This is a genomic window from Pseudarthrobacter sp. SORGH_AS 212 (assembly GCF_030818145.1).
In the GTDB taxonomy this organism is placed as follows: domain Bacteria; phylum Actinomycetota; class Actinomycetes; order Actinomycetales; family Micrococcaceae; genus Arthrobacter.
This window is the reverse complement of the sequence record NZ_JAUTAA010000001.1, coordinates 1,148,907-1,260,594: the sequence shown is the minus strand read 5'-3', so window position 1 is coordinate 1,260,594 and position 111,688 is coordinate 1,148,907. Positions and strand designations below refer to the sequence as shown.

Sequence of the window (111,688 nt, the reverse complement as noted above, 5' to 3'; positions counted from 1 at the left end):
ACAGCGTCTACAAATCGCCTAAGAGAGGACACGCCGACATGACACAGGCAATGGCACTGGAGGACACCACATGGACCGAGGAGGCTGTGGACACGATCGCTGACCTCGCCCGCAGGAAGGGCACTGTCACTGCCGACGACCTCCGCCAGAACCACCGCCCGGCACCGCACCCCAACCATGTAGGGGCTGCTTTCAAGATCGCCCGGTCCCGTGGCCTCATCGCCCAGGTAGGGGTCTCGACCTCGAAGCAGCGCTCCCGCCACGGCGGTACCTTGCGGCAGTGGGAGGCAGTGTGACCGAGTTCTACACCGTCCCCGAGGTCGCCAAGATGTTCCGCGTCTGTGAACAGACCGTCCGGAACCGGGTCAACGAGGGCAAATGGCAGGCATGGCGCGACGGCCGGCAGATCCGCTTCGGACCCGAAGACATCGAAGCCATCCGAGCCCAGGGCCAGAAAACCCCCACCAACATCAGCAAGGAAGACAAACGGAAGCGGAACAAGCAGCTCCGCAACCTCCCCGTCTTCGCCCAATAGAAAAGGGCCCCGCTGCCGACCAAAGCAATCGCGGGACCCATCAACAAGCAAGAAGCTCATCTACCGGAAGGATACCCGATGTACACGTACCACTTCACGAAGCGGCAGGCCGAGACCGCCGCCCGGGCAACCATCGTCAACTACTCCGAGCGGTACCCGAACGAATGGCAGGACGAAGAAGCCCTGGCCTACGACGTCAGCGCGCTCCTTGGCATCAAGCCCGAACCGAACTACGTGGCCGCCGCGCTGCAGGCCCTCGATGATCTCCGCAAGGTGGAGAACGGCACCCACATGGACCTGGACGCTAATGACCGCGAAGACCTGATCGAGCGGTTCGAGGGCGACCTCCTCACCGCCGTCCGGGACGTCATAACGTCCTTCCCCTTCAGCGGCCGGGAAGTCTTCATCCCCACCATGGAGTTGGCAGCATGATCACCGCCTCATTCCTCATGTGCCTCGTCCTCTTCGTCGGGTTCGGCGTGGCGATTCCGTGGGCGATCCGGGCGGACCGCGCCGACGCGCACATCGCCCACCGGCCCGGCGCATGCCCTGACGGCATCTGCGACCAGCCATGACCGACTGCTACTGCCGCGGCCAGGCCGTCTGCACCAACTGCGGCCAACACTCCTGCACCAACTGCCAGTGCGACGACATAGACCAAAGGAAAACCCGATGACCACATTCCGAGAGCCGACCGGGAAACCCCCGTGGCCCATCACCCTCATCGCCGGAGCCGAGAAGGCCGGCAAGTCCTACTCCTGCGCCCTCGCCTCATCCTCAGACCTCATCGGAGAGTCCTACTGGATCGGTGTGGGGGAGGACGACCCGGACGAATACGGCGCCATCCCCGGTGCCCGGTTCAAGATCGCCCAGCATGACGGCACCTACCGTTCCATCCTCGCCGCCCTCGAAGCTGCAGCCGCGGCACCCCGGGTGGATGGGAAGCCGAACCTGATCATTCTCGACTCGGCCACCCGCCTCTGGGAGCTCCTCTCCGACGAGGCGCAGGTCCTGGCGAACCGCCGCCGGAAGAACAACAACCCGGACCAGGACTCACCCATCAGCATGGACCTGTGGAACCGGGCCACGGACCGGTGGCAGTCAGTGGTCAACGTCCTCCGCCGGCACGACGGCCCGTCACTCGTAACGGCACGCCTCGACGTCGTTACCGTCCTGGACGACGCCCGGAAGCCGACCAAGGAGAAGACCTCCAAGATCAAGTCCCAGAAGTCCCTGCCCTACGACGTCGGGATCGTCGTGGAGATGCCCGCCCGCGGGGAAACGTTCATCACCGGCGCCCGGTCTTTGAAGATGGACGTCCGCCTGGACGAGCGGAAGGCATACAAGAACTTCACGGTGCACGAGTTGTGGACCACCCTCGGCCTCGGTGAGGACGGGGCAACGGCACCCCGGCAGCACGCCGACGTGGACGCTACCGCCTCGGCGCAGGAGCAGCGGCCGGCACCAGTCCAGACGCAGGACGCCGCCGTTACCTCCCTCAACCAGTACCGCCACCAGCAGCCCGACTGGGACGCCGAGATCGACCGGGCCAAGAACAACCGCGAGATGCTCCTGGACCTCCTCTCAAAGGCCAAGGGCATGCAGGCCCCGCAAGAAGCCATCGACAACATCACGGCCGCCGGCAAAGCGCTGGCCGCCCGAACCGCTTAGGAGACAGCAGTGAGCATCAAGACCGAGAACCTCCGCATCGCCCTCATCAAGACCTTCGCTGACGCCCTGGCCGACTTCATGAAGGACGCCCGTGGCCAGCACCTCGAACAGCTCTTGGAGAAGTACAACGAGGAAGGGACCAAGTCCTTCGCCGTGGTCCTCCCGGACGGTACCCGCGTCGGCAACATCACCCTGCCTGAGGGGAAGCCCTCGGACCAGACCGTGGACGAAGCCGCCCTGTTCGAGTGGGCCGAAGCGCAGGACGGAATCGTGGAAGAGGTCATACCCGCCACGAAGAAGCGCGTCATCAAGAAGATCAGCCCCTCATGGCTGGCGGAAAAGATCAAGAACGCGATCGAGGGAGACGACGGCGAACTCATCGACGTCACCACTGGTGAGGCCATCCCCGGTGTCCGCCGCGTCCCTGGCAAGGCTCCGTCCTCGTTCACCATCACGTACGCCAAGGACGGCCGGGAGAAGATCGCCACCGCGTACCGCCGCGGCCTCCTCAACGACTTGGCCGCCGGTTCCGCGCTCCCGCAGATCGAAGCTGCGGAGCACCGGGCAGCAGCGTGACCACACCAACCGCTAACGATGTCGTCCTCCTCCTGGCCCGCCTGGGCCGGGAGTTGGACGCCAAGCAAGGCGAGATCAGCCGCCTGGACGAGGAAGCCGTCCGGCTCCGCTCACGGTACGAGATCACCCTGTCCCGGGCGTTCCTCACCGCTGAGGGTCCGATGGATGTTCGGAAGCATCAGTCCATCATCGACGCGGCGGCCTACAAGCTGGATGCCGAGATCGCGGATCAGAAGCTCCGGGCGGCGCGGGAGTCCATCCGGGTCCTCCGGGACCGGCTCGACATCGGCCGGTCGCTGAACTCGGCCATCAAGTCAGAGTGGGCGGCTCAGCCGGCCGGGCAGCAGGGCGCGGCGTGAGCAAGAACACCGGGTTCACCCGGGCCCAGAAGATCCTGATCTCCGCCCGTGACCTCGGATGCGTCATCCACGGCGCCACCGGATGCGGCGGGGAGCTCGTGCACCACCACCGGAAGGGCCGCGGAGTCGGGGGAGTGAAGTCCCGGAACCGGGTAGCGAACGGCCTCCTCGTCTGTGCGGAGTGGAACTTCCAAGTCGAGACCCTCCCGGACCTCGCGGCCCAGGCCCGGAAGAACGGCTGGAAACTCCGCACGGACCACGAGATCGACACCCTCCCCGTCTACATCCCCAAACTCGGCCTATTCGTCTCCCTGGACGACGCCGGCAACTACCTCGACATGCACCACCAACCCCTACGAAAGGCGGCCTAGACATGGCTGGCGAAACCATAATCACGATCATCGGGAACCTCGTCCAGGATCCGGAGCTGAGATTCACGCCGAGCGGCGCCGCGGTGGCGAACTTCACCATCGCATCCACCCCCCGGACCTTTGACCGGCAGAGCAACGAGTGGAAGGACGGGGAAGCCCTCTTCCTCCGGGCGGCCGTCTGGAAGGAACCGGCGGAGAACGTGGCCGAGTCCCTGACCAAGGGCATGCGCGTTATCGCTCAGGGCCGCCTGAAGTCCCGCTCCTACGAGACCAAGGAGGGCGAGAAGCGGACCGTTATCGAGTTCGAGGTAGACGAGATCGGGCCCTCCCTCAGGTATGCGAATGCCAAGGTCAACCGGACTCAGCGGAGCGGGAACGGTGGCGGTAACTACCAGGCGTCCTCCGGTAACTGGGGCGGTAACCAGCAGCAGGAAGACCAGTGGGCCAACAACTCGGCCGCAACCGCCGGCGGCTTCGGCGGCCACGACTCAGAGCCCCCCTTCTAACCACCCACCCCTGAAAGGAAACCATCTTGACCATCACCGACCTCACACCCCGCATCGAAGCCCGCGACGGCGTAGCAGTCACCGTCTACACCACGCCTTTCGGATGCGTCCAGTGCGATGCCACGAAGCGCAAATTCAAGAAGGAAGGCCTCATCGAGGGCCGCGACTACACGCTCGTGGACGTCACCCAAGACGAGACCGCGCTGGCCTTCATCAAGTCCCTTGGCTACGCGCAGGCACCGGTCTTTTACGTCTCCAGGCCAGAAGGAGATCACCACTGGTCCGGCTACAACGTGGGCGAGATTGAGGAACACATTCTCGGGAAGGCCGTTCCCGGGGCCGGGCTGGAGGCCGCCTCGTGAAGACTATCGCCCTCAAACCACCCAAGCCGGCCATGAACATCCCCCGCCGGCGGCCGGACGTCATCCTCTGTAGCTCGTGTGACAAGCCTTTGAACCGCACGGAAGAGTGCGCCGGCTGTACCAAGTAACACCCGCGCCGCAGCGCCTGCAGAACCGGGCCACGCGCAACACCCTGGGGGCTCCCACACTACCCGTGGGAGCCCCACCCACCCCCTTGGAAGGAAAGATTATGACAGCACTGAGAGCCGGAGAGCTTTGCGCCGGGTATGGAGGCCTTGCCCTGGCCATAGAGGAGGTCTTCGAGGCAGAAACTGCCTGGGTCAGCGAGTTCGACGCCGCCCCGTCCAAGATCCTCGCCCACCACTGGCCACACGTCCCCAACTACGGCGACATGACCAAGATCGACTGGGCTGCCATCGAGCCCGTGGACATCATCAGCGGCGGGACTCCCTGCCAGGATCTCTCCGCCGCCGGCCGTCGCGCCGGAATGACCGAAGGGACCCGCTCCAACCTGTGGGTCCAGATGCGAGAAGCAATAGCCATCCAGCGCCCGCGATACGTGGTCTGGGAGAACGTACGAGGAGCCTACAGTGCAACAGCCGCTAGCGACCTGGAACAGTGCCCGGGATGTATGGGAGACACCGGGGACGGAGGGACTGTTCTGCGAGCACTTGGACGTGTTCTCGGAGACCTTTCCGACCTCGGGTATGACGCTCAATGGCGCGGCCTACGCGCTGCCGACGTGGGAGCCTGCCACGCCCGATTCCGAGTCTTTGTCCTGGCTGTCCGCCGTCCCGGACTCCGCTCTGTTGCGGACCCCCATGGCGGCCGAGGGCGAGAAGGCCAGTATGGGAACCAGCGCGGTGCGACGGATCGCTCAAGGGCGGCAACCATTCCTAACTCATCAGATCGCGGACATGATGCTACTGCGGACGCCATGCGCGGCGGAAACGGTGGGCGGACCTCGGGACCCGGAGCGTCCAGGCGCCACTATGCGGTTATCGGATCAGGTACGCGAGGAAGCTGGGCGCGGCTTGCTGCTGCCAACGCCGGTAGCGCAACCCTCCGGGAACACGCCCAAGGACCATTTGCGAAAGAAGCCAGGGCGAGTAGTCGTAACCGATCTGGCGATTATCGTGGAAAACGGTCTGTTGGAGACCGGCGGACAACTCCCATCGAATGGGGACCCTACGCCCCAGCTATTCTTAGATGGGAAGCCGTGCGAGGAACCGCCCCTTCCCCTACCGAGCTGACCGCCAAGGGCAGCTACCGGCTGTCCGCGAGATTTGCAGAGTGGATGATGGGCCTACCGGAGGGTTGGGTCACTGACCCGGCCATCGGTATCAGCCGTAATGAGCAGCTCAAGGCCTGCGGCAACGGGGTAGTCCCACAGCAAGCCATCGCTGCTTTGCGTGACATGCTTGCCGCTTATCAGACGGTAAGGCACGCAGCATGAGCACGAAGCAGGCGTATCGGGTGCAGCATCGAAAACCGCACTTCTTTACCTGCCAATGCGGGAAGGCTTACTCCCCAACCAGGGACGAAGCCAGACGGCTACGCAGGGAGATAGCGGGACCCGGGGCGCTGCTGGAGGTGTGCCGGTTCTATGAATGCGATCACGGCGGATGGCATTGGACGAGACAGACAGGATGGGACGAGTAAATGGCCTGGTTCAACGCGGATGACAAGATGCATTCGCACCCGAAGTCGAGGGCTGCGGGACTCGAAGCGATAGGGCTCTGGACCCTCGCGGGGACGTACTGCACGGACTACCTCACGGACGGGGCTGTGCCGGAATGGTTCGTGGACTCCTGGCCCCGGGGTAAGACCCTCGCCGGGAAGCTGGTGAAGGCAGGGTTCTGGGACGTCACCGAGGGCGGCTGGCAGTTCCGCGCATGGGGGGAGTACCAGCGCACGAAGGAACAGGTCCTGATCGACAAAAAGAAAGCCGCGGACCGCAAACGAAAGTGGCAGGAAGAACACGGCAAGAACGGATAAGGAACGCCGTTCGGTCACCGTTCCGAACGCTAACCGAACGGCGGCGGAACAAGTGCCCAAGACCAAGACCAAGACCAAGTCTTTAACTCACCTCAGTCAGTGGTCATCTTTCAAAGACCTTGGGGTAAAGAAAGCGTCGATCGTCACTTAGGTGATAGGGCCGCCGGGACGCACGACGATTCACATTTTGATCAAGGAGAAAGCCATGTACAAGCTCACCGACCAGGAAGGGCAACGGCTGACCGCCATCATGACGAACACCCGCCCGGACTGGATCCCGAACAAGCCCGGCACGGTCCTCAGGGAAGCGAACGAGGGGGAGGGGTTCCCGGGTAGGGACTTCGGGCATTGCGTCCGGGCCCTCGCCCATTACGCGACCCAGACGGATCCGAAGGGTGGTTGGGCGAAGCGGACCCCGAACTTCTACCCGCAGGACGGGAAGCATTGGGCGGCCACGGCCCCGGACGACTGGCAAGCACCACGGGACCGCACACCATGCCAGGACCACCCCACATTCGACGCCCACACGTGCACGGCCTGTTGGGGCGACATAAAGGCCGGCCTCCGCCCAGAGAACCGCCTCGGCAAACACCACAACCCAGAAAGCGAAAACACACCATGACCGTATGCGAGACCTGCGGAGCCCTTGCTGGCCTGCACAAGCCGACCTGCATGGACCCGAGGCCCAATACCCTCGGCAAGCCCAGCACACGCCGGGAACCGATGGTGAGCGTCGCCCGCATCGAAGCGGCCATCAAGCTTTTGTACCCGGAGGACATGACACCTCAGGCAAAGAACGTCCTCGAACGCATCCTCGAAGAAGGCAACTGACCATCATGATGACCGCAGGCATCCACAACGAGTCCACTCTCAAAGCCCGCCACCAAGAAGCCCTCGACATCCACGCAGCATGGGTAGACAGATACCGCGCCAGTGGCGGAAACGACAAGACCGCCGCATACCTCCAAATGAACGAAGCCTGGGACTGGGTAGAACAAACCGCAAACGACCTCCAGCTCTACCGAGAAGTCATGCGCCACAAGACCAGAGAACACGGCAGGAGCGCCGCAAACACCACCGGACGTCTCCATGCCCACAGGAGGCACTGAAAGTGCGGGAAACGGGCACTGAGCGCGTTACCGGATCTGGGGAAGAACGCGTATATGGGTTTCATTTGCGGCCTGGGATGTCGGAGCGGGAGTTCCAAGCCATCGTTGTCGAGGTTGCCCGGTTGCATGGTTACGAGCTGGCGTATCACACTCACGATTCGCGACGTTCGGCGCCTGGGTTCCCGGACCTCGTCCTCGTCAGCACTCGTCGGGTGCGGGTGTTGTTCCGGGAGTTGAAGACCGACAAGGGCAGGGTGTCGCCGGATCAGCGGACGTGGATTGACGGGCTCACGGCCGCCGGCATGGACGCCGGGGTGTGGCGGCCTGCGGACCTGACCTCAGGCCGGGTCCTGGCGGAACTCAAGGGGCGAAAAGATTTGCCGGGAATAACCGCTGACAGTGCTTGAACTAGGCACTGAGAGTGCGGTAACCTTGTAGAGCAGCAGACAACAGGCCAGGGATGGCCGAATCCCAAGGGGGAAACACACAATGACCAGGACATACAACCCCGGCACTACGCAATGTGAGGGTTCATGCGGCCGGCAACTCCGATCCTCACGCAAAACCCTCGCCGAATACCCCGGCACTGTCGTACGGCACTCCGGCAACAAATGCCAGCGCTGCTTCAACGCCCAGAACAAGTCCCAGGCAGAGCTCGTCAGGCCCTGCAAGAACTGCGACCACCCCACCCGGCCGCAGTCCCTGTCATCGATCCAAGCGCCGGGCACGCTCAAGCGGATCGGTGACCTCTGCCAGCGCTGCGCGAACGGTTGCGCGTGGGTCCCGCCGGAGCAGGTAGACGCTGCGGTGCGTTCCTTGGATTGGTATATGGCGCGTCGGCGCGAGCGTGGCGTGCCTGCGCATGGTGCGCCTCTTCGGGTTGCTGGGAAGCGGATGGTGGCAGCGTGACCGCCCCGAACCGAACTATCCTCCGCCCGACCCCGGGCCCGGGCGAGCGTGTTGAGTGGACGGGCGGGATCCTCGTACACCACCCCAAACCCGGGGCAGGTGGCAAATGAGCTACCACTACAGCCAGCGCACGGCAGTGCAGCCTTCCCACCCGGAAAGCCCGTGTGACGACCACATGGAAGGCCCCGAGGGTTACAACCAATGGTTCGCCTGGGCTGCCCGGATGGGACGCACGCACTACCAACTTCGTTGCGGCGGATGTGGCCTCTACAAGATCTGGATCCCCAAGTGACCGCGGCGGATTACCAGGCGATTCTTTCGCGGGCTGTGGCGGATACGGCCCGTTACCGGGTGTTGACCGTGCAGGCCGCCACACCCCACACCACACCAACAAAGGAAAACCGATGACAGAACGCGACGAACTGAATCGGATCGTAGATGAGGTCCGCGACGATCCGGCACGGCGTGACATGTCCCGAATCATCGAGCGCGAATACTCGCAGGCACGATTCGAGGGCTTCGGGGAATGGGACCAAGCGCGGCTGGTGGCGCATCGCCTGCACTCTTCTGGTTACCGGAAGCCGCCCGTTATTGAGAACGACAAGTTGCTTATCCAAGACGGCATGCTGTTGCTCGACGTGGGAGATTGCACCTGCACCCCATACGGAAGCAGCCACGAGCGTCACTGTGGAGTCGAGTACCTTGATGACCTGACCAAGCCGCTCGAACGAGCCGGCTACGCTAAGCCCCGCGTCATCACCACCGCCGAAGCACTCGACGCGCTGCCCGAAGGTTCTGTAGCGCTCGGCTGGTCAGTTGGGGGACGAACTGTCTACCTGCGAGTTCGATCCGGAAGGGGGCGCCTCGTGTGGGGATGCGTTGGATCGAGCCAGTGCTACCAGTCTGCGGACCTTCTGAAGGAAGGCGTTACCGCCACCGTGATCCACGAACCGGCCGTGTCGTGAGGGTTTGTAAGTTCTGCACCGGCCTCAACGGCAACCACCTATCGTCATGCACCCGGTTCGACTACCACGCACCCCTCCCGCCCCTAACCAGCCACAGCAACACCCGCGAATGGGAAACCGAACCGAAGGACAAGCCATGACAGCCCAGACTTACCCGCATAAAAGCGGCGACTTCACCATCATCGGCCCGGAGTGCTTCACGGACGAAAGCGCCTCTGTGATCGCTTACAAGGGAGAGAACTACTATCCGCAGCGGCAGGTAAAGATCGCGGAAGAACTCGACGCGCTGCCGGTTGGGTCGGTCGTTCGCGATTCATTGAAGCGCGTCTTTGAACGCTGGCAGCTCGCGGGGTGGCAAAGCGCCGGCCCTACCTTGACATCCGAGATCAGACTCCCAGCGACAGTTCTTGACTCCCCAAGGGTTGCTCAGTGACGGCCCGGACGGTTCTGGACGGCATCCGGCAGCAGCTCGCCGCCGCAACACCCGGACCATGGGAAACGATGAAGTCCGGCTTACTCGGTACGCGTGTGGTCAGCGTGGATGGCGAATGGGGCGGGCTTGTTCCAGATGAGTTCGTGACGCTCGTGACTCCCGCGCTTAGGAAGCCCACCGATGCCTCGTTTATTGCTGCGGCGCCGGGGAACATCGAACGCCTCACCGCGGCACTCGAAGCCGTGCTGGCATTGCACACGCCAGTCAAGAAGTGGGAGCCCTACGCGGAAGCCGGATACTCGTTCAACACGCGAGAAGAGGCGCTACGGGCCGCTGGAGAAGAAGACCTGGGGCGGATCGCTATCGAAGAAGGACCTCAATATTTCGAGGTCTGCAAGGAATGCGGGCGCGTCGAATCCGACCAGCTTTCCGAGATTGGCGAGGAATGGGGCTACCGCGAATCACTCTGGCCTTGCCCGACTGTGGCCGCTGTTGAGGCCGCGCTAACGAAAGACGGGCAATGAGCGAGAAAAGCAACCCCGCAGCAGAAGAACTAGACCGCAAGATAGGCGAGAAGTTCGGGCACATGATCCAGCACCGCGCCATGGACAACCTATGGTCCGGGTTCGTCGCCAACTCCCGCCGCCACGAGTTCGGCGGGGACCTGGACTACCAGTTCCACGAAGACGACACCGACCCCAAGGAGTCCCAGTGAAGACCATTGCCGAAGTGCTGATTGAGCATCAGCGGCAAAGCTCCAGCGCGTGCCTGTGTGGCTGGTCGGAGCTTGGGCGGTCGCACCCAGGCCATCAGGCTGCTGCGTTGTCTGCTGCGGGGTTCGGGCCGGTACAAGAAGCCAAAGCCCAGGCACTCCGGGACGCGGCGGACAACGTAGTCGAAATCGACGGACGGCCGGACTATGCGGCCCGCGACTGGCTCCGTGCCCGCGCTGATAAGCAGGCTGCCTCGTGAGCCGGTCTGTGCGTGACCCCGACTACCGAACCAGCACAACGGCGAAGGAGCCCCAGTGTGTGACTGCACCAAAGAACCCCGTGAGTACCAAGTAGGGACCGGCTCCCCGTCCTTCTGGAACCGCCCCACCAACAGGTACCCCGGATGCTCTTGCCCTGCCTGGCGGTACTCACCGATGCACCCCAAACCCACTGACCCACGGTGCCCCACACACGGGAACCAAGAACAGGACGCAGCATGACAGTGGAAACCGTCCCGGACGCTGGACTATCCACCCTCGCAGCAATAGAGACACCCTGCGATGTTGGGCGGGTCTGGGATATGTCTGAGGGACGCAAGGAGGAGCCCACCTGTCCGAACGCGGCCGAATGGTCCGCCCTGGCCCACGACTGTCATGTCGGCCGGCCCATTCTCTTGTGCACTCGACACCTTGCCATGGGGCGGAAGGACAGACGACCGGAGCAGTTCATCAAGTGGAAGTGCAGCAAGTGCGGCCTGATCGCAGTGACCAATGACGAACTTATCTGGAATGTGAGGAGGCTCTGATGTGTAGCTTGCAGGAGCATATCGAGCGGGAGATCCGGGCACGGGAAGCCGAACCGGAAACGGCTGATCTTGAACAATCAGCCACAACTGTCACACCCGCCGCATAGCATCACCGGATGCTCACCGACACCGAAAAGTCCATGCTTGACCTTGCCGGCCAGTCCTTCAAATACGCTGGCAGCCTCGAACAGGAAGCCCAGAACCGGTTCGGCCTCACACCCACCCGCTACTGGCAGGAAGTGAACCGGCTCCTCGACCAACCCGCCACCCACGAACATCACCCGGCGCTGGCCCGTCGTCTCACCCAGCGCCGCCAACCACGAACACGACTCGCTACAAGACTCATCTAGGGGGACCATTGCCCAGCTTCGCCGTCCACGTCCACCAGCTCACCCAACCCCACATCAGCAACGGCGAACACCAGCCCCCACTCCTCACCCGGCTCCGGAACGCGACCACACCCGGCAGTGATGGGGGGAAGTCCGGGGGAGACGGCGGGAAGCCCGTCCCCGTGAACCTCAGTGCGGTGGACCTGTTCTGCAAGATCGAGACGAAGGCTCGGAATGAGTGGCGGCTCCTCCGCGGATTCGTGTACGTCGGGACCCTCGAGAACCTCCTGTGGGACCTCATCAGCCCACCCTTCGTTGAGCTCCCCGAAGACTGGGACACCTACCTCTACGGCGAAGCCTCAGCCTGGATAGACGAGATCCAAGGCCTCCTCCACCCGACCAAGCCGCGCCGGCGGCTCCACCGGCCCTGCCCGGCCTGCGGTGTGAAGTACCACGGAAAGGACCGGGAACCCGCCCTCACGGTGAACTGCTGGGATGAGCAGGAGGTCATGCTCCACCCGTCCTTCTGGGACGCCTCGTGCGCGGCGTGTGGTGCGGAGTGGCACGGCCAGGATGTCCAGTGGCTTGCTCGTGCCCTCGTTGCCGCCTAACAGTGCGCGTGTCGAGTACCAGTAGTGCGTAAAAGCAGGTAGAGTAGTCCTGTCTGCGGAGTACTGTCTCCTCAGACGTTTTGGTTTCTACCCGGTTTTGCGGGTAGGCATGACGTGGTGGCGGGTGTCTGCTGCACAGATCTCCACGCGGTGAGCTCGGCCCATCCAGCCTTGAGCGTTGACCCGCACGGGCCCGCCACCACCAAATCTTCCCCACCGAAAGAAGGAATCCAGCATGTCCGAAATCCCTGAAGGCTACGAACCCGCCGAGAACAGCGCGGCCAAGAACCACGCCATGGACGCTCTCGAAGCCGAGCTCGAAAAGCAGGGCGTCGAGGTCTACACGGACGACGATGAAGGCGGCATTGACCTGATCGACCTAGCGGACGCCGTCGTGGAAGCACTCCTGAGCGCAGGCGTCACCATTCCAGAGGGCATCAGCGACCCCCATGCCATCAAGCGCTAAAAACTGAATAGCCCGCCGGAACATGAGCCGGCGGGCCCCGGGGCTGAAAGTGGTTTGACGGCACCCCCCATAGCCGTCGCAGGTTCGACACCTGCCAGCCCCACTGAGCATGACCGGCCGCTGGTCAAGTCGCACCGATACAGCAGCGCGAGCCGGGAAGCTCAACCACCCACAACCTGAAGGCGGTGACCAACCTCTTGTGCCCAACCCCAAACGAACACAAGCAGACCGAGACACCGTCCTCAAACTCCACGCCCAAGGAAAAGGCCGCAACGACATAGTCCGCGAGACCGGGTTCTCCACCGCATGGGTCTCCAACACCGTCCGAGACGCCGGCATGTCCTTCGCCCGCGGGGAACGCGTCAAAGCCGCCACCGAAGCGAAGCAGGCGGACAACAAAGCCCGCCGCGCCGCACTCGTCGGCCGCATGTACGACCGGGCAGAGTTCATCCTCAACCGCCTCGAAGCACCAACCTTCGACGCCCTCGTACCAACCGGCCCCGGCATCCAGTCCGCCCGAGAACTGACCTTCGTCCCCGCGGGCGAGGAACGCAACCTCGCCACGTCCGTCGCCGTCTACCTCGACAAGGCCATGCTCCTCGAAAAGGTAGACGCCGTACCCGAACGCTCCGAAGCGCAATCGATGCTCGGCCGCCTCGCAGAACAGTTGGGGGTTACCAGTGCTCCAAGCGGTCAGCCCGAAGCAACTGGACTTCCTGAGGGGCAGCAACCGTAAGGTCAACATCCTCGAAGGGTCCATCCGTTCCGGGAAGACCATCATCGCGTTAGTGCGGTGGATGATGTTCGTGGCCACGGCCCCAAAAACGGGTGCGCTGGTCATGGTCGGCCGGACCCGGGACAGTGTGTGGCGGAACATGATCGGCCCGCTCCAGGACCCGACCCTCTTCGGCGGGCTCGTGGACGACGTCATAGGGAACTATGGTGCGCCCACGGTGAAGATCTTCGGCCGCCTCGTCCACGTCCTCGGCGCGTCCGATGCGAAGTCGGAGAAGGTCCTCCGCGGCCTCACCGTCGCCGGCGCCATGGTCGATGAAATCACCACCATCCCCGAGGAGTTCTTCACCCAGCTCCTCGGCCGCATGTCCGTCCAAGGCGCCCAACTCTTCGGGACCACGAACCCGGACGGGCCCGCGCACTGGTTCAAGAAGAAATTCCTCGACCGCATCGGCCAGGGCAAAGGTAAACTCCCGCACTGGACCCGGTGGCGGTTCACCATGGACGACAACCCCAGCCTCTCCCCGGAGTACATTGCCGAGAAGAAGCTCGAATTCACGGGCCTGTTCTACAAGCGGTTCATCGAAGGCCTGTGGGTCGCCGCTGAGGGCGCCGTGTTCGACTTCTGGGACGAAGCAGAGCACGTGGTTGCCTGGAAAGACCTCCCGCCCATGCAGCGCTACTTCGGCTGCGGCATCGACTACGGCACCACCCACGCCACTTCCGCCATCATCCTCGGCCTCGGCATCGACGGGGTCCTCTACTTCGTGGACGAATGGCGGTACGAAGCCGCAGACCGGTCAATGCGCCTCAACGACGCCACCATAACCACGGCCATCAAAGAGTGGCTGCCAGTCGAGCACATCCCGCACCCGACCACCCTGCAACCAGAGTGGGTCATTATCGACCCTGCCGCCGCGTCCCTGCATGTGGAGTTCGGCACGCAGGGTGTCCGGAACGTCATCCCCGCGAACAACGAAGTGCTCTACGGCATCCGGACGATGTCCTCGCTCATGGCCAACGGGAAACTCAAGGTCTCCGACCGCTGCCAGGGCCTCATCAGTGAGATGCCCGGGTATTCATGGGATCCCGCGGCCTCGCTGCGCGGTGAGGACAAGCCCATCAAGACCGCTGACGACTCGATCGACCCCGCCCGGTACGTCGTGGCGACCACTGAAACGAACTGGCGCGGCCTCGTGGACCTCGCCGCCTAACCTGCACCACCAACCCTTGGAGCACAACATGGCAGTCATTCAGAGCATCCTTGCGAAGGTCCTTATCCAAGTAGGTGCAGACGAGCCCAAAGAGATCGGGACCATCGAGATTCCCATTGAGATCTCAACCGGCCCAAAGAAGACCGGCCCCGTCTATCGCGGCGCCAACACCGGACACCCGGACGACGACCGAGCACTCTAAACCCAACCACCCTTAGGAGGCCACATTGGCACTGCCCGAGAATGGCGTTCAGTGGCCGCCCAAGGAACTCACCAACGTCCTCTCCAAGCTCCACACCTACGCAGCGTGGTATGGGAACGAGACGGCCGCACTGTCGTCCATTTACGCGGCCAACACCGGCCGGCCCGGTGTGCTGGAGCGGATCCGGACATGGTTTGTCGGTGCCAAGGGCACGACCAGCCCGGACTTTTCCACCATCCACATCAGCCTCGCGCAGGAGATCTGCCGGACCAGCGCCAACCTCGTGTTCTCCGAGCCTCCAAGCGTCGTCATCGACGCTGGCGAGGAAGCCTCCGAGGAGAAGACCAGCGCAGCGCAGGACCGGCTGGACCTGATCACCGGGCCCGAGTTCGAACAGACCATCGTGGCCGGCGCGGAAATCAGTGCAGCACTCGGCGGCGTGTACCTCCGCGCAACATGGGACAAAGCCACGGCCGACCACGTGTTCCTGTCCAAGGTGGACGCGGATATGGCATGGCCAACGTTCCGGTGGGGCCGCCTCCACACGGTCACGTTCTGGCGGACCGTGAAGACCGATGGCCAGGTCATCACCCGACACCTCGAACACCACTGGAAAGACAGCTTCGGTGTCGGGATGGTCTCCCACGGCCTCTACGAAGGCACCGCGGACAACCTCGGCCGCCGCATCCCATTCGACTCCCACGACTCCACAGCATGGCTCGCAGCACCCGCCAACGCCGAACTCCTGTTGGATGGGGACACGCTCTCCACCCTCACCCCAGGCCTCGCCGTCGAATACGCCCCGAACATCACCCCCTCCGCCCTATGGAGGCATGACCCCATCGGGGCGCACCTCGGCCGGTCCGACCTCGAAGGGATCGAGCAGAAACTCGACGCCCTGGACGAGCTCTACTCGGCATGGTTGCGGGACATCCGCCTCGGCAAGGGCCGCCTCATCGTGGGCGAGTCCATGCTGCAGGACCTCGGCGCCGGCAACGGTGTGGGATTCGACCTCGACCAGTCGATCTTCACCCCCGTCAAGGCGGCCCCTTCGTCCATGGGTGACTCGAAGATGGCCATCGAGAAAGTCCAGTTCGAGATCCGGACCGAGGACTTCCTCACCGCGATCGACCACTTCCGCCGCATCATCCTCACCGCCGCCGGCTACTCCCCGGCAACGTTCGGGATGCAGGACTCCTCCGGCGCCGCAGTCACCGCTACCGAGGTGGCCGCCAAAGCCCAAACGTCCTACACCACGAGGAAGCGGAAGATCCTCGGCCTCAAACCGGCCATGGAACGCATCCTCACCAAAGCCCTTGCCGTGGACGCCCTGATCTTCAACACGGGTGTCACACCGTACCCGGTGCGGGTGGACTTCGCTGACGGCATCGCCCAAGATGACGAGGCGGTGGCCCGGCAGAACCAGCTGGACTACACCAGCCAGTCCGCTTCCATCGAGGAACGAGTCCGGCGCCGTAACCCTGGCTGGGATCAGACGGCCGTGGACGAGGAAGTGGAACGCATCCGTGCGGACTTCAACCTCGGCGCCCTAGAGGACCCGGCAACGTTCGGCACGGACGGTCAAGGGCTCGGCGGGACATTCCCCACCACAGAGTAGGATGCAGCCATGGCGATCCGCCCGGATGATGCCACGACCCTGGCGAAGGGTCTGAGGGAACAGTTCGCAGAAGCTGAAACCCTCCTCCTCCAGAAGATCGCTAAGGCACTGTCAGACGGTGAAGACACACCCGATTGGGTGGAACGGAAGCTCCGGAACATCCAAGCCCTCCGCGCCCAGACGGACAGGATCATCGCCCGCCTCCTCGCCGGCCTCCCCGGGGCCCTGGACGAGGCTGTGGGGCTGGCCTACAACCGGGGCATAGCGACGGCGGGCGGTGAACTCACGGCGGCCGGCCTGAAGCATGGGGCTTTCGCTGAGGTGCAGCCCACCGGCGCCGTGTCTGCCATCGTCACCGAGGCAATGGACCGGATGCGGCCCATGTCCTTCCAGATCAGCCGGGCCGCGACGGACATCTACACCCAAGTGGTGCAGCAAGTCGCCGGTCAGACAGCACTGGGCGTGGTCACACGGCGGGAAGCTGCCGGGATGATCCTCGAACGCCTCGGCAAGGCCGGTGTGAACGGCTTCCGGGACGCTGCGGGACGGAACTGGAACCTCGTTTCGTACGGGGAGATGGCCGCCCGCACCTCTGCCGCGCAGGCCATGCTGCAGGGCCACACGGACCGGATCCAGGAACTCGGCGTGGACACCGTCATCGTGTCCAACGCGCCGGAGGAATGCTCCATCTGCCGACCGTTCGAGGGGAAGGTCCTTTCCCTCTCCGGTCGCACGACAGGACGCCTCAGGGACGGGAAAACGGTGGTCGCATCCCTGGCCGAGGCGAAGGGCAAGGGCCTCTACCATCCGAACTGCCGGCACTCCCACAGCATCTACCTGCCCGGCATCACCAAAGGCCCCGGGACGGACACCGCAGACCCCGAGGGGGACGCGCTCCGGCAGCAGCAACGGGCCTATGAGCGGCGCATCCGGGAACTGAAGCGGCAGGACGCCATCGCCAAGGAGTTCGGCGGGAACAACGCTGCGCAGGTCCGGGCCAAGCTGCGGGACAAGACATCCGAGTTCGCCGCCTGGCGAGAAGAGAACGACCGCAAGAACCTCGCCTATCGAACCTCATTGAAGGTTCGCTAACCACATACCCACGAAAGGGAGTCACCACACGGTGGCTCCCTTTTTCTATGCCACTTGGAGGGCACCATGTCAGAAGCAGCAACAGAAGCCACCAGCGAAGCCACGACCGCCGAGCAGCAGGCACAGGGCACCGGAACCGCGGCGACGGAAACCAAGGCCGCAGAAACCACCGAGGCGAAGGCCGCCGACTGGGACGGCAAAGTTGAATCTCTCCCCGCTGGCGTGCAGAAGATCATCACCGACCTCCGCAAGGAAGCCGGAGACGAACGCGTGGCGAGCAAGACCCTCGCCGCGATCCAGTCCGCGCTGAACCCCGACGCCAAGGCCGGGGAGAAGCCCGACGCCGCGGCGCTCACCCAGGCGCTCACCGAGCGCGAAGCCGCCGCCAAGCAGGCGCAGACCGAACTCGCCGTCTACAAGGCGGCTGGCAAACAGGGCGCCGACGCTGACGCCCTCCTCGACTCCCGCAACTTCCTGGCGAAGATCGCGGACCTCGACCCGTCCGACACGAAAGCCATCACCAAGGCGATCACGGACGCGGTCACCGATAACCCCAAGCTCAAAGCAACCCAGGCGGCTGCAGCGAGTGGCGGCGACTTCACCGGCGGGTCCGGAGAAAAGCCCGCGAAACCCACCACCATCGCCGGAGCCGTAGCCAAACACTACGGCGCCTAACCGCTTAGGAGCACACCTTGCCCATCACCCTTGCTGAGGCGACCAAGAACGCCCAGACCGATCTCGACGTCAACGTCATTGACGAATTCCGCACCAACCCGATCATGGACCTCATCACCTTCGATGACGCCGTGAACCCGGCCGGCGGCGGCGCCACGCTCACCTACGGCTACCGGCGCCTCCTGACGACCGCAACGGCCGCGACCCGTGCGATCAACTCCGAGTACACCCCGCAGGAAGTCACCACGGTCCAGAAGACCGTGAACCTGGGTGTCCTCGGTGGTTCGTTCCAGGTGGACCGCGTCCTCGCCAAGGTCGGCCCCGCCGCATCCGGTGCCGTGTCCCTGAACATCTCGCAGAAGATCAAGGCCACGCAGGCCAAGTTCGGTGACCTCGTCATCAACGGTGACACCGCCGTGGATGCCAACGGCTTCGATGGCCTGTCCAAGGCTCTCACCGGTTCCTCGACCGAGGACACCACGGCCCGCGACTGGACCGGCGTCATGTCCCAGACCCTGGCGTTCAAGATCCTCACGGACGTTGACGACCTCCTGTCCACCCTCGACGGTGAAGCCGGCATCCTGCTGGGCAACCGAAAGCTGATCAACCTGGTCAAGGCAGCCTCCCGCTTCGCCAACCAGGCCACCCAGGTTGTGGGCCCCCGCAACACCGCCCTTACCTCCTACGCCGGTGCGATCCTGCAGGACGCCGGCCTCGTCGCCGGTTCCGCTTCGGACGTCATCCCCGTGAACACGGTTGACCCGGACGGCGCGGGCCCGCTGACCGCCGGTTCCTCGGCCCTGTACGCGGTCCGCTTCGGCCTGGACGGCTTCCACGGCGTATCCACCGCCGGCGGCCAGCTCGTCCAGACGTGGCTGCCGGACTTCTCCACCCCCGGCGCCGTGAAGACCGGCGAAGTTGAGCTCGGCCCCGTCGCCGTAGCCCTGAAGGCCTCGAAGGCTGCGGGCGTGTTCCGCAACATCAAGGTCCAGTAGTCACCCGCTGCCCCGGCCACCGCGCCGGGGCAGCACCTACCGTGAGGAGCCAGACAATGGCAAAGATCACTGCACCGAACGAAGAATTCAACTGCGAGATCGGCGGCGTCCAGTTCGAGGACGGCAAGGCCGAAACCGACAACCAGGCAGTCATTAGCTACTGCCGCAACGCCGGCTACACCGTGGACGGCGACACCAAGGCAGCCGCGCCGGAGCCGGAGTCCCCGGACCCCCGCAACCTGCCCGAGCCCGAAGCCTCCACCCTGCGGGACGCCGCCGTTGACCCGAAGCCCGAGGACTTCCTCGCCCCGACAAACGCCGGAGAAGCGAACCCCCACGGCCCCGAGGTCATCTCCCCGGAGATCCACGCATCCGAGGGTGTCCGGCCGGTCAAGGGCGGTGACGTCCACGTTGAGAACACCAACACCCAGGACGCCGAGGAGAAGGCGCACGCCGCCCAGGAGTCCTTCGAGGCTGACAAGCCCGCAGGGAACGCCTCCAAGGAGGAATGGCACGCCTACGCCACCGCGCAGGGCAAGACCGAAGCGGAACTGGACGGCCTCGGCCGCGACGGCATCCGCGAACTGTTCAACTAACCCGTCTGGAGGGCCGCCGTGAAGGTCTACGCTACCGAGGCTGAACTATCCGAATGGATGACCCCGGCCACCGTCCCGGCCAACGCGGCGGCCCTCCTCAGATCGGCATCCGGCCTCGTCCGATCGTCCACGAAGATGGCCACGTATGGCACGGATGCTGACGGGTATCCGACCAACACGGCTCTGCGAACAGCCTTCCGTGACGCCACCACGGCCCAGGCGCAGTACTGGGCTGACCTTGGGATTGACCCTTCCAAGGGTGCGGCCGGCGTCGCGCCTCTGGCGGCTTCCAAGTCGATCGGCGGGGCATCCATCAACTACAGCGTCTATGCGACCACCGCGGAGGCGCGGGCGGGCGCTGCGGGGGTGCTGGGGCCGGATGCCTTCTACATCCTCGAAGAGGCGGGGCTCCTGTCGGGGAGCCCGGTGGTGCTGTGAGTGACTTTGACGAGTTCATGGTCCATACGGTCACCGTCGAAACCCATGCGGGGGAGGGGCCTTTCGGGAACACGACGTCACCGGAGTCGGCCCCGATCCCGTGCCTCATCGAGGACAGCCAGGGGCTGAGCCGTACCGCGACCGGTGACACGGTATCGACCACGGCCACGCTCTGGATCATGGACACCACCCAGCGGGACAAGTTCACCCCGGAGTCCATCGTCCACCTCAACGGCCGGACAGCCACGGTGCTCCGCATCGAGGAAGCTGACTCCGGCTCCCTGGGGCTGCCGGACCACTTGAAGGTGGTGTTGACCTGATGCCTAAGGGATGGAAGTTCAGCATCAACCCGAAGGCGAAGGACGTCCTCAACGGGTCCGCGAACCGGGCGGTTGCCCTCGCCGCGGAACACGTCCTCGGTGTCTCCAACAAGTCCGTCCCGATCGAAGAGGACACCCTCGAACGGTCCGGGACGGTCTCCACGGACCCGGGTAACTTCACAGCCGCAGTCAGTTATGACACCCCTTATGCGGTGAAGCAGCACGAGGACATGACCCTTCGGCACGACAACGGCCGGTCCGCCAAGTACCTCGAAAACGCGATGAACTCCGAAGTCCAAACGGCAGCGGAAATCATCCGGCAAACGATAGCGGGGACCCTGTAATGGCCATCGTCTTCGCCTCGCTCGGGTTCGAGTACAAGCTCCTCATCGGTTTGGGGGAGTACCTCGGCTCCCAGTCGGTTGGCCGGTGGATCACCTCCGGCACGTACCTCGCCACAGACACCGCAATCACGGTAGATGCCCTGCCGGCCACCCCGGACAAGGCAATCGCCATGACCCTCTACGGTGTCGAAGACGCCGGCGCCGGGACGGACTCCGTCCAAGGCGTCCAGTTCCGGATCCGCGGTAAAGCCGGCGACCGGCTCTCGGACAAGGACATCTCCTCCCGCCTGTTCGACGCGCTCCACGGCCGGACGAACTTCGAACTCAACGGCATCCCCATCGTCCGGGCCTGGCGGCAGTCAGCGACCCCCCTTGGCCCTGACGGCAACAACCGGCAAGAGCACTCCCACAACTACTACCTGCAACTCACCCGCACCGGCACGTACCGGGAAGACTAAGGAGCACGAACCATGACTGAAATTACTCCCGGCGTTGTCGGTGACTACCAGCTTGAGGTAGCGCCCTACACCACCGGCGCCGAACCCACCACCTGGACCATCGTCAAGGGCATGACCGAGTTCACCCCGCCCAAGGTGGAGAAGAACCTCGAAGACGATTCCTCGTTCGACTCGGACGGCTGGGGTTCCCAGATCGCCACGGGCCTCGGCTGGTCCGCGGAAGGCACTGTGAAGCTGCCCCGCGCATCCCTCACCGCTGACCCGGGCCAGGAGATCCTTCGGGTCGCCGGCAACGGCCTCGCTGAGGACGGCCTCGTGCACGTCCGCATCACGAACCGCACTACCCCGACCGAGGGGCAGGTCGGTGTCGCGGACGCGTCGTTCACGAAGAACGGCGGCCCCCGCACGGACATCACCACTGCCGCGTTCACCCTCTCCGGCCGCGGCGCCCTCGAAGACGTCACCATCCCGTAACGCCTTCCCCTAGACCCCGTGCCCGTCCGCTTTCCAAGGGGCGGGCGGGCACGGACTCCGCCTTGGACACCTTGGAACCCCTAACCCCTTGGAGCACACCCCCATGACTGAAACACTCGAACAGCTCGGCACCTTCCTCGACCCCATCCTCGGCGTCCCCTTCCGCGGGAAGACCTACAAGGTTCCCCCGGTAGACGCCGAAACCGGCCTGAAGCTGCAGCGACTCATCTCCGCCGGCGTGCAGGCCGCCGTTGAGAAGAAACTCGACCCCGAAACCATCGAACTCGTCTCCGACGCCGAGGAGAAGGGCTTCTACCAGACCGTCCTCGGCCCCGTGTACGACGAACTCCTCGCGGACGGGGCAACGTTCCACGCCCTCAAATTCATCGGCCAAACGGCCCTCATGTGGCACGCCCAAGACTTCGACACCGCCGAAGAATTCTGGATGGCAGAGGGAAAAGCTCCGACGCCGAACAGGGCGGAGCGCCGAACGGCGACCCGGACCGGTACGGCCGCGGCAACTACGACCCGGAAACGGGCCTCAGTGACTGGTACGACTACCCCGAAGGGTACGCGCAGCCGGGCCGCAAGTGGTCGGAAATCCTGAAGCACTGGAACCTCATCGAAGCGGACCTGCAGGACGCCGGCGTTGACGTCGGATCCGGGATCCTCCGGGAACGGTCCTGGCGGTGGCTGCAGGTCCGCATCATCGGTCTCCTCGGCAAACCCCCGGGGTTCCACCCTGACGGGCGGGCGGTCCCGTCCACGCGCCTCGGCCTGGCAATGAATCCGGTCAAACCACCCAGTAAGCAGCACAACTAAATAGCGGAGGCCCCGGCATGGCATTGAACCTTGGTGAACTCTTCGGCACCATCGGGCTCGACGCCTCGGAGTGGGACAAGAAACTTGTCGGGGCCCAGGACTCCCTGAAGCACTTCGGTGTGGCTGGGGCAGCCCTTGCCGGGGCCGCTGCTGTGGCGATCGGCGCAGCGCTGACCAAGGGTGTTGTGGACGCCATCGACATCGAGGCGGGCAACGACAAAATCCAGGCCAGCCTCGGGCTGACCGAGGAACAGGCAGGGGTCGCAGGCCAGGCGGCCGGGTCACTGTTCGCCGCGAACTACGGCGACTCCATGGAAGACGTCAACACCGCAGTTGAGGCCGTAATGTCCTCGGTCCGCGGCATGCGGGACGCCTCGGCCGACGAAGTGCAGGCCATGACGGCGGACATGATGAACCTGTCCAAGGTCATGGGCGTAGACGTTGCCCGCGCCGCCCAGGTGGCCGGCCAGATGATCACCTCCGGGATCGCCAAAGACGGTACCCACGCCGCGGACCTCCTGGCAGCCTCCATGCAGAAAGTCCCGGTCAACGTCCGCGAAGACATCCTGGACGCCATTGACGAGTACGGGCCCTTCTTCAACAACATCGGCATCCAGGGTGAGGAAGCCATGGGCATCCTCGTGCAGGCCTCCGAAAAGGGCATGTACGGCATCGATAAGACCGGTGACGCCCTGAAGGAATTCGGTATCCGGGCAACGGACATGTCCACCGCCTCCGGGGCCGCTTACGAAGCCCTGGGTCTGGATCAGGAGGAGATGTCCGCCAAGCTCCTCGCCGGCGGGGAATCAGCGAAGACAGCGTTCGGGGACATCATCCACGGGCTGCAGGAAATGCAGGACCCTGTCGCCCAGTCGCAGGCCGCCCTTGCCCTGTTCGGCACACCCCTTGAAGACCTCTCAGTGACCGAGATCCCCAACTTCCTCGGGGCCCTCGACCCCCTGGGGGACAAATTCGATTCCGTGGCGGGCTCTGCGGCAAAGCTGAGCGAGGACCTGAACTCGAACGCCCGGGCCGGGTTCGATGGGTTCAAACGGCAGGCTGAGGCCGCCCTGATCACCTTTGTCCAGGCGAACATCATGCCCTCAGTGGGCAAGTTCGCTACCTTCCTGAACACCACTGTCGGCCCGGCCATCACGCAGTTCGGCGGCTGGATCACCTCCGACGCTCTGCCCGCGCTGCAGGCCTTCTCTGAATGGTTCTCGGCCAACCTCCCCACCATCCAGGCGTGGGCCACCGGCGTCGGGATCCTCCTACTGCCGCTGTTCCTGAAGATCGCCATCAGCGCCGGCGCCTCCGCGGCGGCGCAGGTAGTTGCCTGGACCATGGCAGCCGGCGGCGCGATCAAGGCCGCAGCAACCTACGTCGCATCGTCCTACGTCATGGTCGGCGCCTGGGTGAAGATGGGCGCCCAAGCCCTCATCCAAGCCGCCCGCATGGCCGCTGCCTGGTTCATCGCCCTCGGCCCTGTCGGCTGGGTCATCGCCGCCATTGTTGGCATCGGCGCCCTGATCTTCGCCAACTGGGACGCGATCGTGAAATTCACGTCCGAAGCGTGGGGGAACGTCTCCCGCATCGTCACGGAATGGGGGTCCAACACCCTCGGCATGTTCCGCGATTTCGCGGCCAACACCGGCGGGATGTTCGCTGACTTCTTCTCCAACACGGTGGGGATGTTCGTGGATTTCTTCACGAACACGGTGGGCATGGTCTCGGACTTCATGGGGATGCTCGCCGCCCCAGTCTCCGCTGGGCTGCAGATCGTCCAGACGATCTTCTCCACCGCGTGGGAAATGATCCAGACCTACGTGGCCACCGCCCTGGCCATCGTGATCGCCATTTTCACCGGCCAGTTCGACAAGATCCCGGCCTATCTTTCCTCGGCATGGTCCAAGATCACCGGGTTCTTCCTCTCCGGGGTCGCTGCTATCGACTCGATTCTTGGCGGCGGGATCACCACCACGGTGAACTTCGTGATCGGGCTGTGGAACGGGCTGGTTGCCTGGGTCGCTGGGATTCCGCAGCGGTTCATGGACGGCCTCGCCGCCCTCGGCAACCTTGCCGGGCAGGTGGGTGCTTGGATCTCGAACGCCAAGGACATGGCCATCCGGATCTTCATGGACTGGGTGTCCTTCGTGGCGTCCGTACCGGGCCGGATCATGGCGGGCCTAATCGCCCTTGCGCAGCTCGCGGGCACGGTCGGAGCCTGGATCACGTCGGTGAAAGACGCCGCTGTTGGGAAGTTCCTGGAGCTCGTCAACTGGGTCCGGAACGTCCCGAACATGGTCCTCGACGGGCTCCGTGCACTGGGCAACCTCGCGGGGCAGGTCGGCGGCTGGGTATCCGGCATGCGGGACGCGGCAGTGAGCCGCTTCCTGGACCTCGTGTCCTGGGTCCGCGGCCTTCCTGGCATGGTCCTCGGCGCCCTGGGGAACCTCGGTGGCCTGCTGGTCAACGCAGGGCAACAGATCATCTCCGGTTTCCTCTCCGGACTGCAGGCTGGGTTCGAGTCCGTGAAGAACTTCGTCGGCGGCATCGGCCAATGGATCGCTGACCACAAGGGCCCGAAAGCCTACGACCTTGCCCTGCTGGTACCTGCCGGTGGCTGGATCATGGACGGCCTCGAAACGGGTATCCGCCGGTCTATGCCGTCGCTGAAGTCCACCCTCGGGGACGTGTCCGCGACCATCGCGGGCGGCGTCACGGGCGGCCATGTGGGGCTGACAGCCGGGACACACCTCGGCGGGTCCTCGGCGGTTGCCGTTCCTGGCCGTTCGGTCACGTACGCGCCGCACATCTACGGAGGCCCGGACCCCGACGAGCAGGAACGCAAAGCACGCGTCCGGTTCAAAGACCTCCTGACCGCAATCAAATAGAGGAGCCCCATGGCGAACATCGTTTACGGTGCCCCGTACATCCCACCGGTGGACCCGGCGCCGGCGTGGTCGGGTATGCCGATGACGTGGACGGCCAAGGGTACCGAGTGGGCCCTCACGGATCGCTCCACGGGGATCTTCCTGCTGCCCGGCGTGCGGGGTCTCGGCTCCGCACGCCAGGAGCGGCACTCCACCTCATCCCCGGCAGTGGCCGGCTCCCAGTACCAGGGAACTTCCTTCCTGGACCGGGAGGTGATGTGGCCGCTGAAGATCTGGCACAACGGCGGATCCACGGCGTGGATGGAACGCGACCGGGCCTTCTGGAAGACCATGGACCCGAAGGACATCGGTGTGTGGACGGTGGTCCACCCTGACGGGAACCACCGCTCCCTGACGCTCCGCTTCGTGGATGACGGAGACCACTCCCGGGAACGCAACCCACTCCGGATCGGCTGGGACCGCTACAACATCAACCTTGTAGCCGAGCAGCCGTTCTGGGTCGGACGCCCGGTAGTCCGGTCCTTCATCGGTGAGGCCCCGCCCCCGCCGTTCTTCGGCAACGACGGTCCAATCGTCAACATCGCCTCGGACTTCTCCGCAGCGAACGCACGGATGGACAACCCGGGCGACGAGGAATCGTTCCCGCGCTGGTTCATCGACGGTGACACCGAATCCGCTCACGTCGGAGTCGGGGAAGAGATCGTGCACGTCCCCTTCCCCATCGATGCCGGGTACTGCCTGGTCATCGAATCGGACCCGGACCTGATCGGCGGCACCCTGTACGAGATCACCGCGTCCGGGGCTGAGAAGAAGCCTTCGGAACGTGTGATCGGGGTGGACATGATCAACCCGGTGGACATGTCCCCGGAGCTGGGGGAGACGGACTTCGCCCCGGTCCCCGCCGGAGCGCAGGTTCCCCTGTCGCTGAGTATCTCGGGGACGGGCGCCGTTGAGGTGCTCCTCCCGACCTTGTATCGGAGGCCGTGGTGAGTGTGTTCCGCATCGGGGTGTATGACAAGGACCGGGTCTTCCAGTGCCAGATCGGCAACCCGGTGGCGTTGTCCGCCACGGTCCGGCACAACCTCACCTCCACCCTCAGCATGTCCGTCGCCCTCGGGCATCGGCGGATCGGGAAGCTCAAAGAGGACGGCGCCCGCCTGAAGGTCTCATTCAAGGGTGAGCACCTGATTAGCGGGCCCATCACGGAAGACAACATCGAATCGGACGGCGTCTCCGGCCTGTACACGGTCACGGTGGAGGACGACCTCACCGCACTGTGGGAGATCCTCGGTTGGCCCGTGCCGACCGTAGCCGCCACCCCCGGCGCCATCAACCAAAGCGCCGCCGAGTACCGGACATACAACGGAAACGCCGAAACGATCCTGAAGACGGCCGTCACCGAGAACGGCGTCAACCGAATCGGCATACCCGGCCTCGTGGTCGCGCCGAACCTGAACCGCGGCGCCACCATCCCCGGCGGTGTGCCGCTACGCATGCACCCCATCGCTGACCAGATGTTCCCCGCCCTGGAGGACGCTGGGATCGGCGTATCAGTGCGGCAGGCCAACAGTGCGCCGGGGGAGTCCGCGGACCTCGTCCTCGACGTCTACGAGCCCCAAACTCACCCCCGGACGCTCTCGGTCAAGGGCCGCACCCTCAAACGGGTGGCCATGACCCGGAAACGGCCCACTGCTTCCCGCGTGGTCATCGGCGGGCAGGGAGAGAAGACCGCCCGGAACTTCCGCTACCTCGTGGACACGGCCCGCGAAGCCCAGTACGGGCGTCGGGCCGAGGTGTTCAGGGACGCCCGCGACGACAACACCCCCGCGGTGATGGACGCCCGCGGCCAGGAAACTCTCAACGAGCACGGCCCCAAGAACGGCGTATCCCTCACCCTCGCAGGGTCCGGGATCTTCCAGTACGGGCCGGGCGGCTTCCATGTTGGGGACCGAATCCCCGTCCGGGTCGCTGAGGGCGTCACCATCACGGAAGTCATCCGCGAATGCACCCTCAACTGGGTCTCACCCACCTACGCGGCCGAGGCCCCGTCCATCGGTGAACTCACAGACCAGCCCGAACGCATCACCGCGCAGCGCCTCGCCGCTCTTGCCCGCGGCCAACGAAACCAGGAGACACGATAATGCCAGTTGCATTCACGTCGTACGGCTATGACACCACCGTGGACAAGCCTTACGGAGAGGCCGCTTGGGCGGACGCTCACCCTTCCGTCGGCACTGCCCGTTACGGTGTGCGGTCCCCGCTGGACTGGAAGGTGACGGCCGTTGCCGGCCAGGACCGGACGGTGTCGATCAACGCCGGCCGCGGCTTCGGGCACGGCGTCACGGACAAAACTGTGGAGAATGACACCATCCAACTCGCCACGATCGCCTCCGGTTCCCGCTGGGACTTGATCGTGGCCCGCCGCGACTGGACCCCTACCGCCGGCATGACCAAATTCGAGAAGGTCTCCGGCGGCTCCACGGCGGCGATCCCCGGCGGACGCATTGTCGGGCCCGGCAACATTGACGACCAGCCCCTCGCGCTCGTGCAGGTCACGGCTGGCCAGACCCAGCCCACGGCCATCATCGACCTCCGGACCTGGTCCGGGGACGGCGGCGCGATCGTAGCGAACCATGACCTCGTCCGGTCCTTCCTCAACTCGGTGGGCACCCGGCTGCAGATCAATGGCGCTGACTGGCTGCGCGTCGTCGGGGCGAACGACACCCCAGAGTGGCGGCAGCTCTCGCAGAACGAATCTTCAGCCATCAAACCCGGTGAGGCACCTTGGCGGACCTTCACAGGGCTCATCAGCGCTGTGGGCGGTACGGATGCCAATGGGTACGGCGAGTTCCGGTTCGGACAGAACGGGCTCCCTACATTCGCCGGCGTCGCATCGGTCCAGTTGACCGAGTTTCACCCCATCGAGGGCTTCATGTACCAGGCCACCGTCCAGGACATCAACACCACGAAGATCCGGTTCCGCGCCCGCCGGCTGGATAACTCCGGCTGGGCCAATGGCTACGGTTCGCTCTCCATGTTCGTCACGGTCGTTGGCTGGTAACCGCCTTTCCAGGCAAGGGAGGACCAACGTGTGGATCTGCAATGGCTTGTCCCGCTCGGCGGTTTCCTTACGGTCGTCGGCGGTGGCATTGCGTGGCTCATCAACCGGGCAGACAAGAAGCGTGACAGTCGGGAGGCTGCTGTGATTCAGACCCTCAAGGACATGGTCGCGGAACTGAAGAAGAAGTTGCGGTGGTGGGAGCGTCGGGATGCCCGGCGGACCCGCGCCGGGGATAACTGGCGCGGCCAGCTCTTGGCGAACCAGATCAAGCCTGAGCCTGCGGAGTGGCCTGAGGATCCGGAGGAGAAGGATGAGTAGCGACTCGGTTTTCGATAAGCACCTTCGTGAGCAGGAGATAGCGCTGGAGCGGTCACAACGGGCCGCCCGCCGGCGCAACATGCTCATCCTGGCCCTCGCCCTCGTGGCCCTCATTTTCGGGCTCGTGTGCATGTTCCTGGCGATGGACAACTCTCGCCTTGCTTCCGTGAATGCCGTCTATGGGCAGACGCAGCAGCAAGAGAAGCAGTCCCTCGCTGAGGAGTTCGACGCGGCCTGTAAGACGGCGGACTTCCAGCAGACACCGGCGGGGGAGAACATCTGCCGGAAAGCCCAGCAGGTCGCCTCCGAACCAGGCACTCCACTGACTGGGCCGCAAGGCATCCAGGGGGCCCAAGGCCCGCGGGGGGAGCAGGGGTTCCCGGGTGCGGCGGGTCCTGCTGGTCCGACTGGCCCAAAAGGTGACCCCGGGGTGCAGGGCGTGGCCGGGCTGTTGGGCCTGGCCGGCTCAGCGGGGTCCAACGGGCTGAACGGATCCCCGGGAACCACGGGACCGGCCGGGCCTCCCGGTGCTACCGGTCATGCTGGCCCCGCCGGCGCGAACGGCGCCGACTCCACGGTTCCAGGCCCTGCCGGGCCACAAGGACCAACCGGACCCCAGGGGCCAGAGGGCGAATCCGGCCGCGGCATCCAGTCCGCGGTATGCGCCGGCGACGGCCGATGGGTCATCACGTACACCGATGGGGCAACCCAAGACGGCGGGCAATGCCGCGAAACTCTTCTAGGAGCCACACCATGATCCACCCAGTCGCGGCCGCAATCTCGCAGCGCTTTGGAGACAACCCGACGCGGAGCCTCCCGGCGTCGTCCTGGCTGATCCAGACGTTCGGCAACTACCAGCCGGACGGCCACACGGGGATCGATTACGCCTGTGATCCGGGGACGGCGGTCCGTGCCGTGGCGGCCGGAACCGTCCTGCATATCGGCTGGATGTCGGGAACCTATGAGCAGAACCCCTGGTGGATCGTGCCGTCCTTCGCCGGCTATTGCGCCGTAATAGATCACGGATCGTTCATCGGCATCTACGGGCACTGCCAAGACGGCTCCGCCAAGGTCAGCAAGGACGCCCGAGTCAGCGAAGGGCAGGTCTTCATCCTGTCCGGCAACACGGGCGGATCAACGGGCCCGCACTTGCACTTCGAGGCGCTCCCGGACGGCTGGGTCCTCAACTCGAAGTACTACGGCCGGATTGACCCGGCACCCCTGCTGTCCGCAGCAATCCAAACCCAAAGCGCGAGCGTCACGCCCGCACCCGCAGTACAACCCAAGGAGTGGGACGAAATGGCATCAAAAGAAGAAATCGCAGCAGTCACCTGGGGCGGCCCGGGCGGCACCATGATCCACAACTACCGGCTTGGTCGCGGCGAGTACCCGCAGACCACACTGGGTGCCCTGGAGGGGCGCATTCAGAATGAGATCCTGCCTGCCGCTCTCGCCCCGCTGCAGGGCGCCGTGGCTGGTCTGGTGGGCGCACTGAAAGCGGTCACTGCTGGTGAGGCTTTCGATGAGGCGAAGCTCCTGGCTGGCGTCCAGGCCGCGGCCGAGGCCGGAGTGAAGAACGCCATCGAGTCCATCGATACCACCGTGACGATCAAGCAGGAGGGCGCCCAGTGACCGCCATCAAGCCGCTGCTGTTGTCCCTTCTTCGAACCGTCGTGTCTTGGGTGTGGGCGCTGTTTATAGGCTGGCTCCTTGTGGCTGTGCCGATCTTCCAGCCATTCGAGGAACAACTCCTTGGAGTCTCCGAACTTGCGCTGCCCACCCTCGTCGCAATCATCGCCGCCGCCTGGTACGCGGCTTGGCGGTGGGTGGAACCCCGGCTGCCTGACTGGCTGACGGCCGCTGCGCTCGGTTCTTCCAAGGCCCCCGTATACCCCGCCATTGCCGGCAGCCAAGTCACTGACGTGAACCCTCCACTGGACCGCGTGCCCGGACCTGACCACCGAGCCTGACCAAACCACCATCCACACGGCGCCTTCGGGGCGCTTTTTTCATGCCCACTTGGAGGCCCCAACATGCCGTATACCTATGACCCGATCTTCGCCCAGGACCCTGACAACCCGCAGGTTGTCGCGTCGAACGCTTCGATCACGATCTATGACCCGCAGGACCCGGCGAAGACCCCGATCGCCATCACGGACCCTACGGGCTCGCCGCTGCCGAACCCGATCACGGTGGACGCCCGGGGTAATGGCCCGGCATTCCAGCACCCGACGTTGGATCGCGTGGCGTGGTTCGGTGCCGGGTTCACGAACTACTTCACCGCCTACGAGGGTATGAAGGATGAGGCGGTGGCAGCCCGATCGGCTGCACAGGACGCGGCGAACCAGGCGGCTATGGCCGCCGCGGACCGGGTTACTGCGGCGTCAGTGAACGGTTCGGGCAAGCTGATCCTGACGAAGGGGACCGGCGAACAGGTGGACGCTGGCAGCGTCATCGGGCCTCAGGGTGTGAAGGGGGACAAAGGCGCTGACGGCGCCAACGTGCTGCCCACAGACATGGCCATCAAGCAGGCCATCACCACCCCCGGCACGGAGACGCAAGCGGCACTTACTGCCACTTATGGCCCTACCGCTCAGGCCGAATCAGCGCCGTTGAAAGCAGCATTTGTTGGCCGTAAGACCAAGACGTTCATGATCCCGGTTGCTGATAGTAACTCGGTTGCTGGGGCGAGTGCGCGTGACTTCACGCAGCGGACAGCTGTCCGGTTCCCGAAGGGCATGAAGCGGTTTTGGATCAGGTGGGCGAACCACAACATCCTGACTAACACGGTGCTTACGTCGCCAATGACGATCACGAGCTTCTACGTCGGTCTGCCCGCCTATGACACGGTCACGTCGCAGCGATGGACCAGCAACTACGCCGCTGCCCCCACGGCCCTGTTCACGACGCCGCTCACTGTCCCCACGGACGGCAGCGATGTGGAGGTTGGCCCGTTCACGCTTCCGGAAAATCTCGTGGGCAAGGAAGTGCTGCTGTCCTACGGCATCACTACGCAGGCGACCGGGACCGGCGTGGGCATCTCCTTGGCCGGGGATGGGTACCGCACGGGCACCGCTTCCCAGGCCGGGACGCAGACCATTGGCGGTTCCGGTGAAGTGGGCAAAATCTTTGGCGACCTCCGTTTCCGCGTGGAAGTCGAGGGCGGACAGCGGATCGGACTGTTCATCGGTGACAGCCTTACCGCAGGCTTCGCCGCCGGCACCGCACCCGCCGAAGGTAACACCCGCGTCGGCGTCCTGCCGCACGAGCGTTGGCCCGAGGTCGCAGCGCGCTCCGCCAACTTCCACGCCGTCAACGGCGGCTGCTCGTCTGCCCCGTCCGGGCTGTTCGCCACTGCCTCGAACATGGTCTACACCCGCCTGGGGATTGGCACCGTCTGCGACGTGCCCGATTTCGCGGTTGAGTGGCTTGGCGCCAACGACTTCAGCGGGGCCGGGGCCAGCGCGGCGAACCTGCGTGCCAGCCTGACCAGCGTCATCGCCACACTGCGCGGCATGGGCATCGATGAAATCTACGCCAACACCCTCACCCCTCAGGGGTTCACAGCCCAGCAGGGCACACTGACCGCATCGGCGGCAGCCGGGGCGACCACCATTACATCGAGCATCACCGCGCTCTACACCGGACAGAACATGATCCTTGGGACCGGCAACGACTACGAGGTAGCCACGGTGACAGGCCAGTCAGGGACAGGGCCTTATACGCTCACCCTGTCTGCCGCGCTCACCAAGGCGCACCCATCCGGGTCAAGGGTCGCAGCGGACGCAGAAAACATTCGGCTCCGCACAAACAACTGGCTCCGTCAGAAGCCCCTCGGGCTGTCCGGTGTTATCCCGTTCGATCAGTTCGTGACCACCGCACTGGATGCACCGTCAGGCATCGACCAGCTCATGTGCGACGACAAGCTGCACTTCCAGCGCAGCGGATACGATCACCTCGGCAAGCACGCGGCCGGGATGCTCGCCCGGACACCTGTCCAGGCGTAGCTACCAGCGGAGTGCCCGCGCCTCGTTGTCACAAGCAACGCAGGGGTCCAACGGATCATGCGGGCACTCTGCATCCAGCACCATCTCAAGACGGCTGGCTTCCAGCTTGAACCGGACCCACTCTACGAGCTTCTGAAGCATCCCCATGCTGGCAAGTATAGGGGTGAGGTGATCCCGCCGGGATCAGAAGTTCAGTTCGCCGTCTTCGGCTGACATTTGCTCGGTGAGCAGGGTCTTGGGCTTCACGTTGCGAGGCCCGGCACTCTTGTTGTGGTTTGGGTGCTCGGTGCGCAGCGTCTCCACCCACTTGGAGTGCTCCGCTGGGTCCTCCTCCGCGCCCATGCCAAGTCGGACTCCGGCCGTGTAGTCGCAGCCCTCTATCGGGCAAGCGAAGGTCAAATTTGCACCCATGAATTTCTCCCCGCGTGTTCGATGTGTGCCCCAATCATAGGGGTCACATAAGACCGGTTAATTTCCCCTGCCCACAGAGCGCCCCATCTCTTCGGAGGTGGGGCGCTACTGGTGGTTAAGTGGTGGGGTGACCGATCTGGCCAGAATGTGGCGTGACACCGCCGTGAGAGCCGCTCTGGGCCGCGCACCCGGCGAAAACGTCCAGATGCTCAACCCTCGCCCGCTCGTCCGTGTGCGGGCCGGCTACGGGCGCGCCATCGCCACCACCAGCACGCACGTCCTCCACGAATGGGTGAAGGCAGGGACCTACTTCGTCCGGTGGGATGAGAAGTGGCAGGTCCACCGCGTAACCCCGGAGGAGTGGCAGGGGGAGGCCCTGGAGGGCTCCTAGCGGGCCAGCGCAGATGCCGCCAGCGCGGCCCCGGTCTTCTGAGCTGAGGGCATCAGGTGGGCGTAGCGGGTATCTGTGGTGCGGGTGGACTCGTGCCCGAGCCGGTGCGAGAGCTGGAAGAGGTCCATACCGCCGGCGATCATCCACGAAGCGTGCGTGTGCCGAAGGTCGTGGACCCTGGCCCACTTTCCCGGGTCCACCCCGAGCTTCCTCCATGCCGGCTCCCAGCCGTGCCAGTAGATGGACGATGAGCGCATTACGCCGCCCCGCTGGAGCCGGAACACCAGCCCGTCCTCGGCGGCCTCCACAAGGTCCCTCACGAGGTCTACCGTCTGCCCGGCGAGGGGTACTGTGCGGCGGGAGCGCTTCGTCTTCGGCGGCCCGATGTAGTAGCGGCTGTTCTCGTCTTCCTTCCAAGCTTTGTTCACCCGCACGGTAGGCGTGGGCCCGTCGAGGTCGAAGTCCTCAGCGGCCAACGCCGTGGCCTCCCCGACGCGGAGGCCAGTGTCCACGAGGAACCCGAAGAACGGCCGGAAGGTCGGACTCATGACGGCGTCCAGCGCGTTGTATTCCTCCTTGGTGAGGAACCGCATGTGGTCGCCGGCCTGTGCATCCTTCGGGAGCCGGATCCCCGCGCAGGGATTACCCTCCCGGTAGCCGAGTAGCCCGGCGGTGTTGAACGCTGCGGAGAGGAGCCCGTGGTGGTTGGCCAGGGTCTTCGCTCGCATGGTGGTGCCCGCCTTCCGGCCGGGCTTCGCCAGCATGCCCTTGACCCACAGGACCACGTCCTCGTGGGACACGGCGGCCACGGGCATCCGGCCCAGGCTCGTGCCGGCGAAGTGGTGGTCTATGGCCTTCTTGTACCGGCCGAGCTGGTCCGGGGCCACGTTGGTCAGCAGGGAGATGTGCTTGTGGAGGAGCTGGACGACGGTGGGGCCGCCCAAGGATGCGTTGTTGTACGCCTGCTGGGCGGCGGCCAGGGAGTTCCCGTTGGCCTCTAGGAGGGTCTTCCAGAACTCGGCTTTTTCGAGGGTCGGCAGCGTCATGTTCTCTTGCACGCCCTCGTGCCGCCAGCGCAGAAGGTAAGAGGACCCGTTCTTGCCTGGGCGTTCTTTGATGCTTGCCATGGATAGCAACTCCTTTGGTTTGTACACGGGAACCATACTTTTGTGCACAGACAATAAAAAAGCCCCGGAAAACCGGGGCTTTTTTGGCGGAGACGGGGGGATTTGAACCCCCGGTGGAGTTGTGCCCCACACTTCATTAGCAGTGAAGCCCATTCGGCCGCTCTGGCACGTCTCCAATTGCTATTCCTAGCCCACCAAGGATACGCAGATCCGGCCATGCAGTGCAAAACGGCTGCGGCCCGCGATGCGGAAGGCTGGCCGGGGCCGGCCAGCCTAGGCAGCGGGCTGGACCGGGCGCACCATCCTGATCTCGGGCAGGTCCTCCCAGTCCGCCAGGGTGTCCTCCGCCCCGTCCGGTTCGAAGCCAAACCGACGGTAGAAGCCGATGGCTCGGCTGTTGCCCGCGGCCACCCAGAGACTCGCAGCCTGGGTGCCAAGGGCAGTGCCCAGCAGCTGCCCTCCCAGGCCCAGGCCCTGATGGGATGCCAACAGGTACAGCCCCCACAGTTCCAGCGGGCCGGACTCCGGTGCGGGGACTGAACGGATACCGGCAAAGCCCACTACCGTGTCGCCGTCGCACGCCACCCACGCTTCGGCGGGGTCCGGGCGGTCCAGCAGGTGCCGCCACAGCACCAGGCGGCCCTCCCGGTCGGCAGCCGCCAGAAGGGCGTCGGACAGCATCTCGCGGTAGGTTTCCTGCCAGCATTGAATGTGCACGTCCGCGAGCCGCTCCACATCCGTGGCAGCAGCCCTGCGGACCGAGAACGCAGGCCGAGGCACCGCAGACCCAAGCACCCCAGACCCGGACACCCCCGAACCAGATACACCCGGCGCGGATGCCGCTGTCACGATGTTCCGCCCGCCAGCGCCTTCCACAGGAAGTGCTGGCTGCGGGCCTGCAACGCTGCCGCCTGCCGGTTGTCCGATGCTCCCGCGTGGCCGCCCTCCAGTGCTTCGTGGAACCAGACGTTGGGTATGCCCATGGCGAGCATGCGGGCAGCCATCTTCCGTGCCTGCACCGGGCCCACGCGGTCGTCCGAGGTGGCTGTCCAGATGAACGTTTCCGGGTATTCGATGCCGTCCTTGAGCAGGTGGTAAGGGGAGAAGGTCCGGATGTAGTCCCACTGCTCCGCGACGTCCGGGTCCCCGTACTCGGCGATCCAGGAGTGCCCGGCGGACAGCTTGGTGTACCGGCGCATGTCCAGCAGCGGCACGCCACAGGAGACGGCCCGGAACAGGTCGGGGTAGCGGGTCAGCATGTTGCCCACCAGCAGCCCGCCGTTCGAGCCGCCCACGCAGCCCAGGCGCTCGCGGGAGGTGACGCCTCGGGAGATCAGGTCCCGTGCCACGGCGGCGAAGTCCTCGTAGGCCTTGTGCCGGTTTTCCTGCAGGGCAGCGCGGTGCCAGGCCGGCCCGTATTCGCCGCCGCCGCGGATGTTCGCCACCACGTAGACGCCGCCGCGCGCATGCGGTGCCTCCCCGCCGTCGGCCGGCAGCCCGGTGGTCCGCCGTTCCAGCCAGGCACGCCCCACCGTTCCGCTGTAGGCGGGCGTCCGGGACACCTCGAAGCCGCCGTAGCCGGAGAGCTGGGTGGGGTTCTGGCCGTCGAGGGGCAGGTTGTGGGAGGAGACCTGGAAGTAGGGAACCCGCGTGCCGTCATCGGAAACCGCGAAGTGCTGCTGGACCTCGTATTCGGCATCGGAGAAGAACGACGGCGAGGATTTCACTTCCGTGTGCCGGCTCACCACGCCGGGCGCCCCGGCGTCGTCGTGGCTGGATTCGGGTGCGCCGCGTTCCAGTGTGCCGCGCATCAGCGTGCTGGGCGTGGTGAATCCGGTGGCGATGAGCCAGAAGTCGTCGCCCGCACCGCCGTCGGCCGCTGCTTCATCCTCATCGTCCACGGCATAGGCGTTGACATCATGCAGGGGCGGGCAGGCGTCCAGGAGTGTGGAGGCCCAGGCGGAGCCGTCTCCGAAGGACCCGTCGGCAGCGTCCGCCGGGCGGGACGGGTCCAGCACCCGGATTTCCGAGGACACGTCCCTCAGGAGGTTGAGGAGCAGGAAGTTCCGCGTCCAGCTCCACGACTGCAGGGACGTGTGGGCGTCCGGCGTGAACAGCACCACGAGGTCCCGGCCGCCGGCCAGGTAGGCCTCGAAATTGGCGGCCAGCAGGGCGCCGGCCGGATAGGTGGTGCCATCCAGGGCCCAGTCCCGCTGCGGGCGGAACAGCAGCCACTCGCGGTGCGCACTGACGTTGACGTCCGTGGGAACGTCGATGGCCACCCATGAACCGTCGCGCAGCACCAGGTTGGTCCGGTTGAAGAAGTCGATGTAGTCCACTGCGAAGGTGCGCTCGAATCCGGGGGTGGAGTCGTACGCCACCACGGCCATCATGTGCTGTTCGGGTACCTCGAACAGCCGGGGTGCGCCGGCCAGGGTTTCGCCGCGTTTCAGGGTGACGCCGGTCCGGGCGTAGGAGGAGGCCGTCCTGGGCAGCCCGTCCGCCGTGGAGGAGACCAGGAGTGTGTCCGCGTCCAGCCAGGACACGTTGCCCTTCGCCGTCGGCAGGTCAAACCCGCCCACAGCCGGGTCAACAAAGGTGCGGGACTCGACGTCGAACTCCCGGTACCGGTTCGCATCGCCGCCGTCGGGGGAGAGCGCCAGCAGCGCGTGCCGGTAAGGCCCACCCGCGGCGGGCCGGAGGAACGTGGCGCCGTGGAACACCCATTCCTCGCCCTCGGCGGCGGCCAGGGCGTCCACGTCCAGCAAGACGTCCCATTCGGGGGAATCCGTGCAGTAGCTTTCCCACGTGGTGCGGCGCCACAGGCCCTTGGGGTTGTCCCGGTCCTTCCAGAAGTTGTAGTACCAGTCACCCCGCTTGCCCACCATGGCGATCCGGTCAGTGGAGTCCAGCACCTCCAGGATGCTGCCCTCGAGCTCTGCGTAGTCCGCGTCCTCCAGGAGGTCCTCCGTGCGTGAGTTCTGCTCCTTGACCCAGGCGAGCTGCTCTTCGCCGTAGATCTCCTCAAGCCACACGTTTTCGTCGGTCGGCTCCGGCGCGGGGCCGCCGCCGCCGCCGGGCCCGGTGCCCGCAGGCGTGCCGTCCGTGGTGGTGTTGCCGGGGCCGGACGCTGAATCAGCTGCAGTGGTGGTCATGCGCCCCATCCAAACAACATCCGCTCGAGGGTGGCAAGTCAAGCGGCCAGCCTCCCTCTTCAACACAAGCCCGTACTCTGGAAGGCGTGGAAAATACGCAGAGGACCCGGACCGCCATCATCGGTGCCGGCCCCAGGGGCACCAGCGTCCTGGAACGCCTGCTCGCCCACTCCAGCCACCGGGCCGAGCACCAGGAAGGCGGGGCTGCCGTCCGGCTCCACATCGACGTCATCGACCCCTACCCCGCGGGGCCGGGGCACGTCTGGCAGCCGGGGCAGTCACGGCTGTTCCTGATGAACACGCAGTCCTTCTACCCCACGCTGATTCCGGAGGACCCGGCGCTGCCCGCCGCCGTCGCCGGGACCACCTTCGACCGCTGGCGTGAACGGCAACAGCAGGATCCGCTCCCGTCCCTCACCACGGATGAACGCGCCGAACTCGCAGTGCTCGGGTCCAACGACTTCCCCAGCCGTGCGCTCTACGGCCGGTACCTGCGCTCCACGCTGGAGGACCTGCTCGCGGAGGCACCCGACGGCGTCACCATCGAATTCCACGAAACGTCCGCCCTGTCGGTTCACCCTGTGGGAGACGGAACGTTCGCCGTCGGCCTGGCCACCGGGGCGGCGATCCGCGCGGATTCCGTGGTGCTGGCCCTCGGGCACATCCCGTCCAGGCTCAATCCCGAACAGCGCGAACTGCAGGCCTCCGCGGGGCAGCTGGGACTGCGGTACCTGCCGCCGGCCGTTCCGGCGGACGTTGACTGGGCCGCGATTCCCGCCGGCGAACCGGTCCTGGTGCGCGGCATGGGGTTGAACTTCTTCGACACGATGGTCCAGCTGACCGAGGGCCGCGGCGGCAAATTCACTGCCGGCGGCCCGGCCGGGCGGCTGGAGTATGAGCCCTCCGGACAGGAACCGTTCATCATCGCCGCCTCCCGCCGGGGAACCCCCTACCGGGCCAAAGCGGCGCTGGAAGGCTATTACGCCTCCTCGGTCACCCTCCGCTACCTCACGGAAGCGGCGCTGGACCGGTTCGAGGCTGCCGGTATCCGTCCGGGGTTCGACCACGACCTCTGGCCCCTGCTGCACCGCGACACCCTCTGGGCCTACTACTCAACGCTGGTGCGCGCGCAGCCCGGCGCGGTCCCGGACGGTGCAGCGTTCCTGGCCGCCCTTGAGGAAGCCCTGCACCCGCACGCGCACAGCGCCGCCAACTGGGAAGACGCCGTGGACAGCGTGCTGGCCATCCACGTGGGGCCGCGGCACCGGCTGAACCTTCCAGGGCTCGCCGCCCCCCTGGCGGGACGCACTTTCGCGTCGCGCGCCGAGCAGGATGCCGCCGTCGTCGAATTCCTCCTCGACGACGCCCGCCGCTCCGCGCTCGGCGAGGACGATCCCGTGAAGATGGCCATCGGTGCCCTGCACCACGGCCGCGCCGTCCTCAAAACGGCGGTGGCCGACGGCGGCATCACCGACGAATCCTGGGTCGCCGGACTGCGGGGCTGGTTCGAGTCGTTCGTGGAGGGGCTGGCCAGCGGGCCGCCTGCGCTGCGCTCGGAGCAGCTGGCCGCGCTGGCGCGGGCCGGCGTCGTCAGCTTTGTGGGACCGGATCCGAAATTCGGCGTGGACCGCAAAGCCGGGACCTTCACCGCTGCCTCACCCTGGGTTGAAGGCCCGCCTGCCGCCGCCCGGACCATGGTTGAGGCCCTCGCGCCCGGCAACCGGGTCTCGGCCAACGACTCTCCGCTCCTGCAGCAACTGCTCAACGACGGGCTGGTCCGGTCCAGGCACATGATGACTGCCGAGGGGGCACCGGTGCAGTCCACCGGCCTGGACGTGGAACCGCACCCCTACCGGCCCCTCGCCGCCAACGGGTCGGTCACCGAGGGGATGTACGTACTGGGCCTGCAGCTTTCCTCCGCCCAGTGGGGAACCGCCATCGCCGCCGAGGCGCACCAGCAGGGCACCCCGGCCTACCGCAGCGGCCAGCGCACCCTCCGGGACGCCGACGAAATCGCACAGGCCATCCTGGGCGCCGCGTAACAGCGCGTCTTCCGTCCGGGAAATATTCGGCCCGGATTGCACCTACTCGGAAACCGTCGTCGTGCCCTGAGCTTTCGGGCATGCACCACGGGCCGGGCGGCAAGGAAGTCCCGTAATCTGCCCAAAACCTACGCGCACTGGAAAGGGTGTCCCTCCCGGCCGCATGGCCGGGAGGGACACCCTTTTGCGTTCTATGACTTACCGGCGCAGTGTCAGCCGCGCAGGCACTGCTGGTACTGGAGCCAGGCAATGCCGTAGCGGATCCAGCCCAGGACGTCGTACCACTTTGCCGGCTTGGTGGGTGCCGTGCACGCGGGCGGCAGCGGCGTGGTGGCTGCCACCTGAACCGCTACGGTCACCTTCGTTCCGGACTCCGCCGCGGTGAGCACCAGCGTTGCCGCGCCGGCGGCAACACCTGCCGGAACGGCAAGGCTGACGGTGGCGGACCCTGCAGAGACCGGCACGGTTCCCAACTGCGTGGCCTTGCCGGCCGAATCGGTGAAAACGGCGGTAAGCGCCGTGTTCACCGGGCTGCCCAGCGAGGTCAGGTCCAGCTTGGAGACCGCCAGGTTGACCGGTTCGCCGGGCTTGACCGTGCCCGCGGTGGTGTTGGTGACTGCCACGGAACGCCGGGCAAAGTCCGGGGCCACCGGGCTGCTCTTCTGCAGGTAGCCGATCCACGCGTCCCGGTCCACGAGGCCGGAGTCCCGTGTATTGACTCCCTGGGTGAAGACCCGGAAGTTGTCGCCGCCGGTGGCCAGGAAGCTGAACGTGCCCACCCGGTAGGACTTGGCAGGATCCAGCACCTCACCGTTGACCCGAACCGACGTGACCCTGTCACCGGCGGTGCGCGCGGCGTCGTAGGTGTAGTTCACGTTCTTGGACAGGCCCAGCTGCAGGTAGGCGCGGCTGGGAACCGTGCCGTCCGCGTTGGTCTGCCACTGCTGCTCCAGCAGGGTCTTGAACTGCGCTCCGGTCAGGGACGTGGTCCAGAGGTTGTTCACGAACGGCAGCACGGCGTTCGCTTCGGCGTAGGTGATGGTTCCGTCCGGAGCGTAATACAGCTCGTTGCGGAGGCCGCCGGGGTTGACGACGCCGATTTCGGCGCCGCCCAGTTCGGTCGGCTTCAGCGAGTCGAGCAGCGAGTCGGCCACCAGGTTGCCCAGGGTGGACTCGCTGCCGCGGTCGTCGCGCTTCGCGGTGCCGGTGGCATCGGTGCTGAAGGCGGTGGTGATGTCCTTGGTGACCGAGCCGACGGGCTGGTTGCCCACCTCGGCTGCGGCTGCCAGGGCCTTCTGCACGATGCCGTCCACCGCTGCCACGCGCGGGTAGGCCGCGATCAGGTCCGCCGCCGGGTCCGTGGTCCGCTTGACGTTGCCGGCCTTGTAGCCGGTGACCTCCTTGGTGGCGGTATCCACCGTCAACTGGATCTGGCCCACGTTCTCGCCGTAGTTGCCGGTCTGCACGATGGGGCGGGTCTTGCCCTGCACACCGGGGACGGGGCCGTCCCAGGCATATTCCTTGTGCGTGTGGCCGGTGAAGATGGCGTCAACGTCCGCGGAGGTTTCGGTGACCAGCTTCGCGAACGGGCCGCCGGCTGCCACTTCCTGCTCCAGCGTGGACCCTTCCACAACCCCGGACCCGGCGCCGTCGTGGTTTTCCACGATGATGACGTCTGCGAGGTTGCCTGCCTTGATCTTCGCCGCGGCCCGGTTGATGGCCTCCACCGGGTCACCGAAGTCGAGGTCGGCGATGCCGGCGGGTGTCACCAGGGAGGGGACTTCCTGGGTGACTGTGCCGATGACGGCCACCTTGATGCCGTTCATGTCCAGCACTGTGTACTCCGGCAGGACCGGCTCCGTGGTGCCCTTCCGGTACACGTTCGCGCCGAGGTACGGGAATTTGGCGTTGCTGCCGTCCGCGATGACGCGGTCGCGCAGGTCTGCCCAGCCGCCGTCGAACTCGTGGTTGCCCACTGCCGAGGCCTTCAGCTCAAGGGCGTTCAGCACATCAATGGTGGGCTGGTCCTTGGCCACGGCGGAGGCAAACAGGGACGCGCCGATGTTGTCCCCCGCGGAGAGGAATGCTGTTGCTCCGGGGGCAGCAGCCGCACGCAGCTTCTCGATGGTTCCGGCGAACTGGACGGTATTGGTGTCGATCCGGCCGTGGAAATCGTTGATGCCCAGGAAGTTCAGGTCGACGCTGGCGGGTGCGGACTTCAGGTCCAGGCCCACCACCACGGGGTCGTGGTCGCTGGCGCGGAACTGGTCCGGTGCGTAGTAGTTGGTGACGTTGTTGTTGTAGCGGCTGTATTCCAGGGCTACTGATTCAACGGAGTTGATGTTCCAGATGTCGGCGCCGGTCACCACGGCGTTGGCCGCAGGGGAAGCCAGGATGTGGTCCAGGGACCCCACCAGGCCGCCGAAGAGGTACGAGTGCTTGGCGGAACCGTCGGCGTTCTTTGCCTTGTCGTCCTGGTTGACATAGCCGGCGGCCGTCAGGACGTTGATGGGGTCTTCCTTGCCGTAGGAGTTGAAGTCACCGATCAGGAAGACCTTGTCGGTGCCCTTCGACTGCTGCAGCGAGGTGGCGAAGTCCAGCAGGGACTTGGCCTGCGCGGTGCGGGCGAGGTTTGAGGCGCCCTGGCCCTTGTCGGTGTCGTCCGGTGTTGCGGCGGAGCCCTTGGACTTGAAGTGGTTGGCGATGGCGATGAATTCGGTGCCTGCGCCGCCGCCCACGGGCTTGAATACCTGGGCCAGCGGCTTGCGGGCGCTGGCGAAGGCGGTGGTGTCGTTGTGGATGACGGACTCACCCACTGGTTCTGCAACGGCCTTCTTGTAGATGAATGCGGTGCGGATCATGTCCTCGTCGGCCAGCGGGGGTGCGTTCGCGGGTGAGCGGACGTAGTCCCAGATGCCGGGCGTGGGGATGTTCAGCGACTTGACCAGCTTGGCGAGGGCGTCATCCCGGTCCTTGCCGAACTGCGCGGAGTTTTCGATCTCCATGAGGGTGACAACATCGGCGCCGGTCTTCGTAATGGCGGAGACGATCTTGTCCTGCTGCCGCTGGAAGTTCTCCGCGTTGGCGGCACCGCGGGCGTCGCAGCCGCCGCGGACGGTGATCGGGTTTCCGGCGCGGTCCCCGTAATAGGTGCAGCCGGAGAGGGTGTCCCCGGTGGTGGGGAAGTAGTTCAGCACGTTGAACGAGGCGATCTTGACGTTGCCTCCCACGGCAGCGGGTGCTTCGGTGCGGGTGGCTCCGAAGCTGGCCGGCTGGACCGTTGCCTTGTTGGCTTCGGTCAGGTGGGTCAGCGGCTGCAGCTTCCAGGCATCGTTGGCGTACCCGAGCACCACGTTGGTGGTGAACCTGGCGGGGGATCCGACGCGGACCGGGTCCGTGGCGGTGAGGTAGGGCAGCACCTCGGCCTTGGTGGCGGCGTCCTTGAGGAAATTGGTGCTGGCGCCGTCGTCGAGCTTGATGCCGCGGGCGGCATTGTCAGCAACAGCGGCGTTGTATTCGGCTGAGCCATAGGGTGCGACGGCGGTGGGCTGTACCAGCGGAGTGGTACCCCCGGCCAGCCCGATCTCGCCGTACTGGTTCAGGTTGTAGTTGTCCGTCACCGTCAGGGGCCCGTCCGGAGCCAGGAGCATGCCTTCCAGCGACTCGCGGAAGGCCTCCGTGGAGGGCAGGGTGAAGATGGTGGGCTTGACCTCGGGCGCCGGCTCCGTGAGCTGGGTGAGCCCGGCTGCTGCCGTGACGTTGACCTGGGTCATGCCGTAGTACTCGGCCACGGCACCGGTCACCTGGACGTAGTCGCCCGTCTTGACCGATCCCACGGTGGCGGGCGAGTAGACGAAGATACCGTCGGAGGCCGCGTGGTTGGTACCCGCCAGGTCGCCGCCGGTGCCAGGGGTCTGGATGTAGTAGCCGTTAAGGCCGCCGGTGGGGAATGCTGCGGTGACCTTGCCCCGGGTGGTCACCGTGGTGCCGGCCAGCGGGCTGGCGGTGCCGGTGCCCTGGATCTCGGAGATGGTTTTAGCCACGGGATCGGGCGAGGGGGTGGGCGTCGGATCAGGGTCTGGCGCGGTTCCGCCGGAGGAGACCGGGGTAATGGCCGCGCTCAGGCTGAAATCGGCGGCGTTGCTGTTGCTGTCCGTCCCGCCGGCCCGGTTGAGGCTCCGCACGTCCGTGTTGCCCGTGGGCGCCGCTGCGGCCCGGGTCTCGAACGTGTTGGACGTCCCGTAGCCCAGGAGGTCGGCCACGCCGGCGGATTCCACCACGGAACCGGTGGGAAGTACGACGGCGGAGGGCTGCTTGGCGAGCACGATGGTCCCGGAAGTGCCGCTGGGGTTCAGTCCGCCGGCTACCAGGTCGGGCGCAGGGAGGTCAGCGCCGTTCGTACCGTTACTCCCGCCCTGGACCAGGTAATACCCCTTGGCCGGAATGGAACCGGACAGCGCCGAAACGCCGGATGGCGCTCCCGTCCCGCCGGCGGCGCGGTACTGGACCGACCAGCCGTCCAGTGACACGGGGGTGTCCGAGGTGTTGTAGAGCTCCACGAACTTGTTCTTGTAGGCGGCGCCGCTGCTGCCGCCGCTCAGGTAGGCCTCGTTGATGACAACGGGCGATGTGCCTGCCGCGGCTGAGACCTCCGCGGCCGTGCTGTCCGCTACCGCAGGCAGCGCCGTCAACGGGGCTGCGATGAGCCCCGCCGACAACGCTGTGCCCAGCGCTAATTTCCAAGGTGTTTGATGCATCCGCTCTTACTTTCATGAGATTGTCCCCGGTGGGGGACCCATTGGAGTATGTCCGGGTTGTACCGATCGGACTGGGGCCGGACCCTGCTCCTGGTCAAGTGGTTGTCCGGCATATCCCAACAGCACTGAATGAACGCAAAGTGGCCAGTGCGTGCATTCGGCGGATCGTTCCCCAGCGGAGCGGCCCGTCCACCATCCCGGAGCGACGTTGGCCCCGTGCGGGTGATGCCATTGCGGTGGCCGGCACCTGATACCTGGATGTGCCGGCCATCACAAACAATACCGGCCGGTAGCAAGAAGCCCCGGCCGGTATCGGTCTGATGTGATGGGTGTTGTTCCCGTCCGGCGCCGCCGGAACCGGGGTCCTAGCCGCCCTGCGGTGCCTGGCTGGCGATGATTTTGAAGGTGGCACCGGTGGGGTCGGCGAGCATGGCCACGCGGCCGAAGCTGCTGTCCTCCGGACCGTCCAGGACGGTGGCGCCCATGGCGGTGGCCTGGGCGATGCTGGCGTCCGTGTCCGCCACGGCAAAGTAGACCTGCCAGTGCGAGGGCACTTCGGCGGGCAGGTATCCGGAGGCGTCCAGGATCCCGGCCTGCGCGGACATGCCCGATCCCAGTGTGGTGTAGCGGAATTCCGGCGAGTCACTCATAACTTCGGTGTCCCAGCCGAAGACTTCCTGGTAGAACTGCACGGCGGCGTCGTAGTCCTTGGCGTGCAATTCATGCCAGGCGGCCGAACCGGGCTCGGCCACCAGCTCGTAGCCCTTCATCTCCCGGGGCTGCCAGACGCCGATGGAGGCACCGGACGCATCCCCGAAGATCGCCATGAACCCCTGCTCCGGAACATCCATGGGAGGCATGTAGACCTGCCCGCCGTGGCTGCTGACGGCTTCGGCGGTGGCCGCGGCGTCCTCGGTCCGCAGGTAGGTGGACCAGACGTCGGGCATGGCCGCCATGCCGGCGTCCTTCTGCATGATGCCGGCAACTGTCTTGCCGTTCTTCCTGGCAGTGGCGTAACCGCCGTACTTCTCCTGGTCGCCTGTTTCGAACTCCCATCCGAAGAGCTCTCCGTAGAACGTGCGGGCGGCGGCAACATCGGAAGTCACGAGGTCGATCCAGCAAGGGGCGCCGGGGGTGGACATTGGGCTCGGCATAACGGTCTCCTGTTGCGGTGTGCGGAAGGCTGGAGGAAAGGTGCGCGGAAGTGGGGGAAGTCGGTCACCCTGACCCTATGTGCAGGCACAGACAGCGATCAAGAGGCCAACGCGCAGGGGGCCGCCAACGCATCCCGGCCTGGTCACGGGAACGAAGTCCTGGCTTAAAACGAAGGACCCCCGCCTGCCGGTTTTGCCGGCGGGCGGGGGTCCTGATCGCGGAAGGTAAGAGATTCGAACTCTTGGTACGGGGTTACCGCACACTGGTTTTCAAGACCAGCTCCTTCGGCCGCTCGGACAACCTTCCTCAACGAGTAGTGTTTCATAGGCACTTGCCTGCAACAAAACAGGCCCGCAGTGCATACCCGGTGCACACTGGTTGGACGGGTATTGAGTCAGGAACAGGGAGTGGTCCATGAAAGCCGTCTACATTTCGGAACCGGGGGGACCGGAAGTACTCGAGGTACGCGAGGTCGAGGCTCCGGTGCCCGGTCCCGGCGAGGTGCTGATCGACGTCGTGGCCGCCGGCCTGAACCGTGCGGACGTGCAGCAGCGCCGCGGGTTCTACCCCCCGCCGCCCGGCGCATCGGAGATCCCGGGACTGGAAGTTTCCGGCCGCATCGCGGGGTTTGGCACGGGTGTGACCAAGCCGTTCTCCTTGGGCGACAAGGTGGTGGCGCTGCTCGCCGGCGGCGGCTACGCACAGCAGGTTGCCGTTCCCGCGGAACAGGTCCTGCGGCTGCCCGACGGCGTTGACCTGGTCACGGCGGCATCCCTGCCGGAAGTGGCTGCCACGGTCTTTTCGAACCTCATCATGACGGCCCAGCTGCAGGCCGGGGAAACAGTCCTCATCCATGGCGCCACCGGCGGAATCGGCACCATGGCCATCCAGCTGGCCAAAGCCTACGGCGCGAAGGTAGCCACCACGGCCGGCACCGATGAGAAGGTCAGCACCGCCAAGGCCTTCCTGGGTGCGGACATCGCCATCAACTACGCGGAAGAGGACTTCCCGGAAAGCCTGCGCCGGCAGAACGGCGGCAAGGGTGCAGACGTGATCCTTGATGTGGTGGGCGCCAAGTACCTGAAGCAAAACGTCGAAGCGCTCGCCGAATACGGTCGCCTGGTGGTCATTGGCCTGCAGGGCGGCACCAAGGGGGAACTGGACCTTGGTGAACTGCTCCGGAAGCGGGCCGCGGTGGTGGCTACCGCGCTTCGCCCCAGGCCGGTAGCCGAAAAGGGTGCCATCCTGAACGAGGTCAGGGACCACGTCTGGCCGATGGTGGCGGACGGCAGGATCCAGCCCTTGGTGGCCAAGACGTTCCCGCTGGACCAGGTGAGCGCGGCCCATGAATACTTCGACAGCGGCGACCATGTGGGCAAGGTCCTGCTGGTGATGTGACCGCCGGATAGATACTGAGTATTGCTTGTTCGCCATTCGCGGGCTAGGCTCAGCTATACGCGGTATGCACGGGTCTTGGGGGCCTGTGCATACCGGTTAGTGACTAAGCCCGGGGGAGCACCATGTCCATACGCCACAGCCTCCTCGCCCTGCTGCAGGACCAGCCGCGCTACGGCTACCAGCTGCGGGTCGAGTTCGAAAACCGCACGGGAGCCACCTGGCCCCTGAACATCGGGCAGGTCTACACCACCCTGGACCGGCTGGAGCGCGACGGCCTCGTGGCCAGGGAAGGCGACGACGGCGGCGGCCACGTGGTGTACAGCATCACCGCCGAGGGCGCCGCGGAAGTGCAGGGCTGGTTTGCAGCGCCGGTGGAGCGGAACAACCCGCCCAGGAATGAACTCGCCATCAAGCTGGCGCTCGCCGTTACCCTTCCCGGCGTGGATGTCCAGGCCATCATCCAGGCCCAGCGGGTGGCGTCCATCCGGGCACTGCAGGACTACACCAAGGCCCGACGCGACACCGCCGCAAACCAGCGCACCGCAGACACCGCCTGGCTGCTGGTTCTCGATTCCCTGATCTTCCAGACCGAGGCCGAGGTCCGCTGGCTGGATCTCTGCGAAGCCAGGATGGTCCAGCAGGCACAATCGGCCGGCCAGGGTGCCGCCCGCAAAACGTCCAACGGGGTCACGGAAGACGCTGCCCCGCTCAACGCGGACAACCGCCGGTGAGCGTCCGGGGGCCGCAGCAGGTCCTTGAACTGGCCAGGGTGAGCAGGACTTTTGGAGAAGGCGCGACGGCGGTCGCAGCGCTGAGGGACGTGGACCTCACCATCGCAGCGGGCGAGTTCGTGGCCGTCATGGGCCCGTCCGGCTCGGGAAAATCCTCCCTGCTGGCGCTGGCCGGCGGACTGGACCGGCCGACGTCGGGCGGTGTCTTCGTGGAGTCGACGCCGCTCGCAGGACTTGGCCTGAACGCGCTTGCCAGGTTGCGGCGGCGTGCGGTGGGCTACGTGTTCCAGGACTTCAACCTGGTTCCCACACTGACCGCGGCCGAGAACGTGGCGCTTCCGCTGGAACTGGACGGGGCAGCTGCCAGGAAAGCGGGACGGCAGGCGCTGGACGCCCTCCGCCAGGTGGGCATCCCGGAACTCGCGGACCGGTTCATGGACCAGATGTCCGGCGGCCAGCAGCAGCGCGTCGCCATTGCACGGGCAATTGTCGGCCAGCGGCGGCTGATCCTGGCGGACGAACCCACCGGCGCCCTGGACTCCACCACCGGGCATGGCGTCATGGAGGTCCTCCGCTCCAGGGCGGACACAGGTTCCGCCGTCATGCTCGTCACCCATGAGGCGCGGCACGCAGCCTGGGCTGACCGGGTGGTTTTCCTGCGCGACGGGCGCATCGTGGACCAGGCGGCGGCCATGCACGATCCCACGTTCCTCCTGACGCAGGCCGGCCTCTGATGTCCCACCGGCGCCCGCCACTGGAGCTGGCAGCGGCTCGTGGAGCGCGCCGCAGCAGCTTCCGCATCGCGGTACGGATGGCCCGGCGGGATATTGCCCGGCACAGGGGCCGGTCCTTCCTGATCGTCCTGCTGATCATGCTGCCGGTGGCCGGGATGACAGCGGCGGGCACCCTGTACCAAAGCTCGCTGCGGACACCGCAGGAAATTGTGCGGTACGAACTGGGCAACACCCAGGCACGCTTCGTCGCTTTGCCGACGCCCAATGGGGACTCCATCCAGGATCCGATGAATGACGCCTACGTGGTCTCCAGCACCGGAGAGCTGGATGGTGATTTCGTTCCCACAGACCCGAAGGACCTGCTCCCGTCCGGCTACGGGGTATTGCCGCTGCGGCAACTGCAGCTGACCACCTCCGTGGGGGAGGCGATGGTCCCGCTGAACGGCGTGCAGGTGGACGCGCTCCACGAGGCTTTCGAGGGAAAATTCGCCCTCCTGGATGGCCGGGCACCGGCAAACGGTGAAGAGGTTCTGGCCTCACGCGGGCTGCTCGAGCGGTTCGACGTGGAACTTGGCGAGCAGTTTACGACGTCGGCGGGGACCTTCGTCCCGGTGGGCACCATCCGCGACTCGGACGCTTCGGATAACAACAGCACGCTGTACCTGCAGTCCGGGCAGGTCCCCGCAGGCTTTGCCCCGGGGCCCGCTTCCGCGCAGGCTGTTTCCTACTACGTGACAGGCCCGGAACCGGTGACCTGGCAGCAGGTCAGGGAGGCCAACAGCAAGGGCGTGGGAGTGCTCTCACGCAGCGTGGTGCTGGATCCGCCGCCGCCGGGCGAACTGACCGTACCAGGGGCCATGCCGGCCGGAGTCCCCTCGCAGACTGTAGCCACCTACGCCACATTCGCTGTGGTGGGTGCCCTTGCCCTGCTGGAAGTCGGACTCCTGGCTGGAGCCGCGTTCGCCGTCGGGGCCAAGCACCAGGTGCGCGAACTCGCCCTTCTTGCGGCGTCCGGAGCCGAAGCACCCACCATCCGTTCAGTGGTCACCGCGAGCGGCCTGTGGCTCGGCGGCCTGGCCGTCACGGCCGGTGCCGCCGCTGGCATAGCAGTTGCGGCCGGCGTGGTCTGGCGGGTCCGTTTCATCGGTTCCGCCCGCCTGGCGGGCGTCCACCCGGACCCGCTGCTCACCTCCATAGCCATGCTGATGGGCCTGGCGGCCTGCATCCTTGCTGCCCTGGCGCCGGCCAACCTCGTTGCCCGGCAGGCACTCCGGGGTGCTCTCAAATCCGGACGGGCGCCGGCAGCCGGCGGACGGCGGAGCACGATCGTGGGGGCGGCCGTACTGCTGGTGGCCACCGGGCTGCTTGCCGCAGGCTGGGCCCTGGGCAGCTCGGCCAAGGATCCCGACCAGCGGGCACAGCAGGCCGCCGCAGTTTCCGCGATGCTGGCCGGCGGAGCGGTGCTGGCGGTGGTGGCCCTGGTGCTCCTGACCGGATGGCTGACCGCCGCCCTGACATCACGCACCCGGGCCATGCCGCTGGCGCTGCGCATGGCGGCCCGGGACTCCGCCAGGAACCGGAGCCGGACCGTCCCGGCGGTGGCGGCCGTACTTGCCGCCGCCACCCTGGCAAGCGCGGCCCTGGTGTTGTCATCCAGCCAGCTGGCAGGGCAGCGCCTGTCGCATTCCTGGAGCGCACTGGAGAACCAGGCGTACCTGCCGCTCAGCCTTGCGCGGCCACCGCTGGCCGACGGCACTGCCGCGCCGGCCGTGACCGTCGACCCTCAGCGGCTTTCGGCTGCCGTTTCAGGCGCCCTGGACAGCGTCTCCTGGACCAGGGCAGTCACCACCCCTGCGCCGGTGGAAAACTGTGGCTTCGGGGAAGGCGCAGGTCCCGCCGGGCCCGTATCGACAGAAACGTCCAACTGCCTCCTCTACGCTCTGGCCAGGCCAAGCGGCCAGGAGTGTCCGGTGACGCCCCAGCGTCGCGTCGTGGATCCGGACGACTGGCGGTGCCGCGGCTCCATGGCATCGGAGCAGGCATCGGACCGGTCCATCCTGGTGGGCGGCGCCGACGATATCCGCGCCATGTTCGGGCGCGACGCCGGGGCGGACACCATCGCCGCGCTGGACGCCGGGGCCATGGTGGTGACCAACCCGGCCTTTGTCCGCGACGGAAAAACCGAGCTGCAGGGCCTGGACGTGCGCACCCAGCAGCCATCGCCGTCGGACGGGTCCATCGTCCATGAAGCTGTCACCAGTACCGTCCTGGAGGCCGTCATCCTCGAACCGGTGGTGGCCGTGCCGTATTACGGCATCGTCTCGCCGGCCACGGCCGGGCGCCTGGGCCTTGCCCCGGAAGCCGCCGGGCTGGCCATCCAGCTCAGCCGGTCTCCTTCGGCGGCCGAAGTTGACGCGGTGACCGGTGCGGTGGCGGGCGTCGTCGGCCAGTCGGGCCTGGGGTTCTGGGCGGAACCGGGAATCCCCAAAGACCAGGCGTGGATGGGCTGGCTGATCGTGGCCATCAGTGCGCTGATCACGTTCAGCGCAGCCGGAATCACCACCGGGCTTGCCCTTGCCGATGCCCGGACGGACCACGCCACGCTGGCAGGAGTGGGGGCGGCCCCGCGGCTGAGGAAGGCCCTGGCGGCGTCCCAGGCGCTCTTCACCTCAGGCCTGGGCGCTGTGCTGGGGGCGGTGGCCGGTACGGTTCCCGCCGTCCTCATTGTCGCTTCCACGGAGATGCGGGCCTCGCTGGAGGTACCGTGGCTTCCCCTTGCGGCCATGGTGGTGGCCGTCCCGCTGACCGGATCTGCCCTGGCCTGGGCCTTCACCAGGTCTGTGCTGCCGATGACCCGGAGGGCGCTCGGCGGCTGATCCGGTTCCCGGGGGGGTGCCCTCCGCAAGGCGTGGCTGCGACCGATTCCCATGGCGCGCCTCTTTTGGCCGGGGCCAAGGAAGCCTAACGTGGAATTCACAGGCCGCCCGTCCGCCGTCGTTCGTCGCCGATTGCCTGCCGTCTGCCGCATAACCCCGGGCACCCGGCAGAACCGTCGCCGCCCGCACCCCCGGGTTCGGTAGGGTGCCTCAGAGCAGATCCGCACGAATCTCAAGGAGGAGACATGGCCACAGCGCCAGAGAACAGGTCCGGTTCATCGGGGCGGGAGGGCGCGGTGGATACCGACCCGGCGCTCCCACCCACAGCAGTGGACGAGGCCGTCCGCGAATCCGAAGACAGCAAATGGACCCCGGGAAAGATCGCGCTCTGGGCAGCGATCTCCCTGCTGGGCGGCGTGGCATGGTTCATGCTCGCCATCGTCCGGGGCGAAACCGTCAACGCCATCTGGTTCGTCTTCGCCTCGGTGTGCACCTACCTGATCGGTTACCGGTTCTACTCCAAGGTCATTGAACGGTTCATCACCAAGCCCGATGACCGGCGGGCAACCCCCGCCGAATACAAGGCCGACGGCAAGGACTACGTCCGGACGGACCGGAACGTCCTGTTCGGCCACCACTTCGCGGCCATCGCCGGCGCCGGCCCCCTCGTCGGCCCGGTCATCGCGGCCCAGATGGGCTACCTCCCCGGCACCATCTGGATCATCGTCGGCGTGGTCCTGGCCGGTGCCGTGCAGGACTACCTGGTCATGTTCTTCTCCATGCGCCGCGGCGGGCGTTCACTGGGCCAGATGGCCCGCGAGGAACTCGGCGTCATCGGCGGCACCGCCGCCCTGGTTGCCACCCTGCTGATCATGGTGATCATTGTCGCCATCCTGGCGCTCGTCGTCGTCAATGCCCTGGGCGAAAGCCCGTGGGGCGTCTTCTCCGTCGGCATGACCATCCCCATCGCGCTCTTCATGGGCGTCTACCTGCGCTACCTTCGGCCGGGCAAGGTCATGGAAGTATCGATCATCGGGTTCGTGCTGCTCATGGCGGCGATCATCGGCGGCGGCATCGTCGCGGAAACCCCGTGGGGTGCAGATATCTTCACCCTGGACAAGGTGACCATCGCCTGGGGCCTCATCGTCTACGGCTTCATCGCCGCCATCCTTCCTGTCTGGCTGCTGCTGGCACCCCGTGACTACCTGTCCACGTTCATGAAGATCGGCGTGATCGTCATGCTCGCACTGGCCATCATCGTGGTCCGGCCGGAGATCAACGTCCCGGCCTTCAGCGAGTTCGCCAGCCGGGAGAACGGCCCCGTGTTCCCGGGCGCGCTGTTCCCGTTCCTGTTCGTGACCATCGCCTGCGGTGCGCTGTCCGGATTCCATGCCCTGATTTCGTCCGGCACCACTCCCAAGCTGATTGAGAAGGAACGGCAGACCCGGTTCATCGGTTACGGCGGCATGCTCATGGAATCCTTCGTCGCCATCATGGCGCTGGTGGCGGCCATCTCGATCGACCGCGGCCTCTACTTCGCCATGAACGCTCCTGCCGCGCTCACCGGCGGAAGCGTCGAAACGGCCGCCACCTGGGTCAACAGCCTGGGCCTGGCCGGCGTCAACATCACCCCCGAGCTGCTCGCTGAGACGGCACGGAATGTGGGCGAACAGAGCGTCGTTTCCCGCACCGGCGGCGCCCCCACCCTGGCCGTCGGCCTGGCCCACATCATGCAGCAGTTCATCGGCGGTACGTCCATGATGTCCTTCTGGTACCACTTCGCCATCATGTTTGAAGCCCTGTTCATCCTTACCGCCGTGGACGCCGGCACCCGAGTGGCCCGCTTCATGCTGCAGGACTCGATCGGCAACTTCGTCCCCAAGTTCAAGGAAGCCTCCTGGCGCCCCGGTGCCTGGCTCTGCACGGCCATCATGGTGGGTGCGTGGGGTGCGGTCCTGCTGATGGGCGTCACCGATCCGCTGGGCGGCATCAACACCCTGTTCCCGCTGTTCGGCATCGCCAACCAGCTGCTGGCCGCCATCGCCCTCTCCGTCTGCCTGGCCATCGTGGCCAAGCGCGGCACCTTCAAGTACCTGTGGATTGTCGCCCTGCCGCTGGCCTTCGCGGCGGTGGTCACCATCACGGCCAGCTACCAGAAGATCTTCTCGCCCACGCCCGCGGTGGGGTACTTCGCCAACAACGCCGCATTCAGCAAAGCCCTGGCGGACGGCAAGACGGAGTTCGGCACCGCCAAGACCGTTGCCGCCATGGAAGCCGTGGTCCGCAACACCGCCATCCAGGGCTGGCTGTCCGTGATTTTCGTGGTGCTGAGCATCATTGTGATCGCGACGGCGGTCCTCGCCACCGTGAAGGCCTTCCGGAACCGGGGGACGAGCACGGAGAAGGATAACGAGGACCCGGCCTTGCCGTCCCGCGTATTTGCACCTGCGGGCCTCATCCCCACAGCTGCCGAGCGCGAACTGATGGCCGAATGGGAGAAGGTCCCGGCCAACCTGCGGTTCGAACGGGCAGGCCACCACTGATGAGCGCAGGACTGGCAGTACTCTCCAGCGGGTTCCGTGGTTTCGCACGGTACCTCAGCGGGGTGTTGGGCGCGGATGCGTACGCCAAGTACCTGGAACACCACCGGGCTTCGGGCCACAGCGGCCCGCCGCTCACGGAGCGGGAGTTCTGGCGCGACAGGACGGACCGGCAGGACGCCAACCCGCAGGGGCGATGCTGCTGATTTAGCCGTCAGCGGACGCCGCGTCAGGCGGGTTCACGGAGTGAAGTGCCTTCGGATCGCTCATGAGAGTATGAACGCATGAGCGATCCGAAAGACACCACGTCAGCTGAGGACGTCCCCGTCGAAGGCACCACCCTTGACGACAGCGAGCCCGCCGCCCCTGCTCAGGCCGAGTCCCCGGCCGGCGCTCGCGACGGCCGCAAGCCCAAGGGCAGCAGCGTGCAGGACCTGGTAGACGAACCGGCAAAGGTGATGCGGATCGGCACCATGATCCGGCAGCTCCTGGAGGAAGTGAAGTCCGCCCCGCTGGACCAGGCCGCCCGGGAACGCCTGGCTGAAATCCACGCCCGCTCCATCCAGGAGCTGGAGGACGGCCTGTCGCCCGAGCTCGTGGCGGAACTGCACCGCATCAGCCTCCCGTTCTCAGATGAAGGCACCCCTTCCGACGCCGAGCTCCGGATCGCGCACGCACAGCTCGTGGGCTGGCTCGAAGGATTGTTCCACGGCATCCAGACCGCCATTGCGGCCCAGCATGCTGCCCGGGAGCACGCGGCCGCCCAGATGCAGCTCCGCCAGCTGCCCCCGGGGACAGTCATCGCCCCGGGTGTGGTGATCGGGGAAAACGGTGAACCGGAGCGCGCCCCCGCGGGGGCGGCCCGGCCGGGGGTGCCGGCCAATGCCGGCAAGCGCGATGATCCGGACCACGGTCCCGGACAGTACCTGTAGGCTCCGGTTGGGTTTTTTCAGCGCCGCCAGGCAGGGGCGCAAGGACGATGCGGAACTTGGCAAGGGGTTGTGGCGCCGCGCGCACGACCGCTTCCACCGGGGACTGGACCGCTTCCACCAGGTGCTCGAGGGTGTGGAGGACGACCAGTTGTACGGCGAGCTGGTAGAGATCGCCAACGAACTCGCCGCCCTGATGGACCGTGTCCGGGCTGTCTGCGTCGAAGCCCAGCGCCTCTCACCCAGTGACGGCCTGGACATTCCCGTCGCCCTGTCCGGCGTGCACCGCGCCCTGTCCAAGGCCGGGAATTCGCTGGCCACCACCGCCGAAGCTGCCGCCATGCTGCGGCTCGCCGTCGGGCCCGTTCCGGTGGGCGCGGCTTCCGTGCGCCGGCGCGCGGAAGCCGTCTTCGAGCAGGTTGCCGACGCCGAGCGGCACCTTGCGGGGGAAACCTCCTAGCCGCAATTTATTCCCGCTGCTTCGGGTGACTTTCCGCGTTACGCGCCTGGCTGACAGACCGCGGGTTTGGTCTTCTCAACGCCCGTCGTTTGGCAGGATGAAGTCATGACTCTTTCACCTACACTCACTTTCAACGACGGAAACACGATCCCCCAGCTCGGCTATGGCGTGTGGCAGGTCGAAGACGGCGTGGCTGAGAAGGTGGTGCGGCAGGCATTCGAAGCTGGCTTCCGCCACATCGATACAGCCAAGATCTATGGCAACGAAGCGGGCGTGGGGCGCGCCATCGCCAGCTCAGGCCTCACCCCCGAGCAGATCTTCATCACCACCAAGCTGTGGAATGCCGATCAGGGCTATGAGTCGACGCTGGCTGCCTTCGAGGAATCCATGGACCGCCTCGGCCTGGAAACCCTCGACCTGTACCTGATCCACTGGATGCAGCCCAACCAGGACAAGTACGTCGATACCTGGAAGGCGCTGATCGAGCTCCAGAAGCGCGGCCGGGTCAAGTCCATCGGCGTCTCCAACTTCACCGTCGACGGGCTGCAGCGGCTCATCGACGAAACCGGTGTGGTCCCGGCCATCCACCAGATCGAGCTCCACCCGTACTTCAGCCAGCGTGAGCTGCGCGAATTCGGTGCTTCCAAGGGCATCCTCACCCAGGCCTGGTCACCGCTGGGCCAGGGCGGCGAGCTCCTGGAAGACCCAGCCGTCGCCGCCATCGCCGCCAAGCACCAGGCCACGCCGGCACAGGTTGTCATCGCCTGGCACCTTGCCATCGGCAACGTGGTGATCCCGAAGTCGGTCACCGAATCCCGGATCCGGGAGAACTACGCGGCACTCGACGTCACGCTGGACGCCGGGGACGTCGAGGCCATCAACGCCCTCGACCGGACCGCCAGCGGCGAAGGCAGGATCGGCCCCGACCCGGCAGTCTCCGACTTCGCGTAAGTCAACCTGTCCGCAGTGAGTGCCCCGCCTTAGCCGGCGGTCCCGCTCAACCGGGACGTCGAACCCGCACCACCTGGCTGGCCCAGGCGGTGCGGGTTCTTCTTTTGCACGGGCCTGTTGAATAGCCGGCCCGGCCTCAATCTGTGGGGTCAGGCGGCAATGCGGACAGGTTCGACGCTGACCGCATCGATCACTGCCCAGCCGTCCTCGCCGGAGCACTGCCGGTCGGCGAAACGCTGCGCCTCCACCATGGTGTCGAAGGACTCCGAGCGTGCACGGCCGCAGTCGGCGTCGAAGTACGTGACGTGAAATTCCTGAACGGTGTTTTCCATAAATCCAGTGTGCAACCGGGGTCTGACATTCCACGGAATCATCCCCGCGTGTTGCCGTGTGACGTGACCCCAGCATGCATCACGGTGCGTTGTCGCCCCCGCTGCCCGGCCCCGGAACTCCAGCTAGGCTTTCACCATGGAGGTTAGAGATTCTCCGGACCGGGACAACGCCACCAGGCACATTAATCGTGAACTGGCACGGCGGCGCGGCTGGATGTTAACGGTGGCCGTCGGGTTCGCCCTGCAGATTCTCAGTGTGGTGCTGGGACTCAAATCCGTGGCGCCGCTGTGCGGCAGCCCGATGATCCCGCACAGCGGGGCAGCTGAACTGTCCGATGCTCAATTGCTTACCACGGGCCTGGCGGCCGAGTGCTACCGGAGCATCGACTCCGCCGCCGTACCCATTTGGATGCTGATGGGGCTTGGCATTGGCCTGGTCCTGGTGGGCGTAGCCATCAGGATCGTGGGTATCCGCCGGTCCCTCGCCGCTGTAGCCGCCTGAGGGGACAGGCCCTACGGGACTGCTTGTTCGTAGGTACTTATGGAACTGGCTGGGTGCCAGCCGGGAGGGGGGAGACCCGTCGTCAGGTCCCTGCCTCGCGGCGGTCCAGCCGAAGGACCCGTTCCTGGGCCAGGACGGCTGCCCTGGCCGCCTTATCCGACGCCCGCGTTGCCTGTTTGGCCTCCGCGGAGATGGCAGCGAGACGCTTCTTCGAGTAGTCCAGCTCAGCCTCTGCCGTTTTCAGGCGGGCCCGCAGGTCTGCGGTTTCCTCCTGCAGCGCGGCAATGTCCCCGGCCGTCTGCTCCGCCTCCGCCTGAAGGTCCACGGCATGCCCGGCAGCTTCCGATGCTTCTTCTTCGGCCGCGGCGAGTGCCGCCCGGGCCCTTTCCAACAGAGGCGGCGACGCCGGCCGTGGCGTCTGCCGGACGGCCTCAAGGCGCGGCCTGGTGGGCCGGGGCTGGGACCCGGCCTCCGGCGTCGTACGCTGCTTCTTCCCTGGCTGTGGCTTTTTGGAATCCGGCTTCCCGGGCGTGGGCACCGATGCAAGGACCGGGGGAGCAACGGCCGGTGTTGCGGGAAGGGCGCCGGGTACGGCCACCACACCGTCCAGGTCTGCGGCGCTGACCCCGTCGGCGGACAGGGTCTTCACGAGCCTGCCGCTGCGGACGGCGGCCTCGGCCCCTTCATCGGCGGTCAGGGCACGCAGTGTCTCCTCGACATCCCCGGCAATCGTGTCGCTGAGTTGCCGGCCTTGACCGCGGACAACCGCGCGGGCGGCGTCGACGGCGGACGCCAGCAAGGTGCGCCGCTCACGCCCCAGGTCGCGAAGGGCGGGGGCATCAAGGGACGCCTGCGCCGCACGCATGCGTGAGCCCAGATCCGCGAGTTCGTCGAGGACATCCGGCCGGTGCAGGACGAGCATGTTTACAGCCCAGGCGCCCACCGACGGTTTGGCAAGTCCACGGACTGCCGCCCCCAGGCCCTTATCCTGGCCGGCAGCCGCCTTGGCCGCGGCAGTACGGGCCGCCACGAAGTCGTCCAGGGGACAGGCGTACAGCCCGTTCGCGATCCCGGCCAGGGCCTCTTCATCCATGTCCGCCATCATAGGCGGGAGGGCTGGGACGGGCATGGAGTGCCGGGCGGGCGCTGCCGGGACCGGGCAGCTGGCGGGGCCAGTGAGCCCTGTTGCTCCGGCCCCGTGCACGGTATGTTGCTCGAATGGACGATACATATCAGGTCATCGTGGTTGGCGGCGGTTTCGCGGGGAAGGCCGCCGCCCAGGAACTCGGCCGCAAGGGCACCCGGGTGCTGCTGATTGATACCAACAACTATCACCAGTTCCAGCCCCTCCTGTACCAGGTGGCATCCTCGCAAATCGGCGTCTCCGCAGTGGCCCGCCCGCTCCGTGCGGTCTTCCGAAACATCAAGGGGGTCCGGGTCCTCACGGCAGAAGTCACAGCGGTGGACGCTGCGGCCCGCACCGTCACCACTGCCGACGGCGGGCGGTTCCAGGCGCAGATCCTCGTCCTCGCCACGGGCGCTGTCCCGAACTTCTTTAATACCCCTGGCGCCGACAAACACGCCTACCCGCTCTACTCCGTTGCCGACGCCACGCGGCTCAGCGCAGCCCTGACGGAAGTCCTCGACGAGGCGGACCGGGGAGCCGGCGGGAGCGTCGACGTCGTAGTTGTCGGAGGCGGCCCCACCGGGGTGGAGACGGCCGGCGCCCTGGCCGAGAACGTCAAATACATCGTGCCGAAGTACTTCTCCTCCGAGCTTGCCGCCCGCTGCCATGTCCACCTTGTGGACATGGTGCCCAGCGTACTCATGGCTTTCTCGGCGAAATCGCAGGCCTACACCCGGGACCGGCTGGTGAAGCTGGGCGTCCAGCTGCACATGGGCCAGAGCGTCACGGAGGTCCGCCCCAACGGCGTGACGCTGGCGGACGGTACTGTGCTGCCTGCCCCCGTCGTCGTCTGGGCCGGCGGCCTGCAGGCAGGCAAGATCATCGCCGAGTCGGGGCTCACGCAGGGGAAGGGCGGGCGTATCGACGTCCGTCCGGACCTGACCGCTCCGGGAGTGGAGGGCGTCTACGTCCTTGGAGACTCTGCCAACATCACCGACGCCGCGGGGGCCAGGCTCCCGCAACTGGGGTCCGTGGCCCAGCAATCAGGGAAATGGGCCGCAAGAAACATTCACGCTGACCTCACCGGCGGTACGCGGCAGCCCTTCCGCTACCTCGATAAGGGGTACATGGCCATGGTGGGCCGGGGCGCGGCGGTGGCAGAGCTGGGCCCCCAGCGCATCCAGCTGCAGGGTCCGCTGGCGTTCCTCTCCTGGCTGGGCGTCCACCTTGCCCTGCTGCCCGGCGTCCAACAGAAAGTCCGCGCACTCTTCTCCTGGGCGGTGGGGTACGTGACGCACAGTCCGTCCCAGGTTGTGGTGGGCCGGCCGGACTAGTTCCGGCGGGCCGCGCGCCTGGTTGCGAGGCTGCATGGAGGCGCGGGACCCCGCTTGTCAGCGAAAACAATGGGCCCCGGCAGCTGCCGGGGCCCCGTAGCCCTGAGCTTTGAGAGGCTATTCCGCGAGTTTCGAGACGGCGTGCGCCCACAGGAAAAACTTGTTGGTGCCCGGGTCCTTGACGGTCTTGATGTTCAAGGCTTCCTTGAGCTTCTGGGCGTCGGCCTCTGAAAGGCCTTTCAGCGCCTCGACCGGCGCCTTGGCCAGTTCCTCGATGCCCTTGTCGATGTATTCCTTATCGAACTTCGAGTTGATTCCAGACAATGCAGTTCTCCCTTCGTCGGGCCGGCATCGGCTGGCGCCGTGGCACAGCGACATTCAACCACACGGCCACACAAATGGACCGGCTGATCTTGGACCAGGGAAAGGGGGTGGGAGCCGGCGGCGGCTGGAGGAAGCACCGCACTCGCGGACAGTGCCATCGCCGCCGGCTCCACGCATCACGCTAGGTGCGCGACCTGAACGAAACCCGGGCGGAAACTGCATCTTTCCGCAACGCTGCTGCGAGGCACGTTGGGTGCAGACGGTTACGAAAGTTGGTGCGGGCCGGCGACGGCTGGGGGAGGTGCTGGTCTCCATCAAGCACCATCGCCGCCGGCTCCGGGCACTACGCTATGGCCTCAGCAGCCGCGGCGCCTGAGTAACCGGTACGTGTTCTGGCGAACCCCGCTACGTGTGCTGACCCCTCGGGGCTCCGACCCGGCCGGAGGACCATGCCGGGGGGTAGGCCATTGAAGAGACATCTGACCCGGTAGGGCCGGGCCCTATATGCAAGCCTGTCTGTAGCAGACCCACCTGCCACAGATAGGCTGAGATCATGACCTCGGGGGACGCCGTCCATCTTTTCCGCTACGGCTCCATCGGATACGGCCGCAAACCGTATATCGCCGGAACTTTCCGCAGCAACAAATTGGCCGCCAAGTGAGCGCCTTCATCGCTATGCCGCTCGTGGCCGGTATCCTCTGGCTGGTCCACGTGATCCTTGGCGCCACGGGACACCGTGCCTATCGTTACAGCGGTCGCCTTCTTTTCGGAGGACTCTCGGCGACGGCCGTGGTGTTCTTCCTCATTGGCTTCCAGGTGGACAAATCCGTCCCACCGGAATGGAAGAACAATTCCCTTGGGGGACTCGTTGAGTTCTTACTCGCACTGGAGACCACAATGGTGCTGCTGGCTCTCGCGCTGCTGGAGGTTATTCGCGTTGCGGTGACACAGACGATAGAGGTTGCCCGGGCAAAGACGGCATGCCAGCGTCCCGATCCGGCTAATGTCCCATGAAGCTCCGTGAAATATGGGGGAGCGTTCTCCTGACCGCAGCGGCCGTCTGCACCTGGGTACACCACGTCCTCAGCGAAGCGTACCGGGCCGCCACACGAGAGGGCCTGCTCCTCTACGTGGGCATCCCTGCAGATTCCATTGCCTCCTGGTTTTTGATTGTGGCCTTCCTGTCAGGGCCTGCGGCGCTGATGCTCCTGCTCCCAGCGCTGATACGCCGAATTCCCCGGAAGGTGCCGCGGCGGATCGTCGGGTGGAGCACCGGGGTAGCCGCCGCGGCCGCGGTGCCGTACCTCGGCGTGGTGTTTGTCTTCGCGGCCCTGGGCGCTTTCGGGGTCGGGGACACCGTGAAAATCACCGCAGTCGACGGGCAGTCAGTCCTCGTAACCCAAGACGGTTTCGACGGTGACAGCGTCGCCATCTATGGGCAGCACGACGGGTTCCACTACAAGCGCGTTCGCGACGCCCCGGAAATCTCCGGGTGGCCGCGGGTTAAAGACCGGGGCTGTCGGCTGGAAACCGCTGGCGGGCTGCAGCTGGTCTGCGGGACCAAGATGGTGGCCATTCGCCACTAGATGCCCGTAGGGTTTCACTCAGTCAGTCAAAGGCCGGCACCCACAATAGTGGGGTGCCGGCCATTCACTCGTTGCTATGGCTACCTACTTGTGAACAGGCCGACCGCCGTGCCATTTTTTCGATATGGCGCCAGGCGGTCGGGGAGATACCCGGCGGGCAGTGTGGAGGGCTAGGCCCAGGACTGGTCCCGGTCGAGGCATGCCCCGCCGTTATAAGCCACGTGGATTGAGCTGACCCTGTTTTTCATCGCGCCCAGGTTGAGGCGTTCGCCCGGTTGGATGTACCAGGCGTAGCCTTCGCAGCCGGGGTTGTCGTAGATCGTGATGTACGCGTAGGTGTTGTTAATCAGGGATGCTGCGTTGTTGTTGACCTGGACGCCCCATCCGTTCCGGCCAGCCGGGCCGTCTGTGAACAGTTCGTTGCCCATGGTGGCGTCGCTGTTGGCGTAGTCGGCGCGTGCGCCCTGGAAGTCGGAGTTGAAGTAGAAGCACACCCGTGATGTCGGGCACGCGGTTCCTGTTCCTGACGCGTTGGCAGCGGGTGCGCCCGCCAGTACTGCGCTGGCGCTCAAAGCGAAGACGGCTCCGGCTGTAGCTGTTTTGTGCATCGCGAGTTTCATGAAGTTCCCCAGTCATTTTTCACGGTGGTCGGGCGTCCAGGACAGACGCCTGCTCTATTCTGTACTCTTCCCGGGCTGCGCAGCCATGGGGATACCTGCCCTAACGCTGGGTGGCGCACCGGCAGGAGTCAGTCAAAGAAGCCGTGGACCTCCGGGCTGTCGATCCCGTTTCTGCTCACGGGCAGGGAAAGGGACAGCAGGAGGATTCTGCACCGTACTCGGCCAGGGTTTCCCGTTCATGCTTAACCAGCGAAAAACCCCCCAAAGCCCTGTAACGAGGGGCAATAGGGGGTTTATCCCGAGCTTCCTATCAGAATCGAACTGATGACCTTTTCATTACGAGTGAAGGTATCCCGCGCGCTCCTGGTTGTTCCCGTTCATGCCTTGAACCGCGTCATCTAACTGTTTTTTCTAGGGGAAGCATTCACGGACGCCCCCGTTCATCACTTTCAAAAGTGTGCCCGAAAGTATGCCCAGGGGCCGCGTACCCCGCGGGGAGCACCCGCCGTGGCCTACCGTGCATAGAGAGCAGCGTGACCTACCAAAATGAAGACACTGACAAGACCATCTGGCTGACTCGTAGAGAAGCGGCTGAGTACATGCGCCTCAGCCCTGCAACGCTTGCAAATTGGGCAAGCCAGGATGTCGGCCCCGAATATACCAGGATTGGCCGCGGCCGCGTCCTGTACCGCAGGGACGACGTAGATAACTGGGTGGCGCACCAGACGAAGAAGGTTGCGTAATGGCTCGCGCAAAGACCCCAGCGTGGCAGTTGTTCAGCAACGACCCAAAGCAGGGTGAGGACGGGCGATGGATCGCTAGAAGCTACTACAACGATGAGTCAGGAATCCGACACTCGGTCAAGCGCTCGGGGCGTACCCACGGTGCCGCAAAGCAGGCCATGCATAATGCGGTCGCTGAGGCGGAAAAACGGTCCCAGCAGTTGAAGGCGGAGGCCGAACGGCTGAAGAAGGAAGCTGAACAGGCAAAAAAGGCACCGGCGTTGACCCTTGCAGAAGTGGCAGAGAGCTGGCTTGAAAGAAGAAAACCGGCGCCAGTGCAAATCGACGAAACGCTGCAATCGGGTACTCCTCCCACGACGCAGATCCGCATGCAGACTTGGATTTCGTATGCAGACAACCTGCGCAACCACGTGTTGCCCAAACTTGGGCACCTTGCCCTAACCGAGTTGCGGACCCCGCATTTCGAAGAAGTTATTCACAAAATGTACGACAAAAAGACATTGGAGGGGTACCGAACGGCCGACATGGCCAAGCAGGTTCTCAGCCAGGTCATGGACTACGCCGTGCGACAAGGACATCGACTTGATAACCCGGTTCGTTTTGTGTCTAAGGTGCCCAGTAGGCATAAGGTGCCGGTAAAGCTGCCCACGGCCACGCTCGCTGCCGTTCAGGATGCGGTTCGAGTTCGTCAGCCGGAATCCGGAGTAGGCGGGCCGCGGCCGACGAGCAGGCTCTCAGACGTTGTCCTGCTTCTGCAAGGTACCGGCATGCGGGTAGGAGAAGGACTGGGAATCCGCTGGAATGACATCAAAATCAAGGATGCCATGGTCCTGGTTACCGTCAGCGGCACGCTCGTCGAAAAGGAGGGTTTCTACCGGCAGGTCTACCCGAAAAGCTCCAAGAGTTACCGGACGCTACAGCTTACGAATCCTGTCCTGCTTGAGATGTTCCGCAGGCGCTACGCAAATAAGACTGAAACGCGGACGAACGCCGTTTTTCCGACTAGGAATGGCACCTTCACAAGGCTGAGCAACTTGCGCACCGACCTAAAAAAGGCGATGAAAATTGCTGGGCTTAGCGAAAAGATCACGCCGCACACCTTTCGATCCACAGTTGGAAGCGGAGTTGCGGAGGCGTTTAGCGATGAGGCCGCGCAAAAACAGCTTGGGCATTCGTCCCCCGAGACAACGCGAAAGCACTACATCCAGCGGCCAGACCTGGTACCGGATTACTCCTCGGGCATAGACATGAACTGGCTTATGGAGGATTAGACGGCAAAAGCTGTGGCTGCGTCCTGGTAACTTCACGCACGCCCCTTCATGGAAACGCGGTGCGCGATCCCGAGTGGGTAGTCGTGTTGCTGCGTCTACGAGTGACGTTGCAGAAGTTCAGTCAGCCGACTGGGTGCTGGCCTTGCCGCTCCTGCGAGACATTGCGCTAAATGTCCCGCAGGAGCTGATTTACAGTGATTTCACCCAAGTAATCGGCTGGCATCGCCGTCCTCTCCTAGCCCTCAATTCCTTGTCATAGTAGGCGGGAAGGTCCCACTCACCACCGCATCTACTCTCTAGCAGTCAGTGCTACGTGCTCACACGGTGATCACACGACCATAGACAGCAAAAGCTCCCATCCCCTCCTGGGGATGGGAGCCGCATTCGCCTGTTTCGCTATGGAGTCTTGAACGCCATCGACATAACGCTGACAATCTCTTCCTTCATTGGAAGATCCGACTGCATCTTCAGGCGTGCCATAGCAATTTCGTATACCTCGTCATCGGCTCGCTTGCCGATGACCCAAACAACGCATACATCCCCATTGGGCTCAACCCTGAAGACGATTCGGTAGTCACGGTCACCCACGACCAGCTTCCGAAGGCCGGTCAGGTTGCCTGTCTTCTTGCTTCCCAGTGGCTGGCCACGCATCTCAGGCTGGTCTTCCAGTTTGATAAGTGCCTTGAAGACAAGCTTCTTTGCGGCGCCGTCGAGGTCCCTCAGGTCCTCTTTGGCATCGTCGGTGAGATGTACTTTGGCCATGGGTTCGTACTAGTCCTTTCTGAGCTCATCCAGGTCGATCCCGAATTCTGCTGCGACGTCGTCCAGGCTGTGGCGGGTGCCATCGTCAGTAACGAGTCGAACCAGAGAGGCGGCCATTAGTTTCAGGTCGTCTTCGAGTTCATCAAGGTGGGCAAGTCGTTCGGCGGATTCCATGTCGATAACTGCTGCTGTAGGGCGATTGTCTTTGAGGATGACGTGAGAAGTGCCCTTGGCGGCGGAGTTGATGTAGCGGGATGGGTGCCGACTGAAGTCGGACACACTTACTAAGTTCTTGGTATCTGTGCGCATTTGTGGCGGTTCCTTTTTCTTACAGGTCAACTGAGCAATATTCCTGTACGTAGAACTATACGCATAACTTTGCGCAGGGTTCTACATGTTTGCTCAGAGCGTTACCAGCGGAGCAGTAGAAGCGGTCACCATGAGGGCATGCTTTCTAGAAGTGCCTTGTTGCGGCGGCGCGTCTCCAACGCTGTCCGGCGCTGCGGAGGCGGCTTAGGCCTTCCCCACGCCTTTATGGCTTCGATGTCCTCGGGCCCGAAGCGGATCTGTCGGCCGTCCCGCCAAGCTGGCCACTTGCCGGCGTTTACCCGATTGCGCACCGTCTGAGCGCACACGCCGAACATCTCAGATACTTCCTGGACAGTTAGGTATCGCGTCGAATCCGTGGCCCTGCTTCACCCCCTAGTTCAACAGAGCTGCCAAGCCAGCAGCCAAACCGAGGACGGCGACGAATAAGCCGAGTCGTTCAGCCGTGCTTGCGGTCGAGACGTAGTCCATAAAGGTGCGTCGAGGAAGAACCAGGGCGAGGCCAGCAACACCACTGGCTATAGAGACCCAGGTGAAGATGTTCTTCAGATCTCCCGCTCCCTCTTCTGCCCGCAGGATGCCAATGACCGCCGCAGCGTAGACGAGAGCGCAGAGCACCCCGAGTACTGCGACAATGGCCATCGCGTTCCTTTTCCGCAGGTGAGCGGGCGTTTGGAGCGAGTTTTTGCTCATGGCGAGAGCATATCTCGTCATTAACGAAGTCCTGCAGTGCTGGGCCTGCTCCGGGCAGCAAGCCACCGCGCAGCTTTCATGGCGAACTGACTTGAGGTCAGCTCGTCTGGTGGGTTACGCGGTCTGCTGCCGTGTGCTGATAATAAAAAGCCCCTACGGGTCGATCTCTACCGAGGCCTGTTGTGGACGAGCACGCCGCCCTCAGGGCTTCCTGACAAGATCCGCTACCCGTCCTACCCAGCTGCCGATGCCCTTTGGACGCGGCTGGATCCTTGTTGGCAGTTCACGGGCCAGGTTCCAGGATTCGACTTCCTTGGCCTCCCAGATTTCGAAGAGGTCATCGGTCCGGTTGCCGTGCCGGTAGTCGGCTTCTTCGGGGAATACCGGCAGCGCGTCCAGGAAGACCACATGGCCGCCGGGCAGGTCCAGTCTGGGCATGAAGTCATCGGGACGCTCGGTGAGGACCCAGCCGGTGAATTTCCGGTCTTTGATGATTTTCCAGTCGCCGGCGACGAAGACGCCGTGCTGGGGCATGGTGCCGGACTCGCGGACGTTCAGGGCCATCGTGGAGAACGCTTCAAGGACGTCCTGGCCGCCCGGCTGCACTCCCGTGAACAGCTCGACGGCGTGACCGGGGCCCTCTGGTCCGAAATGGCCGACACCGGCGGAGGCGTAAAGGTGGACGCCGAGCCTGGTGGTGCCGGTAGGCCATTCGAAGACGCCCATGCGTTTGCCGTCCCGGGTGTTCATCTCATGAAGGACCGGTTCGGCGCCGATGGCCGTGGTGTAGTGCTGGCGCAGTTCGTCTATCACAGCATCTCCTCGATGTCCTGGCACTGGATGTGGACGTGCTCCGGCTGGCCCGGGTCGTCTCCCCAGATGCTGATGGCGGCGTCTTCGGTCCTGGTCCGGAAGATGGCGATGCTGTCGAGGTAGACCGTCTGGACGTCGATGAGCCGCCGGCCGGTGTGCAGGATGCCCTCATGGAGTTGCATCAGGGAGGGATTCTCCGGCGGGTTCGGCCCGATAGTCACCGTCACGGGCCCGTCAACGTCGTGCTGGACGGCCACGCCCCAGGCGTTCTGGCTGGTCCAGAAGTTGGCGACGCCGTCGATGTCGGGGATGACGAGCTCCTTGTCGGCCTCCGACATCAGCCACATCAGCGCGTTCGGGAAGGCGACTGTGGCTCTGAACCCGCTCACTCGGCCGGCTCGATCAGTTCGGGCCCGTTGTTCCGGACGCTGTTCACCCGGGTGCTGACGATCCGAGGGATCAGGGTGGGCTCCGGCAGGGAATCGAGCAGGTGCTGGATGTCAGCCTTGTCGGTGAGGTCGGGGTCCAGCCATTCGGCGAACCGGTCCCGGGGAATGATGACCGGGGAGCGCTCGTGCACGTGCCCCAGCGCGTCCTGCGTGGTCGTAGTGAGCACGGTGCAGCTGAGCAGCCACCGCTCCGGATCATCCTCAGGCAAAGACGTGTCAGCCCACCATTCGTACAGTCCGGCGAAGCCCAGCAGGGGCTCCTTCTCGGAGTACAGGTAGTTGGGGATCTTCTTGCCGTCCTCGGTCTTCTGCCACTCGAAGTAGCCGTCGGCCGGAACAATGGCCCTCCGCTTCACTGCGGCCGTCCGGAACGAAGGCTTCTCGAGGATGGATTCGCTGCGGGCGTTGATCATCCGAGACCCGATCTTGATGTCTTTCGCCCAGGACGGGACCAGCCCCCAACGGGCGATCAGCAGGTGCCGTTCGATGCTCCCCTCATCCAGCCGCTCCGCCACGATGGGCACCGCCTGAGTGGGTGCTACGTTCCAGCTCGGCGGCGGAGGGGTGCCTTCCACCTCCTTGGCCTCAAAGTGGCTCAGCAGGTCACCGGTGGCTTTGGACATCACGTATCTGCCGCACATGGGCCCATTCTGCCCCTCCTGTATGAAACCGGCGCGCTTAGTGACCCGGCATCTGTAGATGGCAGCCGCGGCGGCCCTCACCTTTCGGGTGCATCCGGGCCGGCGGCTTCTGTCTGGGACCTTACTTCAGCGTCGCTGACCAGTTCCCGTCCGCGGTGACCGTATAGAAGCCCGGTGTCCAGACCACGGTTCCGGTGTAGGGGCCGATCTCGTTGACGAGCAGGTCCGACCGGGTGCCGTAGGAGTGGACGGCGATATTGCGTGAGCCGTCGTGGGTGAACGTAGCGGCCTTGGCTGTGCCCGTGTAGGCAAAGACATCATCCCCGAGGCCGGTCATCGGCTTCGACCCGTCGAAGGACCTGACGCTGGTCAGGGGAATGAACTTGACCGTCCAGGGACCGTCGGCGGTGATCTTCAGGGCTGTCGTCTCACCGTCGCGGCTGCGGGCATCGAACAGGACGGTGCCGGTGTAGTTGCCGATCGTGTTCACGAGCAGGTCAGTGGAGTCCATCGTCTTGTCCAGGGTGTGCACGGCGAAGTTGCTCCAGCCGGCGTGCGTGATGACCGCGACCTGGGCGCCCGTCCCGTGCTTGGTAATGGTCACCACGTCGTCGCCGGCGCCCGAGTACTCCTTGGGGGCTTTGGCGGCCTCCTCCGCTGCCTTCGCAGCAGCTGCCTCCTCGGCATTCCTGGCGGCGATGTCGGCTTCGGCCTTCTTCACCGCAGCCTTGACTTCCTTGCCGTCGTTGTACGCCGTTTCCTGTTTGGGGCACAGTTCCAGGACCTTCGTGCCGGCTGCCTTGAAAGGGTTGACGTCAACGGTGACCTTCTCGCCCGTAGCGGCTGAGAAGTAGGTCAGCGTCTTGGCCATGGTTTCGACGTGAGGCTTGATCTGGTCGTTGGCGGTGCCGGCTACGTACTCCAGGTCGACTGCGAGGATCTTCGCTTTGGTCTGGTCACTGGGCTTGACGGTGTCCGGTACGTTACCCAGGAAGTTCACCGCTGCGAACAGCCGGCCCTCGTCGCCTTTGTCGAAGAGCTGGTCGCAGCTTTGGTCGGTCGTGAATGCTGCCTTGGTGGTCTCGGCCGCCGGTGTGGCTGCGGCAGTGGTGGACCCTCCGCCGCATCCGGTCAACGCGAGGATGGCTGCCGCAGCCGCGGCAGGGAAAAGCTTGTTCAATTAGTCCCCACTTGTTCGATGCAATACTCACGAATCGTACGGGATGACGGGGCCTGTGACTTGCAAGGCCCCGTCACAGTCCTGTACGGGCGGTATGCTGCGGATTTCGGGGTATTCGTTGTCGCGGGGGAATGCCGCTAGAACGGCGCCGACGGTGACAGGGCGCTACGTCCCGGGCACCAAAGTCCTCTTTTTGTTTCGCAAGCCGCTGTCCGCATACGTCTCGCAGTTGAGACGGGTTACCTCAACGTGGTCAGGACGCAGCGCTTCTCTGGGCCAGGCCCGGTACGAGGCCATTATCAGGTTCGGTGTGGGCGATGCCGGAGAACCACCCGCGAAAGCATATGATGCCCGTTGCATCAATCACTTTCCTAGGGGGGAACATAGCATCACCAACCCAGCCGGCGCGGCTTAATCAAAGGCCTGGATCTGGCTCGTCGTTCTCGGGCCGATCCTGACCATCATCGGCATCATCATTGGGTCGGCCAAAAGCGGGATGTGCGGGAGCGTCTTCAGCTCCGACAGTTTGGCCAGTGAGATTTTCGACAGTATGGGTGGGAACGTGCTCTGGTGAGGTTCGGACAGGAATAAGCTCAGAGCCCGCTCGGTCCCTGCCACTCTTCTTTGGTCACTCGCTTGATGCTCCATGAGTGCGCCCAGCCGATGTGGTAGTTGCCGGAAGGGTCCAGCCACTCGATCAGGCCGTACATGCTGGTCCAACCGACAGCCTTGCCGTAGATACCCGCCACTTTTACCAGGGGCCGGCCATACTTCGGGAACTCCCGGATTGGAGCGGGATCATCAAACGGTCGGCGTTCGTCAGCCGCCATGCGAGCCATCATGCGCTCGACATCTTGTGGACTGCCACCCTTGATTACGACATCCATTAGAACATCTTCGAACGACCCAGTTGCTAGGATCTAGTCATGCCAAAGCTGCCGGGGGACCCGTCCAAGAACCGAGTGACTGACTTGAAGAGCGGTTTTAATGCTGGCGGCAAGTCTTTCGTCAAGAAGGGTGCTGCGGCAGGCGGTTCTGCTAAGGGCAAAGCTGCCAGCGCTAGCACGGGTAGGTTCGTCTCTAAGTCCGAGAACAAGAAGAATCCCACCAGTGGTGCGTACGAAATTGTCAACGTACCCCCTGGCGTGGCAAGAAGCCTTATCCACAAGGCACTCAAGGGTAAAGCTCCTAGGCCTGCCCCGCCTGTAACGGTTCGCGTCTACCTGGACACCGATGATGCTGTCACGAGCGTCAAGGTCATCAAGGCAATCACTGATGTCCTGGCAAGTGCCGGCTATGGCAAGTCGAAGATTGAGAACGTCGAGAAAGGTTCCGTCCGTCTGCGTATCAAGGCATGGCTGGACGGTGAGGACGGCCAGAAGGCGCAGCAGGTAGGCAAGCAGAAGCTCGGTGAAGCTGCGGGATATATGGAGCAGTGGGCTAAAGATGCCACTGTGAACAAGCAGCGTGCAGAGATCAGCGCTATCAATGCTCAGACGGCACAAGCCTTGATCGAGTCGGTGAAGGACATCGGTAACATCGCGCTCCAGATGGATGAATGGCTGATCGTCAAGTACATGGATGCCAGCGGTAAGTCGAACGCATCAGTTCGGAAGCTAACCGTCGTTGAGTTGCAGTTGATTGAACGTAGCCCAGGACTGTTAAACGAACCTGCCAAGGTACTAGAGAACCTATCGATGCTTGCGTATCAGGAGCAGCACGGTCAGGTAGCTCTCGAAGGCTAGTCCCTCTTATAGGAACCTCAGTACCAACGCGGCCAGGACAATACAGACACCACCCGCGCACCCAAGGAACATCGAGCGCTGTACCCAACGATGCTTCTGCCAGGCAATGTCGGCCATGACCACGATCTGCCTGCTGATAACCGGAAGGATGTCGCGGTCCTTGATGGCCGACGCAAGTTCAGCTGGTTCCCAGTGTTGGGCGTGTCCGAAGTAGATGAAGTTGTCCTCTGCTGTCTTCTTCACTATGTCTGACTTGAGCCGGGGGATAACTACAGCTACGGCAAAGGTTGCTCCCGCCAGGATCAGCGTAAGGCCAATGCCGTAGAACCAACCAGCGGCGGGGTCGCTGATGTCACCGAAGATTCTGCCCTCAGCACTAAGGGCAACCGTGGTGACGATAGCTGCCGATTCAAGACCAAAGGCAAACGAAGCCTTCGTATCAACCTTGCCGGTCCAATCAACTTGGGCGGCGTGGATCTTCCAGGCGCTGTCGATGGCTTCCTTGTCTTCCACTTACACTCCCCAGTAAGACGAAGAACGGTAGATCACTTCGTTCTGCCCGCTGTCATTGCGGTTGTATGTCTGGCCCCACATGCGCTGGCCGTTCTCCATGAAGGCAACCTCGTTATCCATCGCTTCATAGACCGCCGAGGTAATCGTGATCTGCTGGGAACCACGAAGCTCACTGAGCTTTGCAGCGCGGTTGGGTGCCTTGCCGATGGAGATCAAGTCGTTGTTGTCACGCACACCGCCGCGGACGATCAAGGCTTCTCCGGTGTCGATGCCTATGCCGTGGGTGATGTCGCAGAAGTCTTCTCCGTCGCTCCAGTTCGCTTTGATCTTGGGGCGCAAGACCTCGAACACTGCCCAGTTGATCGCAAGGGCGGCGCGGACAGCCTTCGTTTCCTTATCCTCGCCCATAAAGATTGCCATCACGCGGTCACCGTCGAAGCTCCTGATCTCCCCGCCATAGTTGCGGAGGATGCGGGAGGCCGTGTTGATGTAGGCGCGGATGATCTTGGCGGTGGTCTCTTTCAGCAGCGAGTTTGCCATCTTGGATGAACCAGCAAGATCGGCGTACAGGTAGCTAGCGTCCACCAGCCGTCCGCCGTTCTTCATCACGATGTCTTCCGTCTTCGGTACGACGCGGCCATCCGTGATGGACCAGGACGCCTTCAAGATGTCAGTGACGCTGCTGTCGATGCTTGGATACAGAATGTCCCCCTCAAGTAGTTGATACTGCAAGCTTATCGATCGAAAGTGAAAGTCCTGCCAGGCGGTATCAGGTTCATACCTTCGATAAGGCGTAGACGTGGCGGAAGAGTTCAAGGATCTGCGCTCTAACCGCAAGCGGCGCAATCAGACGGCGCGCAGGGCAGTCCTTCTCTGGCTTGAAGACGAGTACCACGAGGGCGGGACCTCGCCGAATATCGATGGCTTCAGCAGCAGCAAGCACGGCACCTTTATGGGTGACCCCTACTCCGAAGCCGAAGTGGATGCCGCGACTAACCGGGGCCGAGACGCGGGATACCTCGAAGGCACGGCTGCCTTCGGCGGTGGGGTGGTTCGGCCCACCATCACGAACAAGGGGCTGCTTTTATCGAAGGGGGCGAAGGCAACTCATCCGCCGCCGTCTCCCGCCAGGGCGGGGATTATCGACGAGACGGACAGCATCAAGGCCGTCGTCATTGCTTCCGAGCATCGGGCCGATGTCCTGCAGCAGCCCCGGGGGAGTGGCGCGGGCGCGGGTTGCGGCTTCACCGGAGATGGCGCCGGCGTGTGGGGAAACCATGCCGACGACAACGTTGGGTCCTACCAGGAAGGCGTCCGGTGCCAGCGGGTAGTCACCGTCGGAGGCGGCGATGCGCTTCTCGTAGGGCTGGCCGTTGGCGGCTTGGCGCTTGACCGTCTGTTCCTTGCGTGGCGGGTTGGGTTTGCCGCTTCGACCAGCCGGCTGTGGGAATGAAGCTGCGGCCAAAGCGGCGCGAAGCTTGGTGTCAGGGGAGACGAGCTTGCCGGTGAAGGCGGCGGCTGCCAGGAGTCCGGCGACCACGGCCAGGCCGAGGAGGACTGGGGTGAGGAAACCGAAGGCAGCAGGTGCCAGTGCAGTGACTTCCGCGGGGATGAACGGCACACCGATGAGTGCTGCGGCTGCCAAGGCCGGGGCGATGAAGGCACCCACTGCGGCGCGGTGCCGGGTGGCCGGGAAGGTGACGTCCGAGTCGAGGTCGAAGCCGGGCAGACCGGCGGTGACCTGGGCCAGCACGGAGCGGACTTCGTCCTCGGATGATCCGCCGGCGGTGATGGAGATGACCATGGCCGTGGGTGAGGTGGAGTGGTGGACCGGGGTGGCAGTGCCCAGCCGGTTGGCCAGCCAGGGCGTGTAGTGCTTCCGCTCCTTGTTGGACGGAGCGCGCATCGAGACGGCGACCCAGGAGTCGGCCGGCAGGACGTTGGCCAGGATGCGGGGAAGCTCGGTCGGGTCGATGCCGGACTGGGTCTCGCGAAGCGCCGGCGAGTTCTTGAACACCAGCTTCCCGATGGCGGGCGACTGCGCCAGGTCGGTGGGCATCTCTGTCTCTTCGGCTCGGGCACCGACCGTGTGCGCGAGCTGGACCGGCGCGTTGGCGGCGACTGATTTTGCGTCGAGGATCACGTAGCCGTGCAGGCCGGTGGCCTCACGCCGGGTGAGCAAGGTCGCTGCACCGTTCTGGGCGACAGCGGAAGCGAAAGTGCCTGCCCGTTGCGTGAAGGTAGTGGGTTGGTGTCGATACCGCCTGCGCGGGAGAGCCTAAAAATTCGAAGGTCCATGCCCTGAACCATGCGTAGAATCGGCCCCTGCACCCCAGAGACCTCATGCTCCGGATTTACGCCTATTCAGATTTCGCACTTAAGAATGCAAAACCCGCAAAACACCGGAACCCAGGATCGGGGTTCTCGCCCGGCTTCGGGCCTCTCCCACGAGTGGTTTGTGGAGGATAGGAGCCCTCATCTTCTCGGATACCGCCTGTACTCCACAGTGTGCGGCATCCCTCGCAGAGGAGCAGCCCTGCGGGCCGCTGGCCTTCGTCCCCTCCGGGTGGCCGGGCTCCGCCCTGGGCCTCACCCGCACGGGCCCTCCGGCCGACCCCAACGACGACGGCTGCGCCGTCCAGCCCGTGGCCTGCGGCCGCCGTGCAAGGGGCTTCGCCCCAGGATGAGCCCCTCATCTCCCAGCCTCGGCTGCCAGCTGCGCAAGTTGGTAGCGCTGCGCGCAGGCAGTGCGTGGAACGGTCAGTGCCTTGTCCTGCGGAGCTCTTGTGGTGGTAGGGGCTTCGCCCCGGGAAGACAGGGGTCATCGATGCGCTCGGCGCAGAGTCAGCTTGTCGTGGAAACGCGCTGCGCGAGCAGCGAGGGAAACCTCCGAGCCACCTCGACGCGCCACGAATCGTTCGGCTCATCGAACAGCCAACGGAGCGCGGCCCGGACGGACGAAGTCCGGCTCCCAGGGCGAAGCCCTCGTCCCTTGAAGGAAGGCCATCCCTATGAAGCCCCGCTGCGAAGCAGCGAGGACAACGGACCGACAACGACCAGACCAACGGAAAGGAAGCGGCCCGGCGGCAGCCGGGCCAAGGACCACGCAAAGCCACCGCAGAGTACAACGAGACGGAACACGAAACGCCCATCATGAGGGCCAACTCCCCGGCGCGAAGCGCCTATCCAGCCAGCCAGAAGCCCCAGGGGAAACGAGAAGCCAACGGACAGTCCAACGTCACTGGCGGCGCAGCCGCCTCAGCCCCGCAGGGAAGGCCAGCCGACCCCCGCGAAGACAGCCCGGCCGGGTGCCCAAAGGAGCGCAGCGACGCCGGCACCAGGCGGGCGGGCCCCGCAACGGACCCGGGCGCGCAGCGCCCTGGTCCTCGCTCAGCCCGGCGCACCGCGCCGACGGGAAGCCAGGCCGCGCAGCGGCCAAGAGGTCAACGAGAAGAAGACGATCAGTGTGACGGACGAGAAGGTATCCGCAAAGGGGAATCGATACGGGGTGGGCGAAGGCGCGAAGCGCCTGAGCCCCTCTTAAATATGGTGGCATCCAACCCAGCATCGGCAAGACTCACAGGCATCAGCAGACCGACTGGGGCTATCGCCCGCCGACCGCTTCGCGGCCGGGGAGCCAGCCAGCGGAGCCGGCGGGCGTGGGTGGCTGCTATCGCCGGACCGGGGCAAGGACTAGGGTCGCGTCATGAAGCTGCTCATCCTTCTCGACATCGACGGCGTGCTGAACCCGAAGATCATCCAAGGCGACGGCGACCCGTCCGTGGAACTGTCCGATGGGAAGGTCGCCCTGGTGCGGCGGCTCGCCACCAAGGGCAGGATCGCGTGGGCCTCAACCTCCACGCCGGAAGTGGTCACCTCGCTGGAGGAGCGGATCGAGATGGAGGACGAACCGCTGCGGGTGACGATCACCCCCAAGCCCGGGGATGATGAACAGCCGACGCCGAAGCTCCGGTCCGTGGCACGGTGGCTCGACCGGATGGACGCCGCCGGCGAGGCGGACTGGGAAGCGGTCGCGTGGATAGATGACGTGCTCGGCCCGGACGTGCACGAGTGGGCCCACAACTACAGCCGGCCGGTCCTCCTGGAGAAGCCGAATCCGGACGAGGGGCTGACCGAGGCGCACGTGGTCGCGGTCCAGGTGTTCCTCAATGAGGACGTGGGGGTCGAAGGTCCGACCCCCTGACCGGGCCCATCAGCTCGGCGAGTGGCGGGCGGTGAACTCCTCCAGGGTGATGCCCTGGTCATGGATCTCGGTCGCAGCGACGACGCCGACGTAGCGGAGGTGCCAGGACTCGTAGGAGTAGCCGGTGACCGCTTCGGCGCCGGCCGGGTAGCGGATGATGAGGCCGAACAGGTGCACGGTCACCGGGCCCAGAGGGCTGGGCTCGGCCAATCAGAAAATCGTTGTGCCTGAGCGGAACGGCGGCGGCTGGAGGCACAGGCCGGTTATGTAATTTGACGGCGAGGGAAGCTGGTCATGCATTAGGCAGGACAGGCTGCGGACGGCAGTCAAGGCAAGGGAGCAGGCTACGGAGCAGCCCTGAAACCCACGGGCCTTCCGGCTCGACCTGGAGCCGACTTTGGCATAGCCCATTCGGCCAGTGTTACATCGAGCGCACGCCGACGTGATGGCCTTAGCTTGGTGCCCAGACGCCTTTGCTCGCCGAGCCAAGCGCCCAGCCGGCGCTCGTCCTGGTGACTTTCCTTGCCAAATGCCGGATAGCGCGCATGATCGCGAACAAACTGAACGCAGAGCTCCAGCTTCTCCTGCCACAATCCATCCTGGGTACGGCAGGAACCCAGGTCGGCCTTGGCCATGGCGTCCACTCGCTCGCGGGTCTGGGCACGGTTCATGGCGTTCCAATACCAGGAGCCGAGTGACCTTTCAGCTGAGTCTGGGGCGTGGGGGTTGGGGCGGCGGCCATGCCTCTTGTAGTAGGCCTGTACCTCGCTGAGCTTCCGCATCCATTGGTCGTTCTTGGTCTCCCTCCACTTGGGCAGTGCACGGTTAAGCGCTGCCTCGCGCTCCGGGGTCATCCCGCTGCCGGCTTTCTGGTGCTGAAACCAGGCCCCGGCTTTAGCCTCACGTGGATCTTTAGACTTGCCGGACGGCGGCCGCCCATGTTCCGCTACGAAGCGCACCACGTACGCAAGCTTTTTCGCCCATTCCTGGTCGCGATCGTGGGGCCGGTCCCATCCGGGATCGATCGTCTCGCGACGGTGGTCTCTCGGGATTTTAGTCATGATGCTCCTCGATCTGCATGGATTGATAAAGAGTATGTGTGCGGCGAGGCCACAAGATCTCATCGCCATGCAGTTAGACGCCTGGATGTTGTTGCTGCGGGACGGCGACCGGACCCATCCGCACGCCGGGGAGTTTTACGACCTCATTGGCATCGACAACGATGGCGCAGCCACCCGGCCTGGCCCCGGGCAGCTACTGCCGCCGTTGTCCGTCCAGTGCTCGAGCTTCCTGTCCACCGCGAGGGGTATGTCAACAAGTACCTGCTGACTTTGGGTGAGCCTGTGCTTTGGGCCTGCGAATTCGGGCCCTGGCCGATCATTGCAGTCTCTTCGCGCGCCGCCGGCGAGTGACGTGCCGGGGCTAGTTTTCCAACAGCGAAGCCGTGACATGTCTGGCGGAAGAAACGCGGGGAAGACCGAGGGTCCTAGCGAGTGCCCGGAAACTGGACGCAAACTGCCGCGGAGCCTGTCCAACCCTAGGCCTGAGCCAGTGCCGCGACCTTCCCTGAGGATCCGCCACGGTACTCGGCATGCTCAGCGAGAACCCGCGCTACCGTCGTTTTGGACGTCCCCAACTGCTGTGCGGTCGCCCGCTGGGAAAGCTTCTGCTCGGCCAGTTCCAGGATGCGCTCGGGATTCACCTCGGCCTTGGTCCGGGCTGGTCTAGAAGGGTGGTCCATACGTGGTCCACGGACCGGTCCACTTAGCTGGACCACGCTGCCCCGCTGCTGGTCCGGAAATTGGCCCGAACTGGTCCATGCTCTCTGTCCACCCCGTTCCTGGACCAGCCGGGCCTGGGCTCGCTTCCGGCGCTGCGACACGGAACCAACCGGGGGAGCGACGGCAAGCTGCACGGTCGTCTTCGTCGCGAAGAAAAGGCTGACCGGCATGATGGCCGCCAGGAACGCGCCGAAGATCACCGTGCCGTCAATGGCAACGGGGACACCGTTCGGCGCCAGCACGTGCGCGGCGTTGGCAGCCACCGACACAGCAGTGAAAAAGCCGACGGCGCACCACGACAGCATGGTTGATTCGCCGCCGACGCGCTGAACGGAGGCCGCTACGGCGTACACCAGGATCGTCGAGTCCACCACGATCGGCACCAGCCACCGCAGCTGGGGGAGCAATACCGGCCCAGTCAGCAGCCTGGATCAGCCCCTGGAACGAGAGAGTGAAGCTGGCGAGGGCCAGCACCCCCACCAACGTCATTGAGGCCATCGTCATCGTCCGGCTGTCGGGTTCAATCCTTGAGCTTCTCATCGGTTACGTTCGCCCTCACACCGTCTGCACCCTGATCCGCTGGACCGAGCGGGAGGCCCAGTCTAAAGCCGTTGGACCACACATCCGGTTTGGAGTGGACCACCGGGCGGACCACCTGGACCACTTCAATGGACCACTTACTTGGACCACATGGTCCAGGGGGTGGACCGCCCTAGTCTGACCGCCGACACTTATGCCGGTAGCCGCACATATAAGGGCCATGAACAACCGCACATCCACCCTGACCTTCGCCCTGCCTTTCGCTTCCGCTACACTGACCGGCTGAACTCCGGGGGTCTGACCCAGGGGATTCCGGATTTGCAGGCGAAGGCCGAGAAGGCCCTTGTGGGTGTCTCATCACGCTGGCTGCTAAGTAGCGGTATCAACGTCGCAGCCACGGCGATCCCGACAGGCCGCCGGAGTTTCATGGTGCACAATATCGACGGAAGCGATCATCGAACCGAAATGAGAACCATGACACCGAAGCAGGTACAGAATTCCGCGACCCGAGCCGACAATGACAGGCACGTCGCCAAGCTGATCAGAGAATGGGCAAAAGCCAACAATGTCACCGTCGCGGACAAGGGGGCCGTCCCCAAGGCAGTCAGGACGCAATGGATTGAGACGCATAAGGGTCTGAACAATGGGGTGATCGCCCACAGCCTGTTGCAGGACAGGGCAACCAAGCGATGGGACCGCTACGTGGACGTTCTTTGCTACCGGTGCGCCGGCGTTCACCACCACGGCGCCAGCGGTGGCCCCGGGAAGAGGCTCGCTCCTGAGCAGTTCCACAGGGTTGCGCACTGCGCGGGCGAACACGCCAGTCAGACGGGCGGCTACTACGTTGAAGACCAGCTCCCTGTCGATGACAACGAGAAGGCAATGGCGGAAGCAAACGAGCAGCTCGGCCAGAAGTAGCGTCCGGAAAGCCCCGGCACGGCTGTTGCTGGGGCTTTTTGCTGCCCCATGCCGTGGGGTGATCAGACCTTACAGGGGGTAGTGGTTGTCCAGGAGGAGTTGCTCAGGGACACGCGGAGGTCGCGAACTTGATGCTCCTGACCCCTGACGCGCAACCTTTCCGCGCAGGCTTGTTTTCAGAGCGGGGAGCCCCGCGACCGAACAGGACGCCATCGCCTTCATTATTGGCCATGGCCTTTACACAGGGACAGCTGTGGGCGCAGTCAGCAAGGCAGTGCAGCGGGCGCTTCGACCATCCTGAAACACGGCCGCACACGTGGGGGATGAGCATCCAAACAGAACGCCAGCCCGCAGGCATCCGTACCGACGGCCAGTTCGCCCCCACGTACCACGCTGAACCCGACACAGCCCTCAGCGAGCGAGGAAATCGACCTCGATGACGACCCCTGCAGCCGCGGCAACCCCCTGGACGACGGCCAAGGCTGGGACGGCCTCTGCGGCCTCTGCGGCGACTGCGCCGACATCAAAGCCATACCGAAGAATGCAGTGGCCGCGGGGACCTGCTGGAGAACGACGAAAAGGCTGACAGAATCTGCGAGGACTGCTCGAAGGACCTCTAACCGCCGCGGGTCTGAGCGATGTGCTGGCCGGCCTCCTGCCACCATTCCACCGTCGTTTTCCCGCCGAGCATCCGTCCATCCCAGTTGTTGCCGGACGAGTTTGGCACCACGAAGACAAGACTGTCGCCGATAGTCCAGTTCAGGAATCCATAGGAGGGCTCAGCCAATCCTCTCCACGCGGCGTACTCGGCTGCCGGCCGCCGCCCGTTGAAAACCACCCATGACGGGGCGACGGCCCTGATGCGCAGGTCGAAGTCAGCCGGATAAAAGGGCACATCGTCCTTACTGCTCGCATCCACCTTGTTCAGGTCGGTCAAACCCAGCCCAAAGGCCGGCAGAACCTGATCGTCCTCCGGGCCAAGCCTTGTGGGCGTCAGCCCGGCCTGCTGAAGTCTTGGCCAGAATCTGTTTGTTGGATCCGAGTAATAGTGCCCTTTCTCGGCACTCTTCCTACCGACAACCGTCCCCACAAAGACGGCGTCCAGCCCCGGCACTAGGATGTCAGGCAGCACATAGCCATTGTTCCGTTGAGCCAATGACGTCCCCTTCCCAATTCTCCAATCCTGCCCTACATCACCGCAGTCTGCGGATACCTGGGCCTGACGCCTGTTTTCGGGACAGGCCCTGGAGGAAACCCGCTAGGAGAGTGCCTGATTAGCCAGGGCCCGCATCCCGGTCCGGTACATCAGTTCGATGTCCGGATCGGTGATGGGGGCTTCTGCGTGTTCAAATTCGGCGGTGAAGTCGAGTCCGTCAATGGTCTCCACAGTGGTGATCTTGGTCAGCGCACCGAGGATCGAGCCGTCGGCCGAACGGAACTCGGTGCCGAAATGCTTGGACTTCAGGTTGCGGGCATGAAGGTGAGTCCATTGCTTGGCGCCGAACCGTGCTTCGGGCGGGACCGGCATGGGGGCGCACAGCGGGCAGGGTGTGTAGGAGGACAGAGCTTCGATCTGTGTGCGTGTCCGCAGGATAGGCCAGGCGGGGATGGGGTCATCGTCGGGCGCGTCCCCTTGGAGCCGTTGGGGGAAGCGAAGGTTGGTAAACCAGGCGGAGTCACGGTCCATGAATCGCTGCATGCTGTCACAAGTGGGCAGGTGGAGTTTTCCGGCGTGGGAGATGACGTAGCAGTCGCCGGAGTCCAGCCACTCCTGGATAGCCACCTTCTCCAAGGCTACGGTTTCGCTCATTCGGTCCCGGAGTTCGTCGTGGCTGAGGTCCTGCAGCGCCTGAACGTAGTCGTCCTGCTTGTAGAGTTCCCTGGCGGCCGCCGCGGCCTGCCCGGCCGGAGAGTCGGCTGGGCTTGTCATTCCGGTCATGCCGTCGAGCTTATCGAAACCGGGGAGCGACCATGCTTATGGCAGCGGCTGTACAAGTCGTCGTCGGTTCCCTGGCGGAGGTTCTAGGGACATGCGCATGCGGGATTGGGTGGCGCCGCGGCGGCTGGTTACGTCGTGGGTTCCGTTGCCTAGCGCTGGTCTTAGACCGGCGTCATTTTGGCCATCGGCTACCCTTCGGGGCCGTGCAGCTCCCTGACCTAGAGCATCTCAAAATTGCTCGGATCGTAGAGGCTGACAGCCTACGGCCGCGGGCGCATGCTTTCGACATCGAGTTCCAGGGCGATCTTCTCGTCCTCGGTGAGGGGCCGGACCGCCATCTCGAAGAGGTGGATGCCGGGAGACCAGTGACTCCAGTTGCAGTCGCTCATAACGCCGCCCACGCTGCTTCTGGAGTAGACGACCGCGGCGATCAGGATGGCCGTAACCACCTCGTCGTAGGGCTTGTTATCTGTCTTGCAGGACTCTGCCATCCCGGGATAGTTCGACCCGTCGGTGCCGCGCAGATGGAACGTCTCGTACGCCTCACCGGCGGCCTCGAAGCCGTTCAGTCGGATCCCTTCGGTCTCATTCAGCACAGGCAGACCCGGCGGCTTCTCACGAATGTTGGGACCGCAGATCGTGACCGGGCAGGCCGCCATGATCCTGCGCGCGTCGTTGATCACCTTTGGCGTTGCCCCAGCCCGGGAAAGAAGTGGCTGTAGCCCAATGGTTTCTCCTCGTTCCCGTCGAATGTACCTGCGGGCAACCGCCTTCGCCCGTATGGGGACAGAAAAGATAAGACGTAGGAACGCCGGTGTGACGGTAAATCTCGAAGGCCTTGGCAGCCGCGGCCAGTGGGAAGGGAACTGATGCACTGTTGGAGCGCGTGCAAAGCAGAGCAACCCGTTGGAAGGACGCGTGGCGAGTTCCGGGAGAGGAACGACGACCGTTCCTTGAAGCCCGGCAGGGGTCCGGTCGGTCTTTGTTCGGACGGCTTCGGAACGGAGCAGGGCAGCGAATAAAACGGCGGTGGACCGCCGAAACCCACCCTTTTGAGGGCCGAACCCACCCGGTGCCGGCCCGGAACCGACCCCCGGTCGGTCTAATTTATGCCCTGTTTTGCCCCGGATTCTAGGGGTTCTTGGGTGTCTGCAAGTGGGCCAACCGACCACACCGACCGGGGAACAACATCTCCATAAGAGAACGGTGATGTTAATGATTTTGGGTGAGGAAACAACATCACTGTGAGCTCACCTGTATGTGTGTGTTTTAAGGTAGGTAAGTAGGTATAGATAGATAGATAGGGCCTACTTCCCTTTATTCACGGGCTTTTTGCATCAAATTTTAGACCGACCCCCCGGTCGGTCTTGGTCGGTTCCGGTCGGTTCGACACCGACCCGGATCAATCGGAGGGACAACGGCCATTTCGGGCAACCACGGTGCCGTTGGCTTCTCCCGAACAGGCTACGGGTACCTGAGATGCCGCAGGATGGTTCCCCGACGCCATTGTTCTGGTGACCACGTGTCCAACCTCGCCCTCGGAAGTCCAGATGTGTGTGTGATTCGAGGTGTGCACGCCGGCGGCGATGATCGGCACCTGTTGGCGGCGGCGGAATCGCGGCCACCTGGCTGAGGACCATGCAAGAAACTTTTGCCCAGGTTGCGCGATTGCCAAACTAGCCGCACACTCCAGGGCGTGAGCTCATTCAAACCACTCGCTGCAGCCCAGAATCGTATGCCTGCCGGCCTTCCGGCTAGAGTCCGCTTCGCTGCGGGCGCCCGTAGCGAATCTGGCATCGTCCTGGGCAGAGCCCAAGGTACCAACACCAAGCTGGATGAGTTCATCGACTCCCGAAGGGGCACACCCTGTTAGTGGAGTCAGAATGGCTGTGGAGGCCTGTGGAGGAAGCAGACCGCCGTCACCGGTGACCCCGCATAGATGTTTGTACGCACCGGGAGTTCAACCCGGGCTAGCTCCTTGAAAACTTGATAGTGATTTTTTACCCCAAAAAATGGGCGATTGGTCTCGCTGACCAGCGGCCGGGGTGATCTCGTGGATTCGAGAGCAATCCGAAGCTGAAGGGCAGTCTGACCCGGTGTGGATGCGGGTGCCTTGGGTGCGGGTGGAACGGTGTCGGAAGGCCGTCGCGCTGAGCGGTGGTTACTACGGCCCACCCGGTGTGGATGCGGGTGCCTTGGGTGCGGGTGGAACGGTGTCGGAAGGCCGTCGCGCTGAGCGGTGGTTACTACGGCCCACCCGGTGTGGATGCGGGTGCCTTGGGTGCGGGTGGAACGGTGTCGGAAGGCCGTCGCGCTGAGCGGTGGTTACTACGGCCCACCCGGTGTGGATGCGGGTGCCTTGGGTGCGGGTGGAACGGTGTCGGAAGGCCGTCGCGCTGAGCGGTGGTTACTACGGCCCACCCGGTGCGGATGCGGGTGCCTTGGGTTCCCATTCTTTGTAAACGAACCCCAGGTCTCTCCAAGGCTCTGTCATCTGCTGCCGTTCCGTCTGGTCCGGCCCGTCCCTAGTGTCGCCAAACCTGCGCGGAGAGGGCCTAATCAGGGCGGACGCACTACGACAAGGCGCAGCGTTCTGCGCGGTGACTCTCGCGTCAATGAGTGCTTTCCTTACGGGTGCCTAAGACCGTGCTGTGGCAGGCCGGTCGATGACTGATGACTCCCGACGTGAGGGTCTATGTTCGATTAGCAGCGGGGAGCAGCAGACACTGTCGCGACACGGGCCTACCGGGCTCTCCATTGTGTCCCGCGCTTACCCTCCAAGTAGGTATTGGACTCCTGCTGTGGCGACCATGTGGTGGCCAAGGCTCATATCCAAGACGGAGACTTCCTGCCAGCTTTCGCATCTTCAGCAATTCGGACTCGAGCAGTGGCAGCCCCGATCAAGAGCTCGGCGACCGCTGCAACAAAAGTATGGTTGTCGGGCATCTAGGTGACCTTCAAGAGTTAGAAGGCTTGCAGCCGATCCCGGTGGTGGACTCTACGCTAGGTGTCTTCAGGTCAATCGACCTGCGAAGGGTTGGACCGGAGACATAACGAAACTTGGGAAAGTAGCTGATATGTCATATTGGTAGCTTTTGCGCCACGAATATGAAATATCTTTGATAAGTGGCCGTGACCGCTGGGCAGAGCAGCGGATTTCAATTTTCAACCCTTTGCGCGCGCGAGCTGCTCAGTCCATTTCGGGGTAACTTTGCTGGGCCTACGGTCGGTGACAATTGTTTTAGCTAAGCGGCCGCGATCCAAATTTCCAGATCGTCCCGACTTGCTGGGGTCAGTTCATAGTGTAAGAGCGTCCGGTTCCTCCGGTGTCGGCGGCTCATTGGGTGTAGCCGGCATCTTTCCAGAAACTCTGTGACGGGGCATACTCCAATGTCCCCTTTAGGCTACTCAGGCCACTATGCGTCCATCTCCGGCCGCCCCCATGCTCCTTGATACGTTCATCTGCAGTGCCCGCAACGGGCAGGGAGCTAGGAGAGCAATGACGACAGCATGGGTGGTCCGGCAGGGCCGCGGCGCACAGTTCGCTGACGAGATGATCCGCAGCGGGTACATCGGTGTGGACTTCATCGGTGACTATGACATCCGGCCGCACCTGGGCGGGGGAGCGGAAGTGTTCCGCAGGGCGATGAACGGCATCTACCAGGAGATGTACCCGGAGAAGCCGCGCGTGGCGGTCGGCCTGGCGATGGGAAACCTGTGGGCGGCGTCCGAGGGCATCGCTGAGGGGGATCTGGTGCTGGCGCCGAAGCCTGACCGGACGTACCAGTACGGGGTCGTGGCCGGCGGGTACGAATATCACCCGGGAACGGACTTGCCGCACCGCCGCCCGGTGGACTGGAAAGGCTCGATCAGCCGGGACGATATGAGCCCGACCCTGGCGTCGACGGCGGCGGTGCCGATGACGGTCTTCCAGCTGGAGGCGCACGCCGCGGAGCTGGCGACCCTGACGCAGCTGACCGAGGCAAGCCAGCCGGTGGTCCAGGCGATCGCGTCCGAGGTGCAGGAACAGCTGGCCTTCCAGCTGGAGAAGCAGCTCGAGGAGTTCCTGGTCCACAACTGGGCCAGCACGTCCCTGGGACGGGAGTTCGACATCTACACCGAGGACGGGCAGCCGGTCGGCCAGCAGTACCCGTCCGACACCGGCCCGATGGACATCCTGGCGATCAGCAAGGACCGGTCCCGGCTGCTGGTGGTCGAGTTGAAGCGGGGCCGGGCCAGCGACGCCGTCGTCGGCCAGATCCAGCGCTACATGGGATACGTCCAGGACGCTCTGCTCGAACCGGGCCAGTCCGTGGAGGGCGTCATCATCGCCCAGGAGGACGACCTGAGGATCCGCCGGGCGTTGTCGATGACGAGGAACATCCGGTTCATGAAGTACCGGGTCGAATTCCACCTCGAAGAGGCCGGGTAGGAGCGGAAGGTTTGATGGCCGGCGGCGGCTGGGTGGGATAACCGCGGTCTCAGACGGGCATCCCCCCGCCGGCCCTGCCATCACTCTAGGGGCGGTTCTTGAGCGACGGCTGAGTGTTTGCGCCCCTGCTGGCCGGAACCAGGCGGTGCCACCAGCAGGAAGCAGAAGAAGCCACTGAACCGGAGCTGTTCTACAAAGACCTGGTGACTTCGTGCAGGAGCATCTTTCCCCGTCCTACCGGCGGAGCCTCAGCGGAACCGACCGAACTTGGTGCCCGGCGTGGTGGAAACACGAAGAAGCCATCAGCCGGCTGGAGGCGTTATGGCGGGCTTGGGAATTCCTCCGCCTCGACGGCTCAACCGGAATGAGCATCTAGTGGCGCGACCACGCCGACCACCATATGACCGTCCTGCTCTCCGATGACGGTCGGTTCAAGGGCTGCAAACCCGTCGCTGGCGGACACGCCGCAAACAAACTCAAAGCTCTTCCGTGCGATAGTCCCCCAGAGGGTCTTTTCTGACCTTCCAGCCCTAGATACTCTTTTCGTGGCGCGTCGGGCTCTCCAGAGGTATTATTTCATCCGCTTCACTTGCCGGTCGCCTACGCCGACCAACCGCCTGCGACGGTTGGATCTTCGCCGCATTGCTGATCGCATCCAGCACCGCCTGCGACGGTTGGATCTTCGCCGCATTGCTGATCGCATCCAGCACCGCCTGCGACGGTTGGATCTTCGCCGCATTGCTGATCGCATCCAGCACCGCCTGCGACGGTTGGATCTTCGCCGCATTGCTGATCGCATCCAGCACCGCCTGCGACGGCTGCCCTGTTGCGGCTAATTGCATGACCGCTAGTAGGTCTGTGTACGAATGCCGCGGTGCCTCCCACAGTGCTTTATCCGGATCGCCGGGCAAAGCGCTCATCGAGGTCATCTCGATCATTTCGACCTCTGAGGGTTCCTTGATATTCACGAATCCTGAAAGGCGCACGGCCTTGGTCACTACGGCGGACGCACCAGAGCTTGTAAAGGTAACCATCTCTGCTTGGACATCAACCGTGTAATTGGCCGTCCACCGTCCCTCACCTCGGCGAGCTGCCTCGATGAATTCCCAAGGTACGTCATGCGTTTTCACGCGGCTGAGGAAGGCTTCCGTCACATTGGGGTTAAGAGCTACCTCCGCAGGCGAGATTTTTGCTCCGCTTGGCAAGAGCTCCAGGAAGGAATTCATAGCACCGAAGTCGAGGGGCGCGGTTAACGCCGTAAACACCTCAGCAGGTATCGGGCAATGCAGTGCAGCAAGGTGCTGCTCCAGGAGCTGAAGGCTAGTCACCAGTTTCACTCGGTCTCCCACTCCTCGGACTTCAAGCTCTTTACTCAGGTCCGTGTGGAAGAGTATGGGGCAGTCTGTCCGATTGCCCGAGTTCGGTCCTGTCCAGTTTCCCGGCTTAGGTCCGAAGTCCTTGGTGTTGTCGCTGACATACCAGATTTCGTTTTCCGGATACTCCTCTGCGGCAGCCATCACCGTGAGCCAGATAAGAGTGTCCCTGTATCCGTCCTTCGTTTCCCCCTGGTACGGCGGGATCCGCAGAGAAGCTCGTCTGGCAATCTCAAGGTGATCAACTGGCGGCGCGGCAAACATCCGAGCGCCCACGTCATAGAGCCGACGTTTCAGGACATCCTCATACGCGTCGATATGCCTTTGGATCTCTTTGCGAATCGCCTGCACGTCGTTTGACAGGTTGAACTCTCCGACACGGAGGTTGTCCAACTTTCGCTGTTCGTCTTCCCACTTTCGACGGACGACGTTTATCGTCTCCATCAACACAACTTCAGGTACAACAATCTGAATTTCCCAGTCATCCCGATTCTGGTTGAGGGACTGCCATTCAGCGGATGCCAACGACGGAGACGCAGAGAGGATGTTGGTGTCCGGAATGATAACAATCATTGTCTAAGTATCTCCGGGCGTGCAGGCGCGAATTACGCGAACGCCACGCCTACAGCGGCCAGGGTCCTTTTGAAACTGATTGGTAATGCCAGTTGCTGAGCTGGTTTTCCGCGCTTTGGAGGCCTTGTTGTGAGCCGTAGGGAGCGCTGCACTAGGGGTGTTGCCTGATTTCGGTCTGCGGTGGGTCTCGCCGTCACGGCTTCGTCCGTTAGCTGTTCGGGCTGGGCATTGTAGGCATCAGCGCTTTCCCGTTGTGCTTTGTCGGCCCGTTCGGCTTCTGCGATGAGCTGACTGGCTTGAGCGATTCCCCGCTGCTGCTGTCCGTTCTTCCTGAGGCTGGGTCTTCTTTCCCACCGATTGATTGCTGCACCGTTTGTCTTCTTGACTCCGATTTCGCTCAAAACAGCGTCCGGCCTCAGGCCATGAGTCTTGCACAGATGCGACACCACTGCAGCCGCCAGCCGAACGAAAGTGCCCTGCTGTTCCCACGCGCTCCTCAGCCACATGGAATACGCCCGCTCAACCGGCGTCCATCCGCTCGTATAAGCAGCAGGCTCAGCCATATGTCCCCATTCTCCCGGCCCGATGCTGGGTGCCCAGATTCTTACACCTCGTCGAAAGTACACACCCCACCCCCATAGAACCGCCCCATGTGACCTCCCGAAATAGAAAACAAGGGTTCTACAGGCAGACGGGAGAACAGAAATGTACAAGAACAAACGGGTTTTGGTGAAGAAGCTTCAGGCTGCGGGTTTCGAGACTCGAACGACCTCCAAGCAGCACCTGCTGGTTTTCCGGCAGGGCAAGATCGTGACCTGCTTCGCCGGGACCCCACGTGACCACCGTTCCTGGAAGAACTCCATGGCAACGCTCCGGCGCCTGGGATTCACCGCCTAAAACAACTCAAGCATTACGAGAGGACCATCATGCACAAGATCTTGTTCCCTATCTCTGCAATCCTGACCATCACTGCGGCCGCGCTTAGCGGGTGCCAGAGCTTGCAGCGTCCCCCCGCGCTCACGATTGCGTTCACCGCCACCAGCGCCGATCCCGCCGCTGAACTTAGGCCCCTGCTTCCCGTTGTCACTGAGCACGCCGCCGCTGCGTTGTTGCCCGGCGACGGCAAAATTGCCGTCGTCACCTCTGACAAGACGGACTTTGTGGATCTGACCCCGATGCGCGGGCAGGACGTCGAGTCCGTCCACACCGCGGCCGAAAAGCTCATCACCTCCAATCTGAAGAGTCTCGAGTCGGTTCTTGGCGAGGCGGCGGCGACCACGGATGGTCTCGACGCGATCGGAACGCTTGACCGTGCCCTTGAGCAGACTCCTGCAGGCGGCCGTGTCATCTTCGTAAGCAGCGGATATTCCACGGTTGCCCCGCTGGAACTGAACATGGCCGGTGACTGGATCAACCGCCCCGAATACTTTGTGACCAGCGTTAGTCGGTCGGACCTGCCCAACGCGGATAGCAAGCACATCACCTTCGCTGGACTCGGATACCCTAACCCTGCAAGTGACCAGGAACAGGCCGGACCCGCCGCCCGCACCGCACTGACCAAGATCATGCTTGGACTCTGCGCCAAGATGAGCGCTGCCTCCTGCGACACCATTTCCGGTCCTGTCGGCCAGGCCCCGGCTCTGGCCACCAACAACGTTCCCCGGCTCATCCTCGACCAGATCGCCACGCATTGCGTCGGTCAGACCAGCATCGACACCAGTATTGCCTTCGCGCCCTACAGCGATGAAATCCTCGCAGCCGCCGATAGCATCCTCGCCCCTATCGCCCAGGATCTCAGTCGCTGCCCCATCGGCTCCGCCATCACTGCCATTGGACACAGCGCGCTGGTGCCCGGGAAGACCCCCGATGCGGAACTTGAAAAGGACCGCGCTCAGGCCGTACTCAATCGCCTGGTTACCCTCGGCGCCCCCGCCGAGATCATCGGCACCGCCAGCGCCGGCGGCCAGCTTGTTGACAACGTCCCCGGGGGCGACTTCAGTGAGACCCTCGCCGCCAAAAACCGCGTGGTGACTCTCAACCTCAACGTGAACGAATAGCATCGGAGCCATGATCTGAGGGCTTGGGGTCGTGTTCGTCAGGGATTGAGCCTGCCGGCCACATCAGATGCGTAGACAGCCTGGGCCGCGCTCTTCCTCTTTGCTGCCGATAGCACCTACAAGCGACGGCTGGCGTCAGCGTGATTGCCTTAGTTCTCGGCAAGGCTAGCCAGTATTTCGATCGCCTCCGTGTTGCCGCTAGCAGCTGCTTGTTTCCACCAGGTAGTGGCCGCCGCTTTGTCCCCAACCCCATGGCTTAGCTCGCCAAGATTTAACATAGCCTGGGTGTCGCCATTCTCAGCAGCACGTCTCCACCAATCCTGGGCGCTGTCCAAATCTCCGTTTTTATAAGCATGGACGCCAAGATTGGACATTGCTTCAGAGATGCCACTGTCCGCTGCACGCTTCCACCAAGTGATGGCTGCCGCTTGGTTTCCAGCCTCAGAGCTGAGATTTCCAAGGTGAGTCATAGCAATTGCGTCACCATTCCGAGCAGCTTTCTCCCACCAGTTGCGAGCACTCGCAGTATCCCCGGTATCTGCAGCTAGCTCGCCTAAAAGGCACATAGATGCAGCATGGCCACTTGCGGCAGCCCGTTCCCAAAGAGACTGTGCATTCTCTACATTCCCTTCCTTGTCGTAAAGGGCACCGAGATGAAACATAGCCTTTGTATCGCCGTTGTTGGATGCCCGGTGCCACCACCTCTTGGTCTCCTTGGAGTTGGAGGCCATAGTTCCTAGGTTGAACATGGCCTCTGAGCTTCCGTGTTCAGCCGCGCGTTCCCACAAGTCGGACGCTGACTCTAAGTTGTTGGTGTCATGGGCCATATTTGCCAGGGCGCACATCGCCGCCGTATTTCCTTTGTCAGCCGAGCGTTGCCACCAGAAGGATGCCATCTCTAGATCACCTGCTGTATGGTCTAGGGCGCCGAGCTCGAATATAGCCCTGGCCTCACCCTTGTCCGCAGCAAGCCGCAACCATGATCGGGCGCTATCTATGTCGTCCGCCTGTGACGCCAGCAAGCCCACCATCACCATGGCATGTTCGTTGCCTAAATTAGCTGCTCGCTTCCACCAATCTCGCGCAGAGTCTGAATCCCCGGCAGTATAGGCATCGTTACCCAGCTCATGCATCGCTGAGGCATCCCCAATTTCGGCTGCCCGTTCCCACCATTCCTGTGCTTTTTCCAAATTTCCTGCGTCTTTGGCCTGAACGCCGAGGTTTAACATTGCAGTGGAATTTCCGTGGCGAGCTGCGCGTTTCCATAAAACCACGGCCTCCTCTAGATCGCCTGCCTCGAACGGGAATCTGCTGAGCAAGAGCATGGAGTCAGCATCTCCCTGCTCGGCTGCGCGCTCCCACCAAGCGCGGGCACCTCTCGCGTCCCCGGCCAAATCAGCGAGATTACCAAGCTCCCTCATCGTTTCGGCAGCCTCGAGTTGGAACATGGAATCCTCAAGACCGTGATCTGCTGCGCGCTTCCACCAGGTGCGCGCAGCTTCCACATCTTTCGCCTCTCTGGCGCGCAAGGCGAGCAAAACCATTGCCCTTGGATCACCTTGTTCGGCACATTCTGTCCAAACGGAGACAATTCTTTCATCCTCAGGTTTGTGGAAGAAGTACCACGCCGCGGCGCTCAAGAGAGCGTGGTTAAGGACTTCCTGAGGCAGCTGGCAGCCTCTTAATGTGTCAAGGGTTGCGCGATCTGGGTGCTGGAACTCGGGAGCGAGAGCGTCGAGGAGGCGGTACTTGTCGTGGTCGGCCGTGACTAGGATGGCGTGCGGGGAACCCTTAGTGATGCCGGTAGTGAGGGAATCGAAGGCATCGAAAAGTAGATGCTCGCGCCAAGGACGGTTGGGTTGACGCTGCCGATAGTGGGCTGCAGCAAGGGTGCCGAGAATTTCAAAGGTCGCTCCTGTCGGAAAAGACATGCTTGCATCGATTGCGGCTTCGATGAGTGCCGCTTCGACGCTCGTTGGGCTCTCAAGCAAATTGATAACCTGGTTTCGGAGCATCTCTACGCCGGCCAACGTCTCACCCAAACGATTCAAGTCAAAGCCCCTCACCCGCTGGTCCGCGTCTTCGTAGACCTTTGTAGCCGACTGCGCTTCCTCTTCATCAAGGGTAGAGCTGTAGCTGATGCGGTGCCGGAGGAGATTCATAAGTTCCCGAGTGGCACCCATACCTGAGGATTCGAAGCTATGCCAGGCACGGGAAGTGAGTTGGTGTTCCCAGTTTGCAATAACCTCGTCGTGTACGACCACGATCAGGTGTGTGCAGGTCTCGACTAGGTCGCTTAGACGTTGAGCAGTCAAGCCACTGATCGGGTCGGTCCCGATCAAGCCGGCATCATCCAACACGACAAAAACCGGGCGTTCGCTTTTCTTAGTCTTCCTCGCACTCTCCACCAGTAAGGGCAGTACGGTCGGCGCCGGGTTAACCCACCAAGTGACCGCATCCGGGTGTTGCTGTTGGAGGATTTCCATCAGGCTGCGGCTCTTTCCGGATTTCGGCGCCCCGGTAACGGTCGTGATCCCGGGTTCCTTGATACGGTGTGCAAGATCATAGTCGGGGGTTCGCTCGACATAAGGGGGCAACGCACCGTCAAAGGCCCACGATCCAAGCCCCAAACCAATTGGATCAATCTGAGCTGCCGGGGATGGCCATGCGGCTAGGAACTGGTGCCGTTCCTTGTTCCGCTCCCGCGCGGCATAGGAACCTAGGATCCCGGCGCCGCGGTGCTGGCGCTTCAGCCGTTCAACCGCAAACGTCGTGCAGACATCCTGGAACGAGACCCATTCCATCTCCACGGGAGCCAACGGCACGAGATCGGTAACCACTGCGATTAATGCCTTCCGCACAGCCTCTTCATCAGGATAGACAGGTTGCGGTTTCGTCCCGCCCGTGCCCTTTTCCCACCTGCCTATCGCTGCACCGTCGATCTTCTTCTTAACCCCGAGTTCGCTCAACTTGGCACCCGGTCTCAGTCCGTGAGCTTTGCGAAGGTGCTGCACCACTGCAGTGGCGAGCCGAACAGCGGTGCCCTTCTGCTCTCGTGCGGCCCGAAGCCACAGCGAGTAAGCCCGCTCCACAGGCGTCCACCCACTCATATAAGCATCTATCTCAACCACACCGCCCCCATCCTCCCGACCCCACGGCCAGCGTGCCCACATTCTTACACCCCCGTCGAAAAGTACACACCCCCACCCCCATCGATTCACCCCCTGTGACGCCCCCAAATGGAAAACAAAGCTGCTCGGCACAAGCCGGGAGTATCTAGAAAGGATGGATGAGCAATGACGGATTTTGAAAGTCTCGAACGCGAATTTCAGGGCTATCGGGAGAAGGACGTCGACGGGCGGGTGCAGCGCGAACCGGCGCGGATTCCGTTGAAGGACAAGGTGACGTCGGTTTTCGGGCTGGGCCCGGTGGCCCCGCTTCAGATCGTAAAGGCCGTGGCGGTCGTCGATGAGGCTAATCGTGTGGGAGTGCGTGACGGTGGGCATCTGACGCACGCTGAGCGGGTGGTCCTTGCCCGGCCGGTGAAGCAGGCACAGGACACTTTGGAAACCCAGGTGAAGGGTCTCATCGAGAAGAAGATCGACTCGATTAAGGATTTGTACGCCCGGATCAACATCATCAACGATCACCTTGTCCGGATCACGGAGGTTCGCCTGGTCGGGCCGAACGGGGAGCAGCTGACCCCGGAGGAGGCCCAGGACGCCCACGACACCCTTCGTGACCGTGTGGTGCGGGAAACCAATGAGGGGTCCAAGAAGCACCACCTTCGCAGGGAGGGCCGCGGCACCGGGTTTAAGGAGCTCCTCCTGATCGGGATCGACCTCCCGATCTTCGTCTACGCGATGTGCTCGCTGTTGAATGTGAACCTGAGGCTGCTGGTCACTGGTGACGTGCCCACTCTGATCAACTTCACGGTAGCTGTTATCTTCGGTCTGCTTGGCACGGTCCTCTTCGCCAAGCTCATGCGCATGATGGGCAGGCGGCACCGCCGTTTCAAGGGCGCCGACTCCTCGGTAACGGCTGACACCGTTACCGCCCGTCGGAGGTTGCGCACTGAGCAGGGTGTCACCCTCTTCATCCTGTCCGCCGTCGCGTTCGTGATGGGTGCCCGCGTCTACAGCGAGGGCACGGAGGCCGACGCTGACCCTGCTCTGGTTTTGGCGCTGTCGGTCATGCTCGCGCTTCTGGTCGCGGTCTCCGGCTACATCAACTACCAGGGCGAGTACGAGAACGGCTCCGACGAGACTGATCGGGTTGCGCACCTTTCCGGCCAGCTCTCCGGCTACACCACCTACGTCGAGGGTCTGCACAACCAGCATGCCGTGCTGGTCGAAGCTGCTGGCAAGGCCTGCGCCACGCTGGCTCGGATGATCGTCATGGCCAAGGAGCAGGCTACCCACACTGTGTCTACCAGTACGCCCTACAAGACCGTCTCCATCGCCCGCTCCTACGCCGGCGTAACTGAGCCGGTTGTAGTCCCCGAATTCACCAGCGAGGCGCTTCAGGAGACCCAGAAGCAGGCCGCCGACCTGGCCAGCCACCACAAGATCCTCACCCAGCACAACAAGGAGGCCTGATCCCATGTTTGGAATTCCTAAGAAGTGGACCGAGGCCGGCGGACGCGCCGCCGCCGGCCTGGGGGCCGCCGCTACTCTTCTCGGCTCCGGTGTTCCCGCCGTAGTCAAGAGCAACACCGACCTCACCAAACAGCTCACTGATTACAGTAAGGACGTTCGTCTCCCGGAGACCAAACGGGACATTGACCGGTCCATTGGCAGCGGAGGCCGCGTCAACAATGCCTACCGGCTTGCAGGAATCCAGCAGGTTAGTAGCAAGGAATTGAAGAACCTCAAGAAGAAGTAGCGGTCTTCTTCTCATTGCTACTAGTAAGGGACCGTTGTCAGCCGGCAGCGGTCCCTTCCGGTGGCTAGCTCTGTTAGCGGCTGAGGTCCTGTGCCTGTTTCGGTATGCCAGTGGCCGAACGGGTTTTGCGGTCCGGGGATGCTTTGCGGTGAGTTGCGGAGAGGGCAGCCGCGGGCGGGGTGGCTTCGTTGCGGTCCGCGGTGAGTCTGGCCTCTACTGCTTCTCTGTCTCCAATGTGCTCAAGGCTTTTCGCGAGGGCTTCCCTGCGGTCGGCTGAGTCGTACGTCGCAGCGGCTTCGTCCTTCAGCTGCTCGGGCTGGGCGTTGTCGCCATCGACGTTTTGTCGTTCGGCTTTGTCGGAGCGTTCGGCTTCTGCGAGCAGCTGTGCGACCTGGGCATTTTCTCCCGCCGCCGTTGTCCCTTCTTCCTGGCTCTGGGTCTTTGCTCGTGCCGCTTCGTGTAGTGCGGCTGCACCGTCTGCACCCGTTGCAAGGGTGTTGACGTCGATTCCGTAGCGTTGCTGTCTGGTGAATGCGGACGATGTCTTCTGCTTTGGCGTTGTCCCACCAGCGGGTATCCAGCGCGGGTCCGAGTTGTGCGTGCGGCGGCGCGCTCGCCCTCGAGGCGGGCCATCAGTTCGCGTCCCTCTTGGTCCTCGGCTGCTGCGGCCTCGCGCGCTGACTTTTCTCGTGCCCGGGCCATTTCTTCACCGATTCGTCCCGCGGCGGTCAGGCCTGTACTGAGCATCTTTTCTACAACCTCGTCCAAAGTCCGTCTGATTCGCTCATGCTTTACCTTCCTGGTGCTATCGCTCGATGTCCGGGCGGTCGTTCCCGGTCCGGGTGGTTGTCGGGGTTCTCGGGCGTTCATACTTGGGTGGCAGGACCGATCCTGGCTTGTTCATCGGCGCCAGTCCTTCGCGTGCCCGGCGTACCGTTTCTACCAGCTCGGCATCCACCCACCGGCGAAGGGGTAACGGTCGCTGCTTCCTGATTTCCCGCAGTCGCAGGAAATGCTTGACGGCGGGGGATGGAATCGTGGACATGATGGGCCTTTACAGTCCTGCCAGGGGAGCAAGGGCCTGCAGGTCGGCGGCCAGAGTAGCCATCTCCGGCGTCGGTGCCGGCGCCTGCCGGTCCGCCTCCCCGAACCACTTGTGCCAGACGGCAGCCACCACCTCAGCCGTGACGAACTCTCCGGCGGCCAGAAGGTGTGTGAATTCTTCCGTTTCGGGGTCGTACTCGTCGTTCGGAGCGCCCAGGTCCAGGACGCCGAGAAGGTCGTGGGAGTTTAGGCACGAGGATACGGCGTCACGAAGGCGGGCTTGGGCAGTGGTCATGGCGAAAGTTTAGGAGCAAACAGGGCGATTGTCGGACGACTTCCGGGGAGCCAGTGGTGGCTGTATGGACTCGACGAGACTTCACCACCGGCTCCCTGAACATTAAGGTAACTGCCTTGGGTGGACTAAACCATAGGCTGATGCCCCTACTCGCCGCACCTCGCCTACGCATGCCTGCCAGCGACGGACCCACCTGCCAGAGATAGGCTGACACCATGACGTTGGGGGACGCGGTGGAGCCGCTCGTACACATCAAGGACTTCCGGATGGATTTCGGGGACACGACGGTCATCCGGGACCTCTCGTTCGATGTCAACGCGGGGGAGACGTTCGGTTTCCTGGGCTCGAACGGGTCGGGGAAGACCACGACGTTGCGGGCCCTGCTGGGCATCTACCAGCCCACCGCGGGGACCCTGCACATCGGCGGGAAGGTCTTCCAGCCCCGCGACGGTGCCCGGCTGGGGTACCTGCCGGAGGAGCGCGGACTCTACAAGAAGGAATCGGTCCTGGATGTGATGGTCTACTTCGGCCGGCTCAAGGGACTGTCCAAGGCCGCGGCCCGGTCCTGGTCGGAGTCGTACCTGGAGCGGGTCGGGATCGGTGACAAGGCCAAGGTCCGGCTGGATAAGCTCTCCGGCGGCCAGCAGCAGAAAGTCCAGCTCGGGGTGACGATCATGAACAGCCCGGAGCTGCTGATCCTGGATGAGCCGACCAAGGGTTTTGACCCGGTGAACCGGCGGCTGCTGATGGACATCATCGAAGAGCACAAGCGGGCCGGGGCGACCGTCATCATGGTCACCCACCAGATGGAAGAGGTCGAGCGGCTTTGCGACCGGGTCATCCTCCTCAAGGACGGCGTGTCCCGGGCGTACGGCACGGTTGAGGAAGTCCAGGAGGAGTTCGGCGGGACCGTCTACCGGGTGGCCTACGAAGGCGTCCTGCCGGTCTCGGGCCTGTTCGACGTCATCTCCGACAGTGACGGGCGCGCCGAGCTGGCACCGCGGCCCGGGGCGGGTGAGGCCGCGGTCCTGCGCGAGCTTGTGGAGTCCGGCGCCGGGATCCGGTCTTTCGCCCCGGCGCGGATTTCCCTGGACGAGATTTTTATCAAGGTCTACGGCGAGCAGAACGAACTGGCGGAGGCGTAATGGCACTGGCACGGCACAACCTCGGCACCGTCGTCGCGTTCGAATTCGTCCGCACCATCAAGAAGAAGGGCTTCGCCATTGCGACCCTGGCGATCCCGGTGATCCTGATCGTGGTCTTCGCCCTGGTGTTCGCGTCCAACGCCAGCACCAGGGACAGTGCGGAGGCGCAGAAGAGCGCCCGGTTCTCCTTCACGTACAGCGACGCCTCGGGCATCATCATGTCCCCGGGCGCGAAGGTCGCCGGCGGGACCTACACCGACAACCCGGCGGCCGCCATCGAAGCCGTCCGGGACGGGACCAGCGAGGCATACTTCGAATACCCGGCCGACCCGACCAGGGAGCCGGTGAAGATCTACGGGGCCGACGTGGGCATGTTCGAGAACGGCAAGTACGAGGCCGTGGCCAAGCAGCTGCTGGAAGCCTCGGCCGAATACCAGGTCGGCTCACCGAAGCTGACCGCGGCCCTGACGGAGACCGTGAAGTTCGACGCCGAAACCTTCAAGGACGGTAAAGTTGCCGCCGGCATCGGCGGGGTCATCCCGCCGCTGCTGTTCCTGGTGGTCTTCTACATCTCGATGATCCTGCTCTCCAACCAGATGCTGAACTCCACCCTGGAGGAGAAAGAGAACCGGGTCACCGAGATGATCCTGACGACCCTGAACCCGACCACGCTGATCACGGGGAAGATCATCTCCCTGTTCGCCGTCGGGCTCGTCCAGATCCTGGTGTTCCTCGCCCCGGTCGGGCTGGCGTACCTGTTCTTCCGCGACTCCCTGGCCCTGCCGGACATGGACCTGTCCGCCCTGGTCTTCGAACCGGGCCCGATGATCACCGGGGCGCTGCTCCTGCTCGGCGGGTTCACCGTCTTCACCGGGGTGCTCGTCGCCATCGGTGCGGTCATGCCCACAGCGAAGGAAGCCGGGACCATCTTCGGCCCGCTGATGGCCATGATGTTCATCCCCTTCTACACATTCAGCCTGGTCATCTCCAACCCTGAAGCGCTTATCGTGCAGATCTTCACCTACTTCCCGCTGACCGCCCCGGTCACCGCCCTGCTCCGCAACGGCTTCGGCACCCTCAGCCCGCTCGAGGCCGGCATCGTCATCGCCGAACTCTTCATCGTCGGCATCCTCATCCTGCGCCTCGCCGTCCACCTGTTCCGGTACGGGTCCATCGCCTACGGCAAGAAACTCTCCATCGCCGGGACCTTCCGCCGCAACGAAATCGCCGCCAAATGAGCGACCCGGCAGCGATCGTCGACTCGTTCGTCCGGCTGACGTCCCGGTGCCTGGATGCCCTGCTCACGGTGTACGGAGGAAACGAAAGGCCGACGGTGTGGACCGGCCTGTGGCTCGTCCCACGGGATGGAAGTGACCCGGTCAGGTCCGGCGTCCTTGAAGGGGTGGGTTCCTTCCGCCTGCACGGCATCGGGTGCCGCTTCGAACTGGACACCGGTGAAGACGTGGACGTCGACTGGGACTGGGACGGGCGGACCGTGTTCAATTCGTGGCGGCTCCTGATGTACGCCCACTCGATCGGGAACGAGACCGTCACCGAGCAGGAACTGAGGGCTGCAGCGCACCAGGCACCGTCAGTGGTTACCCTGGAGGCGGACAAGTTCACCTTCTCGCACCGCCGGTACGACGTCACCAGGCCCGAATCATGAGGCTGAACATCAGCCGGCGGGCGGCGGTCACGACGCTGGGCCTTGTCGTGTGCGGCATGCTGCTGGCCGGCTGTTCATTGTTCGAGGTGCCCATACCCGCTAACGACGTGCAGGCCGCCGAAGTCGAAGGAAACTGGCACACCGACCACGGACAGGGGAAACGGACCCAGCTTGAACTGCGGCCCGACGGTACGGCGGACTGGACCGGAGTCCCAGACGGCGTCTTCGACGGTTTCGCGTCGACACTGAGTCTGGACTGGAACAGCCGAACGGATTACCACGGCACGTGGGCCCTTGAGCAAGACCAAGGCCCCGCCGGCGACGACTATCAGATTGTCCACCTCCGCATAGACATAGAGAACAGGCCCTGGGGGTATTGGCTCTATGTCATGGGACCTACAGATGGCAGAAGCCTGTATCAGTGGCTGGGCGACCCGGACAGCGCGGACCGGCTGACTTTCCGCCGCGACAGCAACGACTCCGCGTGAGCCCACCTGCACGCACACCAGTCACCCCGCACGGCGACGCGTACCGTGAGACGCGCGGCCGCACGTCAACCGGGCTGGTCTTGCCCGCAGGGGCCGTCATCGGCCTGCGGCATGCCTGTGGCCCAGACGTTGGCCTTGGACCCGGGAACCGGTGGTAACCCGGCAGGATGAGATGGCATTCTTTGTCTGTGCTGATTAGCAGGAGCGGGACCTGGTTATACGCGGGAGAAGTGACTATGCCCGTGGACATCGTCGGTCTGCCGTATGACTTTTGGTTTGGGCTGGCCCAGACCGATGAGCAGCTCGAACCCGGTGACGTGGCTCAACCGCTCGGCACTGAAGGGTTGCTCTACTACGTGAGGTTTCGCCATGCGGGAGAGACCGAGGAGCCCACCTGGCCGGATTCCGAGGGCCACGCGACCATTGAAGCTGCGGTCCGGAGCGCCGAGCAGCGCACCCCGAGTCAGATCATCTGGGCTTAGCCAGACTGGAAGAGCACCGAAACTTGCCGACAGAAGGCTGGCCATTCCGGTTCCCAACGTTGGCCGCGCCCGTCATCGCCCGTACACATAGAACATGCGCCAGGAACCCACGGCCAGCAGGAACTCGCCGGATCATCGCTGGACGCCGGTTCGCCTCCCTCGAAGGCCTCGGCGAGCAGACCGAAGTGGAAGCACGTCTCGCCGCACTCAAGCCCATAGACCGGAAAGCCATCGACTATTAGGGCATGGCGATCCGGTTGTTGAAGGTTCGATCAAGGATGGTCGAATCCCTTGCCTGGCCCGCTTGTCCCCGCTTGGATCGGACTATGAGGAATCAGCCCTACTCGAAGTGCGTCAGGGTATGAATAAGCCGGCATCTTCCGGTGAGACACCGCGGGGCGCATGGTCGGCTTGGAGAGACTGGGTCGGCGGGCACCCCATCCTGCACGCCGTCCTGGTCGGGATTGCCACTGGGTTCCTCTGGCTGGGCGTCAGTCTCATTCTTGGACGCAACGCGGGCTTTGCTGCGATCAATGGCATCTTCTACGGGCTGGCGGTTGCAGCAATGACACTGTTCGCGCAGAGGCGGTTCCGGAAGACCGACGCCAGGCTCGATGAGCGGGGGCAGGCGCTCATGTTCCTGCGGTATCCCGATGCGAGGCCCGGTTCACTAAGCACCATCTGGCAGATGGGCATCGCCGATCCGGCGCCGGGCCGGATCGACTTCCAACCAGCCGTCTACGAAGACCTTGTGCCAACCGGCCGCAGCAAGGCCCTGACCGGGATTGGCTCCATTTCAGCACCGCGGTATGCGCATCGTGAGGACAACCGGCATGATGTGCCGCCCGGTTTCCAGGTCGTCAGTGCCGAATCAGACGGCGGGCTAATCGAGATCGCGGCAAGACCAAAAACGCTCCAGAGGATCCGGGAGGCCATCGAGTCGTCAGCCCAGTAAGCCGCCATTGAAAGATCAGCTCAAACACCTTGCCTGTGCTTCGAACCGGTGCTTGGGTTTGTCCATGCCATCATCGGCGAAGGAACCTCAATGCGGCCACAGTGCGGCTTCCAAGGAGGAAGCCCGGGGCAGGCTCACCAGGCTCACATACTGGTCGGTGCCTTTCGTCATCCTCTTTGCGTTGCTGAACTTCGTTCCGAACATGCCGTTGCCGTGGAGGGTCGTGGTACTGGCGGTCGAAGCGGTCTTCGTCATCGTGTACGGGACAGCGGCGGTTCGGCTATCGCTATGGCAGCGCAATGAATACTGGCGAGAGAGGGGGAGGGACCCGAAGCGCCCGGAACGGTTCCCCGGCGACGGGCCGCCCCAAATTTAGAACAGGCTATTCTCTCTTGGCTGGCAGGTACCTTCTGCGTTGGATCAAGATCCGCACGATCCGGTACAGGCAGTAGAGGATTAGAAGCAGTGACAGGACTGCTATGACCGTGGCCGCCGGGAAGCCAATCACAGGGCCGAATTCACAGAAGCTTTCTCCGTAGCCTGGCACGTAGTCGACGCAGCGGCCCACCCAGAGGAGCGACCACGGCAGGAGAAAGAGGAGGACGACGACAATGCCAACAACCCAAGCCCACACCTCGGTCATCGGCCAGGAAGGCGCCCTCCGTTGCTTCACCGCTGGCGCCCTTGTCTGGGCAGTGCGGTAACCGCCTGCTGGGATCTTCGGCGCCCATGGACCCACATACCGGCCCAGAGTAGGACAACGAGCAGCAGCGTCTCGGTTCCGTTGGGGGCCAAGCTAATCACCGCCAGAACGTAGGGGAGCACGACGAGGATGAAAGCCGTCCCCAACAGCACCGTGAGCCAGCCCTGGACGCTCATTCCCGTGCTCTGTTGATGGACACCGGCTCCGTAGCCTTCTGCCGCCGTTCGTCGGCCTGGAGGATGCCGTCACGGACGGCGGCGCGGATGACCCCGTAGAGGACGTAGAAGAAGACGGCTGCGAAGACCATAGCCAGAGCCAGGGTGTCGAAGGGCATCACAATGATCCCTCTTCAGGCCAATACTTCTGGGTAGCTGCTGCGGCTTCATTGAGCTGCGCGCCGTCGAGGGTGATGGACGTTTCTTCCATCCCCATGTCGGTCCATTGAGCTACTAGGCGGAAGTCTCCGGCCGGGGGCAACGGCCAAAGCCAAAGACTGGCCTTGCCGGACATTTCGTCGTCCCCGCCTTCGCCTCCATTTCCTCGAAGGATGAGGACCGGCGGTTCCGGCTGCTGCCCACTTCCCGGAGGATAGCGGCCGTGCAGCGTTGAATCCGCCCGGGCCTTGGTCCCGTCGGCCAGCTGAACACCGAAGAGTAGCGCGGCGAAGGCCCGTCGTTCTATGGCCTGCATGCCGTGCGGGTGACCGAAAAACGCCCCATTCAGCTCAGCCCACGCTTTGTCGCTTTCCCCAGCGCGGCGCAGTGTCCACGTCAGGTCAAAAGAGCAGCCGGTCGAATACACCTTCGCCATCTCGACGGCCATGATGAAGCTCTGGCTGCGGTAAATGAACTCCCCGATGTGAACAACTGCAGGCAGTTCACAGGCCGGCGCACCCGCCCAGACCGGGGGAACGTACCTGACGGTCCTGCCGCGGCGGGGTTCTTCTGGTACGGGCAGGTCCTGGAAGAAGGTCATGGCATCCTTGGTTCGCTGACAGCGACCGACCAGCGGAACAACGGCCGCGGCCGTCGTGGATCCCCCAATCCGTCCTAACCCGGCCCATTCTAGCCGCGCTTACAGCGCGGCCATTAGCAATATCGCGGAAGTCCTTGCCTGAGGTCAGGCTGATTTAGAAGCTGCTGGCCCCAGGGTCCAGACGTTCGTTGGAGAGAAATCCATGTCCCACCCGGGAACGAGTCCGGTCACATCGAGGTGGTCGGGGTAGCTGGGTATGTCGTCCGGTAGGGCGGGGAGCCTGCCTGCGTAGAACTCGACGGATTCCGCCTTGATTATCAGATCCATCCCGTTGTTTTCTGCCAGAGGATTCACTTCCACACCCGTGGCTGACTGTTCTACGCGGCATTCACCCACTTCCCAAACCCGCTGGTCTGGGACTCCTCTGCGAGTGATTTTTTCCCACGTCACTCCTGTTGTCTTCCGGAAGATCATGACTCCACAGTTCAGGGACTGAATGTTGAGCTCACCGGGAAGATAGCACGAGCGTATCTCGAACAGGGCACCCACAGCCGAGTGGAGAACGTCTATGCGGACGTCCAAGAGTTGCGCGTCCTCGAAGATCCATCCAATGGTCAGTGGATTGTGTTCAGGTTCTCCGGGTAAGCCCAGTATCTGGTGAAGGAAGAGGTCCGAAAGCTTCATGCACCGAACTCTACGTGGGCAATGGCTTGGCGGGACGTCACCCTAGACCTTAGTCGCTCACGTCCAACAGTGACGGGTCGTCCCAGACGTCCACGTACCCGGGCGCGAGCAGAAACCGTGAACCGGGCGGCATCTGCAGGAGACTTTCAACCTGCGGGCAGCGCTCGACCAGGTGGGCTGGATGCCAGGGCTGGAAGAAGTCCGCGTCGGGCAACAATTCGCCGGTCCACACATACCAGCCGGAGGTGTTCGCCGCGGGCGGGTGCCGGAGCCCATGCAGCGGCCACTCCACTTCGCCGCTAATGACAGAGCGGGAAGCGCCAAGAACCTCCACCAGTTCATCCCCCATGCCTGCAATTGTGCCCTAACCGTGTTCCGCCGCCGGACCGTGCGCCCGGCTAGGGTGAGGCTATGCGACCGTCGACGGGATATGCACTCTCATCGGCGCTGGTGGCCGGTTCCCTATTGGCGGGCTGCGGGAATGTTTCCTGCGACACGATGATGCGGTACAGCACCCTGGAGCTGGACTTCACCATGTTTCCCCGAACCGCGGGTCTCGAATATGAGGTGACATGCCTGGACCGGGCCGACCAGGATGCCTGCACCCAGTACCAGGCAGGACACCGCTACAGTGCGGCGATGCACACGTCCGTGGCCATGCAGATCGGCGTCCGTGCCGTGCGGCTGACGGTCTACGAGACTGCGTCCCAGGCGGTCGTGGCCGACAAAACACTGGACCCCATCCCTTGGGATCCCCCGGTGAAGGATGGCCCGTGCGGCTCGCCCTCGAAAGCCGTATGGAAGTTCTAAGCGGGCACGATGTTCTCTGCCATAGTGGTGTCACCGGAAACCGAGAAGGGGCGATTGATGGGTGCATGGGGCTTCTTGCCGTTTGAGAACGACGACGCATTGGACTGGCTGGACGAGCTCGACGGCGGGGATACCGACGTCGTCCGCAGGGCAGTCACTGCGGTAGGGGATGGCTATGTGGAAGCCCCGGAGGGCTGTATTGCCGTTGCGGCCGCCGAGGTCATCGCCGCCAGTCAGGGTACGCCGCCGGGAGAGCTGCCGGAGAACGTCGCCGACTGGGTGACTGCTCACGGGCGGGGGATCACCGCCGACGACGTGGAGCTCGCCCTGGAAGCCGTCCAACGGGTCGCGGGGGAGGAGTCCGAATTGGCTGAACTTTGGGACGACGCCGACGAACCCGAATGGCGCGAGTCCGTCGACGACCTGGCCGAGCGACTGCGCGCTGCCCTGCGGTAGCCGCCGGCAAACGAGGGGGGCGACGGTTTGATGCGCGGGTGCTCGCCCAGCGCCGCGGTGACGCGAGGACAACGGCCCGCCGTATCCATGTCCCCATGAACCTGTGATGAACCAACTGCGCTTTCGCACCGAAACCACCCGGAACGGTGTCGGTGCGCTCACACCTGAGGTGGACGGAGCATCACTTACAGCACTGGTGCGCTCATACGAAGAACAGCGCGGCTATTCACCTGCCGGCGAATACGACGGTATTGTGCCCGAACACTTCAACTTCGGCGACCTGTCGCTCTACTACCTGGGGATTGAGGCCAACCAATGGCCACAGCCCGGCGAAGCCTGGCTTTTGGGGTGCGAATGCGGAGAAGCCGGCTGCTGGCCCCTCGCAGCGCGGATCACTGTCGAATGCAGCCTCGTGGTCTGGTCCAACTTCAAGCAGCCCCATCGGCCGGACTGGGACTATGCGAACTTTGGTCCGTTCACATTCGACAGACACCAATACGAGCAAGCGGTCGCGGACGGAATAGCACGGGCAAAGCCTTCAGCCCTGCCTCAGGAGGGCAGCTGACGAAGATGGCTGGCTCTTAGACCCACCCCGCGGTCTACCCTGCCTCCAGCCCGGGACGCGGTCATTGAGCAGTGCTTCCCTCGCGGCGGTCAGCCGGCCGGCCCGGTCGTCGATGCGCTGGGTGTGCAGCCAGACGCCCAGGGTCCGTTCTTCCTGGTCGTCGGTCTTCTGGTGCCGGGGCAGATCGTTGCCGGCGGCCAGCCAGGCGGCGACCTCGTTCAGGCGCCGGTCCCAGCGGGCGGCGTCGTCGGCCTGCTTCGTGGGTGGGTTCCGCCAGTTCGGGATCTCGTCCAGCGCCGCAGCATAGTCGGGGGAGGGGATGCCAGCCGCGGCGTCCTCCCGGCGGCGGGCCAGCCAGATCGCCAGCGCCCGTTCCCTGGGTGTGCGCTTAGTGGGCAGGCGTCCCTCGGCCCGGTACAGGGCCAGGACATCGTCCAGGTTCCGCCGGCCGGCGGCGGTGACCCGGGTCGCAGGCCGCGCAGCAGCCCGGTGAGCGGCTCGAAGGCGGGGATCCTGTTTGGCGGCGACGGCCAGGTGATACCGGACCGTGGTCTCGGCAACCCGGGCGGCCGCGGCGATCGTCGAAGTCGGGGTGCCCTGGCGGTACATCTGCACCCATTCCGGGTCGGGGGCGGTGCGTTTGACGGATGTGACTCGCCTCCCGTCTGCGCGGTTAGTAGGCATCCCAGCCCCGCGCTTCCGGGTTCATCGTCCGTCCCAGTTGTGCATAGGCGTCGTCATCCGCGTCCAGGTAGCCGGAGGGGTGCAGGAAGAAGATTCCCCGGTTGAAGGCCTCAACGAAGGTCTCGAACATCGACGAAACGGACAGGTACAGCACGGGATGTTCTGGTTCGCCCAGCATGAAGTGGCGTACCTGCCCCCAGCTGCCTGGGGTGCCGGAGCAGTCCACCACGATGAAGTCTCCACCCCCATTCGCCAGCAGCGGCAGCCACGCCGGGTCCCACCGGGTGTCGTCGCGGAAAACTGCATGGTTGGCGAGCGTCTCGTCGAGGTTGGCGAAGTAGAAGCCCGGGATGATGTGGATGTCATCGAGCATGGCGCCGGGATAGTCCAGGGTTCCATCGCGCCACGCGTAGAGTCTGATGACATCGTCGGGCAAGGCAAGTCCGGCGATGACGGCTTTTTCAAGCAGGACCCGTTCAGGCAGACCGGCCTGCAGCACTCCGGTGACGGGCCGGCTGAGACTGGAGAGATGCCCGAGAAGCTCCGGCAGGGAGTTGTCGAGATCAGCAGGCATAGGTCGAACCTAGCAGCTGCAGTCTCCGCCCCGAGTCGCTAAGCCAGCTCTGCAGGGTCCGACACTATGTCGGCCTTCGTTGAGGGCAGCCTCCGTCGAGCGGAAAAGTCCACCTTCCAGCTGTCGAGCTCGTAGACGTCGTCATCCGTGTCCAGATTCAGGGCAACCTGGACCGGGATGTTGTCGCTGTCTTTGAACCACCCCTCCGAGAGCGTCCGTCCGTACTCCCGGTCCGGTTTGCTGCTATGAAATTGAAGGCTGCCCATGCCGCCGTCCTCCATGTCACTTACGAGCAAAGCAGAGAGATCTAAAGCACTCCACTGCGGCTGGCCCGTTCGCTCAAGCAGTGCTTGAATGAGGACAGTTTTCGCCTGGGAGAAGCGGTCTGGGGGTCACCTGAAAATCCTATGCTTGGCCCGCGAGCAGAGTTTGCACATTATGCTGACCCGTTCAGGGGGTGAGCTACTGCCGTGCTGTGAACAGGGCCTGGATGTCTTCGCTGGCACGGCTGAGCTCTTCGCCGGCGTCGAGGGTGACCTTGCCGCGGACACACCATTCATCGTGGAAGGAAGGGTCCTGGAGCGTGAACGACAGCTCGACGTGGCTTCCGGTGTGGCGGGCCTCCAGCAGCAGTTCACCTTCAATGGACTCATAGGTCCGTATCCCGCTCCAGCCACGCCAGTCCGTTGCCAAGCCACTGAAGAATTCTCGAAGGTCAGCAGACGAATAGAGGTACACCTCGCGGTGTGCGGACAGGCCCTCCAACGCCACGGAGACGGTCACACCGGCGATTTCACCACCGGTTCTGCGGCGCACATCCCCGAAGGTCAGCTGCGGGGGCTGGCCCATCTCAGCTTTGTTCATCGTCATCCTCCCGGGCCTCGTTCGCCTCGGCCTGCGCCGCTTCCTGTCTGGCCTTGAGCTCCTGGATTCTTAGCTGCAGAGGGCTCGGCGGACGTGGTGGTGAAGGCGGGCGGAGCCTCACCCGGTGCCAGTCCAGCGTCTCAACGTCAGCGGCGGCGCGAAGGGCATCGATGAGCTCCTTGCTGCCGAACACCCTGGTGCCCATTAGGTCATAGTCAGTCCACACCACCCAGGCCCGGTCCTCGGGCCACCACAGCTCCGGGCTGAACTCCTGCCGTCCCGTGGCGAGCATCGAAGACAGCATGGTTGAGAGATCGAAGGTAAAGGTCGACATGGCCTCTTCATCAAGGGAAGAGGTGATGGGTGAGAACCTGCCGCGCATGCGGTTTGAACCGGTATGCGCTGCGAGGACCGGCACGAGTGCTTCCAAGTCAGCCTTTCCCAGGGACCCCTCTGTCGGCCAGACCGAAGTGTCACGCTGCGCGCCTGGGTGTATGTCATGGCCGGCATCCCTGTCATTCAGCAGGGCCTCCCACCTGAAGCAGGGTGGAATCTCCAGGCCGTCGTCCGAGGCAGGGCCGCGCAGGGCCACAGCTTTGAGCGAAGCGGTCTCAGCCCACGTGATCCGCTGCCACCCATCGGGAGCATGCGCGCCAAAACCGAAGCCCGGCATCGAATCAGGATCATCAGGTTTAGGCTCCGTGGGCACATCGGTCGGCCGGAAGAACTGTGCGTGAAGGACCCAGGTGCTGTTCGTGAAGCCGTCGGGCAGCGGGCCGTCGAGCGGATCGCCCAGGAAGCCGTCACCCAGCCATGCCAGTTCCCGGCCGGCCAGACCCTCCCAGGCCCACCCTTCCGGAAGTTCCCGCAAATCTTCTGATTCCCCCATGGAATGAGCCTATCGCCGCGCGGCTTCTACGAGGAGGCGTTGGCCCTCGCGAACATGGCCTTTCGGTCGTTCCCATCGGCGGGTGTCAGTGAGGTGTCTACCGAGCTGAACTGAACGTCGAACTCACCGCTCGGCCAGGTGATGACGCTGTGGACGAAGGTCTCATCTGCAGCAACTGTCACTTCGTCGCAGAGTATTTCGAAGAGGCTGGTGCCGGTCTCAACTCCCGGTTCGACGATGACCAGGCGGGCATTTCGGTAGCAGGACGTCAGCCACTGGTAACCCACCTGGTTGTCACCGATGAGCGCGCGAAGTTCCACGTCCGGACCGGCCTGCCGCAAGGAGCGGATGACAGCATCGTGGACATTGAGATCCAGTAACTGACCAGCTCCCGAATGAAGCCTGGGCCTCACAGCCTCCCGCTCCAGGGCCCAGTTCCGGCCGCGGTCCTCCTCCTCCTCGGGTGTGAGGGCACCAGAGAGGGCGTCACGGGTCAACCATCGCATTGGCATGCGGCAAGTCTAGGGGTGAGAGGACACGGGAAAGGGTGCGCCCCGTTCGCTGAGCGCACCCTTTTCGCTTCCCCTCGCCGGATCCCCATCCGTGAACCCATCATAAGCATGCTGATAGTTTGGTTGGCAAGCTACCCGGCCGGGTAGCGCAGGTCATGCGGATGATTCCGCCATCCCGTGCCGGACATCATCCCCGCACGCTACCTCGTCCAGCGGCCGAAGGCCGGGGGGGCATCTCGCGGATCAGGGCTCCCTTCGCTGAGCGCACGGCCTCAAGGGCCTTTACAAGTCAGGGCTTTCTCCGCGCGGGGAATCCGCGTACACTGTGTACACGCAGGAATCACCAGGAGGAACCCGTGACTGCCATGGCCCATTTCCCGACTCTTCGCTCCGGGCGGGAACACCTTAAGGATGTGCTGGACGCTGCGGCCAGCGGCCGCCCTGCCTCCATCAGCCGGGACGACGTGCGCATCGCAGCGGTAGACGCCGCACGGCTCGTCGAATTCATGGCCAAGGTTCGCCCTGCCAACGCCCAGCTCGTTCCGGAAGCCGGCGGGTGGAGCGTCTTCCTGCCCGGTCTGCCCATAGCCGCCGACGGTGCGACCTACGACGAGGCCCTCGATGAAGCAGTCCTGGCGCTGCGCGACTACGCCGACGCATGGACCGAGCGACTCCGGCTCGCCCCCAACCACGCCAACAACTGGGGCCTGGTGCAGCTCGTTGAGGCTGCGACCGACGAACGCCTTAAAGCCTGGCTGGCCGGGAAGTGAAGTACCCGCCGCCGACCCGGAAAGATCACGAGAAGTTCTGCGTCACGGAGAAATGGGAGCGTCGCAAGACGTCCACGGGAAAGACCGGCACGCATCACCATAATTACGAGCTGGCCCTGCACGATGGCCGGATCCTCCTCACCCGCATCAGTCACCCGGTGAACCGCACCGACTACGGCCCGGACCTGTGGGGCCACATCCTGCGCGAGCAGCTCGAGGTCACCAACGCGGTGTTCTGGGATTGCGTGAAGAGCGGTGTCCTGCCGGACAGAGGTGGGCCCGCGGAGGCACCCACAAATGCCATCCCCGCCGGCGTCGTCTCGATCCTCATCGGCACGTTTCACCTGCCCGAAGAAGAGGTCAAGGACATGACGGCCGCCGAGGCGATCGCCCGGATGGGTGAACTCTTCTCGAAGCAGGCCGACGAGGATGACGATGCCGAAGCCGCCAAAGTGTAGCTGACCGGCCACACCTAAGTGGGCCAAGCAAGGCCGCGGGGATCTGCAGCAAGGCCACCGCACACATATGGGCCATGCCTCACATCTCAGTCCCCACCCTCAACGTCTACCAGCCCGGGTGCGAGCTCCTCGCACCCGGACTGGCGGTGGAGCGCTGCGTCCTGACCCCGGAAGCCCGGGCAAGCCTTCCCAAGGGCACCATCACCATCGACGCCGACGACTGCCACGGTGTAGCGGACGGGAACGACGGCTTCCGTGCGGTCGGCCTGGGCGGCACCTATCCGGCCGACCAGAGCGCCGTCCTGCCCGCCTACGTCATCGCCGGCCCAGACCTGCCGACCTTGATCCCCGGGGGCGGGGCAGTCCTGTCGCGCCAGGAGCTCGTGGACGGAGTCCGCTACGAGTTCTACGCGATCGACACCGCCGGCGACCTGTTCAGGTGGACGGGCCTCGACGACCTGTACGAGGGGTTTGCCTGGGAGACCGCAGGCCAGGAAGGGGAGGCATCCCCGGTCTTCCCGATCACTGCCTGGCAGTAGCTGCCCCAAGGTCCTCGGGCTGTCTCACGAACTCTAGCTCTTGAGACTGGTGTCGACATGGGCGCCAAGAGACGTTTGAGCGTTGAAAAGCGTCTCACCAAGTCGGTCTCACCGTAGGGTCTCACTAACCCTTGAGGGTTAGTGAGACAGTTTGTTCCGGGAGCAGCTAGCCGTTCCCTTGCCGAAACTTGGGTCTGGGCCGGGAATCCAAATGAGATCGTCGCAGGCGGCCCGTGCTTTGAACTCCCAGGCAGGGAATCAGCTGAAACCAAACGCACGGATAGAGTGTCAGTCGATGAGCCTTACATCGCTGCTCCAGGACCCGCAGTCGCCGGAGCGTGCTTACCTGGACCGCATATCCCCGCGCCTTGAAGCCTCGGTCGGACGCGCTGAGCCGTCCCGCACGGCCGCGGAGGACTTGGGACTGCCGGAGCTAGCCAGCATGAGCACCGTGGTGTCCCCGTTCCAGGGGGCTGACCCCCGTCTGGCCGGCACGGCTTTCGACTTTAGCGCACGCATCGAACTGGGCGGCTTCGACCCGCGCCATTCCATGGCAGCCGCCGGCGTGTCGGTGCTGGCGGCCATTGCTCCCTCCCTCGAAAACGGCGCGCACCGCACACGCATCCTCTCCGAAGCCTACGACGTCGCGGGCAGGCTGTTGCAGGAACCCTCCAACGACGTAGACCGAGACCGGGCGGCCATTCTTCTGGCCTACTGCGACCAGGTGGCCCGGAAGGGTGCCGTGGTGATGACCGGTTCGCTGGGAACGTCCTGCGACCAAGCAATGGACGGACAAGAGTTCGCCGAGCAGGTTGATCCGCGGGACCTGGCCAACCTCAGATCGTTGATGTCCTCCAACGCTGATCAGCTGGAAGCCTGGCAGGAGCAGATCGCCGCCGGAGTCCACTACGAACCAAACCCGCAGTTCGCCGGGCCTGAACTCGTCGGAGGCGCCGACGCGGACTGGATGATCGGACAGACCCTCATCGACTGCAAGGTCTACAGCACGTTGACAGTCAGCCGACTCCGAGACTTCCTGCGTCAGCTGCTCGGCTACGTCATGCTCGACACGGAGGACAGCCTCGGAATCCGCCGCGTCGGCGTTTGGCTGCCGCGCCAGCGGCTGATGCGGAGTTGGAGCCTTAATGATCTCCTGGGCGGGGACGCTGAAGAACTGCTGCCATCCCTGCGGCAAGGGTTCATCAAGGCCACCGCTAAGACCCAGATTGGGCGGTATGAGGCGGTATCTGAAAAGCACAGACACAAATATCTCGCTGACAATCGGCACACCCCGTTCGACATGCTGGACAAGCTGGCAGCGGACGAGGACCCCGACATTCGCCGCCGCGTAGGCCGAAATGAGTCCACTCCGGAGCCCATTGTCCGGATGTTGGCCGAGGACGCCCGCTGGCTGGTGCGCGAGGGGGTTGCCAGCAACGGGAAGGCAACTGAGGACCTGCTGGAGGCTCTCGCCTGCGATCGGAGCCTGGCCGTTAGACGCGCCGTAGAGCGGCATCCACGCGCTCCGCGGCCCCAACTGAAGGCCGTCACTGCTGGCATCAGCCACGGCAGCGACCAGGATGCCCACGTGGCCGATGCAGTAACTGCGTTGGACGCCGGGGCAACCCCGGAGATGCACACGGGCACAACGCTTGACCCAGGCCGGATTCGCGTCAACCAAGACCGGGACGAATCGGCGCTGGAAACGCGCTGGTTTTCGGACTTCCTCCTCATGTTCGGAGGCGGACCCCAGCTTTCGATTCCCTGGGCGAGCTACCGCTGGGGCTGGCAGACCGGCCGGAGCCTCGGCGTCGAGGAGTGGATGCGGGC

Annotated in this window: 124 protein-coding genes, 3 tRNA genes and 1 pseudogene (2 of these 128 only partly in view); 86 read left to right on the top strand and 42 right to left on the bottom strand. The window is 64.2% G+C overall.

Going from position 1 to position 111,688, the window contains the following annotated elements; all coding sequences use genetic code 11:
• The 48 genes from QE394_RS05710 to QE394_RS05475 form a co-directional block, all read left to right on the top strand.
• Nucleotides 1-22, top strand: the end of a protein-coding gene (locus QE394_RS05710; protein ID WP_349034017.1) for a helix-turn-helix transcriptional regulator. It extends 278 nt beyond the left edge of the window; only the last 22 of its 300 coding nucleotides appear in the window; its start codon lies off the left edge, out of view; its stop codon occupies nt 20-22.
• A 16-nt stretch (nt 23-38) separates the two neighbouring features.
• Nucleotides 39-296 carry a hypothetical protein gene (locus tag QE394_RS05705; RefSeq protein WP_349034016.1) on the top strand — a complete coding sequence of 86 codons (258 nt, stop codon included), beginning with the start codon at nt 39-41 and terminating at the stop codon, nt 294-296.
• Entirely contained in the window at nt 293-535 is a 243-nt protein-coding gene (locus QE394_RS05700) for a helix-turn-helix domain-containing protein (protein WP_349034015.1), read from the top strand. The genes QE394_RS05705 and QE394_RS05700 overlap by 4 nt, the downstream gene beginning before the upstream one ends.
• Nucleotides 536-613: 78 nt before the next feature.
• Nucleotides 614-967: a hypothetical protein gene (locus tag QE394_RS05695; RefSeq protein WP_349034014.1), complete on the top strand. Its 354-nt coding sequence runs from the start codon at nt 614-616 to the stop codon at nt 965-967.
• Nucleotides 964-1,110: a hypothetical protein gene (locus tag QE394_RS05690; RefSeq protein ID WP_349034013.1), complete on the top strand. Its 147-nt coding sequence runs from the start codon at nt 964-966 to the stop codon at nt 1,108-1,110. The genes QE394_RS05695 and QE394_RS05690 overlap by 4 nt, the downstream gene beginning before the upstream one ends.
• 97 nt (nt 1,111-1,207) lie before the next feature.
• Nucleotides 1,208-2,206 (top strand): hypothetical protein, encoded by a 999-nt coding sequence (locus QE394_RS05685; protein WP_349034012.1) that lies wholly within the window; start codon nt 1,208-1,210, stop codon nt 2,204-2,206.
• Nucleotides 2,207-2,215: 9 nt separating this feature from the next.
• Nucleotides 2,216-2,782: a hypothetical protein gene (locus QE394_RS05680; RefSeq protein ID WP_349034011.1), complete on the top strand. Its 567-nt coding sequence runs from the start codon at nt 2,216-2,218 to the stop codon at nt 2,780-2,782.
• Nucleotides 2,779-3,141, top strand: a complete 363-nt coding sequence (locus QE394_RS05675) for a hypothetical protein (RefSeq protein WP_349034010.1) — start codon at nt 2,779-2,781, stop codon at nt 3,139-3,141. The genes QE394_RS05680 and QE394_RS05675 overlap by 4 nt, the downstream gene beginning before the upstream one ends.
• Nucleotides 3,138-3,512: a hypothetical protein gene (locus tag QE394_RS05670; RefSeq protein ID WP_349034009.1), complete on the top strand. Its 375-nt coding sequence runs from the start codon at nt 3,138-3,140 to the stop codon at nt 3,510-3,512. Before QE394_RS05675 ends, QE394_RS05670 begins: the two co-directional genes overlap by 4 nt.
• Before the next feature lie 2 nt (nt 3,513-3,514).
• Nucleotides 3,515-4,018 (top strand): single-stranded DNA-binding protein, encoded by a 504-nt coding sequence (locus QE394_RS05665; RefSeq protein ID WP_349034008.1) that lies wholly within the window; start codon nt 3,515-3,517, stop codon nt 4,016-4,018.
• 26 nt (nt 4,019-4,044) lie between these two features.
• Entirely contained in the window at nt 4,045-4,380 is a 336-nt protein-coding gene (locus tag QE394_RS05660; protein ID WP_349034007.1) for a glutaredoxin family protein, read from the top strand.
• 1,662 nt (nt 4,381-6,042) lie between these two features.
• The gene (locus tag QE394_RS05655) at nt 6,043-6,378 is read left to right on the top strand and encodes a hypothetical protein (RefSeq protein ID WP_349034006.1); all 336 of its coding nucleotides are present in this window, start codon (nt 6,043-6,045) and stop codon (nt 6,376-6,378) included.
• Nucleotides 6,379-6,583: 205 nt separating this feature from the next.
• The gene (locus tag QE394_RS05650; RefSeq protein ID WP_349034005.1) at nt 6,584-7,000 is read left to right on the top strand and encodes a hypothetical protein; all 417 of its coding nucleotides are present in this window, start codon (nt 6,584-6,586) and stop codon (nt 6,998-7,000) included.
• A gap of 50 nt (nt 7,001-7,050) precedes the next feature.
• Nucleotides 7,051-7,209 carry a hypothetical protein gene (locus QE394_RS05645; protein WP_349034004.1) on the top strand — a complete coding sequence of 53 codons (159 nt, stop codon included), beginning with the start codon at nt 7,051-7,053 and terminating at the stop codon, nt 7,207-7,209.
• Between the two features lie 79 nt (nt 7,210-7,288).
• A complete protein-coding gene (locus tag QE394_RS05640) occupies nt 7,289-7,894 on the top strand; it encodes a VRR-NUC domain-containing protein (RefSeq protein ID WP_349034003.1) in 606 nt (201 codons plus the stop codon).
• A 608-nt stretch (nt 7,895-8,502) separates the two neighbouring features.
• The gene (locus QE394_RS05635) at nt 8,503-8,688 is read left to right on the top strand and encodes a hypothetical protein (RefSeq protein ID WP_349034002.1); all 186 of its coding nucleotides are present in this window, start codon (nt 8,503-8,505) and stop codon (nt 8,686-8,688) included.
• 112 nt (nt 8,689-8,800) lie between these two features.
• On the top strand, nt 8,801-9,361 hold the full coding sequence (locus QE394_RS05630) for a hypothetical protein (RefSeq protein WP_349034001.1): 561 nt from the start codon (nt 8,801-8,803) through the stop codon (nt 9,359-9,361).
• Between the two features lie 136 nt (nt 9,362-9,497).
• Complete coding sequence (locus QE394_RS05625; RefSeq protein WP_349034000.1) at nt 9,498-9,794, top strand: hypothetical protein; 297 nt, start codon at nt 9,498-9,500, stop codon at nt 9,792-9,794.
• Nucleotides 9,791-10,318, top strand: a complete 528-nt coding sequence (locus QE394_RS05620; RefSeq protein ID WP_349033999.1) for a hypothetical protein — start codon at nt 9,791-9,793, stop codon at nt 10,316-10,318. The genes QE394_RS05625 and QE394_RS05620 overlap by 4 nt, the downstream gene beginning before the upstream one ends.
• The gene (locus QE394_RS05615) at nt 10,315-10,509 is read left to right on the top strand and encodes a hypothetical protein (RefSeq protein WP_349033998.1); all 195 of its coding nucleotides are present in this window, start codon (nt 10,315-10,317) and stop codon (nt 10,507-10,509) included. Before QE394_RS05620 ends, QE394_RS05615 begins: the two co-directional genes overlap by 4 nt.
• Nucleotides 10,506-10,766 carry a hypothetical protein gene (locus QE394_RS05610; RefSeq protein WP_349033997.1) on the top strand — a complete coding sequence of 87 codons (261 nt, stop codon included), beginning with the start codon at nt 10,506-10,508 and terminating at the stop codon, nt 10,764-10,766. Before QE394_RS05615 ends, QE394_RS05610 begins: the two co-directional genes overlap by 4 nt.
• Nucleotides 10,767-11,428: 662 nt before the next feature.
• Nucleotides 11,429-11,662: a DUF3263 domain-containing protein gene (locus QE394_RS05605; protein ID WP_349033996.1), complete on the top strand. Its 234-nt coding sequence runs from the start codon at nt 11,429-11,431 to the stop codon at nt 11,660-11,662.
• Nucleotides 11,663-11,670: 8 nt separating this feature from the next.
• Nucleotides 11,671-12,252: a hypothetical protein gene (locus QE394_RS05600; RefSeq protein ID WP_349033995.1), complete on the top strand. Its 582-nt coding sequence runs from the start codon at nt 11,671-11,673 to the stop codon at nt 12,250-12,252.
• A gap of 235 nt (nt 12,253-12,487) precedes the next feature.
• Nucleotides 12,488-12,718, top strand: coding sequence for a hypothetical protein (locus tag QE394_RS05595; RefSeq protein ID WP_349033994.1), 231 nt, complete (start codon nt 12,488-12,490; stop codon nt 12,716-12,718).
• Between the two features lie 39 nt (nt 12,719-12,757).
• Nucleotides 12,758-12,821 (top strand) — tRNA-OTHER (locus QE394_RS05590).
• Between the two features lie 96 nt (nt 12,822-12,917).
• Nucleotides 12,918-13,454 (top strand): hypothetical protein, encoded by a 537-nt coding sequence (locus tag QE394_RS05585; protein ID WP_349033993.1) that lies wholly within the window; start codon nt 12,918-12,920, stop codon nt 13,452-13,454.
• Nucleotides 13,399-14,667: a PBSX family phage terminase large subunit gene (locus QE394_RS05580; RefSeq protein WP_349033992.1), complete on the top strand. Its 1,269-nt coding sequence runs from the start codon at nt 13,399-13,401 to the stop codon at nt 14,665-14,667. Before QE394_RS05585 ends, QE394_RS05580 begins: the two co-directional genes overlap by 56 nt.
• A 28-nt stretch (nt 14,668-14,695) precedes the next feature.
• A complete protein-coding gene (locus QE394_RS05575) occupies nt 14,696-14,869 on the top strand; it encodes a hypothetical protein (RefSeq protein ID WP_349033991.1) in 174 nt (57 codons plus the stop codon).
• A 25-nt stretch (nt 14,870-14,894) separates the two neighbouring features.
• The gene (locus tag QE394_RS05570; protein WP_349033990.1) at nt 14,895-16,487 is read left to right on the top strand and encodes a phage portal protein; all 1,593 of its coding nucleotides are present in this window, start codon (nt 14,895-14,897) and stop codon (nt 16,485-16,487) included.
• Between the two features lie 9 nt (nt 16,488-16,496).
• A complete protein-coding gene (locus QE394_RS05565) occupies nt 16,497-17,579 on the top strand; it encodes a phage minor capsid protein (RefSeq protein WP_349033989.1) in 1,083 nt (360 codons plus the stop codon).
• Between the two features lie 66 nt (nt 17,580-17,645).
• Nucleotides 17,646-18,254, top strand: a complete 609-nt coding sequence (locus tag QE394_RS05560) for a hypothetical protein (protein WP_349033988.1) — start codon at nt 17,646-17,648, stop codon at nt 18,252-18,254.
• Nucleotides 18,255-18,271: 17 nt separating this feature from the next.
• Complete coding sequence (locus tag QE394_RS05555; RefSeq protein ID WP_349033987.1) at nt 18,272-19,249, top strand: major capsid protein; 978 nt, start codon at nt 18,272-18,274, stop codon at nt 19,247-19,249.
• 56 nt (nt 19,250-19,305) lie between these two features.
• Entirely contained in the window at nt 19,306-19,845 is a 540-nt protein-coding gene (locus QE394_RS05550; protein ID WP_349033986.1) for a hypothetical protein, read from the top strand.
• A gap of 18 nt (nt 19,846-19,863) precedes the next feature.
• Nucleotides 19,864-20,283: a hypothetical protein gene (locus QE394_RS05545; protein WP_349033985.1), complete on the top strand. Its 420-nt coding sequence runs from the start codon at nt 19,864-19,866 to the stop codon at nt 20,281-20,283.
• On the top strand, nt 20,280-20,603 hold the full coding sequence (locus tag QE394_RS05540) for a hypothetical protein (RefSeq protein WP_349033984.1): 324 nt from the start codon (nt 20,280-20,282) through the stop codon (nt 20,601-20,603). Before QE394_RS05545 ends, QE394_RS05540 begins: the two co-directional genes overlap by 4 nt.
• A complete protein-coding gene (locus QE394_RS05535) occupies nt 20,603-20,947 on the top strand; it encodes a hypothetical protein (RefSeq protein ID WP_349033983.1) in 345 nt (114 codons plus the stop codon). The genes QE394_RS05540 and QE394_RS05535 overlap by 1 nt, the downstream gene beginning before the upstream one ends.
• Nucleotides 20,947-21,405, top strand: coding sequence for a minor capsid protein (locus tag QE394_RS05530; protein WP_349033982.1), 459 nt, complete (start codon nt 20,947-20,949; stop codon nt 21,403-21,405). Before QE394_RS05535 ends, QE394_RS05530 begins: the two co-directional genes overlap by 1 nt.
• A gap of 12 nt (nt 21,406-21,417) precedes the next feature.
• The gene (locus QE394_RS05525; RefSeq protein WP_349033981.1) at nt 21,418-21,879 is read left to right on the top strand and encodes a hypothetical protein; all 462 of its coding nucleotides are present in this window, start codon (nt 21,418-21,420) and stop codon (nt 21,877-21,879) included.
• Nucleotides 21,880-21,982: 103 nt separating this feature from the next.
• On the top strand, nt 21,983-22,486 hold the full coding sequence (locus QE394_RS05520; RefSeq protein ID WP_349033980.1) for a hypothetical protein: 504 nt from the start codon (nt 21,983-21,985) through the stop codon (nt 22,484-22,486).
• 232 nt (nt 22,487-22,718) lie between these two features.
• The gene (locus tag QE394_RS05515; protein ID WP_349033979.1) at nt 22,719-25,595 is read left to right on the top strand and encodes a phage tail tape measure protein; all 2,877 of its coding nucleotides are present in this window, start codon (nt 22,719-22,721) and stop codon (nt 25,593-25,595) included.
• A gap of 9 nt (nt 25,596-25,604) precedes the next feature.
• Nucleotides 25,605-26,585 carry a hypothetical protein gene (locus QE394_RS05510; protein ID WP_349033978.1) on the top strand — a complete coding sequence of 327 codons (981 nt, stop codon included), beginning with the start codon at nt 25,605-25,607 and terminating at the stop codon, nt 26,583-26,585.
• Nucleotides 26,582-27,736, top strand: coding sequence for a hypothetical protein (locus QE394_RS05505; RefSeq protein ID WP_349033977.1), 1,155 nt, complete (start codon nt 26,582-26,584; stop codon nt 27,734-27,736). Before QE394_RS05510 ends, QE394_RS05505 begins: the two co-directional genes overlap by 4 nt.
• Entirely contained in the window at nt 27,736-28,656 is a 921-nt protein-coding gene (locus QE394_RS05500) for a hypothetical protein (RefSeq protein ID WP_349033976.1), read from the top strand. The genes QE394_RS05505 and QE394_RS05500 overlap by 1 nt, the downstream gene beginning before the upstream one ends.
• Before the next feature lie 30 nt (nt 28,657-28,686).
• The gene (locus QE394_RS05495; RefSeq protein WP_349033975.1) at nt 28,687-28,974 is read left to right on the top strand and encodes a hypothetical protein; all 288 of its coding nucleotides are present in this window, start codon (nt 28,687-28,689) and stop codon (nt 28,972-28,974) included.
• Nucleotides 28,967-29,731, top strand: coding sequence for a hypothetical protein (locus tag QE394_RS05490; protein ID WP_349033974.1), 765 nt, complete (start codon nt 28,967-28,969; stop codon nt 29,729-29,731). Before QE394_RS05495 ends, QE394_RS05490 begins: the two co-directional genes overlap by 8 nt.
• Entirely contained in the window at nt 29,728-30,606 is an 879-nt protein-coding gene (locus QE394_RS05485; RefSeq protein WP_349033973.1) for a M23 family metallopeptidase, read from the top strand. Before QE394_RS05490 ends, QE394_RS05485 begins: the two co-directional genes overlap by 4 nt.
• Nucleotides 30,603-30,944 (top strand): hypothetical protein, encoded by a 342-nt coding sequence (locus QE394_RS05480; RefSeq protein WP_349033972.1) that lies wholly within the window; start codon nt 30,603-30,605, stop codon nt 30,942-30,944. The genes QE394_RS05485 and QE394_RS05480 overlap by 4 nt, the downstream gene beginning before the upstream one ends.
• A 63-nt stretch (nt 30,945-31,007) precedes the next feature.
• Nucleotides 31,008-32,981 (top strand): SGNH/GDSL hydrolase family protein, encoded by a 1,974-nt coding sequence (locus QE394_RS05475; RefSeq protein WP_349033971.1) that lies wholly within the window; start codon nt 31,008-31,010, stop codon nt 32,979-32,981.
• Between the two features lie 183 nt (nt 32,982-33,164).
• Here QE394_RS05475 and QE394_RS05470 read toward each other — a convergent pair whose 3' ends face one another.
• Nucleotides 33,165-33,392: a hypothetical protein gene (locus QE394_RS05470; RefSeq protein WP_349033970.1), complete on the bottom strand. Its 228-nt coding sequence runs from the start codon at nt 33,390-33,392 to the stop codon at nt 33,165-33,167.
• 127 nt (nt 33,393-33,519) lie between these two features.
• On the opposite strand from QE394_RS05470, the gene QE394_RS05465 reads away from it, so the two are divergent.
• Entirely contained in the window at nt 33,520-33,783 is a 264-nt protein-coding gene (locus tag QE394_RS05465) for a hypothetical protein (protein ID WP_349033969.1), read from the top strand.
• Here the strand turns inward: QE394_RS05465 and QE394_RS05460 are convergent.
• The 4 genes from QE394_RS05460 to QE394_RS05445 form a co-directional block, all read right to left on the bottom strand.
• Complete coding sequence (locus QE394_RS05460; protein WP_349033968.1) at nt 33,780-34,910, bottom strand: site-specific integrase; 1,131 nt, start codon at nt 34,908-34,910, stop codon at nt 33,780-33,782. The genes QE394_RS05465 and QE394_RS05460 overlap by 4 nt on opposite strands.
• Nucleotides 34,911-34,994: 84 nt before the next feature.
• Nucleotides 34,995-35,085: transfer RNA gene (locus QE394_RS05455), tRNA-Ser, on the bottom strand.
• A gap of 98 nt (nt 35,086-35,183) precedes the next feature.
• Complete coding sequence (locus tag QE394_RS05450) at nt 35,184-35,690, bottom strand: GNAT family N-acetyltransferase (protein ID WP_349033967.1); 507 nt, start codon at nt 35,688-35,690, stop codon at nt 35,184-35,186.
• A gap of 65 nt (nt 35,691-35,755) precedes the next feature.
• Nucleotides 35,756-38,065, bottom strand: coding sequence for a prolyl oligopeptidase family serine peptidase (locus QE394_RS05445; RefSeq protein ID WP_349033966.1), 2,310 nt, complete (start codon nt 38,063-38,065; stop codon nt 35,756-35,758).
• 86 nt (nt 38,066-38,151) lie between these two features.
• On the opposite strand from QE394_RS05445, the gene QE394_RS05440 reads away from it, so the two are divergent.
• Nucleotides 38,152-40,107, top strand: a complete 1,956-nt coding sequence (locus QE394_RS05440; protein ID WP_349033965.1) for an FAD/NAD(P)-binding protein — start codon at nt 38,152-38,154, stop codon at nt 40,105-40,107.
• A 212-nt stretch (nt 40,108-40,319) separates the two neighbouring features.
• Here the strand turns inward: QE394_RS05440 and QE394_RS05435 are convergent, their stop codons facing one another.
• The 3 genes from QE394_RS05435 to QE394_RS05425 all read right to left on the bottom strand — a co-directional run bounded on the left by QE394_RS05435 (nt 40,320) and on the right by QE394_RS05425 (nt 46,325).
• Nucleotides 40,320-44,864, bottom strand: coding sequence for an ExeM/NucH family extracellular endonuclease (locus QE394_RS05435; RefSeq protein ID WP_349033964.1), 4,545 nt, complete (start codon nt 44,862-44,864; stop codon nt 40,320-40,322).
• Between the two features lie 365 nt (nt 44,865-45,229).
• Complete coding sequence (locus QE394_RS05430; protein ID WP_261620700.1) at nt 45,230-46,018, bottom strand: VOC family protein; 789 nt, start codon at nt 46,016-46,018, stop codon at nt 45,230-45,232.
• A 219-nt stretch (nt 46,019-46,237) separates the two neighbouring features.
• Nucleotides 46,238-46,325, bottom strand: a tRNA-Ser gene (locus QE394_RS05425).
• Nucleotides 46,326-46,433: 108 nt separating this feature from the next.
• Between QE394_RS05425 and QE394_RS05420 the strand changes: the two genes are divergently transcribed.
• From QE394_RS05420 to QE394_RS05380, 9 genes are all read left to right on the top strand, one after another.
• A complete protein-coding gene (locus tag QE394_RS05420; protein ID WP_349033963.1) occupies nt 46,434-47,417 on the top strand; it encodes an NAD(P)H-quinone oxidoreductase in 984 nt (327 codons plus the stop codon).
• A gap of 122 nt (nt 47,418-47,539) precedes the next feature.
• Nucleotides 47,540-48,148, top strand: a complete 609-nt coding sequence (locus QE394_RS05415; protein ID WP_056076583.1) for a PadR family transcriptional regulator — start codon at nt 47,540-47,542, stop codon at nt 48,146-48,148.
• The gene (locus QE394_RS05410; protein WP_349033962.1) at nt 48,145-48,882 is read left to right on the top strand and encodes an ABC transporter ATP-binding protein; all 738 of its coding nucleotides are present in this window, start codon (nt 48,145-48,147) and stop codon (nt 48,880-48,882) included. The genes QE394_RS05415 and QE394_RS05410 overlap by 4 nt, the downstream gene beginning before the upstream one ends.
• Nucleotides 48,882-51,758, top strand: a complete 2,877-nt coding sequence (locus QE394_RS05405; protein ID WP_349033961.1) for a hypothetical protein — start codon at nt 48,882-48,884, stop codon at nt 51,756-51,758. Before QE394_RS05410 ends, QE394_RS05405 begins: the two co-directional genes overlap by 1 nt.
• A 245-nt stretch (nt 51,759-52,003) precedes the next feature.
• Nucleotides 52,004-54,301: a carbon starvation CstA family protein gene (locus QE394_RS05400; protein WP_349033960.1), complete on the top strand. Its 2,298-nt coding sequence runs from the start codon at nt 52,004-52,006 to the stop codon at nt 54,299-54,301.
• On the top strand, nt 54,301-54,504 hold the full coding sequence (locus QE394_RS05395) for a YbdD/YjiX family protein (protein ID WP_015936052.1): 204 nt from the start codon (nt 54,301-54,303) through the stop codon (nt 54,502-54,504). The genes QE394_RS05400 and QE394_RS05395 overlap by 1 nt, the downstream gene beginning before the upstream one ends.
• Nucleotides 54,505-54,582: 78 nt before the next feature.
• Nucleotides 54,583-55,230 carry a bacterial proteasome activator family protein gene (locus tag QE394_RS05390; protein WP_349033959.1) on the top strand — a complete coding sequence of 216 codons (648 nt, stop codon included), beginning with the start codon at nt 54,583-54,585 and terminating at the stop codon, nt 55,228-55,230.
• A 7-nt stretch (nt 55,231-55,237) separates the two neighbouring features.
• Nucleotides 55,238-55,687 carry a hypothetical protein gene (locus tag QE394_RS05385; RefSeq protein WP_349033958.1) on the top strand — a complete coding sequence of 150 codons (450 nt, stop codon included), beginning with the start codon at nt 55,238-55,240 and terminating at the stop codon, nt 55,685-55,687.
• Nucleotides 55,688-55,792: 105 nt separating this feature from the next.
• On the top strand, nt 55,793-56,638 hold the full coding sequence (locus QE394_RS05380; RefSeq protein ID WP_349033957.1) for an aldo/keto reductase: 846 nt from the start codon (nt 55,793-55,795) through the stop codon (nt 56,636-56,638).
• Nucleotides 56,639-56,787: 149 nt separating this feature from the next.
• Here the strand turns inward: QE394_RS05380 and QE394_RS05375 are convergent, their stop codons facing one another.
• Nucleotides 56,788-56,970: a hypothetical protein gene (locus QE394_RS05375; RefSeq protein ID WP_056076570.1), complete on the bottom strand. Its 183-nt coding sequence runs from the start codon at nt 56,968-56,970 to the stop codon at nt 56,788-56,790.
• 136 nt (nt 56,971-57,106) lie between these two features.
• Between QE394_RS05375 and QE394_RS05370 the strand changes: the two genes are divergently transcribed.
• On the top strand, nt 57,107-57,472 hold the full coding sequence (locus tag QE394_RS05370; RefSeq protein WP_056076569.1) for a hypothetical protein: 366 nt from the start codon (nt 57,107-57,109) through the stop codon (nt 57,470-57,472).
• Between the two features lie 82 nt (nt 57,473-57,554).
• On the opposite strand, the gene QE394_RS05365 is transcribed toward QE394_RS05370, so the two are convergent.
• A complete protein-coding gene (locus QE394_RS05365; RefSeq protein WP_261620694.1) occupies nt 57,555-58,565 on the bottom strand; it encodes a hypothetical protein in 1,011 nt (336 codons plus the stop codon).
• A gap of 125 nt (nt 58,566-58,690) precedes the next feature.
• Here QE394_RS05365 and QE394_RS05360 point away from each other — a divergent pair, with 125 nt between their 5' ends.
• Nucleotides 58,691-59,932 carry an FAD-dependent oxidoreductase gene (locus tag QE394_RS05360; protein ID WP_349033956.1) on the top strand — a complete coding sequence of 414 codons (1,242 nt, stop codon included), beginning with the start codon at nt 58,691-58,693 and terminating at the stop codon, nt 59,930-59,932.
• 117 nt (nt 59,933-60,049) lie between these two features.
• Here the strand turns inward: QE394_RS05360 and QE394_RS05355 are convergent, their stop codons facing one another.
• Nucleotides 60,050-60,256: a hypothetical protein gene (locus QE394_RS05355; RefSeq protein WP_349033955.1), complete on the bottom strand. Its 207-nt coding sequence runs from the start codon at nt 60,254-60,256 to the stop codon at nt 60,050-60,052.
• A 657-nt stretch (nt 60,257-60,913) separates the two neighbouring features.
• Between QE394_RS05355 and QE394_RS05350 the strand changes: the two genes are divergently transcribed.
• Together QE394_RS05350 and QE394_RS05345 are read left to right on the top strand one after the other, a co-directional pair.
• Complete coding sequence (locus tag QE394_RS05350) at nt 60,914-61,270, top strand: hypothetical protein (protein ID WP_349033954.1); 357 nt, start codon at nt 60,914-60,916, stop codon at nt 61,268-61,270.
• Nucleotides 61,267-61,842 carry a hypothetical protein gene (locus QE394_RS05345; RefSeq protein WP_349033953.1) on the top strand — a complete coding sequence of 192 codons (576 nt, stop codon included), beginning with the start codon at nt 61,267-61,269 and terminating at the stop codon, nt 61,840-61,842. The genes QE394_RS05350 and QE394_RS05345 overlap by 4 nt, the downstream gene beginning before the upstream one ends.
• A gap of 170 nt (nt 61,843-62,012) precedes the next feature.
• Here the strand turns inward: QE394_RS05345 and QE394_RS05340 are convergent, their stop codons facing one another.
• The gene (locus QE394_RS05340; protein ID WP_235501388.1) at nt 62,013-62,450 is read right to left on the bottom strand and encodes a peptidase inhibitor family I36 protein; all 438 of its coding nucleotides are present in this window, start codon (nt 62,448-62,450) and stop codon (nt 62,013-62,015) included.
• Between the two features lie 754 nt (nt 62,451-63,204).
• Here QE394_RS05340 and QE394_RS05335 point away from each other — a divergent pair.
• The gene (locus QE394_RS05335) at nt 63,205-64,476 is read left to right on the top strand and encodes a site-specific integrase (protein ID WP_349033952.1); all 1,272 of its coding nucleotides are present in this window, start codon (nt 63,205-63,207) and stop codon (nt 64,474-64,476) included.
• A gap of 396 nt (nt 64,477-64,872) precedes the next feature.
• Here the strand turns inward: QE394_RS05335 and QE394_RS05330 are convergent, their stop codons facing one another.
• The 8 genes from QE394_RS05330 to QE394_RS05295 all read right to left on the bottom strand — a co-directional run bounded on the left by QE394_RS05330 (nt 64,873) and on the right by QE394_RS05295 (nt 70,228).
• Nucleotides 64,873-65,238, bottom strand: a complete 366-nt coding sequence (locus QE394_RS05330) for a type II toxin-antitoxin system RelE/ParE family toxin (protein ID WP_349033951.1) — start codon at nt 65,236-65,238, stop codon at nt 64,873-64,875.
• A 9-nt stretch (nt 65,239-65,247) separates the two neighbouring features.
• Nucleotides 65,248-65,547 (bottom strand): type II toxin-antitoxin system prevent-host-death family antitoxin, encoded by a 300-nt coding sequence (locus QE394_RS05325; RefSeq protein ID WP_349033950.1) that lies wholly within the window; start codon nt 65,545-65,547, stop codon nt 65,248-65,250.
• 393 nt (nt 65,548-65,940) lie between these two features.
• A complete protein-coding gene (locus QE394_RS05320) occupies nt 65,941-66,258 on the bottom strand; it encodes a hypothetical protein (RefSeq protein ID WP_349033949.1) in 318 nt (105 codons plus the stop codon).
• A gap of 201 nt (nt 66,259-66,459) precedes the next feature.
• Nucleotides 66,460-67,071 (bottom strand): suppressor of fused domain protein, encoded by a 612-nt coding sequence (locus tag QE394_RS05315; protein ID WP_349033948.1) that lies wholly within the window; start codon nt 67,069-67,071, stop codon nt 66,460-66,462.
• Nucleotides 67,068-67,460: a hypothetical protein gene (locus QE394_RS05310; protein ID WP_349033947.1), complete on the bottom strand. Its 393-nt coding sequence runs from the start codon at nt 67,458-67,460 to the stop codon at nt 67,068-67,070. The genes QE394_RS05315 and QE394_RS05310 overlap by 4 nt, the downstream gene beginning before the upstream one ends.
• The gene (locus QE394_RS05305) at nt 67,457-68,161 is read right to left on the bottom strand and encodes an SOS response-associated peptidase (protein WP_349033946.1); all 705 of its coding nucleotides are present in this window, start codon (nt 68,159-68,161) and stop codon (nt 67,457-67,459) included. The genes QE394_RS05310 and QE394_RS05305 overlap by 4 nt, the downstream gene beginning before the upstream one ends.
• Before the next feature lie 121 nt (nt 68,162-68,282).
• Entirely contained in the window at nt 68,283-69,341 is a 1,059-nt protein-coding gene (locus QE394_RS05300; protein WP_349033945.1) for a hypothetical protein, read from the bottom strand.
• A 593-nt stretch (nt 69,342-69,934) separates the two neighbouring features.
• Entirely contained in the window at nt 69,935-70,228 is a 294-nt protein-coding gene (locus tag QE394_RS05295; protein ID WP_349033944.1) for a hypothetical protein, read from the bottom strand.
• A 39-nt stretch (nt 70,229-70,267) separates the two neighbouring features.
• On the opposite strand from QE394_RS05295, the gene QE394_RS05290 reads away from it, so the two are divergent.
• The gene (locus tag QE394_RS05290; RefSeq protein ID WP_349033943.1) at nt 70,268-71,086 is read left to right on the top strand and encodes a hypothetical protein; all 819 of its coding nucleotides are present in this window, start codon (nt 70,268-70,270) and stop codon (nt 71,084-71,086) included.
• Between the two features lie 6 nt (nt 71,087-71,092).
• Here QE394_RS05290 and QE394_RS05285 read toward each other — a convergent pair whose 3' ends face one another.
• From QE394_RS05285 to QE394_RS05275, 3 genes are all read right to left on the bottom strand, one after another.
• Entirely contained in the window at nt 71,093-71,599 is a 507-nt protein-coding gene (locus QE394_RS05285) for a Pycsar system effector family protein (protein WP_349033942.1), read from the bottom strand.
• Nucleotides 71,600-72,415 carry an adenylate/guanylate cyclase domain-containing protein gene (locus QE394_RS05280; protein ID WP_349033941.1) on the bottom strand — a complete coding sequence of 272 codons (816 nt, stop codon included), beginning with the start codon at nt 72,413-72,415 and terminating at the stop codon, nt 71,600-71,602. It lies immediately after the preceding gene.
• Nucleotides 72,416-72,683: 268 nt separating this feature from the next.
• The gene (locus QE394_RS05275) at nt 72,684-73,781 is read right to left on the bottom strand and encodes a hypothetical protein (RefSeq protein WP_349033940.1); all 1,098 of its coding nucleotides are present in this window, start codon (nt 73,779-73,781) and stop codon (nt 72,684-72,686) included.
• 1,524 nt (nt 73,782-75,305) lie between these two features.
• Here QE394_RS05275 and QE394_RS05270 point away from each other — a divergent pair.
• Nucleotides 75,306-75,803 (top strand): HAD domain-containing protein, encoded by a 498-nt coding sequence (locus tag QE394_RS05270; protein ID WP_349033939.1) that lies wholly within the window; start codon nt 75,306-75,308, stop codon nt 75,801-75,803.
• 9 nt (nt 75,804-75,812) lie between these two features.
• Here the strand turns inward: QE394_RS05270 and QE394_RS05265 are convergent, their stop codons facing one another.
• The 3 genes from QE394_RS05265 to QE394_RS05255 all read right to left on the bottom strand — a co-directional run bounded on the left by QE394_RS05265 (nt 75,813) and on the right by QE394_RS05255 (nt 77,967).
• The gene (locus QE394_RS05265; RefSeq protein ID WP_349033938.1) at nt 75,813-76,013 is read right to left on the bottom strand and encodes a D-alanyl-D-alanine carboxypeptidase family protein; all 201 of its coding nucleotides are present in this window, start codon (nt 76,011-76,013) and stop codon (nt 75,813-75,815) included.
• A 134-nt stretch (nt 76,014-76,147) separates the two neighbouring features.
• Nucleotides 76,148-76,864: a hypothetical protein gene (locus QE394_RS05260; protein ID WP_349033937.1), complete on the bottom strand. Its 717-nt coding sequence runs from the start codon at nt 76,862-76,864 to the stop codon at nt 76,148-76,150.
• A gap of 476 nt (nt 76,865-77,340) precedes the next feature.
• Entirely contained in the window at nt 77,341-77,967 is a 627-nt protein-coding gene (locus QE394_RS05255; RefSeq protein ID WP_349033936.1) for a helix-turn-helix domain-containing protein, read from the bottom strand.
• A 298-nt stretch (nt 77,968-78,265) separates the two neighbouring features.
• Here QE394_RS05255 and QE394_RS05250 point away from each other — a divergent pair, with 298 nt between their 5' ends.
• Nucleotides 78,266-79,042: a hypothetical protein gene (locus QE394_RS05250; RefSeq protein ID WP_349033935.1), complete on the top strand. Its 777-nt coding sequence runs from the start codon at nt 78,266-78,268 to the stop codon at nt 79,040-79,042.
• A gap of 616 nt (nt 79,043-79,658) precedes the next feature.
• Here the strand turns inward: QE394_RS05250 and QE394_RS05245 are convergent.
• From QE394_RS05245 to QE394_RS05235, 3 genes are all read right to left on the bottom strand, one after another.
• Nucleotides 79,659-80,174, bottom strand: coding sequence for a mismatch-specific DNA-glycosylase (locus tag QE394_RS05245; protein ID WP_349033934.1), 516 nt, complete (start codon nt 80,172-80,174; stop codon nt 79,659-79,661).
• Nucleotides 80,175-80,300: 126 nt separating this feature from the next.
• Nucleotides 80,301-80,981 (bottom strand): hypothetical protein, encoded by a 681-nt coding sequence (locus QE394_RS05240; RefSeq protein ID WP_349033933.1) that lies wholly within the window; start codon nt 80,979-80,981, stop codon nt 80,301-80,303.
• A gap of 260 nt (nt 80,982-81,241) precedes the next feature.
• Nucleotides 81,242-81,577 (bottom strand): hypothetical protein, encoded by a 336-nt coding sequence (locus tag QE394_RS05235; protein ID WP_349033932.1) that lies wholly within the window; start codon nt 81,575-81,577, stop codon nt 81,242-81,244.
• Nucleotides 81,578-84,480: 2,903 nt separating this feature from the next.
• On the opposite strand from QE394_RS05235, the gene QE394_RS05230 reads away from it, so the two are divergent.
• Both QE394_RS05230 and QE394_RS05225 read left to right on the top strand, forming a co-directional pair.
• Nucleotides 84,481-85,413, top strand: a complete 933-nt coding sequence (locus QE394_RS05230) for an endonuclease NucS domain-containing protein (RefSeq protein ID WP_349033931.1) — start codon at nt 84,481-84,483, stop codon at nt 85,411-85,413.
• Between the two features lie 211 nt (nt 85,414-85,624).
• Nucleotides 85,625-85,933, top strand: a pseudogene (locus QE394_RS05225) (DUF4913 domain-containing protein).
• Between the two features lie 10 nt (nt 85,934-85,943).
• Here the strand turns inward: QE394_RS05225 and QE394_RS05220 are convergent.
• A complete protein-coding gene (locus QE394_RS05220) occupies nt 85,944-87,359 on the bottom strand; it encodes a PIN domain-containing protein (protein WP_349033930.1) in 1,416 nt (471 codons plus the stop codon).
• Between the two features lie 705 nt (nt 87,360-88,064).
• Here QE394_RS05220 and QE394_RS05215 point away from each other — a divergent pair.
• Entirely contained in the window at nt 88,065-88,256 is a 192-nt protein-coding gene (locus QE394_RS05215; RefSeq protein ID WP_349033929.1) for a hypothetical protein, read from the top strand.
• 101 nt (nt 88,257-88,357) lie between these two features.
• The gene (locus QE394_RS05210) at nt 88,358-89,416 is read left to right on the top strand and encodes a hypothetical protein (protein WP_349033928.1); all 1,059 of its coding nucleotides are present in this window, start codon (nt 88,358-88,360) and stop codon (nt 89,414-89,416) included.
• 149 nt (nt 89,417-89,565) lie between these two features.
• On the opposite strand, the gene QE394_RS05205 is transcribed toward QE394_RS05210, so the two are convergent.
• Nucleotides 89,566-92,547: a tetratricopeptide repeat protein gene (locus tag QE394_RS05205; RefSeq protein WP_349033927.1), complete on the bottom strand. Its 2,982-nt coding sequence runs from the start codon at nt 92,545-92,547 to the stop codon at nt 89,566-89,568.
• A 165-nt stretch (nt 92,548-92,712) separates the two neighbouring features.
• Here QE394_RS05205 and QE394_RS05200 point away from each other — a divergent pair, with 165 nt between their 5' ends.
• Nucleotides 92,713-94,014 (top strand): hypothetical protein, encoded by a 1,302-nt coding sequence (locus QE394_RS05200; RefSeq protein ID WP_349033926.1) that lies wholly within the window; start codon nt 92,713-92,715, stop codon nt 94,012-94,014.
• A gap of 4 nt (nt 94,015-94,018) precedes the next feature.
• Nucleotides 94,019-94,300 carry a hypothetical protein gene (locus QE394_RS05195; RefSeq protein ID WP_349033925.1) on the top strand — a complete coding sequence of 94 codons (282 nt, stop codon included), beginning with the start codon at nt 94,019-94,021 and terminating at the stop codon, nt 94,298-94,300.
• Between the two features lie 1,054 nt (nt 94,301-95,354).
• Here the strand turns inward: QE394_RS05195 and QE394_RS05190 are convergent.
• On the bottom strand, nt 95,355-95,639 hold the full coding sequence (locus QE394_RS05190) for a hypothetical protein (protein ID WP_349033924.1): 285 nt from the start codon (nt 95,637-95,639) through the stop codon (nt 95,355-95,357).
• Between the two features lie 215 nt (nt 95,640-95,854).
• Here QE394_RS05190 and QE394_RS05185 point away from each other — a divergent pair, with 215 nt between their 5' ends.
• The 6 genes from QE394_RS05185 (at nt 95,855) to QE394_RS05160 (ending at nt 100,375) form a co-directional block, all read left to right on the top strand.
• Nucleotides 95,855-96,784 (top strand): ATP-binding cassette domain-containing protein, encoded by a 930-nt coding sequence (locus QE394_RS05185; RefSeq protein WP_349033923.1) that lies wholly within the window; start codon nt 95,855-95,857, stop codon nt 96,782-96,784.
• Nucleotides 96,784-98,022: an ABC transporter permease gene (locus QE394_RS05180; RefSeq protein WP_349033922.1), complete on the top strand. Its 1,239-nt coding sequence runs from the start codon at nt 96,784-96,786 to the stop codon at nt 98,020-98,022. Before QE394_RS05185 ends, QE394_RS05180 begins: the two co-directional genes overlap by 1 nt.
• Nucleotides 98,019-98,450 carry a hypothetical protein gene (locus QE394_RS05175; protein ID WP_349033921.1) on the top strand — a complete coding sequence of 144 codons (432 nt, stop codon included), beginning with the start codon at nt 98,019-98,021 and terminating at the stop codon, nt 98,448-98,450. Before QE394_RS05180 ends, QE394_RS05175 begins: the two co-directional genes overlap by 4 nt.
• Nucleotides 98,447-98,938, top strand: coding sequence for a hypothetical protein (locus QE394_RS05170; RefSeq protein ID WP_349033920.1), 492 nt, complete (start codon nt 98,447-98,449; stop codon nt 98,936-98,938). The genes QE394_RS05175 and QE394_RS05170 overlap by 4 nt, the downstream gene beginning before the upstream one ends.
• A 242-nt stretch (nt 98,939-99,180) precedes the next feature.
• Nucleotides 99,181-99,420, top strand: coding sequence for a hypothetical protein (locus QE394_RS05165; RefSeq protein WP_349033919.1), 240 nt, complete (start codon nt 99,181-99,183; stop codon nt 99,418-99,420).
• 361 nt (nt 99,421-99,781) lie between these two features.
• Complete coding sequence (locus QE394_RS05160) at nt 99,782-100,375, top strand: hypothetical protein (protein WP_349033918.1); 594 nt, start codon at nt 99,782-99,784, stop codon at nt 100,373-100,375.
• A gap of 875 nt (nt 100,376-101,250) precedes the next feature.
• On the opposite strand, the gene QE394_RS05155 is transcribed toward QE394_RS05160, so the two are convergent.
• From QE394_RS05155 to QE394_RS05140, 4 genes are all read right to left on the bottom strand, one after another.
• Nucleotides 101,251-101,412, bottom strand: a complete 162-nt coding sequence (locus QE394_RS05155) for a hypothetical protein (protein WP_349033917.1) — start codon at nt 101,410-101,412, stop codon at nt 101,251-101,253.
• Nucleotides 101,412-102,053, bottom strand: a complete 642-nt coding sequence (locus tag QE394_RS05150; RefSeq protein ID WP_349033916.1) for a hypothetical protein — start codon at nt 102,051-102,053, stop codon at nt 101,412-101,414. Before QE394_RS05150 ends, QE394_RS05155 begins: the two co-directional genes overlap by 1 nt.
• A 144-nt stretch (nt 102,054-102,197) precedes the next feature.
• Entirely contained in the window at nt 102,198-102,737 is a 540-nt protein-coding gene (locus QE394_RS05145) for a hypothetical protein (protein WP_349033915.1), read from the bottom strand.
• A 49-nt stretch (nt 102,738-102,786) separates the two neighbouring features.
• A complete protein-coding gene (locus QE394_RS05140) occupies nt 102,787-103,086 on the bottom strand; it encodes a hypothetical protein (RefSeq protein WP_349033914.1) in 300 nt (99 codons plus the stop codon).
• Nucleotides 103,087-103,148: 62 nt separating this feature from the next.
• Here QE394_RS05140 and QE394_RS05135 point away from each other — a divergent pair, with 62 nt between their 5' ends.
• The 3 genes from QE394_RS05135 (at nt 103,149) to QE394_RS05125 (ending at nt 104,568) form a co-directional block, all read left to right on the top strand.
• The gene (locus tag QE394_RS05135; protein WP_349033913.1) at nt 103,149-103,547 is read left to right on the top strand and encodes a hypothetical protein; all 399 of its coding nucleotides are present in this window, start codon (nt 103,149-103,151) and stop codon (nt 103,545-103,547) included.
• Between the two features lie 57 nt (nt 103,548-103,604).
• Complete coding sequence (locus QE394_RS05130) at nt 103,605-104,003, top strand: DUF4259 domain-containing protein (RefSeq protein WP_349033912.1); 399 nt, start codon at nt 103,605-103,607, stop codon at nt 104,001-104,003.
• 106 nt (nt 104,004-104,109) lie between these two features.
• Complete coding sequence (locus QE394_RS05125) at nt 104,110-104,568, top strand: hypothetical protein (RefSeq protein WP_349033911.1); 459 nt, start codon at nt 104,110-104,112, stop codon at nt 104,566-104,568.
• On the opposite strand, the gene QE394_RS05120 is transcribed toward QE394_RS05125, so the two are convergent.
• The 6 genes from QE394_RS05120 to QE394_RS05095 all read right to left on the bottom strand — a co-directional run bounded on the left by QE394_RS05120 (nt 104,542) and on the right by QE394_RS05095 (nt 108,091).
• Complete coding sequence (locus QE394_RS05120; RefSeq protein ID WP_349033910.1) at nt 104,542-105,252, bottom strand: helicase associated domain-containing protein; 711 nt, start codon at nt 105,250-105,252, stop codon at nt 104,542-104,544. The two genes, QE394_RS05125 and QE394_RS05120, sit on opposite strands and share 27 nt — an antisense overlap.
• The gene (locus QE394_RS05115) at nt 105,242-105,826 is read right to left on the bottom strand and encodes an SMI1/KNR4 family protein (RefSeq protein WP_349033909.1); all 585 of its coding nucleotides are present in this window, start codon (nt 105,824-105,826) and stop codon (nt 105,242-105,244) included. The genes QE394_RS05120 and QE394_RS05115 overlap by 11 nt, the downstream gene beginning before the upstream one ends.
• Nucleotides 105,827-105,864: 38 nt before the next feature.
• Nucleotides 105,865-106,092, bottom strand: coding sequence for a hypothetical protein (locus QE394_RS05110; RefSeq protein ID WP_349033908.1), 228 nt, complete (start codon nt 106,090-106,092; stop codon nt 105,865-105,867).
• 196 nt (nt 106,093-106,288) lie between these two features.
• Nucleotides 106,289-106,690 (bottom strand): DUF6228 family protein, encoded by a 402-nt coding sequence (locus QE394_RS05105; RefSeq protein ID WP_349033907.1) that lies wholly within the window; start codon nt 106,688-106,690, stop codon nt 106,289-106,291.
• Nucleotides 106,677-107,579, bottom strand: a complete 903-nt coding sequence (locus QE394_RS05100) for a hypothetical protein (RefSeq protein WP_349033906.1) — start codon at nt 107,577-107,579, stop codon at nt 106,677-106,679. Before QE394_RS05100 ends, QE394_RS05105 begins: the two co-directional genes overlap by 14 nt.
• A gap of 26 nt (nt 107,580-107,605) precedes the next feature.
• Nucleotides 107,606-108,091, bottom strand: a complete 486-nt coding sequence (locus tag QE394_RS05095; protein ID WP_349033905.1) for a hypothetical protein — start codon at nt 108,089-108,091, stop codon at nt 107,606-107,608.
• Between the two features lie 356 nt (nt 108,092-108,447).
• Here QE394_RS05095 and QE394_RS05090 point away from each other — a divergent pair, with 356 nt between their 5' ends.
• From QE394_RS05090 to QE394_RS05075, 4 genes are all read left to right on the top strand, one after another.
• Nucleotides 108,448-108,861 (top strand): hypothetical protein, encoded by a 414-nt coding sequence (locus tag QE394_RS05090; RefSeq protein WP_349033904.1) that lies wholly within the window; start codon nt 108,448-108,450, stop codon nt 108,859-108,861.
• On the top strand, nt 108,858-109,319 hold the full coding sequence (locus QE394_RS05085) for a cytotoxic translational repressor of toxin-antitoxin stability system (RefSeq protein WP_349033903.1): 462 nt from the start codon (nt 108,858-108,860) through the stop codon (nt 109,317-109,319). The genes QE394_RS05090 and QE394_RS05085 overlap by 4 nt, the downstream gene beginning before the upstream one ends.
• Nucleotides 109,320-109,393: 74 nt before the next feature.
• Nucleotides 109,394-109,858: a hypothetical protein gene (locus QE394_RS05080; RefSeq protein WP_349033902.1), complete on the top strand. Its 465-nt coding sequence runs from the start codon at nt 109,394-109,396 to the stop codon at nt 109,856-109,858.
• Nucleotides 109,859-110,153: 295 nt separating this feature from the next.
• Nucleotides 110,154-111,688 carry the 5' end (the start) of a hypothetical protein gene (locus QE394_RS05075; RefSeq protein ID WP_349033901.1) on the top strand. It continues 1,672 nt past the right edge of the window, so only the first 1,535 of its 3,207 coding nucleotides appear in the window; the start codon lies at nt 110,154-110,156; its stop codon lies off the right edge, out of view.

Excerpts from the sequence above, each read along its gene's own strand:
- QE394_RS05200 (WP_349033926.1), top strand. The coding sequence starts at position 92,713 with ATGACGGATTTTGAAAGTCTCGAACGCGAATTTCAGGGCTATCGGGAG.
- QE394_RS05510 (WP_349033978.1), top strand. The coding sequence starts at position 25,605 with ATGGCGAACATCGTTTACGGTGCCCCGTACATCCCACCGGTGGACCCG.
- QE394_RS05155 (WP_349033917.1), bottom strand. The coding sequence starts at position 101,412 with ATGCCCTTCGACACCCTGGCTCTGGCTATGGTCTTCGCAGCCGTCTTC.
- QE394_RS05340 (WP_235501388.1), bottom strand. The coding sequence starts at position 62,450 with ATGCACAAAACAGCTACAGCCGGAGCCGTCTTCGCTTTGAGCGCCAGC.
- QE394_RS05325 (WP_349033950.1), bottom strand. The coding sequence starts at position 65,547 with ATGCGCACAGATACCAAGAACTTAGTAAGTGTGTCCGACTTCAGTCGG.
- QE394_RS05460 (WP_349033968.1), bottom strand. The coding sequence starts at position 34,910 with ATGGCAAGCATCAAAGAACGCCCAGGCAAGAACGGGTCCTCTTACCTT.
- QE394_RS05335 (WP_349033952.1), top strand. The coding sequence starts at position 63,205 with ATGGCTCGCGCAAAGACCCCAGCGTGGCAGTTGTTCAGCAACGACCCA.
- QE394_RS05160 (WP_349033918.1), top strand. The coding sequence starts at position 99,782 with ATGAATAAGCCGGCATCTTCCGGTGAGACACCGCGGGGCGCATGGTCG.
- QE394_RS05130 (WP_349033912.1), top strand. The coding sequence starts at position 103,605 with ATGGGTGCATGGGGCTTCTTGCCGTTTGAGAACGACGACGCATTGGAC.
- QE394_RS05365 (WP_261620694.1), bottom strand. The coding sequence starts at position 58,565 with ATGGATGAAGAGGCCCTGGCCGGGATCGCGAACGGGCTGTACGCCTGT.
- QE394_RS05615 (WP_349033998.1), top strand. The coding sequence starts at position 10,315 with ATGAGCGAGAAAAGCAACCCCGCAGCAGAAGAACTAGACCGCAAGATA.
- QE394_RS05535 (WP_349033983.1), top strand. The coding sequence starts at position 20,603 with ATGCCTAAGGGATGGAAGTTCAGCATCAACCCGAAGGCGAAGGACGTC.
- QE394_RS05485 (WP_349033973.1), top strand. The coding sequence starts at position 29,728 with ATGATCCACCCAGTCGCGGCCGCAATCTCGCAGCGCTTTGGAGACAAC.
- QE394_RS05420 (WP_349033963.1), top strand. The coding sequence starts at position 46,434 with ATGAAAGCCGTCTACATTTCGGAACCGGGGGGACCGGAAGTACTCGAG.
- QE394_RS05100 (WP_349033906.1), bottom strand. The coding sequence starts at position 107,579 with ATGGGGGAATCAGAAGATTTGCGGGAACTTCCGGAAGGGTGGGCCTGG.
- QE394_RS05120 (WP_349033910.1), bottom strand. The coding sequence starts at position 105,252 with ATGCCTACTAACCGCGCAGACGGGAGGCGAGTCACATCCGTCAAACGC.
- QE394_RS05605 (WP_349033996.1), top strand. The coding sequence starts at position 11,429 with ATGCTCACCGACACCGAAAAGTCCATGCTTGACCTTGCCGGCCAGTCC.
- QE394_RS05230 (WP_349033931.1), top strand. The coding sequence starts at position 84,481 with ATGACGACAGCATGGGTGGTCCGGCAGGGCCGCGGCGCACAGTTCGCT.
- QE394_RS05175 (WP_349033921.1), top strand. The coding sequence starts at position 98,019 with ATGAGCGACCCGGCAGCGATCGTCGACTCGTTCGTCCGGCTGACGTCC.
- QE394_RS05240 (WP_349033933.1), bottom strand. The coding sequence starts at position 80,981 with ATGACCGGAATGACAAGCCCAGCCGACTCTCCGGCCGGGCAGGCCGCG.
- QE394_RS05320 (WP_349033949.1), bottom strand. The coding sequence starts at position 66,258 with ATGAGCAAAAACTCGCTCCAAACGCCCGCTCACCTGCGGAAAAGGAAC.
- QE394_RS05405 (WP_349033961.1), top strand. The coding sequence starts at position 48,882 with ATGTCCCACCGGCGCCCGCCACTGGAGCTGGCAGCGGCTCGTGGAGCG.
- QE394_RS05400 (WP_349033960.1), top strand. The coding sequence starts at position 52,004 with ATGGCCACAGCGCCAGAGAACAGGTCCGGTTCATCGGGGCGGGAGGGC.
- QE394_RS05560 (WP_349033988.1), top strand. The coding sequence starts at position 17,646 with ATGTCAGAAGCAGCAACAGAAGCCACCAGCGAAGCCACGACCGCCGAG.
- QE394_RS05390 (WP_349033959.1), top strand. The coding sequence starts at position 54,583 with ATGAGCGATCCGAAAGACACCACGTCAGCTGAGGACGTCCCCGTCGAA.
- QE394_RS05215 (WP_349033929.1), top strand. The coding sequence starts at position 88,065 with ATGTACAAGAACAAACGGGTTTTGGTGAAGAAGCTTCAGGCTGCGGGT.
- QE394_RS05270 (WP_349033939.1), top strand. The coding sequence starts at position 75,306 with ATGAAGCTGCTCATCCTTCTCGACATCGACGGCGTGCTGAACCCGAAG.
- QE394_RS05500 (WP_349033976.1), top strand. The coding sequence starts at position 27,736 with ATGCCAGTTGCATTCACGTCGTACGGCTATGACACCACCGTGGACAAG.
- QE394_RS05640 (WP_349034003.1), top strand. The coding sequence starts at position 7,289 with ATGGGTAGACAGATACCGCGCCAGTGGCGGAAACGACAAGACCGCCGC.
- QE394_RS05705 (WP_349034016.1), top strand. The coding sequence starts at position 39 with ATGACACAGGCAATGGCACTGGAGGACACCACATGGACCGAGGAGGCT.
- QE394_RS05115 (WP_349033909.1), bottom strand. The coding sequence starts at position 105,826 with ATGCCTGCTGATCTCGACAACTCCCTGCCGGAGCTTCTCGGGCATCTC.
- QE394_RS05525 (WP_349033981.1), top strand. The coding sequence starts at position 21,418 with ATGACTGAAATTACTCCCGGCGTTGTCGGTGACTACCAGCTTGAGGTA.
- QE394_RS05140 (WP_349033914.1), bottom strand. The coding sequence starts at position 103,086 with ATGGGGGATGAACTGGTGGAGGTTCTTGGCGCTTCCCGCTCTGTCATT.
- QE394_RS05695 (WP_349034014.1), top strand. The coding sequence starts at position 614 with ATGTACACGTACCACTTCACGAAGCGGCAGGCCGAGACCGCCGCCCGG.
- QE394_RS05185 (WP_349033923.1), top strand. The coding sequence starts at position 95,855 with ATGACGTTGGGGGACGCGGTGGAGCCGCTCGTACACATCAAGGACTTC.
- QE394_RS05220 (WP_349033930.1), bottom strand. The coding sequence starts at position 87,359 with ATGATTGTTATCATTCCGGACACCAACATCCTCTCTGCGTCTCCGTCG.
- QE394_RS05395 (WP_015936052.1), top strand. The coding sequence starts at position 54,301 with ATGAGCGCAGGACTGGCAGTACTCTCCAGCGGGTTCCGTGGTTTCGCA.
- QE394_RS05445 (WP_349033966.1), bottom strand. The coding sequence starts at position 38,065 with ATGACCACCACTGCAGCTGATTCAGCGTCCGGCCCCGGCAACACCACC.
- QE394_RS05345 (WP_349033953.1), top strand. The coding sequence starts at position 61,267 with ATGAAGCTCCGTGAAATATGGGGGAGCGTTCTCCTGACCGCAGCGGCC.
- QE394_RS05135 (WP_349033913.1), top strand. The coding sequence starts at position 103,149 with ATGCGACCGTCGACGGGATATGCACTCTCATCGGCGCTGGTGGCCGGT.
- QE394_RS05565 (WP_349033989.1), top strand. The coding sequence starts at position 16,497 with ATGGCGATCCGCCCGGATGATGCCACGACCCTGGCGAAGGGTCTGAGG.
- QE394_RS05330 (WP_349033951.1), bottom strand. The coding sequence starts at position 65,238 with ATGGCCAAAGTACATCTCACCGACGATGCCAAAGAGGACCTGAGGGAC.
- QE394_RS05105 (WP_349033907.1), bottom strand. The coding sequence starts at position 106,690 with ATGAACAAAGCTGAGATGGGCCAGCCCCCGCAGCTGACCTTCGGGGAT.
- QE394_RS05380 (WP_349033957.1), top strand. The coding sequence starts at position 55,793 with ATGACTCTTTCACCTACACTCACTTTCAACGACGGAAACACGATCCCC.
- QE394_RS05520 (WP_349033980.1), top strand. The coding sequence starts at position 21,983 with ATGACTGAAACACTCGAACAGCTCGGCACCTTCCTCGACCCCATCCTC.
- QE394_RS05430 (WP_261620700.1), bottom strand. The coding sequence starts at position 46,018 with ATGCCGAGCCCAATGTCCACCCCCGGCGCCCCTTGCTGGATCGACCTC.
- QE394_RS05260 (WP_349033937.1), bottom strand. The coding sequence starts at position 76,864 with ATGACTAAAATCCCGAGAGACCACCGTCGCGAGACGATCGATCCCGGA.
- QE394_RS05080 (WP_349033902.1), top strand. The coding sequence starts at position 109,394 with ATGCCTCACATCTCAGTCCCCACCCTCAACGTCTACCAGCCCGGGTGC.
- QE394_RS05575 (WP_349033991.1), top strand. The coding sequence starts at position 14,696 with ATGGCAGTCATTCAGAGCATCCTTGCGAAGGTCCTTATCCAAGTAGGT.
- QE394_RS05170 (WP_349033920.1), top strand. The coding sequence starts at position 98,447 with ATGAGGCTGAACATCAGCCGGCGGGCGGCGGTCACGACGCTGGGCCTT.
- QE394_RS05095 (WP_349033905.1), bottom strand. The coding sequence starts at position 108,091 with ATGCCAATGCGATGGTTGACCCGTGACGCCCTCTCTGGTGCCCTCACA.
- QE394_RS05650 (WP_349034005.1), top strand. The coding sequence starts at position 6,584 with ATGTACAAGCTCACCGACCAGGAAGGGCAACGGCTGACCGCCATCATG.
- QE394_RS05515 (WP_349033979.1), top strand. The coding sequence starts at position 22,719 with ATGGCATTGAACCTTGGTGAACTCTTCGGCACCATCGGGCTCGACGCC.
- QE394_RS05110 (WP_349033908.1), bottom strand. The coding sequence starts at position 106,092 with ATGGGCAGCCTTCAATTTCATAGCAGCAAACCGGACCGGGAGTACGGA.
- QE394_RS05435 (WP_349033964.1), bottom strand. The coding sequence starts at position 44,864 with ATGCATCAAACACCTTGGAAATTAGCGCTGGGCACAGCGTTGTCGGCG.
- QE394_RS05360 (WP_349033956.1), top strand. The coding sequence starts at position 58,691 with ATGGACGATACATATCAGGTCATCGTGGTTGGCGGCGGTTTCGCGGGG.
- QE394_RS05290 (WP_349033943.1), top strand. The coding sequence starts at position 70,268 with ATGCCAAAGCTGCCGGGGGACCCGTCCAAGAACCGAGTGACTGACTTG.
- QE394_RS05125 (WP_349033911.1), top strand. The coding sequence starts at position 104,110 with ATGAACCAACTGCGCTTTCGCACCGAAACCACCCGGAACGGTGTCGGT.
- QE394_RS05550 (WP_349033986.1), top strand. The coding sequence starts at position 19,306 with ATGGCAAAGATCACTGCACCGAACGAAGAATTCAACTGCGAGATCGGC.
- QE394_RS05180 (WP_349033922.1), top strand. The coding sequence starts at position 96,784 with ATGGCACTGGCACGGCACAACCTCGGCACCGTCGTCGCGTTCGAATTC.
- QE394_RS05690 (WP_349034013.1), top strand. The coding sequence starts at position 964 with ATGATCACCGCCTCATTCCTCATGTGCCTCGTCCTCTTCGTCGGGTTC.
- QE394_RS05295 (WP_349033944.1), bottom strand. The coding sequence starts at position 70,228 with ATGGATGTCGTAATCAAGGGTGGCAGTCCACAAGATGTCGAGCGCATG.
- QE394_RS05195 (WP_349033925.1), top strand. The coding sequence starts at position 94,019 with ATGTTTGGAATTCCTAAGAAGTGGACCGAGGCCGGCGGACGCGCCGCC.
- QE394_RS05530 (WP_349033982.1), top strand. The coding sequence starts at position 20,947 with ATGGCCATCGTCTTCGCCTCGCTCGGGTTCGAGTACAAGCTCCTCATC.
- QE394_RS05470 (WP_349033970.1), bottom strand. The coding sequence starts at position 33,392 with ATGGGTGCAAATTTGACCTTCGCTTGCCCGATAGAGGGCTGCGACTAC.
- QE394_RS05490 (WP_349033974.1), top strand. The coding sequence starts at position 28,967 with ATGAGTAGCGACTCGGTTTTCGATAAGCACCTTCGTGAGCAGGAGATA.
- QE394_RS05595 (WP_349033994.1), top strand. The coding sequence starts at position 12,488 with ATGTCCGAAATCCCTGAAGGCTACGAACCCGCCGAGAACAGCGCGGCC.
- QE394_RS05655 (WP_349034006.1), top strand. The coding sequence starts at position 6,043 with ATGGCCTGGTTCAACGCGGATGACAAGATGCATTCGCACCCGAAGTCG.
- QE394_RS05370 (WP_056076569.1), top strand. The coding sequence starts at position 57,107 with ATGGAGGTTAGAGATTCTCCGGACCGGGACAACGCCACCAGGCACATT.
- QE394_RS05625 (WP_349034000.1), top strand. The coding sequence starts at position 9,498 with ATGACAGCCCAGACTTACCCGCATAAAAGCGGCGACTTCACCATCATC.
- QE394_RS05145 (WP_349033915.1), bottom strand. The coding sequence starts at position 102,737 with ATGAAGCTTTCGGACCTCTTCCTTCACCAGATACTGGGCTTACCCGGA.
- QE394_RS05375 (WP_056076570.1), bottom strand. The coding sequence starts at position 56,970 with ATGGAAAACACCGTTCAGGAATTTCACGTCACGTACTTCGACGCCGAC.
- QE394_RS05630 (WP_349034001.1), top strand. The coding sequence starts at position 8,801 with ATGACAGAACGCGACGAACTGAATCGGATCGTAGATGAGGTCCGCGAC.
- QE394_RS05665 (WP_349034008.1), top strand. The coding sequence starts at position 3,515 with ATGGCTGGCGAAACCATAATCACGATCATCGGGAACCTCGTCCAGGAT.
- QE394_RS05685 (WP_349034012.1), top strand. The coding sequence starts at position 1,208 with ATGACCACATTCCGAGAGCCGACCGGGAAACCCCCGTGGCCCATCACC.
- QE394_RS05475 (WP_349033971.1), top strand. The coding sequence starts at position 31,008 with ATGCCGTATACCTATGACCCGATCTTCGCCCAGGACCCTGACAACCCG.
- QE394_RS05415 (WP_056076583.1), top strand. The coding sequence starts at position 47,540 with ATGTCCATACGCCACAGCCTCCTCGCCCTGCTGCAGGACCAGCCGCGC.
- QE394_RS05635 (WP_349034002.1), top strand. The coding sequence starts at position 8,503 with ATGAGCTACCACTACAGCCAGCGCACGGCAGTGCAGCCTTCCCACCCG.
- QE394_RS05305 (WP_349033946.1), bottom strand. The coding sequence starts at position 68,161 with ATGTGCGGCAGATACGTGATGTCCAAAGCCACCGGTGACCTGCTGAGC.
- QE394_RS05150 (WP_349033916.1), bottom strand. The coding sequence starts at position 102,053 with ATGACCTTCTTCCAGGACCTGCCCGTACCAGAAGAACCCCGCCGCGGC.
- QE394_RS05645 (WP_349034004.1), top strand. The coding sequence starts at position 7,051 with ATGGACCCGAGGCCCAATACCCTCGGCAAGCCCAGCACACGCCGGGAA.
- QE394_RS05190 (WP_349033924.1), bottom strand. The coding sequence starts at position 95,639 with ATGACCACTGCCCAAGCCCGCCTTCGTGACGCCGTATCCTCGTGCCTA.